Here is a 115,343-nt window from a genome sequence, read left to right as displayed (position 1 = left end):
AAAATAGCGCAACCACTTTTTAGGAGGCGGTCGCGCACATTGGTTCTTCCTATTTAGTTGTTTCATCGCATCACCTTAGTTCCGGCGATTCCAGAAATAATAACCTGCTGTTGCAAAGATCAAGGTAAAGCCAATGAACAGTAATACATTGGAATTTTTCTCACCGGTTTGAGGGAATGTTTTCACTGTAGGACTAGATTCTTGAGAGTCACTTGGTGTTTCCGGTTGTTCCGGCGTACTTGGTGTGGTTGACACTTTTTTGGGAGTTAAGGTTTGAGATTTTTCTTTTAAATCTTCATTGTGTTTCCCATTGATATTTCCATCTTTGTCATAGTTAATTTCTTTGAAGGTAAAACTTGTACCTTCTGGATACTTTCCGGTATCCACTTTTTCCGCAAGTACGGTTTTGGTAAATTCTTTATCATTCACTTCGTAATCAATCTTACCAGATTTCCAAATTTCTTTGTTCGTACCATCTGGAAGTAAGGCATACAAAATTGTTTCAAAGGTTTCTTTTGAGCCGTCCAGTACATCATGAGTAATGGACACATCATCAAACATATCCAGCACATCACCATGAGTAAAGGTCTGAGAACCGTCTTCTAAGTGGGCTTTGGTTTGGATGGAAACATGGCGTTCCACCGTACAATTGACAGTTTGGGCTTGGTTATTCAAACTAGCATCCTTCGCTACTGGATCATCGCCTTCTTCAAAGGCTTCCTTGTTTTCATACACATAGTTGAACAAGACGATGGTTTTGTCTAAAACTTGTTCTGCGGTTAATTTATGCAGAATTTCCCAAGTTCCTGTTTTCTCTTTATTCGCCAAGGTAGCCGTTGTTTCGGCAATTACCACTGGTTTGGCTTTTTCATCTTTTTCTTGAGCGGCTTTTGTGGCTTCCACATCAATGGCTTGCGCTACCACATACCAGTCTTTTTTGATTTCATGAAGATTGTAACTCAATTTATCAACTAGCTCGGTAGAATCAAGCGTGGTTAATTCCTTGTTGCCGTCTCTCCAAGTCGCAAGGGAAGTCAAGCTATCTTCTTCCTCAGATAAATCATAGAGCATCAAACGGTTTAAACTTACCGAAAATGCTTTGCTAGTCAGCTTCTCGTAAGGAACAGTCACCGTCTTAATTGGTTGTTTTTGGCCTTTTTCGGTAATGATAAATACATACTCACCCTTAGTGTAATCCTCTTTATCTTCCTTAAAAGTAGAACGAATTTCCAATGGTACAATCTTTTGAAACCCTTCTGGCGCCTCTACTTCTTCAAATAAATAATCCCCATAAGGAAGATTTTCGAACTTGCCATAACCATCAAAACCTAATTGTTCGTTATAAGCTGTGGTCGCTTCATCTTCGGCACCTGTGATCTCATTGGTTCCTTCTAAGGGCGACACTTTAAAGGTTAAGTCATTAAACCCAGTTTCAGCAGTGCCAGCAGCTGATCCGGCGAATTTGAAGAAATCAAACCCAAAGCGAATGACTTGTTCTTTTGCCATAACATCTCGGGTAATCACAGCATTTTTTTCGCTATCATCCACCTTTTTGATGGATACAGGATACCTCGTTTCATCCAAGGTATATCCTTCAGGTGCTTTGGTTTCTTGCCAGTAATACTCATTGATGGCTAAATGTTTAACCGCAACTAGGTTCTTTTCATCTAAAACCAAAGTTACGGTTTCATCAGAAGCTTTCGTTCCTTTCACTAATTCTGGTTTAAAAGCCTCACTCCATTTAATAGCTTTTCCATCCTTAGCAGTAAACAAGGTGTATTCAGCACCCTCAAAGACTGCCTTACCCTGTGTTTTATCTCCAGTATCTTTGTCTTCTTTCGTCAAAGTGGTTTCGCCAGTAATTTCTTGGTTTTGCCCTTTTACGTTACTGGTAACGAGGGCCACCGTTTGATTGGCATACTTCAATTCAACTTTTACGGGTTTGAAAGTATTCACGAAACCATTAGATGCTTTGGTTTCTGTCACGTAGTAAGTTCCTAATTCCAACGCGTTAGCAATCTCTTTTGGTGTTTCCGCATGGCCTTTTTCATCTGTGGTCATTTCTTGGACGATTTCACCAGTTGGGCTATCCTTGCGAATGGCAAACGTATTGCCAGCTAAAGCGTAATTGTCATTCCAAAGATCACTCCCTGTTTCAATCCCGGTTTTATCCAGAATGATTTGACCTTTTTCTCGCGTATTTTTTGAAGTCACAGAAATGGTTTCACCTGCTTTAATCGTGGCAGTCATGGGGGTAGTATCAATCGTATAAGGCGTCGGCACTGATTTTTCAGTAATGGTTACTTTTGTGCCGTGAGGAATCCCATCTAAGGTAGCAATTCCTTCTTTATCGGTGGTTACCTCCTTTGCGGGTAAGTTTTTCCCAAAATCTAAATGGAAAACCGTTCCTGATACAACATCACCAGATTCTTTATCGACTTTTTTAATCTTCAAAGAACCCTCTGTTGCCACATCAATTTTAATTGTGTAGATATTCGGCTTATCAATCGCCCCGGCCATCAAGGTTTGTTGTCCAACCATTTTATAAGCGACTGGTGTTCCAGTTCCAGCAGATTTCTTAAGCGTTAACACACCATTTTCTTTAGAATTGGCATTAGGTGTAATCATCAATTGATTACCATTGACGCGATAATCAATGTTTGCAGTATTTTCCACAACTTCATCGAACTCTGACAAATTCAAATTATTCGTATCCGTTATGGTTGTCGATTGTCCTAAAACTGTTTTGACTGTGGAATTATGGAAGCTTGGTTTCTTCTGATAATCAGCAATGGCTTGATTAATTTTTGACTCAATGGTTGCGATATTTACGGCACTGCCATCTGGATGCTTCATAGAGTGAAGCGTATACCCATTGACCTCCTGCCAGATCATCTTTTGAGCAACCATTTGTGTATCAATGTCTGTACCAGCTTTCTTCCATAAAACGGAAACCAGTTTCGCTTTCTCCGACATATCTGGTAATGGGTTTTTCTCATATCCAGGAGTGAACTGATTATCAATCGGTACGCCCGGTTCAATACAGAAAATATCTTGTTTCAAACCATTGTACACAGCATAATGTGGAACGGTGACTTCTGACATAGGGCGGCCATCATTAAATGTTCCTTCAACAGCATATTGATGCGCTAAATCTAATTCCACGGTTACCGTTTGTGGATGAGTAATTTTATCGGCGAAGGCAATCGTAGGACCAATCACTCCGCCAATTGTTTGACCAAATAAAGCTAACGTTGCAAATAATCGCCAATTTTTAAATCTCGGCTTTTTCATAAAATAAAATCTCCTTTCAAAATTGGATAATAAAAAAGAGACATCCATTTCTGAATGCCTCAAATGTTTAAAACTATTCTTTTCAAAAATTATCAGATACCGTATATCAAAAACTCCAAAGAGACTTTTCCAATATAGGCATACTGAATGATGCGATCCGTATTCGGGATATCTTTTCCGTCCTCGTATTTATCCATCTTACATTTATTCATAAAGCCTTCCTTTCTTTTTGAACATAAAAAAAGACCCTCAATTTTTGAAAGTCTCATCGTAAAAATTTACGCTATTCATTCACCCAAGCTTCCAATAAATCCACAGTATCACTTTGTGGACGTAAAGTTTTATCATTTATAAAATCAACGTTCACAATCATTGGTAAGGACAAAGCTGTCCCAGTGATAATACAGATACCTTGTGATAAACCTGGAAGCATTGATTGAGAAACTCTATCTAGAGTCGATAAGGAATTATCAATTATTTGAAGATCTCGCTCATTCACTAGCTTGTGTAGAAAAAAATTATGAACTTGTGAGAGAAGTGTGGGTGAAATATCCGCCGGTCTTTGACTTGATAAAGTAAGGAAAAAACCAAATTTTCGGCCTTCTTTAATAATTTCCTCAAAAGTAGAAAGTCTATAATCCTTCCATGACGTATTGTCATTTCTTGATTGATCAGACAAAATGTTATGTGCTTCATCAATAACAAGATGGAAACTAACCTTATCTTTACTCGTCTTCTGTTCATCAAAAAACATCTTTGAAGTTAACATCGCTACAATTTGTTTAGCTTCTTGATTTAAATCACGCAAAGAAATTATCTCAAGAAATTTGACGTTGTCAATCTGTTCCACTATATCAATATACTTTTGGAAATCATCAATGCGGCTATCAATTCGCTTTAGAAGCGGATCAATATGATCAGATATAACGTTTCGATATAGTAAATCCTTGACTAATTGTAATTTACATCTAAGTTCAAATTCTTTGAATATATCCAATTTACTCCCCAAAATCATAGTTTCAATTTGAACAAGATTAACCACTTGAATGTGTCTGGACTCCCAATTTCCATCAAAATAAATATTACTTACAACGAATTTTGCAGAATCCTTGCCAGTATACACCCACGCTTGTTTTATTGGATCTAAAATTCCATCAAAATCATAAAATTCATCCAAAATATTAACAAGTCTATTTTTTAAATCCTTATTGGGAAAAGTCGTAAATATTTCTCGAAGTAAAGAACTTATCCACCTTTGAAGGGTCCCTTCACCAAAACCAAACTTATTTATCCCTTTAAGAACACGTTCCAAAAAAGGTTTTTGAGTTTGTTGAGTCGCTGAAAAAAGAATAGACAAGATTTCCGAACTAAAGAAGACATCCCTTTTAATCTGCAACCTTTTATCTGAAATCGTTCTAGTAGTCAATTCATATATATTTTTTTCGCTCCTAGGTACACCAAATGAGTTATCATGCACATACTCACCGTTAAAGTCTATGACAACAAATCTACTTTTCTCTCTTAGCATTGGGAACGGTTGTTTAAATAGCTCGAAGTACAATTTGTGAAGCGTATTTGACTTGCCACTACCAGTATTTCCAAAAATACCAATATGTGACGCAAAAAAGGAACTTATTGGTAAATTAACCTCAATTTGCTCATTTAAACTTTTCCCAATTTGAATTGTTTGATCTCCATTAAAATGATCGAAGCTATTTACATAGATAATTTGTGTCTCTTCAGATGTCGGAATTGAACAAATATTTCCAATCATTGGAATATATGTTGTACCAGTAGTGAAACAGTCTTCTAAAATATATCCAATAATTTGGATATCAAGAATTCTTTTGATGGTATTCTTACTGAATCTGTTATCCAACTGATAATTTTGCTTATTATTTTGAATATCCCAAATTGATTCAGAATTAACTCGGCCTATTATTTTAATAAAGTTTTGACGAATAACTACAAAACTATTTACACTTAAGTTTTTTATCACTTCACCATTATTAATATATGTCGCTTGGTTCATATCATCGAAAGTAACTGCTTTACACCTGATTCCGTTCACCTCAACAACTAGAGCAACCTCTATATTAGAATTATTCGTCATCATCTTCTACCTCCGTATATTGACTATCAATATACTTTTCAGAAAGATTTCCTTCGATAATCCTGTTAAAAGATTCAAAATCTATAACAGCATATTTATTATCGTAAACTGATACTTCTTCAGAATAAGTAACAATAGTACCATCATTAGATCTAATCTGATTTTTTTCTAACGGTAAGGGATTCTCTTCTTCGATTTCAGTTTGTTCCATAATGAAATCTGAAGGTGTTATAAACACAATATTGGATGGGATTGCATTGGTTCCAAAGCTAAATTGATTTATTATTTCACCTTTAGTACCATCTTTATAACAGAAAATGAATACCAATAAATTTGGATTATTTAAAGATCTTTGGACAATATCTGTTATATGCTCATCTAAAAATGAAAAACCAAATGCTATTAAAACAGATTGCTCCTTCTCAAGCTCATAAGATAGGAATCTCAGCATATTGAAATATTGTTCTTCCATTAGAGTAGACTGAAATTTTCTTTTTGTAGGCAAAACAATCTGTATTTCATTAATTTTTTCACTTATACTTTGTAATTTATCATAATACTTATTACCAAAATAATTAATTAAATCAATAGATTCATCCGTAGATGTACCAAGAAATTCATCAGTAGGTCTACCTAATACGACATCCTTTAACATTTCAACACTAAAAAGTAAGGAGTAAGTTGTATCTTGAATTATATCCTCTTGAAGTTCAGACCAAATTTTTTCTGATTCTTTAGCAGTTTCAATAGTACCTAAAAGACTATTGTCAACAAGCACCCTATCTCTCCCGAGAAAGTTTTGCTCATTCAACCAATTTACAGATCCATGACATTTCACCAAATTAATAGTTGGCAATTCGTTTGAATAATTATCAAAGGCCCCAGCATACAACATTGTCTTATTAAAATTTTCGGTACTAAGATATCTTTTCATATAACCGTTGGTCCCGTCATTAAAGAAAATTTTGGGATTCGATTCTATATTTTTTTCGACAGCTATTTCAAGAAACAAATCATAGTTCGTAGTAAAGACATTAGTTCGTCTTGGTGAAACACGACTATTTCTTAATTTTAGAAACTCCACGCAATTAAAAACAAATCTTGAATATTGATTCATTACAGAAGATCCAGGACCCAAGTGGTTTTCTAATCCATCTTTTTTTATATACTTAACTAATTTAGAATTATCTTTAATGGCTATATAATAAAAGATAAACATGACTAGTCTTTTACCTTTCTCAGTTAAATCGCTGCTAGTCATGTATTCCTCAATTTTTCCTAAGTTAGAAAAAAATGGTACCGAAGCTCCTGCTCCAAATAAGAATGTCGTTCTTTTCTCTGAAAGAACAGATCTAAGAGCTTTTACTTTTGAAATTGTCATAATAGTTCCCTCCAAAATTGGAATTCACTATTATTTTACCACCAATTCATAACAAACGATGATTCTCCTCAAAATTGTATTAAGATATTTTTTTAACATCTCAAACTCAAGTAATCTATTCTTTTTAAAAACTAATTTGCACCATATATCAAAAACTCCAAGGAGAGTTTTCCTATATAGGCATACTGAATAATGCGATCCGTATTTGGGATATCTTTTCCGTTCTCGTATTTGTCCATTGACCATTTTGTAATAGGCGGTGAAAAAAACTTTCCAAAGTCTTCTCTTTCTAAACGATAATCCCTTCGAATTTTTCTGAATCTTAGTCCCATCCGGAAAGAATCCAACTTTTCAAATTGGTTAATCGTATTTCCCCTTTTCAACATTTTTCTAAAAGTCTCTCCATATAAGATATAAGGAACAGTCACTTTCCCAAGATAGGCAACATTCATTAATCTTTCGATATCAGGAATATTCGTACCCTTTTCCCATCTATTCACAACATTCTTACCTGCTGGTCGAGTAAAGTTCTTACCAAATTTTTCCAGTGTCTCACCTCGGTTTTTACGAATCTCTTGGATTCTTTTTCCCATCGCTATTTTATCGACAAAGGGTAATTTAAACGTACCATTATCTTGATTTATATCCATCAAAATCTCTTTACCATCGTTAGAGAGGAACACAGCAATTTTTTGTTGCATTTCCTTCGATGGTTTTCTCTTTCCGTTTAAAACATAACTAAGTGATACTTCACTAGTCCCTACTTTAGTAGCCAACTCTTTATTGAGTAACTTGTTCATGTCTCTGTATGCAATTAGTTGATCAATAAGAAGCCCAACTCTATCCTTCTCATCTTTTAATAGAGTTTCTACATTCAGAATTTTACTTAGTGTATCATCTACATCTTTGGGAATTTTCCTTGTTCCTTTTTCATACTTGACTAAAGCACTTTGCGAAATCCCCGCTAAGTCGGCTAGCTTCGTTTGAGACATTTTTTTCACTTTCCTTAAAGATTTAAGAAATTCTCCACTTATATTTTCAGACATGAAAAAAGCACCTCCTATGAGATGCTTTCATCATACGCTGACGGTTAAAAACCTTCAAGGAAAATATTCCATTTTTGTTAATTTTAAAACTGCCGTGACAACCGTATGACAGTTTAAACTTTTTTAAACGGGTAAATCACGAATTTCACTCCACTCAAAAAGATTGATTTAATAGGGTTTTCAGTTGATAAAAAGCTATTTCACGTTATCTTGGTCATCCATTTTCAGAACAGCCATGAAGGCTTCTTGTGGGACTTCGACGCTACCGATTTGTTTCATTCGTTTCTTTCCTTCTTTTTGTTTTTCAAGAAGTTTGCGTTTCCGTGAGACATCTCCACCATAACATTTTGCTAAGACGTTTTTACGTAATGCTTTGATATCTGAACGAGCAACGATTTTTTGTCCGATAGCTGCTTGGATCGGCACTTCAAATTGTTGACGTGGAATTAGTTTTTTCAGTTTTTCAACGATTGCTTTTCCTCGTTCATAAGCAAAATCTCGGTGAACGATGAAACTTAACGCATCGACTTTTTCTCCATTTAATAAAATATCCATTTTTACTAACTTGCTCTTTTGATAACCGGACATTTCATAATCCAAGGAAGCATAGCCTTTCGTACTGGATTTTAGTTTATCGAAAAAGTCAAAAACGATTTCAGAAAGCGGAATATTATAAACGACATTCACTCGATAATCATCTAAATAATCCATTGTGATGAATTCTCCACGTTTTCTTTGGGATAATTCCATCACTGCACCGACGAAATCATTTGGAACCATGATTTGTGCCTTCACAAAAGGTTCTTCAACATCTTGAATCGTTACTGGTTCTGGAAAATCTGCCGGGTTATCGACGACTGTCATAGAACCATCTGTTTTATTCACATGATAAATTACAGAAGGTGCCGTTGTGATCAACTCTAAGTTGAACTCACGTTCCAAACGTTCTTGGACTACATCCATGTGTAATAAACCTAAGAATCCACAACGGAAGCCAAAGCCAAGGGCTTGCGAGGTTTCAGGTTCAAACTGTAGTGCTGCGTCGTTTAGTTGTAATTTTTCAAGTGCTTCACGCAAATCATTGTAGCGGGAAGTATCAATTGGATATAATCCACAGTAAACCATTGGATTCATTTTACGGTATCCAGGTAGCGCTTCTTCTGCTGGATTATCTGCCAACGTAACTGTGTCCCCTACTCGTGTGTCTTGGACCGTTTTGATGCTTGCCGTGATATACCCTACATCACCGACCATCAAGAAATCTCTAGCAACAGCTTTTGGTGAAAAGACTCCCACTTCTGTCACATCAAATGTTTTGCCGTTACTCATCAATTTGATTTTATCGCCTGGTTTGACCATGCCGTCTGTGATTCGAACATTCAGAACGACTCCTCGATAACTATCGTACACGGAATCAAAGATCAATGCTTTCAAAGGGGCATCCAGCTCGCCAGATGGGGCTGGTACATATTCAACGATTTGTTCAAGTATTTCTTCAATCCCAATTCCTGCTTTAGCACTAGCCAGAACTGCCTCACTGGCATCGATTCCGATAACATCTTCGATTTCTTGACGTACACGTTCTGGATCAGCAGCTGGAAGATCGATTTTATTGATGACTGGCAAAATTTCCAGATCATTATCCAAAGCTAAGTAAACATTTGCTAATGTTTGAGCCTCGATTCCCTGTGCCGCATCAACTACTAATACCGCACCTTCACAGGCTGCTAAACTCCTTGATACTTCATAAGTGAAATCGACGTGCCCAGGGGTGTCGATTAGATGGAAAATATAGGTTTCGCCATTTTTGGCTGTATAATTCAATTCGACAGCATTTAATTTAATCGTGATTCCACGTTCACGCTCTAGATCCATTGAGTCTAATAGCTGATCCTGCATTTCACGAGACGTCACAGTGTTCGTCTTTTCCAGAATACGATCGGCCAGCGTTGATTTTCCATGGTCGATATGAGCAATGATCGAAAAATTTCGAATTTGCTCTTGTCGTTGTTTCATTTTTTTTATATCCATAGCGTCTCCTCTTTTCGTTTAATCAGCACCTCTCATTATATCAATGAAAAGCATGAATTTAAAGACTTTTTACCTAGTCAGCTTTAGAAGTTTTTTTTATGAAAATTTGCTATACTAATAACAAGTAAATAATTGGAGATGAAAGAATGGATGAAAAAGATTTCAGAGAAAATCTTGAATTAAAACCTGTTACTGAAAAAGATGTTGATCAATTCAATGAGTTATTGTCTTATGTCTTTCAAGTAACAGAAGCAGACATCGAAGAAAGTGGTTTTGAAAGCAAAGGGGCATTTATTCGCTCCAAGCGCCCAATTTTGGAACTATCGGAAGTATTTGGCTGGTTCCACCATAACAAATTGATTTCTCAAATTGCGATCTATCCATGTGAAGTCAACATCCACGGTAAACCATACAAAATGGGTGGCGTTACCGGTGTCGGAACGTATCCTGAATATGCAAATCATGGATTGATGCAAGATTTGATCTTGGTTGCGTTAGATAATATGCGCAAAAACAAACAATGGATCTCTTATCTTTATCCCTATAGCGTGCCTTATTATCGACGCAAGGGTTGGGAAATCATGTCTGATAAGTTGACATTTAAAATTCGTGATACCCAATTACCGAAGAATGTTCCTGTGGATGGAATGGTTGAACGATTACCAGTAGATCATCCAGATGTTTACCGAGTGTATCAGAAGTTTGCGGCTCAAAATCACGGTGCTTTGTTTCGTAGCCAATTTCATTGGGAAGAATATTGGCGATTTGAAAATAAAGAGGAACGGACAGCTGCGATCTACTATAGGAAAGAGCATGAACCAATTGGTGTTTTATTTTATTGGGTCGCTGAAGAAATTTTCCATGTTAAAGAGATGTTTTACTTGAATCAAGAAGCTCGGAATGGTTTATGGAATTTTATTTCAGCACACTTTTCAATGGTTTACTGGGTTCACGGTGATATCTACAAAAATGAACCACTGGCTTTCTTGATCGAAGATAGTCAAATAAAAGAACAGATCGAGCCTTATTACATGGCGAGAATCGTAGATGTCAAAGAGTTTCTGAAGCAATTCCCCTTCGTTTCTACTGCGAAACCTTTTCACTTTATTGTCGAGGACCCTATCGCCTCATGGAACAATGGTGTTTTTGGGTTGGTCTGGAACGAAGACGGACAATTGGATGTCGTGGACGAACCTGTCGGACAATCGGTCCAGTTGTCCATTCAAACATTAAGTTGTTTGATGATGAATTATCGTCGCCCTTCTTATCTTGCAAGGATCGAACGAATCAAAACGGATGATGAAACACTTAAAACACTTGAATTGATTCTTCCAAATATGGAAGCTTATTTCAGTGACTATTTCTAAGAAAAGGACGATGAAAATGAATATTTATTTTGCTGCACCACTTTTTGCAAAAAGTGACTTATTATATAATGCGAAACTTGTAGAAGAAATCAGGAGTCTTTCCAATGAATTAACCATTTATCTTCCGCAAGAAAACGAAGCGATCAATGATAAAACAGCCTATGCTGATAGTCAGATGATTGCTTTAGCCGATACAGAAAAGGTGTTGGAAAGTGATTTGATGATTGCACTATTAGATGGTTTGACCATTGATCCTGGTGTTGCATCCGAAATTGGTGTTGCCTATGCTAAAGGGATTCCTGTCATTGGATTGTATACAGATAGTCGGCAACAAGGCGGTACCCACCCGCAAAAAATTGCTGCTTTACAAGAAGTAGCTGAAAACCAATTCCATTATTTAAATCTTTATACAATTGGGTTAATCAAGCTAAATGGCGCTCTCGTAACTAGTGAAGAAGCGTTACTCAGTCAAGTAAAGACTTACTTAGATGGAGGTTTGAGCCATGAATAAGACAATGAAAAAAATCCAACTTGCACTTGTTGCTTTTGGTGTGTTTGTGGTTTGTTATAACCTTTATGAATTTATCACTAAAAAATATTCAACTACTCAGGGAGTTACTTTCATCATCGAATCTTTAGCTGGGATTCTATTGATTTTTCTCCCTCAGATCGTTAGAAAGATCGCAAAATTATACGTTCCAGATGCCATTGTTTTATTTTATTGGTTTTTCTTGTTTATTTCCGTGTTCTTAGGTACCGGTATGCATTTGATCAGTATCATTTCATTCTGGGATAAAATTTTACACGCCGTTAGTCCTATGGTGTTGACTGCCCTAGGTTACGGATTGATCGGCTTATTATTGAAAGATGCACCAATTGCGAAGACTAGTCCATGGTTGTTTTTACTGTTTGGTTTTGCCTTTGCTGGCCTCTGCGGCGTGTTTTGGGAATTTTGGGAATTTCTCTATGATCAATTCTTAGGAATGAATCTCCAACGGTTTGCCGCTTCAGATGGCACCTTATTTGTCGGACGAGCTGCTTTGATGGACACGATGGGTGATTTATTCACAAATACGATTGGTGCATTAGTCATGGGAATCTTTGCTTGGACCCAAGGAAGAAACAATCGTGATTATTTTGAAAATTATCGGTTGAAAATTTTGAAATAGAGCAAAAAAAATATCACATTAAAGAATTGTGACAAAAATGAGATGCTTCCTAAAAATTGTGCGTGAAAACGTCAATGGTTAGGTGGCATCTCATTTTGTCTCACCCACTTATTTCTTATCATCAACCCTTACGGTTATTTTGTTACCATTCCCAATGAAAATTGTACTTATTGATAAGGGTTAAAATGATGGGAACAAAGAAGATATTTACCTGCCCACTCCTATTTATATAGGGAATAAAAACATTACCTTATGAGTAGATGAACTTGGAAATAACGATTGAGATCAACTTATTTTATGAATGATTTTTTCAGACTTATGACTAAATTACAAAAAAACAATAAAGCTAGGTGGTTGACCTAACTTTATTGTTTTTTTTGAGCTTAGATGGTGTGTGGCTCAACTAAACATTTGATCGATTCTACTGTTTGCCAACACCCGTTTTCTTGCGAAAGCTTACCGTTTCTTTACTCTTCCGTGTCTTCAAGTTCTTCCGTTTGGAAATGAAGTTTCTCTGCTAGCAAGGTAATCGTTACTTTAGATTTTGGTAAGATGTGTCCTGCTACGATTTCTTTGGCTAATGGTGTTTCTACTTCTTTCGTAATAAAGCGTTTCAATGGTCGAGCCCCGTATGCTGGTTCGTAGGCATTTTCAGCGATCCATGTTTTGGCTTCGTCGCTGATTGTTAGATGAATTTCTTGATAATCCAATCGTTTTGCCAATTGTGCCACCATTTTATCAACGATTCCTTTCACATTTTCAAGACTTAATGGTGTGAATAAAATCGTATCATCGATTCGATTTAAGAATTCTGGTTTGAAATGACCTCGAAGGATCGTTCTTACTTGTTCTTCCACTTCTTCAGGGATAGTGCCATCTGCTGACACTCCTTCTAATAACAGTTGAGAACCAATGTTGCTGGTCATGATAAGAACGGTATTTTTGAAGTCAACCACACGTCCTTTAGAATCAGTTAAACGTCCATCATCTAATACTTGTAACAAGATATTGAAGACATCTGGATGGGCTTTTTCGATTTCATCGAGTAAAACGATCGTATAAGGATTTCTGCGAACGGCTTCCGTCAATTGTCCGCCTTCTTCATAGCCAACATAGCCTGGAGGAGCCCCAACCAAACGAGATACGGCATGTTTCTCCATATACTCACTCATATCGATCCGCACCATGTGTTCTTCAGAATCAAATAAGTTTTCTGCTAAAGCTTTCGCTAATTCTGTTTTCCCAACTCCGGTTGGTCCTAAGAATAAGAAAGAACCTAGTGGGCGGTTTGGATCTTGCAATCCTGCTCGAGAGCGAATGACCGCATCACTGACTGCATCTACTGCTTCATCTTGTCCAATCACACGTTTATGCAATGTTTCGTTGAGCTTGATTAGTTTTTCTCGTTCCCCTTCCACTAATTTTGTGACTGGGATACCAGTTAAACGTCCAACCACTTGCGCAATTTCGTTTTCAGTGACTGATTCTTGAACCATTTTGATTTCACTGTCTTTAGCTTTTGCTTCCAATTCCTTTAATTCTTTTTCTAATTGAGGAATCGTTCCATGACGTAGGACAGCTGCCCGTTCTAAATCATAGTTGTTTTCTGCGTCTTCTAATTCATGTTTGGCTTTATCGATTTCCGCACGTTTAGAAGAAACACTATTGACTTCTTGTTTTTCTGTTTCCCATTGCATTTTCATCGAGTTTGCTTCTTCACGAAGATCAGCTAACTCTTCTTGTAGATTTTTCAAACGTTTTTTACTTGCATCGTCTGATTCTTTTTTCAATGCTGCTTCTTCGATCTCTAATTGCATCAAGCGACGAGTCACTTGGTCTAGCTCAGTCGGCATAGAGTTCATTTCTACTCGGATCGTTGCACTTGCTTCATCGATCAAATCAATTGCTTTATCTGGTAAAAAGCGGTCTGTGATATAACGGTCAGATAAAGTTGCAGCAGCGACTAATGCATTATCATGAATGTTGACTCCATGATGAATCTCAAAACGTTCTTTCAATCCTCGTAAGATACTGATTGTATCTTCTACTGTCGGTTCTTTGACTAAGACTTTTTGGAAACGTCGTTCTAATGCTTTATCTTTTTCCATATATTGACGATATTCATCTAATGTAGTAGCACCGATTAAATGCAATTCACCTCGAGCAAGCATTGGTTTCAATAAATTTCCAGCATCCATGCTGCCTTCAGTTTTCCCTGCACCAACGATATTATGGATTTCATCAATAAATAAGATGATTCGTCCATCACTTTTCTTGACTTCTTTCAGCACAGCTTTTAATCGTTCCTCAAATTCACCACGGAATTTAGCACCAGCAATCAATGCCCCCATGTCTAATGAAAAGATCGTTTTATCTTTCAAGTTTTCTGGCACGTCTTTTCGTACGATACGTTGTGCTAACCCTTCTACAATTGCTGTTTTACCGACACCAGGTTCACCAATCAATACTGGATTATTCTTGGTTTTACGAGATAAGATACGGATAACATCCCGAATTTCTTCATCACGTCCAATGATTGGATCCATTTTCCCGCTTCTGACTTGTTGAACAAGATCAACGCCGTATTTTTCTAATGCTTTGTATTGTTCTTCTTGATTTTTAGATGTCACCTTTTCTCCTCCTCTCATGTCTTCGATATTTTTACGTAACTCTTTTTCTGATAAACCATTTTTGGTCAAATAAACTGTCAATGGATAATTTTTCAATTTCATCAAGGCTAAAATTACAATCTCTGTTGAAAGAAATTCATCGCCAAAACTTTCTCTTAACTGCTCTGCTTCATTTAATAAACGGAATAGATTTTGGCTTAGATTCTGACCATATTGGACGTTTCCCCCTGAAACTGTGGGATATTCATCTAATACACGATCTACTTCCTTTTCAAACGTATCAACATCCATTCCCGCATCAGTGTATAGATTGCGCCCAAAATGGTTTGGTTGTAAAAAAATCTTCCACAAATGCGCAATATCAATTTCTTGATGTTTTCTTGTGACAGCGATTTGTTGCGCTTCAGCAATCGCTTCTTGAAGCGTGGTTGTCATTTTTTCAATGTTCATTTTACTTACCTCCTGAATATAAAATTTCAATATTCAATATGATACATCTCGTTCCAATAAACATTATACCTCTTTGGTCAGTCTTGGTCAAAAGATAACCTCGCTTATTTTATCGAAAATAAGTGATCAAAAAAAACACAACAGAGGCCTCTTGGATGGACTTACTGTTGTGTTTTGGATCTAATAATATGACTCAATACAATTGCTGTAATGGTCAATTTGATTATTTTTTATTGTTTTTAACATCTTGGATCTCTTGTTTGATTACCTTTCGACGATCAGCAATCACGTAGAATAACCCATAAATAAAAGGTAAGATAAATGAGCTAAACCGATACAGTAATAAAGAAGAAAAAGCATCTACGGTTCCCACAAGTGGTCTGAATAACAACAGATAGACAAATTCAAATGAACCGATTCCAGCTGGGGTAGGGATGACACCAGATAAAACTACCGCAAAACTGATAAATGAAAAGGTCAAGAGAAAGTCGATCGTGGGATGGTTTTCAACCAAAAAGAGATAGGGCATGATATACCAAAAAATAAGTTTGACCATATTCCAAAAATAGATGCGTAATAGAGCTGTTCGATCTTTGACAATTGTCTGGACAGTTTCTCTCAACGAATAGATTTGTGTATTACATGTATCTACCCAACCTCTGATGCGTTCACTTCGAAACAGTTTGTTTGAGATACTCATAAAGAAAATTTGTAGATTCAGACTCATTGAGACCATCAATAAAAAGGCAATGATCACCCCAGTTAAAATAATGCCAGCAATAATGAACCAGATCATGTTTGGTCCTTTGGAATAAAATAGAGAGAACTGGATGATCAAACCAATGATCGCATAGGTAATCACGGCTAATTTATACATAATCATATGCAACGCAGTGACACCTGCACCTTGTGAGTATTTCATTCCTTTTTTATTATAAAAATAAATTTCTGAAATCAAAGTGCCTGTTCCAAATGAAACGATTCGATAAAATGCAATATAGCAAGATGTCCAAAAACCATCACAAGTGGAAAATGTTGGTTCGAAAGGCTGGGCAATCTCTTTGATTGAACGCCCTTCTGCCACCTGATAGATCGTTCCTAACAAGAATGCCGCTACCAGAACGATAAAGCTTGTAGACAGCAATTCAGCGAAAATATCTGCAAAAGATTGGTTGATCAAATAATAAATAATGGCAAAAATTCCAATCAATAAGAATAGATTTAACGCTATTTTCGTTTTTGCACCTTTTGTCGCCATCAATTACTCCTTAATGAAAAAAATAAATCAACAGTAAATCCACCAATACACCCAGTACAAATCCTACTGTAAATTTCTTTTTTCTCGTTTTATGATGGAATACTTTACGAGAAATTAATCCCCCAATTCCACCGCCTAATAAACTAACAAAAATCAAATTATTTTCTGGAACGCGCCAACCGCCTTTTTTTGCTTGATACTTATCGTAACCCATCAAACAAAATAAATATAAATTGACAATCACTAAATAAAACCACAAAGGATTGTGTAGTAAAGCTTCCATACGTGTTTCCCTCCACCTCTAGCACATCATTTTTGCTCTTCTTTGGGAGCAAAGACCGACAACCCTTTTTTGACTACGACTAATTCGATAGGCAGATTATCTGTCGTATCACCATCTGTACGAGTACCAACTGATTTCTCCCGTGCTTGGATATTGATTTGACTAGCAGTCAAATAATTGATACCTGGGACAGAGTAAATTTTTCCTTTGATTAAACGAGGCAAATAAAAAACAAATCGAAAAATATCTAAAGATGGGATGATTGTGACATGAAACATACCATCATCGGCTGAAGCTGAATCATCAAAATTCGTATAACCACCTACTGAGTTAGACATTGTGACTGTCAATAATTGTGTTTTTCCTCGCCAATGTTCTTTTTCTGTTTTGATATCTAAATGATACTTTCTCTTTTTTAATAATAACTTGATGAACCGTTTGATAAAAATCCAAGAACCATATTTTTGCTTTTCTTTTTGACTGATCCAAACAGCTGTATCTGCCAATATACCGATCGTTAAAGTTGAGATAATGACTTCATCATTGACTTTTCCATAATCGATTTGACGGATTTGTCCCTCTAAGATAATGTCTGCAGCTTTTTCCTTTTCTAATGGAATACCGAGAACACGGGCTAAATTATTGACTGTTCCTCCTGGTAGTAGTCCTACTTGATAATGCTCAAGTTTATCTTGAAAAGCCTGTACAATATGATGGATCGTACCATCGCCTCCGATTACGATTAAGGTATCTGCGTGCGTTTCTTCAGCTTTTTTGACTAATGTCTCATGCTTGATCGAAGGACCTGTTTCCGTTAGATTGATGATTAGTTCTGGTCGTTTCTTTAAGGCATATTCTTTAAACCAGCTTGCTAATTTTTCACCTTCATCTTGTCCTGAGCTTTGATTATAAAAAACTAGCAATTTTTCCATTTCTTTCTTCCTCCCATTTTTACACAAAAACCAAGGGGTCAGACGTTCCATTGTTGGAATACGCCCACCCCCAGCTAAAAGGATAGATCCACTTCGTTCACTTACTTGATCCATCCACGTTCCTATTTGATTTTATACGTTTGTATTCAATTCTGCAATTTTTACAATCACATCTGTTGCTTTTTCCATCACTTGAAGAGAAACAAACTCAAATCGGCCGTGCATATTTTCGCCACCTGCGAACAAATTAGGCGTTGGAATGCCTAGATAAGAAATTTTCGATCCATCTGTTCCACCTCGTACTGGTTCAATCACAGGCTCGATTTCTAAATCGATCATCGCTTGTTTTGCTAATTCAACAATGCTCATATCTTTTTCAATAATTTCTCGCATATTATAGTACTGATCATACATATCAACTTTCACACGTGTCTGATCGAAGCGACTATTTAGTTTTTCTTGGATTTCACTAATTTTCGCTTTCCGTGCTTCAAATTTTTCTCGATCGTGGTCACGGATAATATAACTCATAGTTGCTTCTTCGACATTTCCATTTAATCCCATCAAATGGAAGAACCCTTCATAACCTGTCGTTTTTTCTGGGACTTCATCTGCTGGTAGTTGATTATGGAAGTCTATGGCTAATTGTAATGCATTGATCATCGTATCTTTGGCTGTACCAGGATGGACATTTTTTCCTTGAATTGAAATATTAGCCTGAGCTGCGCTGAATGTTTCATATTGTAATTCGCCTAAAGGTCCACCATCAACGGTATAGGCAAAATCAACATCAAACTGCTGGACATCAAATTTATCTGCTCCTACCCCAATCTCTTCATCTGGTCCAAAAGCTACTTTGATCTCACCATGAGGGATAGTTGGGTTTTTCAGCAGAATTTCCATTGCGGTCATAATTTCAGCGATCCCAGCTTTATCGTCCGCACCTAACAACGTACTGCCATCAGTTGTGATCAATGTGTGTCCTTCGTAGTTTTTCAAATTAGGGAAGTCTTTGGTATTTAATGTATAATGTTCTTCACTATCTAGAACAATCGTTGATTCCCCATCGTAGTTCTCAATGATTTGTGGATTAACATTTACTGCATTGAAATCTGCGGTATCCATGTGGGCAATGAAACCGATCGAGCGAACTTTCTTTTCAATGTTACTTGGCAATGTTCCTATAACAAATCCATTTTCTTCATTGTAAAATACATTGGTTAGTCCTAAATCTTCTAATTCCTTTTTTAAGACTTGCGCAAAAGCGACTTGTGTTTGTGTCGAAGGAGTCGTTTGACTACTTTCATCAGATCTGGTTTCAGTCTTAACATAGCGTAAAAAACGTGGTAAAAGATTTTCGTACATACAACAGCTCTCCTTTAGTTAAATTGAAATGGGTTCGTATCCGTTTCTGAAACAAAGAAATCAACGGTCCAATTTTCTTCTTGTTTCCATTTCTCAAATTTTTCGACAAACTTTTCTTTACATAAAGATTCAATATAATGACCTGGATCAATCGCAATCAAGCCTGCACTTTGCATATCTTGAGCTGTGTGGTAATAGATATCTCCAGTAATATAAACATCCGCTTTTTGAGCTAATGCGTAAGGATAGAACTTTTCGCCGCTACCACCACAAATGGCGATTCTTTTAACAGTGCTATTTGTATGAGTTGGACGAACAACTCGTAGCCCTTCTAATTGGAAGACTTCTTTTACTTTAGATACAAAGGTATCTAAATCAAGCGCTTCTGGTAATTCTCCGATTCGACCGATCCCCCAGGTTTGAGTCGGTTCGTCAATTGAAAACAAATCAAATGCTACTTCTTCATAAGGATGGACACGATACATAGCTGATAACACTTTTTCCTCACGGTCTTCAGGAAAAATCACTTCCACTTTAGCTTCTTCTACCTTTTCTAGTTGACCGTTTTTACCAATTGCGGGATGTGCCTGTTCATTCGGTCGAAAACGACCTTCGCCAATACTGGTAAAACTTGTATGATCGTAATGACCTTGTTCACCCGCACCAGCCTCAGCTAAAGCCTTACGTAATTTGTCAGCGTCTTCGATCGGTACATAAACAGCTAGTTTTTTGTAATGCCTTGTATGTGTCTTTAACAAATAATTTTCGACATTGATTCCTAATGCTTCACAAAACCAATCATTCAATCCATCCTCGATAATATCCATATTGGTATGTGCTGCATAGACAGAAATATCATGTTTTAATAAATCAGCATACATTTTTTCTTGTGGATGATCCGTTGTTAATCGTTTAATTGGTCGAAATATGGGAGGATGTTTAGCAATTAACAAATCAATCTTTTTTTCGATGGCTTCTTGCACAACTTCTGGACGAACATCTAACGTCATCATTATGCGTTGAATCGGTTTATTTAATGTTCCGAGGTGTAGCCCCACAGGATCTCCTTCTTCAGCCAACCATTGAGGACAATATTCTTCAAATTTGCGAATAAATTCATTACCGTTGATCGCCATTAAGCTAAAACCTCCTCGATCATCTGGATTTCTTTTTTTATCGCTTCAACACGTTCTTCTTGGTTCTGTGCTTGTGCCAATTGTTTTAAAATCGCTTGTCTTTGTTTTAATTCTCTTTGCCATTTCTTTTGGAAGACCACTGTTTTTCCTTGCAATAAAAATGGACCAAACAGAATCTCTTCCTCATTATAGATATGTTTCGTCGGTGTTTTTTCAGCTACAATGATTTCATAGATTTTTTTGTTTTCCTCTAAAATCTCTTCTGCAATGATTTGATAGTGATTATCTTGCAACCATTTTCTCACTGCTTGCTCGCCAATATTTGGTTGGAGAATCAAACGCTCCTTCCCTGTTAAACGATGCTGTTTGGCGCCTGCTTCTAAAATATCTCGAATCAAAGCCCCACCCATACCAGCAATCGTGATCGCATTGATCTGATCTGTTGGCTCAATCGCATCTAATCCGTTAGCTAAACGAACAACGATCCGCTTTTCTAAACCATTTTTCTGTACTTGCTTTTTTGCTGACTCATAAGGGCCTTTCACCACTTCGCCAGCTACAGCAAATTCAATTTTATCCTTTAACATTAATGCAACTGGCAAGTAAGCGTGGTCAGAGCCAATATCTGCTAAAAACGCTCCTGTTGGGACATGTTCTCCCACTAATGCTAAGCGTTTCGATAAATCTAAGTGGTTCATACCTTCACTCCTTCCCCCTCATTATAACATTTTCCCTATAAATGAAGGAGATTTGAAAAAGAAAAATTTCAAATCTCCTGATGAGCTATTTGCTTTTACGAAACGTTTAACACTGACTATTCAATAACTCTTACCTCAACGATCGAATTACCAGGAATTTGCGGAGGGATTGACATTGTCATAATTGGTTTTTCTTTTAAAGTAAACTTGATCTCGTCACCTTTTTGAAAAGATTCCTTACCTCCGACTAATTGATCATTCGAAACATTTAGTGTTACACCATCATTATCAAAAGAGGTTCCAATATTCTCGGGGTCTTCGATTTCATCTACATTGACCACTTTGATTTGAATGGTATCATCGACTGAATCATCAATACTTTCAATTTCACCCTTAAAAATACTTTGTCCTTCGTTAGAAGAATCCTTCGCTTTAGTCGTTGTTTCCGCACTAATCGAATCGATCGATGCCTCATTTTTATCTCCATTACCACAACCTGTTAGCGAAAAAAGTAACCCTGTCGCCAACAAACAAGAAAAAATCACTTTCATATCTTTATCCTCCGGCTAATTATTTACATTACTTCAATTGATGATCGTTCTTTGACTTTTTATTTAGTTGACGATAATCAATACATTCTGTTTTTAGTCGTTCAATTTTGTTTTTGATACTTGTTCATCAGAAATTTATGGTTGTCTTTTTTCGTTACCATGATGACTATTGATCAGGCGTAAGCTTCTGTAATCATCACTCTATCCAGTATGACACCACTTTTGTAGCTTGTTACGATCAATAAAAGTGGCGTTAAGTATGAATTCAGATACACTTTCATCTCAAATTATGAGTTTCTTGAATAACTAAGTGAACATCGAGAGTCATTGAAAAGAGAATTATTTGCAGACTTCTCTCAATTAATTGTTTGCATTGCTTATTTTCCTACCCATCAAAGCAATAGGCAGGAAATATGGCAATAACTAATTCAGCAAAAAGCTTTCTCGATCACATCTTCTAAGCCTACTAAGGCTACAATTATGACTTCTATGCTTTCTCTTTTCGCTAGCCATTTCTCCGATTGCGTCCAGTCATTTCAATTTCTTTTGTCAAATAACGAATCCGTTCCATGATTCGTTTGGCTTTCAATGGTTCTTCATCTCCACGCTGTGTCACAGCAAGATGTTGCTCCAATTCATTCATTGTAAAATTGGAAGAGAAAAAGGTTGGCAGTTGCTCTTGCATTCGATATTGCAAAATCACACCAAAGACTTCATCTCTGATCCAACTACTCATGGCATCAGCGCCAATGTCATCCATCATTAAGATCGGTGAACGTTTGACTGCATCTAGTTTTTCTGCGACTTGATCTTTTCCAATCGCTTGTTTTATTTCAACAGCAAAAGTTGGAAAATGGACAAGTGTAGTTGTAAAGCCTTTAATGGCTAGTTCTCTGGCAGTCGCTCCTAAAAGATAGGTCTTTCCTATTCCAAAGCTGCCAACTAAATAGAGTCCTTTGTGATAGTCTTTGGGACTTGCACTATAATTTTCCACAAAGTCTAATGCTTCAAAGCTCGCATAGCTCCGTCCATCGGTACGCTCAAAATTATTGAAAGAAGCATCTTGGATATCTTTTGGCATATCGACAGCTTTGATCCGGTTCCTGATTTCTTCTTGTCTTTTCTTCGCCAATAAGGCTTCTGTTGGAACATAAGTCACATCGACATAATGAAAATTCAAGGTTAGCTTGGGCTCATAGCCAGGAGCGATCATCGTAGGGTCATTTTTTTGGTATTTTCGTTTTTCTTGGACAAATTCATATAGTTTTGCATAACTTTTTTCGATATCTGCTTGTGTTAATTCATCTTTGTGATCCGCCAAAAAGGCTTGCACATCTGGATCGTTGAGGACTTCTTCGATCATTTCAGCAAATTTTTGTTGATAATTTCGCTGGCTGATGATCCGCTTTAATTCTTTTCCTACATCTTCCATTAGCTATCTCCCTCCTTCTTGGCAAAATATTCTTTGAATCGTCGTTCGATCTCCGCTTTTTTCTCACTACTGATTTTTTTCTCTTCTTTAGGCTGGTTGACCCAATCCGGTAATTTCTCACGACGAACGTTTCGACGATTAGTTGAATAATTCTGGTTCGTATTTTTAGTATTTTGTTTGACTTTGCTATTGGTTTTCCGAATATGTTCAATGGCTTCTTCTGGGGTCATGATCTTTTTTTGTGCCCATTCGTTAGCGATCGTGTTGACAAAGCTTGCGGTTAAGCTAGGACGATCTTTGATTACTAAGACATAATTGATCAGGATATTGATCAAACTATTCGACAATCCCGATTGTGAAACTAAATCCTGTAAAAGCCAAGTTTCTTGTTTTGACACATAGCCGCCTTTTGCTTGTTTCAGTGCCTCTAAATATTTCATTGGCGGAATGCTTTTGGCTTCGTTCACTAACTGTAGTGTCGCATTTGTCAGAGCAGTTGCTTCCTTAGGTGTCTCATTCTGATTGGCAGAGGTTGCTTCTTCATTTTGATTAGCCAATGTATTTGTTCGCTTCGTCTGTTGGTTCACCAATACGATGCGTTGAAGCTCTTTGACAGATACTGTCTGCTCAGAAAAATCATACGCTTGTACGACCCATTCACCTAATGTCAACTCATCCACGCCATAAAGTAAATGATACATTGTTAACTGTTCCTTCAATGATTCATCTAGATTCATGATATGTTTTTTTGCCAACCAATCTGTCAAAAAGCGCCAATCAAGAGTGGATTGTTCCATGGACTTCCCCAGATCAGTTGATTTGGTTGTAAATGACTGTTGGTTTCCCTCGAGTTTCTCTTGATCTGCAGCATATGTTTTTTCATTAAAGCGATATACTTCTAAAAATTTCTTCGTGATCTTTTGATAATCATTCGTCGAAAAATGTTCCGGCTGAAATAGTTGGATCAACTGATCGAAACGCCGTTGACCGACTTTTTCTAATAGCAGAAAAGACAATAATGTATCTTTAAAAAATGCTAACGGTTCAATTGGCTCAAGTAACTCATAAATAAAACATCCCCCTAAGCTAGGGTCTTCTTTGAAAAAAACTTCTAAAAGTCCGATCCCTTCTAGTTTTTTTCGTGCTTCATAAAGCTGAGGAATACCACAATTCAAGCTACTTAACAGATCAGCATGTAATCCTTCCGGTCCAACGCCTTTTTGTAAAGGAATTTCTGATAGTAAGGTAAAATACAAACTCAAAGCTTCACTGCCGATTAATGGCTGGTAGAGATAAAGTAATGAGGATTTCCCTTCTTCTCTTAGCGGATAGCTTTTTCTTCCTTGGTAGATATTTTTAGGTTGAAGCTCTTTCCATGCGTTATCCAAGGAATTTGGCCTCCTTTTATGACTTGATTTTATTTCTGATTTATTCGTTGTTTTCTTTGTGATTCTCTTTATTATTTTCTTTTGCTTTATCAACGATGTCTTGTAATTCTTTTAAAAACACCGACATATCTTTAAATTGACGATAAACACTGGCAAAACGGATATAAGCAATCTCATCTAAATTGACCAGATCTTCCATCACGTATTCTCCGATCAACGTCGTCGATACTTCATTTTCACCAAGACTTCGCACCCGATTTTCAACATGGGTTACGATTTGTTCCATTTGTTCCATCGCAACTGGTCTTTTTTCTGCTGAACGGATTAATCCTCTTAAAATCTTGTCACGATTAAATTCTTCCCGTTCCCCATTTTTTTTGATCACTAATAAAGGTGCTGCTTCAATTCTTTCAAATGTTGTAAAACGAAAAGAACAGTTTTCGCACTCTCGTCTTCGACGAATTGCTCGACCATCATCCGCTTGTCGACTATCAATCACTCGGGAATTGTTATGTTGACATCTAGGACATCTCATTATTTTCACCTCTTAATATGAAATTTTTCTGATATACATTCATTTAATATATTGAATCAATTTATATAGTATTGATTCAACGAACATTCAAAGGATAAATTTTCACTCGATAATAGTTACGTAAATAATTACGTATGAAACAATATTTTTATGATTCACTCCTGCTTTTCATAAAAAAAGTTTCACACATGTAACTAGTTGTATTATAACATGAAACAATTCTTACAGGCGACTCTCCTGTATAAAAAACCTCGTTAGAAGAACCTTTTTTTCAATCGATTGATCGAAATTGTTCCAAAGCAAAACAATTAGGCTTGACTTTCGAGAAAACTGCATGTAAAACAGTGCTTCTTAAAAACTTCTTTCAGGTGCATACTTCAAAAAAAACAGAGAGTGAGACAAAACTTGTCTCACTCTCTGTTTCAACAGTCTAAGTTATACCCATTAAAGTTTTTCTTCAATCCCTGTATAATGTTTCATTCGTTGTTCATCGATTTTTTGTTGTTCAGGAATATGATCGGATTCTGGTAAAGGTGTTTTTTTGTGTGTTGGATCATCTTTTTTTCGTTCTTGTGTCAGATCTTGCTCATTGGCTTCTTTTTCTGCTTGTTGGTCTTCTAATTCATCGACTCTGGCTTTGTAGCGTTCATCATTTTCTTTTGCAGCTTCTGATTGTGCCCGTCCTTCATCTACCAGTTCATCTTTATTCAAGATCTCTCCTAGTTTTTCTTTTGCAGAACCGACTACTTTATCTTTTTGATTTTTAAAAGTCCCCATACCAATTCCCCTCTTTTCTTTATATTCAGCATAGCAAACTATCTAAATATACTCAAAGAAATCGATTGTTGAAGTCCGAGAGCCAACGTTCGATTTGACAAGTCAGTTCATCCTTACTACCGGAATTGTCAAAAACGATATCTGCTAATTTTTTCTTTTCTTCAATCGGCATCTGGCTTTGTATTCTTTTCTTTGCTTCGTCTAGTGTCAATTGATTTCTTTTCATCAAACGTTGCAATTGAATTTCTTCTGGAAGGTAAACGACTGCTACAGCATCCATTTCCTGTTCATAATGACCTTCAAATAATAAAGGGATATCAACGACAACTAAAGGATAATTTGCTTTTTGTTGCTTAATCTGTTCCGTAATCGCTTGACGGATAAAGGGGTCTAATAAGCGATCAAGTTTTTGTCTTTGTTCTGTTGAATCGAAAATAATCTTAGCTAAAGCTACTCGATCAAGCGAGCCATCTTCTTGAAGGATTTCTTCCCCAAATTCTTGAACGATTGCCGCCAATCCAGGAGTCTGAGGTTGGACGACTTCACGGGCGATGATATCTCCATCGATCATCGGGATTTGGTGACGGCTAAAAACAGCTGCTGCAGTGCTTTTCCCAGTAGCAATCCCACCAGTTAAGCCTAAGACATAGCCTACTTGCTGATTTTTAGTCTTTGGCAATTTGGACAATAGTGAGTCCCCCTTTGCGCTACTTTTGTTTTGACGATCGGTGTATGACAACGAACACATGGTTGACCAGTCTGACCATAGACATGTAAAGCTACTTGAAAGTTACCTGACTCGCCTAACGCATTGAGATAACTCCTGATCGTCGTTCCGCCAGCCTCAATTGCCCGAGACAACACGTCAATAATTGCTTTTCGTAACAACTCTGCTTCTTTGGGCTTCAATGTATCCGCTGGCTGTTCTGGATGGATCTTTGCTTCCCAAAGCGCTTCATCCACATAGATATTCCCTAAACCTGTTACTAACTTTTGATCTAATAATAATGGTTTAATCGCTTTATGAGATTTTTGTAAGCCTAAACGAAAGCCGTCTAATAAAAATGTATCTGGCAACGGTTCTGGACCTAATTTCATGATGCCTTTGTAGGCATCACTCGTTCCTTTTTCAACTAATGTCATTCGTCCAAATTTACGTACATCATGGTATCGGAGTTGGCTACCATCTTCAAAGAAAAAAATGACATGCGTGTGTTTATCGATCGGTTCATTTTTTTCAACAAATTGGTATTTTCCTTCCATACGTAAATGCGAGATCAATTCATAATGACTCAAACGAAAAATTAAAAACTTGCCTCTTCGATCAATAGACAGAATCTCTTCGCCAACTAACGAAGCTTCAAAGATTGCTGTTTCTGGTTGTTCAATTATTCTTGGCCATAAGACTTGGATTTTTTGGATTTTCTTTCCAACGACTAAACGAGACAAGCCTTTTCGTACAGTTTCTACTTCTGGTAATTCTGGCATGTTTTCACCTTCGACTTATTTGCTTTTTTATCTATTTATTGAGCAGATCGGTTCAATAGTGGCAATCAGCTATTTCGCTTCATACCACGTTTTCCCCCAACTACTATCTGTAATCAATGGTACGTGTAAGGACACGGCATGTTCCATGACTTCACTTACTAATTTGTCTAATCGTTCTAATTCTGTTTCTGGCACTTCAAAAACCAATTCATCGTGTACTTGTAACAACATGGTTGCTGATAGTTTTTCTTCTTTTAAGCGTTTATCCAACTCGATCATCGCGATTTTAAGAATATCAGCGGCACTTCCTTGGATTGGGGTATTGATTGCTGTTCTTTCAGCAAAAGAACGTATATTATAATTTCGTGAATTGATATCTGGTAAATAACGTCTGCGATGGTAAAGGGTTTCGACAAATCCTTGTTCCTTTGCTTCACGAACGATACGTTCCATATATTCTTTGACTCCAGGATATTTCTCAAAATACGTATCAATGTACTGTTGCGCTGCTTTTCTTGTAATCCCAAGATTTTGTGATAAACCATAGTCAGAAATGCCATAAACGATCCCAAAATTGACTGCTTTTGCTTGACGACGCATATTTGGTGTGACATCTTCTGCTTTTTCAATCCCAAAAACACGCATAGCAGTACTTGCATGGATGTCTTGTCCTTCAAGAAAGGCTGCTTTTAAATGTTCATCATTCGAGATATGAGCCAAGACTCGCAATTCGATTTGTGAATAGTCAGATGAATAGATCAACCAGTCTTTTTCTCTAGGCACAAACGCTTGGCGAATCTTTCGCCCTTCATCTAAGCGAATAGGAATATTCTGTAAATTAGGATCTACTGAACTTAAACGCCCTGTTTGAGTCAATGTTTGAACATATCTGGTATGGACTTTCCCATCGGATTGAATGACTTTTAACAAACCTTCTACATAAGTTGACTGGATCTTGGCGATTTGGCGATACGTCAAGATGTCATCCACGATTGGTGCTTGTTCTCTTAATTGTTCTAAAACATCGACCGCAGTGGAATAGCCCGTCTTCGTTTTCTTGATCACCGGTAACCCCATTTTTTCAAATAAAATGACCCCTAATTGTTTTGGTGAGTTTAAATTGAAGGATTCACCAGCCTCTTGATAGATTGTTTCCTCGATCTCTTTCAATCGATCGGAGAATTCGATTTTCATTTCTTGTAAACGAGAAGCATCAACTTTGATACCAGTGATTTCCATTTCAGCTAAGATGATTGAAAGGGGTAGTTCCATCTCACGGAACAAGGCCATTTGGTTTTTTTCTGTTAATTCTTGACTTAACTTAGGTGTTAAAACATTAATGGCAGATACTTTTCTGGCAAGGTGGGCAAAAAATACTTCTTCCTCTTCCGGTAATCCTTTTTTTGCCCCTTTTCCATAAATTGCTTCATCTGACTGCACTTCATGATAGCCATAATGGGCAGCGATTCCTTCAATATCCGTACTTTTCTCATTTGTATCAAGCAAGTAGGCACCAAGCAAGACATCAAAATCGATCCCTTTTGTTTTCGTAGCATAACGATTTAAAGCCACATAAGTCCGTTTAGCATCATAGACTTTTTTCAACCGTGTTGGATCAGCTAGCCAAGCACAAAAAGCTTCGTTCTCAAATAACGCTAGATCATTCGTAACATAAATTTTTTGTTTCGTCCCCCAAGCTACACCCACGATATCTTCTGTATGGTAATTGTCTCCCATCATCTCCACATATAAAGCCATGTCAGTCGTGAACATGTCCTCATGGTATTCATGGACTACTTCAAATAGGATATCTTCAAGTTCTACTTCTTCCTCAACAAGGTCCAGCTTTGCCAGGAATTGTTTAAATTCCATTTCTTTATAAAATGGCACCAATTTCTCTAAGTTTTTCCCTTCATATTTCAATGAATCAATCGAGACTTCAACTGGCGCATCTGTATTGATCGTCGCTAATTGTTTGGATAAGAAAGCTTGTTCTTTATCATTGATCAAATTTTCTTTCATTTTGCTTTGTTTCATTTCATCAATATGCTCATAGATCCCTTCAACGGATCCATATTGTTTTAACAATTTGATTGCTGTTTTTTCGCCGATTTTCGTCACACCAGGAATATTGTCTGAAGCGTCTCCTGCCAAACCTTTCATATCAATGATTTGATTTGGCGTCAACCCATCATATTTTTCAGCAACATGTTCAGGTGTGTAACTTTCGATATCACTCACACCTTTCACCGTAATGTCTACTTTGATTTCATTACTAGCTAATTGAGTCAGATCTCGATCACCAGATAAAACAACGACATCAAATTCTTCTTTATTGACTTTTTCGGCTAATGTCCCAATGATGTCATCCGCTTCATAATTAGGTAATTCATAGTATTGGACACCTAGTCCTGTGAGTAATTCACGAATGTAAGGCATCTGTTCTTTAAATTCTCCAGGAGTTTTTGAACGGCCACCTTTGTATTCTGCATACATCTCGGTTCTAAACGTCGTCTTTCCTGCATCGAATGCAACTAATACATGAGTAGGTTGCTCTTTTTGCATCACATTTTCAAACATCGTGTTAAAAGCATAGATCGCATTTGTATGCAACCCATTTCTATTTTTAAACCGTTCTAATGAATTGTGTAAAGCAAAAAATGCGCGAAAAGCAACACTATTTCCATCTACAAGTAATAATTTATTTTTTGTCATCTGCCTAACTCCTTACTGTAAAGTTCTTATTTATTCTAACAAAGAATACTGAGGAAAGCGAAAAGAAAAACGCAAATTAACCACTTTACTGAACAAAAAAGAGTGAAAAGACTCAATGCTTTTCACTCTTATAATTATTGTTCAACTGAACGATCCATTCAATCGCTTAATTGTTACGTCCGAAAATTCTTAAGAATGCTAAGAACAAGTTGATAAAATCAAGGTATAGTTGCAATGCCAAGAAAACGGCAATTCCACTGTGTGCTGTCCCATTTGATTCTATATAGATTGACCGGATCTTTTGGTTGTCATATGCGGTAATTCCTGCGAAGATCACGACTAAAAGAAGAGAAATAAACAACTCTACTGCGCTGCTTCGTAAAATAAAGACATTTAAGACCATGGCAATAATGACACCGATCAATGCGGCCATTCCGGCACGGCTGACACCTGTCAAATCTTTTTTAGTAACCAAGCCTACAACGGACATCCCTAAAAACATTCCAGTTGCTGTAATAAACGCTCTGGTAATGCTACCGATATCATACATCGCTAATGTGACAGCTAACGTCAGTCCATTCAAGAGCGAATACGCAATAAAACCACCAATAGCTAAACTTGGGTTTTTAGCTGCTTTAACGCCCAATACAACTACTAAAATCAACTCTACGATCCAGAGACCCATAAAGCCTAATGGGAAATTATTGATGAACGAGAAAACTTGTTGAGGATATACTTGTAATGCGAGATAAGAGATAATCGCACTTAATGCTAGACCTCCTCCTAGATAACCATAGACCTTAGCATAGAAGCGATTCAGTCCTGTTGAAATAGTACCTTGATTATTCATATGTTTCACCTTCACTTTCAAGAGTAATCTCTAATTCTGGTTCGACCGGTGGCTGAACCATCACTACTGCATCCAATACCCGATTTTCTTCGCTATTGTTTGCTTCGACAGAGATTGTCACGACATTTTTCATTTTGTCTACTTTGATAATATCAAACTGAAAAGTCAATGTTTGATAATGGAAAACTGGCTCAATAAAATTGACAGAAAAATTGACTACATGAGACCCAGGACCTGGCAAATGTTTTGAAATTGCACTGGTGATGATGCCCATCAACATGACAGAAGGCACAATCGGTTGTTGGTACTCCGTTTGTTTCGCAAAATCATGTTGGATGTATAGTGGATTCGCATCATTTGTTAGTCCTAAATACAATAACAGCTGATTGTCTTCAATCGATTCAGTTAAAGACAACGAGTCCCCTTCCTCCAGTTCATTGATGGTTTTTCCTAATTTACGTGGTTTACTTATGTTCAAGTTAGTAACCCTCCAGTTTATATATTGATCACTTCTTATTGTATCAAAACAGTCCAAAAAGGCAAGTTACACTGATTAAAACAAGAAAATATTAACGAAACTGAAAGAAGACAGCGATGTTGATTCCTCTTTTGAAAACCAGAAAAATCAAAAAATCTCTACCTGTTAAGTTTCATTCTTTAACAGATAGAGACTGCTTTACAATCGACTACTTAAAAAATAGATTACAATACATTCTTTGTCGTACTACTTAATAATTTTTCATACGCTTGTTCAAATTTTTGAACGTCCCCTGCACCCATAAAGATAATGACAGCATCGTGGAAATCAAGTAAAGGAGAAACATTGTCTTCTTTGATCACTTGACCACCTTTTTTGATTTTATTGCCAAGATCTTCAATTTTGACATCGCCCTGTTCTTCACGAGCAGAGCCAAATATATCACATAGGTAAACTTTATCTGCAAGATCTAGTGCTTCTGCAAACTCATCCATCAAAGCAATTGTGCGGGTAAATGTATGAGGTTGGAAAACTGCAATGATTTCTTTATCAGGGTACTTTTGTCGAGCCCCATCGATTGTTGCTTTGATTTCAGCTGGATGATGAGCATAATCATCTACAACTGTCATATCAGCTACGATTTTTTCGCTAAAGCGACGTTTTACACCTGGGAATGTTAACAATTCTTTCGCTACTTCTTCTTGGTCTAGTTTTTCAAAATAAGCAACTGCGATCACTCCTAATGCATTTAATATATTATGTTTGCCAAAAGCAGGAACAGTGAAATGTCCCACAAATTCATCTTTGTGGTACACATCGAAAGCTGACCCCGTCGTTGTGCGTTCGATATTCCGAGCTTGGATATCATCATCTTCAGAAACACCATAATAATAGATCGGAACATCTGCTTCTAATTTTCTTAAGTAAGCATCGTCTCCATAGGCAAAGATCGCTTTTTTCACTTGATTTGCCATTGATTGAAATGCGGTAAACACATCATCAATACTTGTATAATAATCTGGATGATCAAAATCAATATTTGTCATGATAACATAATCAGGCGAATATGCTAAGAAATGGCGACGATATTCACAAGCTTCAAATGCAAAAAATTCTGCTTGAGGATCGCCATGTCCTGTGCCATCACCAATTAAATAACTTGTTGGACGAATGCCAGTCAACATATGTGAAAGTAATCCTGTCGTACTCGTTTTACCATGTGAACCAGTCACTGCAATACTCGTGTAGTTTTGGATAAAGTCGCCGATAAAGTCATGATAACGAACAACTTCTAATCCCAACTCTTTCGCTCTTTGAATCTCCTCATGCGTATCTGGGAAAGCATTACCAGCAATGATCGTCATTCCAGGTTGAACATTCTCTGCATCAAAAGGCAAAATTTTGATATTTGCTTTTTCTAAATCCCTTTGTGTAAAGAAATATTTTTCGATATCTGATCCTTGTACTGGTAACCCTTGCTCGTGTAAGACAAGTGCCAATGAGCTCATTCCTGATCCTTTAATACCAACAAAATGGTATAATTTATTTTGATTTTCCATTTGAATCCTCTTCTCTTAAATATCATCCATTATTTTGTTTTCTATTACAACACGTTCCTCATTATCATATAAACCTAAAAAAATTTCAACCAAATATATTTGAAGAGGTTACTTACTTGAAAAATCGTTCAAATTTAAAAACTGGCTAACGCTCTCGTTTGGTCTACTAGGGATGATTTTCTCATGAACGCAAGAAAGTTCCTGAAACAGAAGAACGGATCCGTTGATAGGCTGACCAAACTTTTTGTGGGATGTCCACATGATTCATATAATTTTTCCCATTTGGTCCATAGCCCTGTTCATCATCCTTCAAACGAACCATTTCTCCTAAAACTAACGCATAGAAATAATCTTTCGACCATTGATCGTTCAACTCTGGCTGAGAAAAATGTAACTCTTCCGCTAGTTCAATTAATTGGGGAACAAATGGGACATAGTTACACCATTCTACTCCTGTGCCTTTCCAGACCTTCTCAAAAGTTGCTCTGGTACGTCGCTGTAATGTTGGATCATTCATAAGAAAAATCCGTTCAGGTAAAGCGCCCTTTTTTTGAAGGATCGTCAAGGCATGTTGTGCATTTTCCCCAGAGTTCGTCGAGGTTGTTTCTAAAATGAATCTTTCAGTTGGAATGTGGTATTTTTCTGTTAAGTAACGAAAACACATCTCACTTTCACTGAGTCCATCCTCAAATAAAACCCCTTGCTTTGCAAAATTTTGGCGAAGCACCTTAGTAGCATGTCCGATTCCTCCGACTAGAAAAATTTGCTGCACTTGTCCTTGCAAATACAGTTCAGCTGCCTTATCAGCAAGAATCGGTAAGCCATTACCTGCTAGAATCACTATTGGTGCCGAATCATTTGTTCTTTGATCACTTGCATCAGCCAAAAAGGATAGCAAACAATTCCAATCTTTCAATTGTTCCCCTTGATTCGTCATGAGCTTTTTTCTCCTTTTTAAGATTTTTTACTTACTGGAAAGCTGTTCATTTGGCACTTTATCCAGTGTTTCCTTCCAAATCAAATGCCCTCGACATTTCCCGCAAACATAGCGTTTGGTATCGATTTTTCGTTTGCGGTAAATATCGGTTGTACAACTAGCACACTGATACCATTCAATTTTAGTCGTTTTCTTAGCAGAAAGAGCAGGAGCGTATCTTAAACCACCCGTTTTTTTTAGTAAAACCTTAAAATCAGCATCTCGATGACGATAACCTTTATTAGCTAAATGCAAATGATAATGACATAATTCATGTTTAATGATTGCAACTTTTGTCGCTTCATCCACTTCTTGAAACATCTTCCAATTAAAATCTAAATGATGGTCGTTTAAGTGATAACGTCCCCCTGTAGATCGCAAACGAGAATTGAATTTTGCTTGATGCTTAAAGGGCAATGAAAAACTATCTAGCGAGATTTTTTCAACGAGTTGCTGCAATTCGATTTCTGTCACTTTATTTCGCCTCATAAGGGGAAAGCATCGTTAAACTGATTCTTCCTTTATTGACATCAACAGCTTCAATCCAAACTGTTACAACATCGCCTACAGAAACGACATCAGTAGGATGTTTAACAAATTTTTTACTTAATTTAGAAAGATGAACTAATCCGTCTTGCTTTACACCGATATCAACAAACGCACCAAAGTCGATTACATTCCGTACAGTCCCTTTCAACTCCATCCCTGGTTTCAAATCTTCCATACTTAAAACATCTGAACGCAAGAGTGGGGCTGGCATTTCATCCCGCATATCTCTACCAGGTCGGGTTAACCCTTCAAGAATATCAGCTAACGTTTCTTCTCCTACAGATAATGTTTTGGATAAATGAGTGGAAGAAAGTTGAGATAGGGTTTCGATTGCTTCTTTTTTACCTAATGCTTTCTCTGATAACCCGTTGCTTTTTAGAATTTCTTTTGCTATTGGATAGCTTTCTGGGTGAATGCCTGTATTATCAAGAATGTTTTTCCCACCTGGTACACGGATAAACCCGATCGCTTGCTCATAAGCCTTTGGTCCTAAGCGAGGAACTTTTTTCAATTGCGCTCGCGTCTCAAACGCACCATTTTCTTCTCGATAAGTCACAATATTTTGAGCAGTTGTTTTATTCAAACCAGAGATGTGTTGCAATAATTGAGGGCTTGCAGTATTAACATCCACACCCACTTGATTGACCACAGTTTCTACTACAAAATCTAATTGTTCCGCTAAACGTTTTTGAGAAACATCATGTTGGTATTGTCCAACTCCTACAGCTTTAGGGTCAATCTTCACTAATTCAGCTAATGGATCTTGCAAACGTCGAGCGATCGACACTGCACTTCGCTCTTCCACTTGGAGGTCAGGAAATTCTTTGCGGGCAATATCACTTGCAGAATAAACAGAAGCTCCCGCCTCATTCACGATCGCATAGTACGCTTTATGATCAGCTGATTTTAATTGTTCAGCAACAAATTGTTCTGATTCACGGCTAGCAGTACCATTCCCTATTGCGACCATATCTACTTGGTATTGGTTGATCAATTGAACAAAAGCAGGTCCTGCAGCTTCACGTTTCGCTTGAGAAGCAGGTTTATGCGGATAGATGACTTCAATTGCCAAAACTTTACCTGTCGCATCTACTACAGCTAACTTACATCCTGTACGATAGGCTGGATCGAATCCTAAAACGACTTTTCCTTTTAAAGGAGGTTGTAACAAGAGATTACGGAGGTTTTCTCCAAAGATCGCAATTGCTTGCTCATCAGCTTTTTCAGTTAATTCATTGCGCACTTCCCGCTCAATCGCAGGTTGAATAAACCGTTTGTAACTATCTTGATAAGCATTCCTAACAAACATAGTTGCGGGAGAAGCTGGGTTATTGATCAATTGCCGCTCCAAATAAGACAAAATAGGTTCCTCTTCCACTTGGAGTCCGACTTTCAAAATACCTTCTTTTTCACCACGATTCGTCGCTAAAATGCGATGAGAGACGATTTTATGAATGGGTTCGGCATAATCATAATACATTTCATATACCGCTTTTTCATCTAACTCCTTCTTTTTAACGACACTGACATAAGAACCTTTATTGTAGGTATAGGAGCGTACCCACGTTCTGTAAGTTGCATTATCACTGACTTCTTCAGCAATGATTTCGTGAACGCCTTGCAATACTTCCTCGACCGTATGAACTTCTTTTTCATCATTGAGGTATTTTTTTGCTTCTGCATAGACATCTTCATTGGGCAATTGACGAAGCCACTGGGCAAAAGGCTCTAATCCTTTTTCTTTTGCGATCGTCGCTTTCGTTCTGCGTTTTTGTTTATAAGGACGATACAAGTCTTCTACTTGTTGCATTTTAACTGCTAAAGTAATGTCTTTTTTCAATTCTGGCGTTAGCTTACCTTGTTCATCGATTAAACGAATCACTTCTTGTTTTCGTTTCTCTAAGTTTTCTAAATAAGCATAGCGCTCTTCAATTTCTCGAATTTGTACCTCATCTAAGCTACCGGTCATTTCTTTTCGGTAACGTGCAATAAATGGGACAGTATTTCCTTCGTTCAATAAATTCAATACGGTGGTAAGTTGTTTTGAATGATACATCGTTAGTTCTTTTTGAACTAACTGGACAATTGTTTGATTTAAATTCTCTGCCATCAATATACTCCCTTTTTAAGTTAAAGCCATTTTCATTATTCCCTGTTTCTAAATAAAAATGGTGGATTTTCTCACATACTTATTTATTTTATCATATTTGATAACAGTACTTATAGCAGCTCTTAGCAAAACAAATCAATCACACTAAAAATTCCCTATAATAGTTGAGGAATTTGAGTTTCCTCAATACTTTTATAAGGAATCATGTACTGTTATCCTGATCCATTAATTTCCTTGCCACGGTCCTTCAGTGTTTTGATACTCAATGTCTTGAACGATACCAGTTTCATCAAAAACCACACCATGCATCGATCCACCAAAGACTGCTCCACCGTCAATTCCGATTTTCTTATCGTGAATCCATAAATCTGTCGTTTCCATATCTCCGTGTAGCATAGGGGTAATGGTATGACCAAAAACGATTGTTTTTCCTGTATTATTTTTACCTTCATGGAAAGGTTCGCGAATCCAGATGAAATCATGAGGGTTTGTATCATGCCAATCTTTTTTAGTTAAGTCAACCCCTGCATGGACAAAGAGATAATTATGCCATTCATAATAAAGCGGCCGCTCACATAAAAAATCAATCAGTTCGCCATATCGTGAGCGAATCATCAACGCAATCTCTGTGGGCGAATACTCTTCAGTTGACCCAGGGTGTAAAAGACTGTCAAATGTTTCTTTGCCACCATTCCGTAAATAGGGCTCATACCAGTCTTCAGGACTTTGGAGGAACTGCAAAAAGTACTCTTCGTGGTTTCCTCGAAGATAAATCGCGTTATTTTCTTTGGCTAGCTGCATACCTAGTAAAAAACACTCTTTCGTATTAGGGCCTCTATCATTCAAATCCCCCATCAATACTAATTGATGATTTAATGGATCAAATTCGTTGACCAATTTTTTAAAGAGATCGTATTTTCCATGAACATCGCCAATCGCATACACCCACTTTTTCATGATGAAACTCTCCCTTTCCATTGTAGTATAACGTATCTTTCGCATAGATTAACACTTATCGAAAAGGTTTTTCCCTTTCCTATACTGATTTTCTCAATAAAAAGAAAAAAAGACAAGCCAAAAATAAAGATAGCAAAGGAATTCCCTTATTCAATCAGCGCTCAACTAGAGCTAGGTGATTGGAGAACAGCTTCTCCTGGTATGTTTATTTTTCAGCTTGTCACTAAATGCTAGTTAAAAAAAGCAGCTAATTTTTCTTCTACTTCTTTTTCAGACAGTTGATGCTCTTTGATGTAGCGGTTTTGTGGATGTTTTGCGCATTCGATCGAACAAGAACCTAAATGTTTTTCTTCATTTTCAACAGAAGTCAACATCTGACGATTGCATTCAGGATTGCCACAATTGATGTAGCGTTCGCAAGGCGTACCGTCGAACCAATCTTTGCCTACGATTCGTTTATCCACTTGATTGATATCAACTGCAATACGTTCATCAAACACATACATCTTACCATCCCACAATTCTCCTTGAACTTCAGGGTCTTTTCCATAAGTTGCGATCCCGCCGTGTAGTTGACCAACATCTTTGAAGCCTTCACGGACTAACCAACCAGAAAATTTTTCGCAACGAATCCCACCAGTACAATAAGTAACCACTCGTTTTTCCATAAATTCTTCTTTATGATCACGGATCCATTTAGGGAGTTCCCTAAAGCTTCTAATATCAGGACGAACAGCCCCACGAAAATGTCCTAGATCATACTCGTAATCATTTCTGGCATCAATGACAACAGTATCTTCATCTAAAATTGCCTCTTTGAATTCTTTTGGTGAGAGATAATCTCCTGTCAATTCGTGAGGATCGATATCGTCTTCTAATTTCAAAGAAACAAGTTCTGGTCGTGCACGAACAAACATTTTCTTAAATGCGTGGCCTTCACTTGGATCAATTTTAAAAAATGTATCAGCAAAACGCTCGTCTTGATGCATCATCGCCATATATTTTTCAGTTTCTTCGATCGTTCCAGACAATGTGCCGTTGATACCCTCTTTGGCAACTAAGATTCTTCCTTTTAAATTCAACGATTTACAAAAGGCTAAATGTTCCTTCGCAAATTGCTCTGGGTCTTCAATGGTTGTGTAGTTGTAATAAAGTAATACTTGGTAATCCATGTTTTCTTTCCTTCCTTCTCTTCTCTCCAGAATAGTATAAAAAAAGTAAGGTTCGTTTGACGATATTTATGCTTGTGTATTTATGTTCAAACTCTTCAGTTAACATAATATAATTATCGTTTTTTAATTTAGGCAAACTTTACTATATAAAAGATGGAATAAGATGACCTCAACGATGGAATGACCATTTACATAAACTAGGTTCTACCAAGTGAAAAACACCCACTCTACTAGTCGCTAAACATGACCTGTTTAACTACTAGTAGAATGAGTGTCTGAAGACTACCTTCAAATCATTTCTTTATTTCCCTGTTACTGCAAAATAATTACCATCAGGATCGGCAAAATTAAATACGTATTCTTCACCTAACTGGACTAATTCGCCTAATACCGTACCTTGTGCTTGCATTTTCTTATATAAATCAAAAATATCATCGCTATAAAACATCAAGGATGGGGAACTTCCAGCAACTTCTGGGGAATGTTGTTCAATGAATTCCCGATCGTATAAGACAAGTGAAGTAGTCGCCTTCTCTGATTGGGCGATTTCTACAACCAGTGTGCCATCCATTTCTTGACGATCTAATTCTTTGAATCCAACGGCAGTCCAAAAATCAACGTTTTTTTTCACATCATCAACATATAACATGATTTTCATTTCATTGGTAAACATGTAAATCCTCCTACATTTCTTCTTTTTAGAAGTCATAAGCTTAACTATTTTAGCATACGGAGATCGGAAAAGCTATCTTCACTCCATCTTTATACTCTTATACTTGCCCTTATTGTCATAGTTTTTGGAGTGGATGGAATCTCGTTTTCACTTTTCGGAATAAAATAGATTCTCTGTATCAATCGCTTATAAAAAAAACAGATCCCGTCTCAAAGACGAAATCTGTTTTTGGCTTATAACTAAGCATTGACATCAATGACTTTTGAATCATCTTTGATTGCTTCACGATCCAAGTCCTTAATTCTAGCACTTGTGACAATCCCGGCAACCATACTGCCACTGACGTTCGTTGCTGTTCGAGCCATATCAATCAATGGTTCTACTGAGATAACTAAGCCAACGATGGCAACTGGCAAATTCATCGCCCCTAAGACGATCAATGAAGCAAACGTTGCGCCACCACCAACACCGGCTACACCAAATGAGCTGATCGTGACGATTGCAACTAACATCAAGATAAAGCCAATACTAAAAACATCAATTCCAGCAGCTGGAGCAACGATCGTGGCTAGCATCGCTGGATACACACCTGCACAGCCGTTTTGCCCAATTGATAAACCAAAACTGGCTGAAAAATTCGCTGTTGCTTCATCCACACCTAACGCTTTGGTCTGTGTTTCGATATTCAATGGCAATGCCCCTGCACTTGAACGTGAAGTAAAAGCAAAGCTCAATACTGGAAAAGCTTTTTTAAAGTAGTCAAACGGATTGACTTTCACTGAAAGCAAGATCAATGAATGAACAATCAAGACTGCTAGTAAAGCAACATATGAAGCAAGTACGAATTTTCCTAAATTGATAATGGCAACAAAATCACTAGTAGCCATCACATTCGTCATCAACGCAAAGACGCCATATGGAGTCAAACGTAAAACTAAGGTAACGATACGCATAACGATTTTATATAAACTATCAATCAAATTGGCAAAAAATTCTGCTTCTTTCGGTGCTTTTCTTTTGACTCCTAGATAAGCAATCCCGACAAATGCAGCAAAAATCACAACACCGATCGTACTTGTTGCACGTGTACCAGCTAGATCAGCAAAGACATTTTTAGGGATGAATGATAATATTTGTTGCGGAATCGTTAATCCTTGGATACTCTCTTGGCGAGTGGCTAATTCCGAGATTCGAGCTGTTTCTGCTGCGCCCTCGGTAAACTTCGCTCCTTGAAGACCAAATAATATGGTTGTACCGATTCCAATCAATGCAGCAATTGCTGTTGTTGCAAGCAGTGAGGTTAATACTGTTGCACTGATTTTACCTAATTTTTCAGAAACTTTCATTTTTGTAAATGCGCCAACGATCGAGACGAATACTAATGGCATAATCAGCATTTGTAAGAAGCCGACATAGCCTTCACCTACGATATTGATCCATTCCATTGATTGACTGATGACTTGGTTATCTACTCCAAAAATCAATTGTAATAAGCCACCAAATACGATTCCGATAGCTAGAGCTGTATAAACCCTTGTTGAAAATTTTGCATGGCGCTTTTGCATGCGATAAAAAACATATAATAATACCGCAAAAACTAGAACCACTAAAACTGTGATGAGTGTTGTCATTTTACTCCTCCTCTAATTTTTAATGACAAGTCCATCTAAGGAAGTAAAGGTTCCCGAAAATGATTCTTCAATCATTTTCCTGAAAATATTTTTTTCAGCGACTCGTTCATTCTAGACTATTTATGTAAAAAATACATTCGTTTTGCTTACAATTAGTAATAGAAAAAAACCAGTAGTGATAGCCTTTGACTATCACTACTGGTTTTAAGCACGTTTTATGCTTCGTTTTCTTCTTTTTCAGATTGAAAATTTAGTTTCACGCCTGGTTGATCCAATGCAATCTCAGTTATTTCATAGGCCATTCGTTTGACGATGTCAAATAATGGCGCAACTAACTCATCCACTTCTTCTTGTGTGACATCATTTTGTCCTTCAATCTTTCGATTAAGGATATGGTTAATTTGACTCACGCTTCCTGATAAAACATATGTATCAAAGACTAAGCGAAATTCTAAACGTGCCCCTACGATACTGTGTTCTTTCGGATAGTTCTCAATCGTCTCTTTCAGAGGAGAAAATCCTACTTTTAAATCTGTTTCAACTTCTTGATCAGGCCTTTTAAAATCATAGTGAAATGCCTCTACTACTTCTTTTTGTCTTTTGATTTCCATTTGATCACTCCTTATTCAAATTATAACATACCTCACTTTGAAAGAGGATACTATTTTATTGCTTTCTCCTTGATATCAAGGATTTTTAAGAGATCATCTACAACATAATCGGCAGGAATATCTTGTAAAAAATGATCAATATCATACAAACAAGTCAAGACTCCTGCGTTCTTACCAGCTTCTATATCTAAACGACGATCACCAATCATGATCGTTTCCGACTTTTTCAATTGATGTCTTTGGATCAAATCATTTAATGAGTCGGGCGCTGGCTTACGAGGAAAATTCCGATCAATCCCGATGACTTCTTCAATCAAATCAGCTAGATCAAACTGCTCAAGTAATCCCCATGTTGAGGTTGAGAGTCGATGGGTCAAAATAAAATGCTTTGCACCTTGGCTTTTCAATAATCGTAACACTTCTTGGGTACCTGCAAAAGGCTTGGAAATTTTCTGACTCGCTGCTTCATAACGATGAAACAAAGGTGTAAATTGTTCTTCTGGTAATTGGTATTCTTTGATTAGTTGACGGGTGGAAAATTTCTTCATAATCGGATAAATCGTTTCTTGATCCGCTAAGATACCTAACGCAGCCATTGCTTGAAGCGCTCCATCGACCATGGCTGGATAAGTATCAAATAATGTTCCATCAAAATCCCAAACATAATTTTTTATCATCGTAACTTCTTTCCTTTAAATCTATTCATATTCCCACAAAACATGTCCCTCTTATAACAATTCTTTTCCGAGGATTTCTAACTCTTTATTTAAAGTGTATTGAATCGGTTGCGCATTCGGGATATCAATCGTATCCAACTGATTTTCTGGTACATCTTCTAAGTATTTCGTTAACGCACGTAAGCTATTCCCATGTCCAACCACTAAGACATTTTTACCACCTAATAAGTGTGGTGCAAGTTCATCTTGCCATAAAGGAACCACGCGCTCAACTGTCATCTCTAAGCTTTCACCATGGGAGAGCAAACGTGGATCTAAAGAATCATAGCGTCGATCAAAATGGTTTTCTGATACGAGTGGCGGAACTTCTCGATAGCCACGACGCCATTTTTTGACTTGTTCTTCGCCATATTCTTTTTTCATCTCCGTTTTATTTTTACCAACTAATGCCCCATAATGTCGTTCATTTAACCGCCAAGTTTTTTGGACGGGAAGATACAATTGATTCATTTCTTCTAAAGCTAACTGTGACGTTTTGATTGCTCTTTTTAGTACAGATGTATAAACGATATCAAAAACCAATCCTTGCTCATTCATTTTTCGTCCAGCTTCCGTTGCTTGTTGCATCCCCTTTTCAGTTAGCGCAACATCTAACCAGCCAGTCCAATAATTTTGAAAATTGGCTTCACTTTCACCATGTCGTAATAAGACTAACTTCATCCTCTTCACCTAGACTTTCGTTTCAAATTGGGTACCGCATTTTTGACAAGTCACTCGAATTCGTCCTTTACCTCGTGGCGCTCTTTGCTTTTGGTGACAAGTAGGACAAGAAAAAAACGTGTACTCCATCACTTTCTTTGAATTTTTTGGCTTTCTCAACTGAGAAAACCATAATTTTATTTGATTCGATTTTTCGATGAATTTCCGATTTTCATTTATTCTTACATAGATTTTCTTCGATAACAATCGAAATACGATTAGACCGAGTAATCCCCAAAATAAGAAATAACCGATTGAAAAAGGAAGTAAAAATTGAAACAGACGAAAGAATAGTGCCAGAATCAACAATACTTGGTTCAACGAATCAAATGTTGCATAACGTCCTTGCATCACTTGGTTGTATTTTCTTTTGTATTCAATCAAGCGTCTTAACCAAATTTGTGCCATCGTAACTCCTCCTGTTGCTCTTATTATGGCAAAAAAAAGCAAAAAGAAAAAGCTTTAATTCGCTTTTTCCATTGTTAATTGATGAAGTGCATTCCGATTCTTCATAAAGTCAATCACGATGACTTTCTTTTCCTGCGCTCTTTGGACGACACGAAATGTATCCGCTAACGGTAACGTGAGCTTTCTAGAAGGCACTTCCTTCAAGCGAACAAATCGGCGAATCAGCGTTAAGAATTGTGTTAATTGAATCGATGAATGAACTAAATCAGGATATTTTTTTAATAATTGAGTTGTCTTTAATAAATGGCGTTTTTTACCAATTTCACTTAAAAAACTTTTTAAGATTTTTTGTTGCCGTTGAAAAATTGAAAACGAATCTTTCTCATCAATTTTATAACGCATTTGTCTTTGAAGTTCACTGACCGTTAACTGTATCAACTGGCCGTTCTCCTTGATTATCAAGCCATTTGGAAATAGCTCTGTTACTGCCTGATCCCAACTTGTCAATGAAAGCTCAAGATAATCTTTCACAGGTAAATCAAGTTCTCTATTAAAAAAGAGCAAAAGTGCAGTTAACCCTTCTGATTGATAGATTTCTCCTAGTGTTTGACCTTCTAAATGAAACTCTGGCGAAAAATGCAACAAAGTTTTCCCCTTGTTTAACTGAACATAAAGAAAGGTCGAACGGTTGATGACTTGATCCTTTAGCACCACTAAAAAATTCATTTTTCTCCCCCTTTATCATTTTTAACATAGCATATTTTTAAAAAGTTGTCTGGTAAAAGAGGAGGGTTTCATAAAAATTTAGTAATTCATCAAATTCTCCTTAAAACAATGAAACCACCTGAGCGATTGCAGATTCACTCCTCTTTTTCCATCAATTCTTTCATCTCGATCACTTCCCGATATTGGTGGATTTTAGTGATCCCAATGACTTTATCGACATCAATACTAAAACAGATACCATTTCCTGGCACATCAATGTTGATTCCCTAACCAATCGTCTCCATGACTTGATTGGTTAAACTATCGGGTACGAGGGTTAACACAATATCTTTTTCAGGGGAGATTTCCAGACCTAAAAAATTACTAGAATCATGAATCCCTGATCCACGCCCATGGAGTATCGTACCTCCAACTGCTCCGGCGGTTTTTGAAAACTTAATCACTTCGTACCCCATTCCCCCATCAACAATCGTGACGATCATATTCAGATTCAACGCTACAGGATCTTTCATTTTTTTCCCTCCAACTGTTGTAATTTGTGTTTGGCTTGTTTATCTTTTTCATCTTTCCTTTTGTAGATATAGCCTAGAACCAATGTCGATAATATGGGCGTCAATGCAATCATAGCCACTACTCCAAATCCATCAATAATCGGATCTCTTCCTTCAATTTGCGTGGCGATTGCCACACACATCGATAAAATGAACGTGGAACACATGGGACCAGTCGCTACCCCTCCGTTATCAAATGCCATAGCAAGAAAAATTTTATCAACCTTGCGTCCTAAAATGAAAGCTAAGCCATATCCTGGAATCAAAAAATAGTAGAGAGAAAAACCAACTAATAAACGCCACATAGATAACCCAACTGCTAAGCCAATCCCAATAAAGATGACTGCTAACATGATTTTTGCTTTGATTCTTCCCTCACTCAATTCTTCCACTTGTTTAACCATGACATGGATCGCTGGTTCTGCGAAACCAACTAAAAACCCCATCAAGAACCCTAAAGGTATCAAAAGCTGATTATGTTCTAAACTAGCAAGTACACTACCTAGATGTTGTCCAACAGGAACGTAAGCCAGATCGACACCATGCAGGAATAAGATCAATCCGACAGTAGTGATCAAAAAGCCCTTGATAATAGCCCAGAAACGTTCTTTACTCATCTGAAAGCTCAGGAAGTTCATGACTAAGAATAATAGTATGATCGGCGATATGGCGATTAACACCTCATAGGAAATGATTTCTATCCCCGAGAATAATTCTTGGACTATCTTCATTGAAAAATCACCCCTAAAATCATTACTGCCAGAATTGGACCTAAAGATGCAATCCCAACCATCCCAAAGCTATCATTGGCACTCGTTTCTTGACGAATCATACTAGTCAGTCCGCCAGCTAATGCTAGAATAAAAGGAACAGTAATCGGTCCAGTCGTAACGCCTCCAGAATCAAAAGCAATCGGCATAAATTCATTACTTGTAAAAAATGAAGCGACTAATACACCAACATAACCAATCGCCATCAATTGATAATAAGATAATTTGAAGACAACCCGTAACAGAGCAAACGCTAAAAAGACACCTGTGCCAACGCTTACAATTCCAATTAACAAAACTCGGCCAATCTTTCCTTCAGAAATCTGATTGACTTGTTGTCCCAACACTTGAACGGAAGGTTCTGCGATCGTGATTACAATTCCAATCATAAATCCTAAAGCAATGAGGATTGTGAGACTTTTCTTTTTGATCATATATTTTCCCACTAATCGCCCGACTTCCATCATCGAATAATCGGCGCCAAATAAAAATAGTGTCATGCCAATCATCATAATCCCTGCCCCAAACAAAAAAGAAATCATTTCATCTGAGTCAAGCGGTGCGAAAATAAAAGTTAAAATAACAATTAAAAGCGTCATTGGTAAAATGGCGATAACAACTTCTTTTAAATTTTTTAGCATATATCCTCCTCCTTTACTCTATTTTACCTGATTCCTTCACAAGTTACGAGCAGAACAGGTAAACGCTGTTATTTTTTTCAATAAAAAAATACTCAAATATGACATTACCGTAAAAAGAAGCCAAATTGAGCGAAAATCAAACTTGGTTTCGGCTCCTTTGGCTTCTCTTTATGTTATAAGCAACAATGTCTCAAATCAAGAATGAAAAATCAGAACGAACTTTTCAAATTTTGGGGCTTGATTTTAAAAGAAAGGCATGTTGTTTAGCAAGGTGATCAAAAAGCGTCTGGAACTAAGAGTCTCTTCTTGTTTCACCTGTGGGAAATAACCACAAAACAAGTACTCAGCTCTAAGACAAGGAAGCAATCAATTGTTTTCGAAATGCTTCGTATTCGTCTGCCTGTTGATTAAACAAACATTGGTTGCTTGTGTGGCTATCTTTCATCCATTCTTTTGGTTCGCTGCTGCCTAGAAATGCATCTAACAATTGTTGTGTGACAATCGGATTCTTTTTCACTGCTTCTTTGACCAGGTAAAAATCTTCAATTCCTCTTTGCAATTGTTTGTAACGTAAAGACAACAATAACTGTCCAGAATAGCTAGGATAAATGAGACAAGTATCACCGATCGGTAACGAACTAGTATTATAGCGGATATCTTCTCGCACATTTTCTGGCCAGCAATTATATGCCCAACGCAGCATACCATCTGTTTTGAAGCAATGCGCTAAAATTCCTTGGATACGAGTCTCTAGTAATGAGCTGTGTAAAAAGGTATTCGGACGATCAGGATAATTACAAATATAATATTGTGTCTTTCCTGGATGGCTTTGTGTTAACTGCTGATAATGGTTGCACGTACAATAAAAAGAAGTGACCGGAAAATCGACATCTGGCAGCAATTGTTCCAAGACGTTTTCTTTATCAAAAGCGACTTTTATCTGAACACTAGTATCCACTGACTTTAATTCTGCTAATGAAGCTTTAAAGGTGTCTATTTCGTGAATCTTCGGCTCATCAGAGATAATCCTGACTTTGTCCCATACCCCAATCTCTTTGAAATGCTCAAATAATTGGTTGAAATAGGACTTCAATTCATTTTTGTTTTCGATGAATCCGATCTTTTGCAAGACTTCATCAAAATAGCGAACCACAATTTTTTCAGGGTAATCTAACTGTTGGATCAATGGGAAGAATGGTACTTGCCACACACCTAACAAACCAAAGACGTTGATTTCTTGATCGATACCTGCTTCTGCCATCGTTTGAAGATAGCGATCTAAAATGGTGAAATCACACGTCAATTCTCCTTTGAGATCCTTCTTGACTTTGATCATTGAATACTCATAGAGATTCGCTGGATAGTCTTTGACGATATAATTGAACCAACCTTTCCAAGGGATCTCGCCTGCGATAACCGTTACCGATTTTTGCCCAATAGCTGCTAAACTGGCAGCCATTTCGCGAATCAATCGGAAATGAGTCTCACTCCAAAGTGGGACTTGAAAACTTCTCGCTAAATTAGACGGTTGTTGCCAGATGTCCAAATTAAATTTCTGAGTCACGTTATCTGGAAAACAATAATCTGAAACGTCAATCATTAATTTTTTCGTCACTACTTCTTCGTCACCGGCTGTCAAATATGAACGGTAAACTGTTATTTCTAGTGAATAGCTGCCAGACTTGATTTCAGTATCCAAAGGAAATTCCAGATAAATTGGCGCATAACGATCGCCTGAATAAGTTTTCACTGTTTGTTCTAACAACTTATCAGCATACAATATATCTTCGTTGCCTAAATAATAGTCAATAAATTGAGCTTTTACTGGTAACGAGGATTCGATAGCGATACGATAAATCGGTATCTCAATAGCATCTGGTATCGAAAATTCATTCGATAGTACGAAATGGTTTTTTCGCCCGTCATGAAGTAGTAACTGACAAGCATTTTTACTGTTCTTATAAAAAGTTAACTCCGTAAGTTCCTGAGGCTGTTCAGCCGTCAGACGATTGGTCGCTTTATAACTTTCATGGACAAGGTAAGCTTGCATTCAATGCTCCTCCTTTGGTCGATTCAATCCATCGATCAATTGTTCAAATCGTTCATTCGTCATTTGATCTGGAATCATTCGCCGCAATTGCTTTAAATTAAGTCTTTTTACTAATTTGAAACGACTAGGATCTTGCCAGCCAGGGAAAAATCGTTGGAGAACTTGCTGATTTTCTGACTCTTTTACGAGTTGAAAAATCGGTATGTCGATGATCTCTCTGGTCGATAATTCGTTGCCTTTTTCTTGTTCTTCCCACTGTGATTCCATCCATTCCATCGCAAATGGAAACCAGCGAGCAAAACGTTCGTCTGTCACTTCATCAGATGTGCGGTACCACTTAGTTGCCAAAGAAAGTCCATGAGGTCCTTTTTGAAAAATATGTGATTCAAAAGGAACATCATTTTCTTCTAACGCACGTAAATATAGTAAGGAATTTTCGATAGGAACGATCGAATCTTCAAATGTGGAGAATAAAAACGTCGGCGGCGTATCACTCGTCACGCATTCTTCAAAAGAAGGAGCCGAAATACCCATGACCTCTGAAAAAGAAGCGAGGATAGCTGGATAACCTAATAAACATAGAGCGGGTTTAGTCGCTAACATTGTCGACATGGCTGCTGCTAAATGCCCACCTGCCGAAAAGCCAATGACCGCAATCTTATGACGATCAATCTGCCATTCTTCCGCACATTCTTGAAGTAATTCCATTGCTTTTTGTCCATCAGACAATGCTTTTTGAAAATGACGATGTTCTCCTACATGATAATGTAAAACACCTGCATGATAGCCCTTTGACAGAAAGCTTAATGCGATCGGTTCCCCTTCTCTTTCACTACAAAAAGAATACCCACCCCCAGGAATTACTAAAATAAACGGACGTTGTTCGATTGGCTGCGATTCAAACAATTCTTCTTGTAAGTAAAGCTTGAGACCGGTATTTGCCTTGCGATCAAAAATAATTTCTTTTGTTCTCATTGCTTCATTCTCCTAAGCCATTTTCCTCAATCACTTGTTGATACCAATAAAAGCTATCCTTTTTATACCGTGCTAAATCGAGTAACTCTTCATCGGTCCGATTGACATAGATAAATCCGTACCTTTTATTGATTCCTTCATGGGTACTGATCAAATCAATCGCACTCCATGGGCAATAACCGATCACCTCAACGCCATCTTCAATCGCTAAAGCCATTTGCTGGATGTGTTGATGTAAATAATCAATTCGATAATCATCATGGATTTTCCCGTCAATGAGTTGTTCTGATGCACCGATCCCATTTTCTGTCACCAAGAGTGGTAAGCGATAGCGAGAATAAATTTCATTTAAAGTAAAACGAAACCCTTCTGGATCAATAGGCCAGCCAAATTCCGTCATTGGTAAATGTGGATTTTCGACTGTTTGAAAGAATCCTGGAATCCCAAAACCGGATTGCTGATCTATTTTTTGTTCTTTAGCAAAATAACTGGAGACGGTCATTGTATTATAGTAGTTAAAAGCAATGTAGTCTCCTGTTCCTTCTGCTAAAATCGTTTGATCTTCTGCAGTAATCACTGGTGCCGCACCAATCTTCTCTAATAAATGCCAAGCATTATGATTGTACTTCCCAAAAACAGCAACATCTAAAAAGAGCCAATTTCTAAGCGCACTCATATATAAAGCGGCCATCTGATCCTCTGGTTTATCTGAAGCAGGATACACACTGGCGATGTTAGGTGCTGGTCCAATTTTGCCGTTATAATTCCCTTTGTGGTAATTACTGGTCACGAGGGCTTGTGCGACTAACATATGATGGTTTTCTTGGAATTTTTCTTTCATACTTTTATTACTTGTCCCAATTACAGAACCAGCCAATGCCATGACATTTTGTTCATTGATTGTTTGCCAAAGTGAAACATCTTGCCCAAAATGGTCAAATAATACCTGACAATAATCCGCAAAAGCTTGAATCGTTTCTCTATTTTCCCAACCACCTTTTTCGGCAATGGACGCAGGCAAATCAAAATGGAAAACAGTTACGATTGGTTGGATATCATTTTCTTTCAATAACTCAATCAAACGTTTGTAAAAAGCAATACCAGCTGGATTCACTTTTCCATTAGGCATTACACGACTCCATGAAATCGAAAAACGATAAGCTTTTAGTCCTAACTCTTTAAATAAACGGACATCTTCTTCCAATCGATGGTAGTGGTCAGAGGCAACTTTAAAATCAGTCGTTCCTTCTGGGATAGACTTGATATCCTGAACAGATGGTTCTTTCCCCTCTTCATTCCAAGCGCCTTCTACTTGATAAGCACTGGTAGAAGCTCCCCATAAAAAATCTGTTGGAAATTTATTTTTCATCTTCATTCTCCTTTATGGCCGCACCAATTAAATTGGCGTCTGCTTGAAATTTTGCTGCTTCAATCGTCATTGGTTGTAATGTTTTTTTGATGATTGGCGCTACTGTAAACAGCTCTCGATAAGCTTGTTGAATCGTCTGGACCAAATATTCTTGTTGACTGATTCCTCCACCAATGACGATCTCTTCAACATCTAGCAGCGTTTGAACATTGAAACAAAGAAAAGCAACCTGTTTACAATAATCATGAAATAAAGCTTTGGCTGACTCATTCTCACTGTCTTTTAAGGCAGCAAAGACCTGTTCGCCCTCGTCGTCTACTTTTAATAATTCAGCTAATTGTTTGATCAACCAAACAGCCGACAGTCCCATACCTACAAACGAGTCTTGACCAGTAATCTGACGATCACGGATCATAAAGCTAATTTCACCGGCTTGCATGTGCGTTCCTTTATAAAGCTGTCCATTGATACAAATGCCCATGCCAACTCCAGTTCCCAAAATAATTGCTGCGGCTTGTTGGATCCCTTTTAAATTGCCATATTTCATTTCACAGGAAGTAGCAGCTTTGGCATCATTTTCAACGAACACTTCGAAATTCTCCAACTCTAAAAACGATTGCAATTGGAGTTGATCCAGATAAGGAACAGCACCGCCGAAGCGAACTGTCCCAGACTGATCAACCGATCCAGGTACTGAAAAAGCAATTTTATGGAATGATTGGATCTCTTGATAGTCACGAATCATTTGTGATAATAATCGTTGAAATTGCTCTTTGTCTGAAGGTGTTGGAAAACGCTTTTTAAAAGAAACTTCATTCTGAGAAATCAGAGCGGTCTTGATCATCGTCCCTCCAATATCAATCCCTAAAACGATCATTTGCTCTCCTCCATTATGCTTGAACTTCTTCTGCAATCACACCAGCCATCTTTTCTTTTGCTTCCTTAGCTTCGGCTTCTGCTTTTAATTCTAATTCATACTCTTTTTTGTCAGCAATCTTGATAAATGGATACCACATCAAGATCCCGATACCCATGCAAATAACCATCAAGATTGTATAATTTATTCCACCAGAAAGTGGCATCTTAACAAAAGTTGGTGTCGTCCAAGGCAATAAACTTATCATTGGGTTCAATGAAATCGGTAAAATGGTTGTGGTTAATCCCCACGTCACAAAGCCTGCGATCAACTGTGTAAAGACTTGTGGAATGAAAAACAATGGGTTTAAAATAATCGGCATACCAAACATCAAGGGTTCCGTAATGTTGAAAATGGCAGGAATCACGGATAATTTCCCAAGTTGTTTCATTTTGGCAGATTTACTACGAATCATAAAGAACGTCACAAATCCCATGAAGCCTGCAGCGTACATTCCCATGTAGATCACAGAAGGAATCAAGTAAGGCAAAGCTTCATTTTTTTGGAAAGCTGCGATATTTGAGACAACCATCGTCATACTGATTGCTCCTAATGGTCCTTGTAAAACTGCGTTGTGAATTCCAAAGAACCAAAGGACAGCTAATACTTCCATGATAATAATAATTGATAATGGACTAGCAACCAACGCGTTAAGCGGTGCATTGATCACATCGATAAAGAATTGGAAAATCGAGCCAGATTTTGTCAAACCAAATAAGATACGCAGAATAAATACAAAGACAAAGATGATTGTTACAACAAAGACCGGTGCCAATGATTGCGTAACCATCGGAGGTACGCTATCTGGTAATTTAAGCACAATATTTTTTTTCGATAGATAAGCATAAAGTTGAGTAACCACTAACGCAACGATCATTCCAATAAACAAGCCTTGTCCGCCTAAGAAATCTAAGCGTAATGCTGCAATCGTAGAGTCTACAGCCTCTCCATTTTGCATAGCCATTGTTGCGACAGTTTGAGGCATCAACATCACAAAACTAGCTAAAGAAATAATGGCTGCGTTTCGCTCATTCGTCCCCAGTTGTTTTGCATAAGAAAAAGCCAGACTATAAACGACATACAATGAAAATACCCCAGTTGCACCATTTGTAATAGCTTCTACATGTGGGTAAATACCTAATGAAGTCAAATAATCGATCCAACCAGGAATTGGGAAGTTCCCTACGATCGTAATCAGCGCAATCCCCAAAGTGATTGGACTCGTACGAATAAACCCTTCCATCAAAGCAGCTAACACTTTATTTTGTTGTAATTTTTGCGATAATGGTAATAACTTACTTCCTAAAAACGCTTCTAATTTTTCCATCGTAATCCCCCTATTGTTTATATTCCCATGTGGTAACACTTTCTAACCCGTCGACATTTAAATAAAAATGGTAGACACCTTCTTCTATCCAACTATTTCCATTATTATCAAAGATAGCTAAGTCAGAAATTGGAATATTGATTCTTGCTTGCTTTTCTTGATTTGCTTCTAAATAGATTCGCTGACTGCTGACCAATCGTTTTTCCGGTTGGACAATCGAAGCATATTCTTGATGAAGATAAAGATGTGTCACAGTTTCTGCTGAAACATCCGATCGATTTTTCACTAAATAATTGATCTCAATAAATTGGTCTTTTTGCTCACTTCTCAGTAATTGACTTTCGAATGAGGCGTAACTCATTCCCGCTCCAAATTTGAATAGCGGATCATTGGATTCATCGATATATTTTGAGACAAAACGCTCAGAATGATTGCTTGTTGATATTGGTCTGCCTGTGGAGGTCTGAGCATAATAAATCGGTAGTTGTCCTTCACTTCTAGGAAACGTCATCGATAGACGAGCAGAAGGACTGACTTTACCAGCAAGTAAATTAGCGATTCCGATCCCACCCATCGTTCCAGGAAACCAGACAAGTAATAAACTATCGAAATATTTTTCTATATCCGTTATGACTAGCGGTCGACCGGTATATAGTACGCCTATAATTGGTTTATTTAATTCATGTAATTTTTTGATCAAACGTTGTTGTTTTTTTGAAATCTGTAAGTGAGCTTTAGAAGCTCCTTCACCACTTTCGAGAAATTGTTCGCCAAATGTTAATACAATCACATCAGCCTTTTGAGAAATCTGGTAAGCTTCTTCCATTAATGATTCCTCTTCTGCAATTGGCCCATTCAATAATTCCATTCCTTTTTTCAGAGGTCCAAACCCATCATAAGAATCGAATAAATTGTATCCTTTAGCAAACATTAAGTGATCTGTCGCAAAATGGCGACTCAATCCTTCCTTCAAAGTAACCGTATCTTGTGGCTTTCCGCTGACTGAAGCCCAAAAACCTAAAGTGAGAGGACTTTCGCCGTATGGACCGATCACAGCAATTTTTTGATTTGGTACTAATGGAAGTGTGTCATTATTTTTTAAAAGAACACAACTTTTTTCAACCAACTCGACTGCTGCTTCTTTAGCTTTTTCGGTTAAGATTTCTCCAGTATTCACTTCTTCCAAGCCACGATAAGGATTTTCAAATAAGCCCAATTTATTTTTTAACATTAAAATACGCCACACCGCTTCATCGAGAAGTTGCATAAATCGTGGCTCTTGTACTAATTCAGACAGGTGATTGGCATAAATCGAAGTCATCATGTCTAAATCAACACCTGCAATGAGTGCCTTTTTGGCTGCATCTATTTCGTCTTTGGCATACCCGTGAGGAATCAGTTCTTTGATTGCTGCATAGTCTGAAACTAATACGCCATCAAAACCAAAGCGAGAACGTAAAATCTCTCGATTCAACCATTCATTTCCAGTTGCAGGAACTCCATTCAACAAATTAAAAGCAGTCATTACTAATTCACATTTTGCTTCAATTGCTGCTTGATAAGGCTGTAGATATTCATTGAAAAGCCGTTGATGGGACATATCTACAGCTTGATATTCCCGTCCTGCTTCCGGTGCTCCATAAGCTGCAAAGTGCTTCAGACATGCGGCTACATGTTTTTCTGGAATTTTTGTCTCACTATCTCCCTGATAACCATTGACGATACTTTTTGCAAACTCTTTCGCCGTATAAACATCTTCGCCTGGAGATTCCATAACCCTCCCCCAACGTGGATCACGCGCTAAATCTAACATTGGTGAAAACAAGACATGTAAGCCATTTAAATAACTTTCTTCTGCTGTTAACTTAGCTGCTTGTTGAATTAGCTCAAAATCGTAAGAACCAGCTTGAGCTAGAGGTATGGGGAAAATTGTCCGAAACCCATAGATGACATCTGACATAAACAACATGGGTATCTTGTGTTTACTTTTTGCTAAAACTTTTGTTTGTAGTTCTTTTAATTTTTGATGATCGTTGATATTATAAATAGAGCCAATCTCAAATACATCTAACTCTTGAGGTAATCCTAATTCTTCCATTGGCCCAGTATTCATCACATCATTTTCTGATAGAATACTTCCATTCAGTTGGATCATTTGTGCGATTTTTTCCTGAACAGATAATCGATCAAACAAAGCTTGTAACTGATCTGCTTCCATCGGCGCCTCATTTGTAACCGCTTTATAGAACAGATTATAAAGAATAAAAAACGATTTTTATATAAAAATATTAGCATTTATACCAAAATATTCGCGCTATACAAAATTTATTCGTGTAAAATAAAAAGAAAGAATTCGTCACAAGGAGTATTTACATTATGACTACCGATACGATTAAAATAACTATGGATTTATTGTACCGAAAATATTTGATTCCGATGCTATTATTTGATGAAAACGGATATCTCATCCATCCAAAAAATTTAGAAGACTTACCAATCACGATCAGTACCTATTTTCCATTTAGAAAAACAGAGCAGATCCAGCTTTACCATACAACATCCTATTTATACGGCTATTTTTGTTTTAAATCTGATCAAAAGGAATATCAGATGATCATTGGCCCTTGCGGTATTATCGGTTCAAAAGAAACCTCTTGTTTTTTTATGGGACATGAGTACCATTATAATATTCATTATTCCAAAGAAGACAAGTATTCATTTGAAGAATATATCCAACTATTACACACGATTCTGACTCAGCGGCCAACCAAAAAGGAAGAATTTATTTGGTACTTTCAACAAGATAAAAATAAAAAAAATCTATCCACTGATTACAGCCTGGAAAATAATCTTTATGATCGACGGATCCACAAAGAAACCTTCGATTCGTATCATTTTGAATTACGGTATCTAGATTACATCAAACGAAACGAACCTGAAAAAGTCATTTGGGTCTTCAATAAAATGAAAGAAACCTATAAAGTCTCTTTATCCCCCTTTGAATTGGAAGGGTTGAAACTTAAATTTGCCTCATTCGTAGCCATCGTCACCAGAATGAGTATTGAAGAAGGCGTACCGATCAATCAAGCCTTTGGTCTGTCCGACTCTTTGATTCAGGGACTGATTTATATCCACTCAGTCAAAGAATGTCTGCAATATATGAAAGAAGCAACCTTCCGTTTTATGGAACTGCTTCATAATTTTCCTTTAGCTCAAAAATCCATGTTAGTAAAAACGATTGTCAACCACATTAATAATCATTTATACGAACGCATCACCGTCGACGAGTTAGCTGCCATCACTGAAAAACATAAAGCACATATTTGCAGCCACTTCAAAAAAGAAATGGGGATTACCATTCACGGATACATTCAAGAAAAAAAGATAACCGAAGCAAAACATTTGTTATTGTTTACAGATCATTCTTACGATGAAATCAGTCACTTGCTTGCTTATTCTAGTCAAAGTCATTTTATTCAAGTGTTCAAAAAGGTCGCCGGCTGTACCCCAAAAGAATACAAAAGTATCCACTATGCCCATTCATTAGTCTGAAAATGCCTTAACTACTAAGTCGTTCTCCATTTATCTTGATCGAGATCAGATAGGTTCAATACTTTCATGTATGTATTTGTAACTGCTTGTGGTTTGAGTAAATGTAGTAAAAACAAGCCGAAGAACACTAAAATCAAGGAAATGATTTTAGATTCTTCGGCTTATTTCATCAACCTAATTATGCGTGGCGCTACTCTCTCGATCGTGTCAAACTTCGTCCCATTCCTCAGAAAGATCAATCATTTTTTCTTAATGTCTTTGACTTCCAAAAAGATAATTTAGAAAATTAGTGACATATGTTTGATACGCTACGGGATCAACTGATTGGGCTTCCCCATGTCCAGCTCCTGCTACAATCAACTTGACTTTATAGCCCCCGGAAAGATCATAGAGTTCATCCGCATTTTCATGAGGAACTACTTGATCAGCATCTCCGTGAATGATCAATTTGGGGATCGTTGTGGCCATACCAATTTCAGGTAGATTTTCATTCACATTCATTTTTAATTCTTGGTCAAAGTAATACTCTTTCAACAATCCCATATATAGATCTTCATGTTCTTCGTCTGCTACAATGTCAAATTCTTCCCCAAATATTGAACCTAATAAAGGCGCTACGGTATTTTTGTAGGTGTATCTAAGTTGTTCATCAATTGATTTAAATCCGCAATTCTCGATGATTCCTTTTACGTTTGCTGGGATATCCTTAGCTAATGTTGACATCATAGCTGCAGCCTCCATTGAGCCACCATAAAGTAAAATCTTTTGAGTCGGCTTAGTTCCTACTTCTCGATTGATCCAATAGAGCACATCATCTGACTCATATTGTCCATAAGTGACATAATCGCCCCCACTGTTTCCAGTGGCACGAGGGTCTACAAATAATAAATTATAGCCCGCATTGTAAAAGATATTATACTCATCCGTTACTGTCCCTAAATTCCAATTTCCTCGAAAACCACCATGAATCATCACCGTTACATCTGATTTTTGATCCACATAATAAGATTTCAACGTCATTAATTTTCCATCTTGCTTATTTACGGTCGTTCCTTCTAATTGAGTGGTATTAGGATAAAAACCTGTAGGCTCAGCAGGTGCCGTTCCATCATTCGCTGCACCAAGCAAGCTCATAAAACAACTGTCTTTTGCAAAAGCAATGTCATACATCGCACTGATTGTAATCAAACGTTTGATTACTCCTGGACTAACATCAAAGCGTTCTTTTACATTCACTTCTGAAATTTGGTCTGATATCAACGAAGAGAATTCACTTAGAAGTTTAAAAATATCTCCATTATACTCTTTGAAAACTTCAGTTATTTTATCTCGGATATAATTTAAATAAAGTTTTCCCTTGAAATTCTTGCCTTTACCGATTGCTTGAATGATCGCTTGCTCATCGTCAGATAGTCCAAGTGTTGTTGTTTTTACTTGCCCCTCGTTTCCTTTGTTGAGGGATTGAGAAACAGATGCAAGGCTTGTTCTTGCCAATAGTCCCTCTTGTTCCTTTCCGTAAACGATACTTGGTGTAGCACATCCTAACAATAAAATAGAAGCCAAAGTAATCATGCAACATTTATTTTTCATTCTACTCACTCCTTTATTTGATATTTCTATTCTAATGAAAGCGTAACCATTTTTATATCAAAAAAGAAGTATTTGTTATATAAAAGAAGCTCTTTTAAAAAATTCTTGAGTAAATCTTAGGATCATTCAAGTCATTTATACTAGCATAGCCATTTAGCTAATATTTTATACTGGTCTTATTTGTATTACATCACTAAAACCAAACGCTTGTGATAAAACAAAAGAAGATACTGAGACAACTTTTTTGTCCCAGTATCTTCTAGTATATCTAAAAATGAATAAACGGAGTTTAAAGAGCTCTTGTTCACGACGATATAAAAGCAGCATTTTCGAAAGATAAGCCGAAATTAATCAAGAATTTGAGAAGCACCAAGTAGATAACAATCGACAGAAAAAACTAGCGTTTGTGTTTCTTGGCAAGTTCCGGAATTTTTTTGGTGCTTGATAATTAACACTTTCGTCTCAACCTCTAAGGTGCTAAGTTTTTTGCTAAAGACGATCAATTCGATAATTTTGACTTCTCATCATATGCTATTTAAACAAAACATAATATTGGGACATATAATGTTCTGTATCTTTTGGAGATAGAGATTGTATGGCTGTCCATAATTGTTTTTTAGCCATTGATCTTTCCCACGCCATCGGTTTAATACCCTCAGCTTTTACTAATGAATTCCCTAATTTTTTAATTTTTTTCATAAGATCTTTTTCTGGATTATTGTTTAATCCAAGGTGTTTTAACCCATGTTCCGTAACTAGCCAGTGGTTAGTATTTTGTCCACGATCAATAAGATTTTCTGGACCTTTCAAACGATTTCTTGCTTCTGCATGGTAGATTTCTATGCTATCTCCTATCTCAAGCAACAAATGGTCATCGGTGAATCGTTCAGGTATGTCTCCATTAATCGATTTTTCATACCTAATTTTGCCATCCTGAGATTTGATGGTCACTTTTACATAGAGTTCATCTTTAAATAAATAATGAGGTTTTGGTATATTTAAGGTAAGTGTTGCTTCTCTTGAATTCAAATTCGTTCTTAATGAGCCTGACCATTGATCACTAAAACCATAAAAGATAAGATCTTCATCGGCTAACTTACTGATATCAGCTTTGATTAATGAAAGAGAAGCATGGTTTTGGGTTTCCTTTACATAAACATAATTTTCGCTTGGTAAATAATACTTCATTTGTTCACCAGAAAATTCTAAATGATAGACCCCGTTAGGAATATTTTTGAATGTCATTTTTTGTTGTACTGGTTGACTCGCTATAATAGTTGCTCCATCTTTTAATTCAACTGTGAGCCCTTCAAAGTTACTCAAATCGCTAGGAAGAATTTCAATGGTCAAATCACCAACCAACCCTAGAGAGGCGATTTCTTCGTTAGTAACCAATTCAAAATTAGAATTGATCAAATAGTTTGGGTCAATCAATTGACGTGCACGCACCAACTCATTTTCAGAGACAATATCTGCCAATGAAGCCACAGCTGGATAACCTGCCACACGATTTTTTTCTGCTTGAAATTCATCAAGATACAACCCACGTTTTTTTAAGGCAGCAGAAAAATCCTGCTTACTATTTTCACTGTAGATACGATTCATTAAATTAGGTAATGTATATTCCCAATCTTTGAAATCACTTTGATTAGCCATTTTACGATATTCCTGATATATCTTAGTGAAGGAGTCATTTCCAGCTTTTTGTTTGAACATCGTTAATAAAATCAGTTGTTCACGCACATCGACATCATGGTAAGTGTCTCCGTCACGGATCAACTTATCATATAGCTTGTTTTCGACTTCTTCTTTTTTACCTAAATTAAACAACCAACCGATGTCATCTGCTTTTTTTCCATATTTTTCATACTGATATTGGACCCCAAATAAATTATTTGACACTTCGCCAGTATACATATCTTGCCCATCAAAACCAGCTTGATAACCGTGAGCAATTTCATGTAATGTTGCCCAACTTAGTTCTTTCAACCACATATCTGTCGTAGGTTCACTATTAGCTGTCCAATCACCCCCATAATAAGCAGCACCTGCGCCAGAATCATCTGCCTTTAAAAAGTAACGATTCGCGCCGTTCTGATTTTCTGGTGCGGAACCATCAAAACCAGCGATACCGTTAAATAAAGCAAAAATACCGTGATGATACCCAATCAACGCATCAATTGATGGAAAATCTTTTAAGTTTCTCACTAGTTCTTTGTCCAATTTGGGCATGAGTAACTGGAAATCTACTCCTTGAATTAACGCATACTCTGCATCCTCCGTATCCCACATTGAAAAAAACATGGTCTCATTCCCATGATATTTATAAACAGGTAACGCTTTCATTTCTTTGGAAGTCACCACTTCGTATTCGATCTGTGCTGATCCTTCTCCGTACGGTGTATCAATAAATGGAACCAAGGGCTCATCTGCACGGATACTTACCCAATTAGATCCAACTTCGATACTTTTTTCATTCTTTTTATCGTTTCCTAGTAGTCGCAATTTTAACTTATTCTTGAAATGAGCATTTGTCTGTCTCATTCTCAATTCGGTATTTTCGCTTAAGATAAAACCTAGATCCTGACGATCATGGTTTTTCCCTTTACTCATCCCTGAGTTGAAGATCCACGTCGGCTCCGGAATACTAAAAATCTCTTTTGACGTGACTTCTTGCGCCCCAACATTGGCTGAAAGTACACAGATACCAAACACAAACAACAACAGACTAACCGCATATTTTTTCATTTACCTCACTCCTTAAAATTATTTTATGAAAAAAATAATGATTCATTCATTAAGAAAATGTTATCTTTTGTACAATTTAATTATAAATAACAACTAAATAAATAGCAAAAATATAATATTTATAAATTTTTATCCTTACAACCTATAATAATTACAGTTATTTAAATAATTAACCATAAATATATTTTTAATATAAAATGTTATTTAAAAAGAAAAAAGCTCTCCCTTAGTGGGACAGCTTTTCCTATACATTTAAAGTTTATACCAAACTAATTTTATCATCGAATCGCGTTTACTTGACAGAACCGATCATTCCTTGAACAAATTGTTTTTGTAAAACAAAGAACACGATAGCTGTTGGCAATGTTGCAATCACAAGCCCGGCCATAATCATTCCGTAATCTGGTGTATAAGAGGCTCCCATGGCAGATAAAACTAATGGGACCGTACGCTTATCTGGTGATTGCAATGCAACTAAAGGCCAAAGATAGTTATTCCAACTACTCATAAAAGTAATGATTGCAGCAGCTGCATACGTATTTTTAGCAGTGGGTAGGTAGACACGGAAAAATATACTTAATTCTTTTAATCCATCTAAACGTGCAGCTTCTACTAAATCTTTAGGAAACGCTTTAACGTTTTGTCGAAAGAAGAAGATCAAAAAAGCTGTACTTACTGAAGGCAAAATGACGACTAAGAAGCTATTAATCCCTAAGATCGTTCCGTTTAAGTTAGAAAACATGCGGTATAAAGGAATCATCAATGCAGCAAAAGGAACCATCATCGATAAAAGCAAAATCGTAAATAATCGTTCTTTTTTTCGACTTTTATAGATCTCAAACCCATAACCAGCCATAGATGAAATCAACAAAGCTAAGACCGTTGTTACAATAGCGATCAAAGCTGAATTCCACAATGAGCGTGCAAAGTTTAAGTCATTTGAAAAAAGATTCTGGAAGTTGACAACTAAATGGCTACCGATCTTTAATTTTCCGGCAGTAATATCGATAGGTGTATTCGTCATTCCTAAAATCATCCAAACAAAAGGAAAAATCGAAATAAATGAAATCACGCTCAAAGAGGCATATTTAAAAACAGCTAACCAATCGAATGTTTTAGTCGCTTTTTTTTCATTCTCTTTAAGAAGTACTTTGTTTTCTGCTTGATCTATCACGCTTTTTCACCTCCGACTTTCGTTTGAATGATTGATAACAGTACAATAAAGACTACGATCACAAATGAAACCGCCGCAGCATAACCAAAATTCGGTGTAAATTTATAACTTAAATTGTAAATATACTGAGATAGCGTAGTTGTTGCATTTGCTGGTCCACCACCCGTAATATTTTGTACTTCATCAAAGAGTTGCAACGTACCGATCGTTGATGTGATTGACGTAAACAAAATAATTGGTTTTAAGTTAGGAATCGTGACTTTGATCAATTGTTGCCACTTAGATGCGCCATCGATTTCTGCTGCTTCATAAATTGCCGGATCAATATTTTGCATTCCTGATAAAAAGAAAATCATGTTATAACCTGTCCAACGCCATGTAATCGAAATGATGATTAATACTTTCGCCCAAACTGGATGAGTCAGCCAGCCAATTGGCATATCGATCAAGCCGATCGTCATCAAAAAATTATTCACTAATCCCGATTGAGAAAACAAGCTTTTCATAATAAGCGAATAGCTAACCATGGATGTGATACAAGGTAAAAAAATCGCTGTCCGGAAGAATCCTTTCATTTTAAGCTTTTTATCATTTAATAAATTAGAGACAAATAAAGCTAAAAACAACATAATCGGTACTTGTACCAATAAATATAAAAAGGTGTTAAAAAAAGCCTTTTTGAAGGTCGCATCATTCAACATACGTTGATAATTCCCCAAACCATTAAAACTCATATTAACTGGGGGACCACTTTGAAATGAAGTGATCAGCGCTAAAATCATTGGGATAAATACCATGATCGAGATCATCAGAACTGGTAAAACAAGAAACGCATTTCCGTTCTTGAAAAAATCTTTTTGTTTCATCTGCTTTGCTCACTTTCGTTACGTTCATCTTCGTTTTATCTGTCATTTAAGGATCGTCTCACAAGTCCTCCCTCTTAACTAATTGTCTGAGTAAATGACAGCGTCCTCACGAAAATTCTACGGTATTGATTGAAACTATTTTTAATAGATAGCAAATTTGTGTGACTGATGACCGTTCAAAAATCACCAGCCAACACAAATTTGATCCTCTAAATCAATTCATTTCACTCTGCTTAATTGGCTAACTGTGCTTCTACTTGTTTTTGCGTATCTGCCAAGACTTTATCAGTATCTTCTCCATTGATGATTCGGTGTAATGACTCTGCTACAACTGCTTCGATTGCATAGGTTTCTTGTCCATAATTAACTTGTGGAATTTCCGCTGTCCATTTAGAAAAGTCTTCAAACACCTTTTGACCACTATAGAATTCAGAAGACTCTTGATAAGCTGGTTGATCTTTTGCACTTAACATGGTAGAAACTAACCCGATTTCTTTCGCTAAGGTTCCCATCAAGTCTTCGTTAGTCGCAAAGGTCTTCTTCAAGAAGTCTTTCGCATTTTCTTCGCCTGAAACACCTTTGATCACATACCACCCAGCTCCGCCTAAATTAGAAGCTTGTGCTTTTTGCATATTGGCAGGTAATGAAGGTGTCGGTGCAATTGCCCATTTCCCTGATTGATCTTCAGCACCTTGGATCGTTGAGGAATACCAAGCACCAATTGGACTGGATGCAACAGCCCCTGATTGAATGGCCGTGACACCTGCATTCCAATCTGAAGTTTGTTCCACTAGATCTTCTTTAAGTAGTGTAGCAAATAGATTTAATCCATATTTCAATGATTGGTTATCTTTGATCGTAACCGTCTTTCCATCTTCTGAAGTGTACCATTCACCAGCTTCTTGCATAATCATACGGACACGTCCAAGATCTGAGGGATTCACTTCAGTAATTTTTTTACCCGTTTTTGCTTTAACATCTCGAGCAACTTGTAAATAGTCATCCCAACTTAAATTCTGCATATCTGCTTGACTGTAACCGGCTTCTTCTAACAAATCTGTTCGATAAAAATTAGCCGTAACACCTGAATCAAATGGAACGCCATAAATTTGATCATCGATCTTATTAACCGCAAATTTATACGAAGCAAAATTGGATTCATCTACGATATCGGTTAACTCAGAAAATGCGTCCGGATAAGAATTCAAATAACCTTGAATACGATAATCCTCAATCAACACGATATTCGGTAATCCATCCGTATTTCCACTGGCTAATGCTGTGTTTAACTTTTGTACGATATCATCTTGTGACATCGTAACGACATCCACTTCGACATCTTTATTGTCATAGACTTTTTTTGCTTCATTGACTGCTTTGATATTAAACGTTTCATCCCATGCCCAAACACTGATTTTATTTTCATCTTTCGTTGCTGAATTTGAGGAACTCCCACATCCCGCAAACAAAACTGCTGCTGAAGCTAAAAGCGTCGCACTTGCTACTAATTTTTTGAATTTCATATCCAACCCGCCTTTTTCATTTTTATTCTTTACATGTGAATCATACCAAAAAATGTAATCGTTTTCTTAATTTCTAAAAGAGTTCCAAAAAATATCTCAAAATAAGAAAAAATCACAAATTTAGATTTCAATTTTTTTTATTTTGAGTAATTCATCTTGCTTTTCTGCCAATTAAACCGTATTTTAAAAAGAGAAACTGTTTAAAAGGGGGAACAAGCTTGATTAATTTATTATTGATCGACGATGAAAAAACAATCTTACATGGCATAGCCAATTTGGTTGATTGGTCAAACCACGGATTCCAAATTAAAGGCGCTTTTTCAAACTCATTGGAAGCGCTTGATTTTTTCTCTATTCATTCTAATGATATTGATATTGTCATTACTGATCTTATCATGCCTGAACTGGATGGGATTGAACTTGCTCGCCTCTTAAAAAAAAGCAAGCCTGATATTCAAATATTAGTGTTATCAAGCCATGATGAGTTTCAACTAGTGAAAGACTCTTTTAAAGAAGGCGTATCCGATTATTTACTTAAACCAAAATTGAATCCAGAAAACCTGCTTTCTGCTTTGAACCATTTGGTTAAAAAAGGCCCAAAAAATCTAGACTCTAAATTCTCTCTAGATAGTGCTTTAACTCAATATTTCTCTGGACAAAAAACAACGATATCTAACGATCCTTTTCGTTTCCCGTTATTTTACATCGTCTATAGTGAAATGGATGATTTAGCTCCACTAGCTTCTCTAAAAAGTAACGAAGAACGAGCTGAACCCTGGATTGATTGTCAGCCTTTTACCACTCTCGACTATGAATATGGTTGCTTACTAAATGTTTCTTCCATGGATTGTTTCGAACAAATTCAGACTTCTTTGCGTGAATATGCGCAAAAATCTGATGCATTATTGATTATTTCCCCTTGTTTAGAGCTAAGTGAGCTGTTCGATTGTTTTCAAAGATTAAAAAAATTAGGCAAAGGACAACGTTTTTATCAGAAAAGTGCTGGTGTTGTATCGGAAGAACAATTAGTCCCTTTGATTCCACACTTTGATCAGAGCACGAAAAGCTACTTAACAAAGATTGTCAACAAAGATTATGTATCCGCTATCAGAGAAATGAAATCAGCGATTGAGACTCTGATCGCTTTAAAAATTGACCCTTTATTTTTAAAACACGAAACAATCAATCGTCTCTACGCACTCATCAATGCTTTAGAAGATGGTCAAGGGACGAAAGAATTGACGATATTAAAAATTACGTTACCAACACTTATAACGAACGTCGCCACCATCGAAGATTTTTCCATTACGTTTACTAAAATCATCACTCAATTGATGCGTTGGAGCACGCCGGAAAAGAATGAAAACTCAGAAATTCTGACAGCGATCTATGATTATGTTCAAGAAAATTATCATCAAGATATTTCCTTGCAAATCATCTCCGAAAAATTTCATTTTTCCTATAGTTATTTATCTACCATGTTTACCGAGAAATATGGGATTAGCTTCACTAAATATCTAAAAAAAGTCGGGATACAACATGCGAAACGGCTTTTGCTTGAGACAACCGAGCCACTTTCACAAATCTCTTACCAAGTAGGATTTGCTGAACTTGGTTACTTCTCAAGAGTATTCAAGGAAGAAACTGGGCTAAATCCTTCTCAATATCGAAAAGGAAGTTTGAAACATGAAGAAAAAATTCAAAGAGTATGAACTAGTTACAAAACTACTGGTTGTCCTAGTCATTGCGCTTCTTACTCAAGCGATTATTCTGTCCTTCTTCATTTATGATCGATCCAAAAACGCTTATATCCATCTATTTGATAAATCGAATGAACTAACGCTTGGCAAAATACAACGTGATTTTGAACGATTGAATGATAATATCGAAAATACCTTAACGATGGTCGCTAACAACCCTGCAGTCGAAAATTATTTCTCTAACGATCCGCACTCTTCGTTAGATAACTACGCAAATGTAAAAACAATCCAACAAATGAACCGAAGCTTTACTTCGATCTCTCCTTCCATCAATTACGATCTGATGATCTATGGTGAAAGTGGACATACCTTCGTTGGAAACGAGATGCTTGCCAGTATGGATGCTGCGGCATTCATGAGATCTGATGTCGTACAAAAAGCAAAGGCACATAAAGCATCGACCCAAATGTTCTTTGTCGACTTTGGTTTGACTACTCGTGACCAAACAAAAAGCAGCATCCTATTCATTAAGAAATTGACTTCCTCGTTGAATCATATTTATGGGTATGCTGTCATTGCGATAACTGCAGATGAGCTAGCGAATTTATTCAATGAAACGATCCATTCGGAGGTCTCCAAAATCTATCTCATCAATGAAGCAAATCAAATCATTACCTCCAATGAAACTGGCATGATTGGTGCCAAAACCAACTTGTTAAATGATTTAAATACCAATGAAACAAAAACAGTTGATTATAATCGTTTAACACGTGTTCCATTATATCGACAAAACTTAGCTTTGATTAGTAAAGTAAATATTCGTTCACTAGTCAATCAAATGGGACTGATTGTTCCGATCGTCCTTTTTAATTTGATGACTTTAATGGTAGTTGGTGCTATTGTCTTTCGCTATATGAACCGTCAGACGAAGTCGATTTATGCCTTGATTCAGTCCTTAAAACATATCAAAAAAATTCCTAATAATACCCAAGTAGACGTTCAAGGGACCTACGAAACAAAGACTTTAGGCACTACAATCAATCAACTGTTAACAACGATCGATGAGAACTATTTTACTTCAATTGAAAACGAAAAGAAAAAACGCCAATTAGAGATTCAAACGATGCAAGCCCAAATCCAGCCTCACTTTATCTACAATACGTTAACTAGTCTAAAATTTTTGATCTGGCAAAAAGAAAATCAAAAAGCAATTCATGGAATCGATCATTTTATTGATTTGTTGAGAAGTACCATTGGGAAAAAAGCAGAAACAATCACTGTCGAAGAAGAATTAAAAAGTGTACAAAGCTATATCCATATTCTTTCATTGAGATATGGTGATGATATCGCCACTCGGATCATGGTCCCCGATGAACTATACCCTTTTAAAGTGCCCAATATGATGATCCAGCCAATTATTGAAAATGCTTTTTTACATGCTTTTCAAACAAAAAAAGTGGGTTTATTACTTTATTCGGAAAAATTCATGAAACACAATTGATCTTTGAAATCGTAGATAACGGTGATGGATTTGATACAAATCAAAAGAAAAAAAACAAGGACTATTTTTCTGGAATCGGAGTCAAGAATGTGAACGAACGAATCAAATTGCTTTACGGCAAAGAGTATGGATTGCAGATCCAATCGATTATGGGTGTTGGTACAACGGTAAAAATCACATTGCCATTAATCAGTTAATTCAAAAATAAACAATTCAGTTAGTTGATACTTATAAGCAATAGACGTTGCCCTTCTAAGATAGATGATTTTAGAAAAGCAACGTCTATTTGTCTATGGTTTTATATTTTTCGTGTCTGCTAATAATATGAAAAGCTATTGTTCTTTACCGATACTTAGCTATCAATCCTTCCTTTCTCTAGATAGACAGCATTCAAGCATCAGCTCCTTGAAATAAGCCTAAATTTTTTTTAACATGAAAAGGTGTTTTAAAAAATTGCCTCTTATTTGCTCGGAGCTGACCGCTTCTTTCACGACCTTTACTTCACGATAAAACTAAATTCATGGTCTTCTTCCGCTGAAATATGATACGCTTCTTCAACATCTGCTCCCCAGCTGTTGATTCCTCCTACACCACGTACCTTCCCTTGAATCACTAAGACGGTTCTTCTAGCTGGTGGTAACTCTTCAAGATGTGTGGCATTTTCTAATTCTTCGGCTTTATAGGGGAGAGCTGAAAATGCAAAATCGCCGTTCACTTGTTCAAAGCGTAATGAAAATTCCTCCTTTCCTTGATCCGCATTATTCATCGTAGAATCTCTAGTGATTTCTAGCCATTTCGTCTTCATATGGACACCACAATCTTGTGGCACGAGATAGGGAGTCACTGGTAAACCAGTTACTTTATAAGTACCCTCGATTCCTCCTGCCATTCGATCTGGATACGTTTCTCCTGATAGTCCTTCATATTCAAAATATTTCGCTTTGGTTGGCATAATAAAGCGAAAACCTAATAAAGGTAATTCAGGCAGTCCTTGCTGTCCATGATAAAAGACAGAAATTTTCATTTCCCCATCAGATTGTACTTCATAGTTGACTATGACTTCTGTTTTGGGCACCGTATTGATTTCTAACGTGAATTTGATCGCTGCTGATTGCGCATATTCATGATTGGAATAGCGATTATTGATCGGAGCAATTGGCTGTTCGATTGGTTTTTGATCAATGGAAACTTGAACATTTTTTACTTTCGGGTACATCCCAGCCCCTAGCCACATGGACGAACGATAGCCAAACCCATTCCCTCGATCATTATCCGTCAAAGCCCGCCAAAACGTCGGCAGCGTTTCTCGATACAACCATTCTTTCCCATTTTTATTTAAGGATTCCAACCCACCTCTTGTATAGGAAAAGATATAATGAAATCCTTCACCTTTTAAAGCAAATGTACAATCTCCATAAATAATCTTCATTTTAATCGCTGTATTTTCCATAATAATACCTTACCTCCTGTAATGCCGGTTTTTCTTGACCATCAGAAAAGACGATCCCGTTACCTGAAAATTCATAATCACTTGGACGATCATCAAAGTCCCCACCGTATCTCATTACTTTTTGTTTCGTCAATGGATCGATCACTTGAATCGCTTGATCTTTAAAGTCCCAAATATAGCCACCTTGATACATTGGGTATCGATCTAATAATTCCATGTAAGAATTCAATCCTCCCAAAGAATTCCCCATGTCATGCATGTATTCACATAAAATGAAAGGCTTTTTCCCATCATTTTCAAGGTAATCACAGATATCTGTTGGCGTAGCATACATGCAACTCTTGACATCAGAAATCGAATCTTCGAATGCAGGATTAGGGAAATTCCCTTCATAGTGAACAAGGCGATCGGGATCTTTTTCTTTAAAGTAATCATTCATCAAACGAATATTCTCTTCTGCGTAAGATTCATTTCCTAAAGACCAGAATAAAATACTCGTATGGTTCTTGAATGTCTCAAAATTTGTCTGTGCTCTGTCAAGAACGATCTCCCGCCATTGAGGAACGTTCCCCGGTACATTGTAAGACGGCTCAAACGCCCCCATCTTTTGCCAAGAACCATGAGATTCCAGATTGGTCTCTGCCATCAAGTGAATACCCGCCTGATCACAAAGATAATACCAAGGGATTTGATTTGGATAATGTGAGGTTCTAACCCCATTGATATTCGCATGTTTAATGATTTCTAGATCTTTCTTCATATCCATCAAATCGATAGCTCTTCCTTTTTCAGGATGCCATTCATGTCGATTGACACCGTTGATGATCAAACGTCGGTCATTCAAATAAATGATCCGCTCTTTGATCTCGATCTTTCTAAAACCAAATGGATAGTAACTATACTCCGTCACCCCAGTATCATCAAACGTTTCAAATTCGACGATGTATAAATTGGGTTGAAAATGATCCCATAAAGTAATTTTATCTACTGGAATATGCAACGAGATTTGTTCTTCGATTCCCACTTCTTCTTGATGGATCTCTTCTCCTTTGCAATTGAGGAGTCGGACACGTAGCTTTCCGTTTGAAGTAAGATTTTCAATAGTCAAGTCGATATCTACCCAACCGCTTTGAAAAGAGGGATCAACTTGAGGTTTGATCCACATATCCTCTATATGATTTTTCCCTCTGGCGATCAATGAAACATCTCTAAAAATCCCAAAGAAACGGAAAAAATCTTGGTCTTCTAGAAAAGCGGCACTACTTCTTTTATGGACTTCTACCGCTAAACGATTCTCTTCTTCCAGATAAGGAGTTAAATCAAATTCAGAAGGCGTGAAAGAATCTTCTGCATAGCCGACAAAGTGCCCATTTAACCAGACATACATTGCCTGTTCGACACCTTCAAATCGAATGGTGATCGCCTTTTCTTTCATTTCTTCATTTAAAGTAAAGTTCGTCACATATGAGCCAACTGGGTTATAATCGGCTTGAGAAAACATCCCCTCGGCTTCTTCCTTACTAGCGGTTGTATAAGCCGGACGTCTAAACTCATGCCCTTCCCATGGATACATCGTATTGATGTAGTGGATCTTGTCGTATCCTGCTAGTTCGATATGCCCAGGAACATCAATCTGATCGAAGCTGCTGTTATCAAATTCCTTTTCAAAAAAATTCACTGGACGTTCTAAAGCATTACGGGAATAGCAAAATTGCCACTTCCCATTCAGCGATTGGATTCTGGTGTTTCCTGTTTCCACTTCTTCTTTAGCACCATAAATAACATGATCACTATGGGCTTTCCTTTGATTTACTCGATACACTTGCGGATCATCTAACCATTCAATCAATGCGTTCATTTTTCTATTCTCCTTCGTCTATACTCATAAAATGAATCAATTCTGTTTGAAAATCGCCATAAAAATCTGGGAAATAAAGACCTATTGTCATTAATTCCGATCCTGAATATACTTTGCCATCTATCTGGTTCTGGTATAGTTTTTCTTCGCTTAGTCCAACAAGGCGTACCTCATGAAATTCGGGCTGTGCATTTGCTAACCGACGATTTATAAATAAGAGGACTTCCTGTTGGTTTTTTGAAACAAATTCCCAGGAAGCAATATTTTGCTCAAAGGGATTTTGTAAACGATAGAAATCACCATATTGGACTGTCTGTCTGATTTTTTTATAAAATTCTGCCTGTGCGGCTACTTCCTGCTTTTCCTCACTAGATAATTTTGTTAGATCGAGTTCATATCCAAACACCCCGCCCATGGCCACATCTCCACGTGTTTTTAAACTGGTGACTCGACCCGTTTGATGATTAGGAACAGCTGATACATGGGCAGTCATAGCTGAAATAGGATAAGCTAAGCTCGTCCCATATTGGATATTGATGCGTTCAACCGCATCTGTATTGTCACTAGTCCAAGACTGTGGCATATAATAAAGCAGCCCTGCATCGAACCGTCCACCACCACCAGAACATCCTTCCCAAAGGATATGAGGATAGTCGTTTGTTAAGTTTTCCATCATCTCATATAATCCTAATAGATAACGATGCAAAACTTCCCCTTGGTTTTGTTTGCCCAATGACACCGAATAGACATCAGATAGCGATCGATTCATATCCCATTTGATATAGTCGATCTCCACACTGTCTAACAAATGCCGTAACTGTGTTTCAATCGTCTGCCGGACTTCTTTTCGGGTAAAATCAAGGACGTGTTGAGATCTAGAAGCTGATGGTTGACGACCTGGTTCTTTCATCATAAATTCGGGATGATTCCGATTTAATTGAGAGTCGCTGGAAACCATTTCAGGCTCAACCCACAAGCCAAACTTTAGTCCTTTTTGGTGAACATAGTCAGCGATCCCTTTTAAGCCATTTTTCAATTTCCCTTGATATTCAAACCAGTCTCCTAGAGAAGATTGGTCCGAATCTCTTTTCCCAAACCAGCCATCATCTAAAACAAACATCTCTATCGCTAATTCGTTTGCTTCATCAACGATCGCTTCGATCTTTTTGCTCGTAAAGTCAAAATAAGTCGCTTCCCAATTGTTGACTAGGATCGGACGTTCTTGGTATTGGAATCGCCCTCTTGCTACTCGTTCCCGTAATAAATGATGGGTCACTTGACTCATCCCATTCAACCCTTGATCAGAATAAGTTAAGAGTATTTCCGGTGTTTGGAAGCTTTCATATGGTTGTAACTCCCAAGAAAAATTATAGGGATTGATTCCACCGATCACTCTAAATTGTTGAATGGTATCTTTTTCAATCTCAAAGGAATGATTTCCTGAATAAACAAGATGGATCCCAATCGCTTCCCCTGTGAATTCAGTTGTTGCATGATTTGTCAAGGCGATGAATGAATTCATCTGATGACTGCTTGAACCACGACGGCTTTCAAATGATTTGATGCCATCTGTTATGCTTTGTCTAGACATCTGCCGTTCTTTGACATGCGCTCCTGGTAAGGCAATCACTTCATCAAACCGGCCTGAATTCGTAAAATCAAGTTGAAAAGAGGCTACTTTTTCAATCATCACTGGATCATTGGTTTCATTTCTTACCTTCAGCGAACGTGTAATCACTGCTCTTTCTCGATAAATCGTATAGGAAAGATCCACGTAAATCTTTTCTTCACGATCTTTCAACGTCACGATCAATGTTTCTGCCTCTGTATCATTCTTGATATACGCTTGCGGTAATCCAGATAAATTTGGCTTTCCTTCTTGGATCTGAAAACTTTCATAACGTAGATCAAGCAGATTTGATCCATTTTCTCGACGAATCATCAAGGCAGGTAATCGATAATCCATCCCTCCGTGCCCTGAATACTCTTGTGGTAATGTATCTTTTGAATACGTTCGATCTTCATTTAAGGGGACGTTCCCAGAAAAGCCACGATCTCTGCGAGGATATTTTTTATGATTATGATAATGGGTCGTTCTTTTACCAAAATAAACATGAGCCAGAACTTCACTTTCTTCAATTTGAAGAATATAGGAAATTTCTGAATTGGATAGATGAAATACTTTTTCCTGTTCGTCAAATGTGATTAAAGCTACTCTTTGATTCTTCATCACTTGTTCCATTGTTTCACCTCTCAAATAAATAGTAACCGTTTACTTTTGTTACATTTCCTGTATACTGTTTACTAAACAAATATGTCAATAAAAATTTTTATTTTTTTGTAAGGGGTGCCATTTTATGGTTGGAATTAGAGATGTCGCAAGAAAAGCCAATGTTTCACCTGCTACGGTCTCAAGAGTTTTGAATGAAGACAAAACGATCAGTGTCTCTGCTGCTACTCGTCAACGGATTTTCACTGCAGCTGCCACATTAAATTATGATATCAACAAGCGAAAATATATTAAAAAACGCCGTCCTTCCATCGGTGTCATTTCAGCAATCAGTAAAGCCAGCGAAGAAAAAGATATTTATTATCGAGAATTACGAGCAGGTCTAGAAGAAGAAGCCAGCCGACTCCATATCGGCATGAATCGAATTTATAATATGTCGGATAACCCGACCGAGTGGAAAGATTTGGATCAATTAGGTGCTATAATCGTAGTCGGTACGATCGATAAAGGTGCAATCGCCGATTTATTGAAACAGAACCGACAATTAGTTGTAGTAGATAATCCAGATATCCAACAAGAAGTGGATATGGTCTATGGGGATCTCGAACGAATGACTAAATCTGTTTTAGAACTTTTTTTAGACAATGGGCACACCAACATCGCTTATATTGGTGGTTATCAAATCGATATTAACGAAGCTGGTCGGAAATCAACAACTGAGAATGAAAAAAGGCTCAGAGCCTACCGCCATTTCATGCAAGACCATCATTTGACCAAACAGATCAATTATTATTTAGGAGAATGGACAGAGGAATCCGGAGAGCAGTTAGCGACCAAACTTCTCGAAAAACAAAAACATGATTTACCGACGGCCATTTTGATCGGCAGCGATCCTTTAGCATTAGGTGTTTATCGAGCATTACAAAAAGACAATCGAAAAATTGGAGAAGAGATCGTTCTAGTTAGCTTCGATAACATCGAGGCGATTGCTGATTTATCTCCTAGTTTAACAAGTGTAGCGATCAATGCAAAAGCCATTGGTCAGTCTGCTGTTCGATTAGCGGTGGAGCGAATCGATGGTTTGAGAGAGGAACCGATCATTGTCACTTATCCTACACGACTAATCATTAGAGAAAGTTTTAACCCTGATAAATCCTAACCAAATAGACGAAGAAGAGCGAGATAACTATCCTTTCCCGCTCCTTCTTCGTCTACTTTCGCTTATCCTCATTTGTTAAATCAGCTTCTACTTTTTGGCTTTCGATCCATCCTAAATAATATTCATGATAGACTCCTTCTTCCGTTTGCTTCGTTAGCAGATACTGTCCAATCACATTTCCTGTTTGATACCCTCGTTGAGCTAATGTTAATCTTACTTCTTCGATATTGTTCTTTTCGGTATGATTGACTTCCACTTGTAATAAAAATCGATGATAAGTTTTACCAGGCTGATTGTACCAAACAATTTTAGACAGTGGAATTGTGGCTGATGTTTGGTCTGTACAGAAGCCATAAATCATTTCATCGCTCAGCGAAAAATCAAAATACCCACCGAAGCTGGCATAGTTTTCAAGATAGGCTTTCGAATCTAAAATGTCGTCGGAATCCACTATGACGATTGCCGCAAAAGGAATTGTTTCTTTGGTAATGCCTCGATTGTCAATCATAAGTTTTAATTGTTCTTTTCGAGCCAAGATTTCTTCATGTTTTTTTTGCAGACTTATTTTTTCTTGCTTAATCCGCTGCTCTGTTTCTGCAATCGTTGCATAATGTTCTTCGATCGTTTTTCCATATAAATTTTTCATCTGTTTGATTGGAACATCTAATTTTCGATAGAAATTGATGTCATAGATCTGAAAAATATCATCAATATTAAACATCCGATACCCGTTTTCTTCATGGCGTAGAGAATGGATTAACCCTTGCTCATCCCAAAAACGAATCGTTGACTTTGGTACATTTAGTAGTTCCGAGACTTCTCCGATTGTGTAAAGTTTTGGCATTTCCGCTCACCTCTTGTTAATTTTACCGCTTCTTCTATTGACCTTCAAGTAACTTTAAGGTGTAAAATTCATTATTGTCTAGTAAAAGGAGGAAACAAAATGACATTACTTAAACAATTCCTATGGAAGAATAAAAAAATCGTAGGCATGACTTTTTTATTCGTCTGTTTACAAATCATGGGTACACTTGGTGTCCCTAAATTAGTGGCAACATTAATTGATGAAGGGATAGTTACTGGTCAAAACAGTAAAATTTATACCATTGGTCTACAAATGGTATTCGTAGCCTTGCTAGGTACTTTTTCAGCGATTGCTTCTAGCTATTTTTCTGCACTAGTGTCTGCAAAATTTGGCTACCAAACAAGGGAAACCTATTTTGATAAGTTCCAACAATTATCGATGAAAGATGCAGATGAATTTGGAAGTGCCTCACTCCTGACTCGAATGACTAATGATGTAGATAATATCCAACAAATGATTGTACTCTTTTGTCAAATGATCTTACCTGCACCAATCATTGCGGTGTTTACAATTGTCATGATGCTTCAATATTCCATGACATTGACGTTGATTACATTGATTTCTGTGTTTATTTATGCTGTCGTTATTTACATTTTAATGAAAAAAGGAACCCCTCTATCTCTCAGTATTCAACCAAAAATGGATCGTATCACAGTGACTTTAAGGGAATTTTTTACAGGTGTGAATATGATTCGAGCCTTCAACAATCAAGACTATGAGGAGAAGCGCACCAATCAAACATTTGAGAAGTATGCCACACAGATGATCCGAGTCAATCGCGTATTTGCTTGGGTCACTCCGATTGCATTTTTATTAATGGGGATCGTATACAGCGCCATTCTTTGGTTTGGTGGTTCGTTGGTCAGTGAAGGTACACTACAGATCGGGACTGTTACTGCCATCGTCGAATATTCGATGCTCACGTTGGCTTATCTAATGACTGCAGCTATGGTGTTAGTCGTCGTTCCAAAATCGATGTCCTCTCTTCGGCGGATCGAAGAAGTGTTGAATCAAACTATTGAGATCATTGATCCGGAAAATCCATCAACAGCTTCGCTGAATATGGATGATGAGCATGTGTTATCTTTTGAACACGTTTCTTTCAGTTATACCAAAGATTCGGAACCTGTATTGGAAAATATCCATTTTAAGGTACCTAAAGGCAAAACAACTGCCATCGTTGGCGGAACTGGTTCTGGTAAAAGTACAATTGCCAAATTGCTTCTTCGTTTGAATGATGTGACCAGTGGACAGATTACATTAGGGGGGAAACCACTTCAACAATTAACACAAGAAATGATTCGCTCAAAAATCAGCTATGTTCCGCAAAAAGCGTTTCTGTTTAGTGGAACAATTTTATCAAACCTGCAAATGGGTAATGAGCATGCAACAGAAGAAGAATTGACCTCAGCTATACGTATTTCACAATTAGAGGAAGTTTTGGATAAATTGCCCAAAAAATTAGCTAGTTTTGTTGCACAAGGCGGAGATAATTATTCTGGCGGACAAAAACAACGGATGTGTATTGCACGAGCGCTCATCAAACCAGCAGATATCTATGTTTTCGACGATAGCTTTTCTGCTTTGGACTACAAGACGGATGCAAAACTAAGAACAGCCCTCCATGAAGAAATGGCTGATAAGACATTGATCATTGTGGCTCAAAGATTGAGTACAATCATGAACGCTGATCACATCATCGTTTTAGACAATGGCCGAATCGTGGGACAAGGAACTCACGAAACACTCCTTGCTACTTGTCTTTCTTATCAGGAATTTGCTAAATCACAAGGGATTTTGAAAGAAGGGAATATATGAAAACAACTGATGTAAAAATGAATAAACATAGTTTGATCCGCTTTTGGAAAATGATCCAATCTGATCACAAAACATTTTATGGCTTACTATTATGTAGTTTAATCGGTAACCTGATGGTCGTTGCAATGCCGATGATCATGGGCGTTGGTATCGATCAGCTTTTAAGTCGAATCCGTACGATCGGGATTGCTGAAATGACATTTCATGATGTCAAGGATGCCCTTTTGTTCCCTGTTGTTTTATTACTCGTTTTTTCTTTTTTAAGTAGTATTACTTCTTTCATTCAAGAATACGCAATGGCTTCATTGAGTGAAAAAATCACACTTAATGTTAGAAAAGAAATGACCAAGAAATTCAAAACATTACCAATGGCCTTCTTTGATCAGCATCAGGTAGGAGATATCATCAGCCGAACAACGACTGGTTTGAATCAACTAGCACAAGTCTTGCTAACAGGGATCAATCAATTTTTCACTTCCATCGTAACGATTTTATTTTCAATTTTGATGCTGTTTTATATTGACAGCAAATTGACGTTACTGATTCTTTTATTGATCGTTGGTAGTTCATGGGTCACTCAACTCTTTGCGAATAAAAACAAAAAGATTTCTGATGACAATCAAACAGAACTAGGTTCATTAAATAATAAAGTGGAAGAATATCTTGCAGGTAACTTGGTCATCAAAACATTCAATCAACAAGATCAAGCGATCGAGTCGATCCGTCAAGTAAATCATTCACAGTACCAAGCATTTAAAAAAGCGCAATTCATGAACTTTGCCATCTATCCAGCGATTCGCTTGATCAATCAATCAGCGTTCATTTTAAGTGCTGTCTTAGGTGGGATCTTAGTAATATCTGGTGGACTCACACTAGGATTGTTACAAGCTTATCTGCAGTACATCAATCAAATCTCTGAGCCGATCTCGACCGCTTCTTATGTCATCAATTCGTTACAATCTGCTATGGCGGCGATTGATCGTATTTTTGAGATTATGGATGAACAAAATGAGCGTTCTGATCACGAAAATACAACATCACTTGACCAGCCTGCTGGTTCAATCAGGTTCAAAGATGTTCGATTTGGTTATAGTCCAGATAAGATCTTGATGGAAAATGTCAACTTTTCGGCTAAACCAAAACAAACAATTGCAATCGTGGGACCAACTGGGGCAGGAAAAACGACATTAGTCAATTTACTCATGCGATTTTACGAGCTAAACCATGGAAGAATCGAATTCGACGGAATCGATATCACGAAATTCTCTCGTAGTGAGTTACGTAAACACTTTGGGATGGTTTTGCAAAATACGTGGCTCTTTGAAGGCACAGTGGCAGATAATATTGCTTATGGGAAACAGCAAGCTTCCAGAGACGAAATCATTGCGGCTGCCAAAATTGCCCAATGTGATCATTTCATCCGTACGTTACCTGAAGGATATGATACGATTATTTCAAGTGAAAATGGTTCGTTGTCACAAGGACAACAACAGCTACTGACCATTGCTCGGGTATTGCTGGCGAATCCTTCCGTAGTTATTTTAGATGAAGCAACCTCCAGCGTGGATACCCGCACCGAAGCAATGATCCAAAAAGCAATGAATGCTGTCACAGAAAACCGAACCAGCTTTATTATCGCCCATCGGTTATCTACGATTGAAAATGCCGACTTGATTTTAGTGATGGAAAATGGAAATATTATTGAACAAGGAACTCATCAGTCACTATTAAGCAAACCAACACTTTATGCTAGTTTATATAATAGCCAATTTCAAATCACATAAAAGAGGTTGTGAAAAGTGCGCCTTGACCTGAGTAATAAGGAAGAAAATCTCGAAACAGCTCCTCATGTTTTGAGATTTTTAGACTTATTACCGAGGGTCAGCACTTTGAACACCGTTTATATCAAGAGGTTGTGAAAAGTACGCTTTGACCTAAGTAATTTTGAACACTTTTTACCTATTTTAAACCCCATAAAAAAGAGCCTGGACTTTTTTCCAAGGCTCTTTTTTATGGGTCTATTCTTTCAATCTCTCTTATTCACAAATTCAATCGTTACATAGAGAACTTTCACTTACATAAATTGTCAATGTCTCTCCTTACGCCATTTTCTTTTTGGTGTTGAAATTCATCTAAACTTTTTTAGCGATTCTCTACTTGCGATAATTGTTGTTCGAATTGCCATGTTTCTCCACCATCAGTCGAATAAAAAAGACAAGCAAACATTTTCCCTGCATCGATCGATCCATTTTTTAGGAGGTAAAACTTGGTTTCCAATTTATTGGCACTTACTTGTACCACTTCATTTGGTGACTGGAACAAATCGATCCCTCCCAATTGATACTCACCCGGGATAGCTACCAAGGATTCTTTGAATGTTAGTCCCCCATCATTCGTATAATAGATGTTTTCTCTTGTAGAAAGGAAACCCAATGTCTTCGTCACAAAACTAACATTTTGAATCGGTTGATTTACGATGGTACTGCCGCTTTTTTGCCAGCTTTGCCCTTTATCGTTGGTCGTATAAATTTTTAGACTTTCCGCAGACATTCCTGTAGAGGATGAAAATACCATGACGCCTTGATCGTTTGTGAAAAAGTTTGCTTTACGATAACGAACCTGTCCGCCTTGATCTGTAATCTGACTTTTTTGCCACGTCTTCCCATTATCAGCTGATGATAATAGGTAAACGTTTTTTTGATCAGGTGAATAGATAAACCAAGAAAAAGTAGGAGAAACATCAAATGTTTTGTCCATCCATTCCCCTTTTGCAACAATACCCGAAGTCAAAGTATAGTCACCAAAACGCAACCAGTCCACAGCAATTGGAACGAAATGCCAGTCTTTTCCTTGATTCGTCGTCAAATACAAGGCTTGTGTTTCTGGGTCTATTTTTACGTCATTCGTTTGCTCAGTGGTCAAATTGACGGATGTTTGAACAGGTTTCAATAAACCGTCCTGATTAGTCGAAGTTGGCATTTTTCTTACTTTTTCTTCGCTTTGCATCATAGAGTGTACATTCGTTGCTACTGGTCCTGCATTAATGAATTGATAAACACCCCCGCCAATCAACAAGAGTGTTCCAACTCCAATTGCTAAATGAGAGTAAAAAGGCTCAATTCTTTTTTTGTTTTTTCGGTCTATCGGTTCATTTACTTGCATAAAAACATAGTATCGATTACTGCCATACCAAGTAAGTTGTTCTCCTAGAAAAAGTGAGACACCCTCCATCGTTTGCAGCAGAAAATAACGCCTCTTTTTCGCAAGTGTAAACTCCTTTTTGTTATGATCACTCAAGTAGAGATAATTTTCGTCCTGAGAGCCAACTGAAATATGTAACATATTCGCCACTTGTTTTTCCAGCCATTGATCATAATGCCGAGAGATGTTCCTCTTTTTGAACCATAGCACAGCAACGAGTAAAAACAAGAATAGTCCTATCGCAAAGTCAACATAACTTGAAAAATGGTACAAACTAGTGATTCGCTCCATTTTAAATGAATGTGGATGATTCTGCTTTAAATGATGGTAGATGTTTCCCCATCCGCTAAAGAACAACAGGTTAGCGATTAAATACATCCCAATTTTCCATGTCATTTTTTTCGTTCGTTGATTGATGATAGACAACATCTTTGCTTTTGCTGACATCAATTCAATAATCAATAATTCTTTATCCATCTTGCCAATCTCCTTTTTTTACATTATGACGTAAAACGAGGAGATTGACTAGTTGATTTACGCTTTATTTAACGTTTATCTTTTTTTTGTAAACAAAGTATAATCCAAGTAAGAAGCAAGCCATGCCAATCATAGAAAGACTTGATTTTTGATAACCTGTAGTAGGTAGTTTTTTGTCTTCTTGTTCTTCTTGTTCGTCTTTTTCATCTTTTTTATTTTTTTCATTTTTTTCATTTTTTTCATTTTTTTCATTTTTTTCGTCTTTTTTATCTCTCTGATCGTTGTTATTCGTTGTCTCATTTGGCGTTGCTGGTACTGGCTTTTTATCCCCCGATTGGTTCGTATCCACATCTGGTTTTTCTTTAGTTGGTTCAGCTAGCACATGGATTTCAACAGTTTTCTTTTGATGACCGTTTTGATAGGTCACTGGATAAACGCCAACTTTTGTCGTATCCACCTTACCAGAAACCATTTTCTGGTCAAATGTTAGGGGATTTCCTTCTTTATCATTGGCTGAAATAAAATTGTCTTGTGGATTCCAATTGTCTCCTACATAGAGTGTGGAACCTTTAACTACGAGTGTTTCTTTGTTCTCTTTGACCGTTACTTTGATCGTCTTACTTGCTATTCCGTTGGTATACGTCACAAAATAATCGCCCGTTTTTTGGCTATCCACCGAACCTTCCACCATTTTTGGAGTGAACGCTAGAGGCATCCCATCTTCATCAGTAGCTGAAACAAAATTAGCTTGTGGATCCCATTGATCACCCACATAAATAACTGAGTCTTTGGCCTGAATGCTCTCCTGGTTTTCTTTTACTGTTACATGAATGACTTGAGCAGCGCTACCATTAGTATAAGTAATCGGTGTCACTCCTACTACTGAGGTATCCACTGTTCCACTGACCATACTCATATCAAATGGAATGGGATTTCCTTCCTTATCTGTTGCTGAAATAAAATTATCCTGTGGATCCCAGGTTTCACCAAGGTAAAGCGTCGAATCTTTGGCTAAAATTGATTCATAGTTTGGCTCTTTCTGCCAAACATACGTATCTGCCATCGCTCCTGTATAGTTCGTCATCAATTCTTCTGAAGTTAGCACGTATTCCCCAGCAGGGTTCGTAACCGTTCCAGAACCAACGTTTTGCCAATAACCAGTGTTTCCATCTTCTACTGGAATAGCAGGAAGATTGGCTGAATCTACAAAACGATAGCCTTTACCAAGAGTCAATTCATTGAGGCTCGTTGTTCCAGCCAGCATTTCTGCCATTTCTACGGGATCCTCAAACTGAAAATAAGAAAGATCTAATTTTTTTACTTTCGAACAATTTAAGAACATATATGTCAGATAATTCACAGACTCTGTATTGAAATTAGACACATCGATCGTCTCTAGTAACTCACAATTAGCAAACATGTATCTCATTGCTTGGACTAGACTGGTGTCAAAATTAGAAACGTCCAAAGAGGTTAAACTATTACAGCCATTGAACATATAATTCATGGATGTTACTTGACTTGTATCAAAACCTTCCACTGCGATCGTTTTCAATTTGCGACATTGATCAAACATGTAATGCAAATGAACAACCTTTGATGTATCAAAATTAGAAACGTCCACACTCTCTAATTCATAATTCAAACGAAACATCACTGAAAGATCAATCGCACTTGATGTATCGAAATTTGAGACATCCACATAGCGCAACTTCTTACATTCAGCGAATAAACGTGACATATAAACCACATTTGATGTATCAAAGTGAGCGATATCTAAGGTAATTAATTCATTACAAGCAAAAAACATTCTGTTCATGTTGACAACATTACTCGTATCAAAACTAGAAAGATCGATTGATTGTACTTTGGTACATCGACTGAACATGCCACTCATATCAACTACATTACTTGTATCGAAACTTGAAAGATCAAGATGAATGAGATTCTCTGTTTGGTCAAATGCTTCAAAAAACATATTAGACATATTCGTGACATTTGACGTATCCCATCCTGACAAATCAACGCCATTTAGTACACGACAGTCAGAAAAAAAGGAAGTCATATCCGTTACTTGACTTACGTCTAAATAAGCTAAATTCTCAATAGACAAAAGATTACTATATCCATAAAATAAGCGATGAGTTTCTTTAGGAGCAATCGTTGGTCCAGTGAATACCATTTTTTTTATTTTAAATCGATAGCTGTTGAACCAAGGAGGAAAAAACGTAACCGGTGTTTCTCCCAATGTGCCTTCTCCAATATATAATGTACCTTCTGCATCGATTCGCCAAGAACAAGTTCCGAAAACACCACTGGCAATATCGGTGGATTCTTCTGTAGGTGTGGCAGTGTTGAGAAGCGTCTCCTCTTGTTCTGTGTTTTCCGTCAATTGATCCTGATCTAAGTCAACAGCTGATTGACTTTCAGTTGGTTGATCAAGGCTCTCTGATTCCTCTACCAGTTCTTCTTGCGGAACTTCTGTCATTGACTCTTCTAACTCTGGCTGATTTTTATCAGGTTCCTGGATCATTGTTTCTAATGGATTTTCGACCAGATCGTTTTTACCTCCTGGTTCGTTTAAACTAGTTGCTGTTTGTACTTGCTCTTCGTCTGATTTACTCCATTCTTCGGCATAAGAATAAGAAAACGGATGAAGCAGAGATTGTGTCGCCAACCAAATCGCTAACGAACATTTGACTAACTTTTTCTTGTTCATTGATTTTCCCCCTAAATTCACCATGTTTTTAAAATAAAAGCTATTTATATAATCAACGATTACTTGAAGGAAAAGTTTTCTATTTTTTTCTTTCAAAAAAAATATTAGTAAAAAAATTGAGCTCATCGTTTATTCAAGTTAAAATAAAAAAGATTTCACTAAATAAATTACGCGGCTTTTAATTAAAGTCGGGAAGGAATAAGAATGAATAACCTATTTTTCAGATTATTAAATAACAAGCAATTACAGCGGCAGATAAGAATTCTTTACTATTTACATAAATGTGATTCGATTTCTTCAACTGAAAAACTAGTGAAAGAACTTGAAACAACAGCACCGACACTTCGCGCGGATATTGATTCTTTACAACAATTACTTCCCAAGGGAATGACCATCAAATATTATAAAAAGATCGGTTACCGATTGATGGTGTCTACATTCAAAACGATTGATTCCATTGTCATGGAGATTGCTAAAGATACAATTGTTTATAAATTGATTGACGAAATCTACCGAGGTCGTATTCATTCATTCCAAACTGCCACCGAACAGTTTCATCTCTCGCATTCAGTTTTGAGAAAGACCATTCGCCATATTAACAAAGAATTAAAATTTTATCGCCTTACTTTATCGACTAAACAATTAGATTTATTAGGAAATGAAGCAGATATCCGTTACTTTTTATTTGAGTTTTACCATGGTTTTAGACAAACATTTACGACCAATCATTCTTATCAAACAATCAACAATACATACGAAGAACTCCAAGAAGCGACAACGCAAATCGCAACAAATTATTTTCGCATCAACTTATGGATGAATATTTTAAAACAGCGCTTATTAAATAAACAAATGATTCATCTCGAACCGTCCTTATGTAAAGAAATTAAGGCAAGAACAAGTTTCATTCAGTTTAAATCGGTTTTTAAAAAGTATTTTAAAAGTAGATTTGGTATTACCCAAGTAGCCGAGGAGGAAATTGTTTGGTCTTACCTCATACGCTTACATTGTGTTTCTTACTACCCAGCTAACAAAACTTTGAATCTGTGCTATCCAGAAGATATTCCAACCTTAGAACAGTATGAACCATTTTTACGACCATTACAGAATTCTACAACTATCACAAATGTCGACCTGCTAAAGTTAAAAGGATATCTCAGCAACCTGCGTCTGCTGACAAAAATCTCTTCTCATTTTGAGCGAATCACTTTAGAACTTCATACCAGCGTACCTATGAAAGTCAAAAAACTTTTTAAAGAATGGCAGAACTATTTAAAAAAGTATACACATGTATTACCTTTTTCTGTTACCCACTATCAAGATATCGCCTTAACGTTAAGTATTATTCATTATGCCAATTTAACCTCTTCCTCTACCCAAAAAAAACAGACGATTTTATTTTCATTCCAAGGAGAACCCGGATTAGAAGACTATTTGACTCGATTCGTATGCCAATTGCTTCCACAAAATGTGGTTCCTCTTTTTGTCTCTAATAAATTTATTTCACATAAGATGGTTTTAGAAACTGAGGTTGCATTGGTTGTTTGCAATTATGATTTTCTAGATACAACCTGCCCTTGCCCAGTACTCTTACTTTCTTATTTTCCTACAAAAAAGGAATGGCTCGATCTACAACAATACATTTTTAAATTAGCTTATCCAATCAATGATTGATCATTAGCTGAACAAGTAATAAAAAAAAGAATCAACACGATTTTTAGTTTCGTGTTGATTCTTTTTAATTATTTATTATAAATTTTTGGTCCTTTTCGCATATTCCGTCGATCATTTTTAGGCTCGGCCATTTTTTTTGAACGTCCGCCACCTTGTTTCTTTTTGATCAATTCAAGCATTTTTTCCTTTGTATCCATCTTGCACCCCTTTCTTCATGATTGTCAGCTACGTTATCATTTTCTAGTTTTCTGATTCTTTTACATGATTCACTAAGTTTGAATTATCCCTTAGGTGCTAATAGCGCCACTAATTCCACATGATGTGTTTGTGGGAATAAATCGACTGGTTGTACTTTTTTCACTTCGTAGCCTGACTCAGCAAATAACTTTGCATCTCTGGCAAAAGTTGCTGGATTGCAAGATATATATACTAATTTCGCAGGTGCCATGTCAATGGCTGACGCAATAAAACGTGCATCTAATCCTTTTCTTGGCGGGTCGACAACGATCACAGATGGTTTGACCCCTTTGTCTTGCCATTTCTTCATGACTGTTTCTGCCTTACCTACTTCGTAATGAGCATTTTCAATTTTGTTTGTTAATGCATTGAATTGTGCATCTTCAATCGCTTCCGGAACAAGTTCCATGCCATAGACCTCTTTAACTTTATCAGCTAGAGATAAACCGATCGTTCCAATACCAGAGTAAGCATCAATGACGGTATCTTCTTTTTGTAACGCTGCAAATTCAATGGCTGTTTGATACAATTTTTCCGTTTGTTCAGTATTCACTTGATAGAATGATTTTGAGGAAATACGGTAAGTTTTGCCCAATAGTTGATCCTCAATATAACTTCTACCATAAAGAACCTTCTCTTTATCGCCTAATATCACGTTTGTTTTCTCTTCGTTGATATTTTGAATGACTGAAACGACTTCTGGCAATTCTTCATGAATAATAGACGCAATTTCCTTACCTTTAAAGAATTTTTCTTTTCGTGTAACTAAAACGACCATCATTTCATGAGAGTAATGACCTCTTCTGATGATAATATGACGGATCTGTCCTTCATTTTTCGCCTCGTTATAACCACGTACTTGGAAACGTTGCAAAATATCTCTCACACGTTTGATAGCTTCATCGATTGCTGGATCTTGAATATAATAATCCTCGATTTCAACTAGTTCATGACTATTCTTTTTATAAAAACCAGTTGCTAGACGACCATCCATTCTTCTCACTGGAATCTGCGCTTTGTTACGATAGCCAACAGGATTCTCCATTGGGATGGTAGGTAAAATGTCAACCTCTGGCATCTTTGCGATCTTGCTCATGACATTTTCCACTTGCTTTTGTTTAAAAAGTAATTGTTGCTCATAGTTCAAATGTGCTAAAGGAGCAATTCCTGTCCGTAGAAGGCGATTATCCTTTAATGGTTGACGGTCTGGTGATTCAGTTAGCCATTTTTCTACTTTTCCATAACCAAATTTATTTCCAACTTTCACTACCAGCACTTCCACTCGTTCGCCTGGCAATGCATTTTCAATAAACAAAGGATAGCCATCGATTTTAGCTACGCCCATACCTTCATAACTTAAATCGATAATATCTAATGTGTAACGTTCATTTTTTTTAACTGATAGTTTCTCTTTCATAATAACTCCTCATTTAGGTTTGTAACTGAAGCAGTTTTGCTTTTAGTACTACGGTCATATCCAAAAAACGATCATTTGTGTTTTATTGGATAGGGACTTGGTACCGGGTTGCTTCAGGACATTTTTTTAGGCATATAGAGCCTTTTTTTGGCAAGTCCATTTATTCACTTGATGCCTTCACTTCATTTACGATCCAATTGTCAATCTTTCGTCCGTCTGCTTTAGATTCAACAAAGAAAAATAACATACTGTTACATAATGATCTTCAATAAATAAGAATTAATTTTTATCATACGAAAGGGTGGAACGATCATTTGTCCCACCCTTTACGTCATTTTTCTTTATCTGCAATCTTGCCGTCACCGTCTATGTCTTCATCAGTCAAACGCTCAACTTCTTTGACAAATTCTTTGCTGACCTCTTCTAACTCCTCTTCGGAACCAGTAATTGCTTCATCTGGAATTTGGTCGATGTTTGCATAAAATTCAATATGTTGATGAAGGTTTTGGAAGTGCATAGGTGCATTTCCACCATATTCGCCGTCTAAGTTGATCATGACTGGTCGGTTGATATCGTCTTCTGTTTCGACATACAAACTGCTGGTTTTCGTATAAATCACTCGAGAATCATCTACATGGCGCCCACCATTCAACATCAAGGCTGCGATATGCAAAATTTCAAAAATATTCGCTGTTTTGACAATAATTAATGAAAATTTACCATCGTCTAGCTTGGCATCAGGAGCAATCTTTTCGAACCCGCCGACTGAATTAGTGAGTCCTAAAAAGAACATAGAGGCATTCCCGATGTATTCTCCTTCATCATATTTCAAGCGCATTTTGATTGGTTTCACTCGAGGCAGCATCTCTGCTCCTTTAGCTAAATATGCCAAATAGCCGAAAATACTCTTTAGTTCTGAAGGAACTTCATAAGTTAACTCCGTTAAATAACCACCCGCAGCGATGTTGATAAAGTAGCTATCTTCCGTTTGACCGATATCCATCTTAACCGTCTGATTCTTCTTGATAACTTCAGCTGCGGCTTTGATATCATCCCGTGGAATCTTTAACGCACGTGCGTAATCGTTAGTAGTACCTGCTGGGATAATCGCCATTTTAGGACGATGCTCAAGCGGTGCAATACCGTTAACAACCTCATTGATTGTCCCATCGCCTCCCGCAGCTACCACCAGATCAAATCCATTTTCTGCTGCTCTTCTTGCTTCATTTTTGGCAGAATTTTTTTCTGGTGTTGTCGCATACGCACTTGCTTCATAGCCAGAATCCTCCAAGGCTTGGAGGATATCCGCTAGATTTTTTTTCAACAATTCTTTGCCAGAAGTTGGATTATAAATAACACGAGCTTTTTTCATGATCTACTCCTAGCGTTTTGCTAATTCTTCTTGCAACAGTTTATTAACGACACCTGGATTGGCTTGACCTTTAGTTGCTTTCATGATTTGTCCTACTAAGAAACCAACCGCACGATCTTTTCCGTTTTTGAAGTCATCTACTGATTGTTGGTTATTATCTAAGATTTCGTTGATAATTGGTAATAGTTTGCTTGGATCAGACAACTGAACCCAACCATTTTTTTCAACGACATCTTGTGCGTCGCCACCATTTGTGATCAATTCTCGGAATACTTTTTTCGCAATCTTAGAACTAATCGTACCATCTGCAATCAGACGAATCATGCCTGCTAGATTTTCAGGAGTCAAGTTCGTTTGAGCTAATTCTAGTTTCTCACTGTTCAAGTAAGCAGATACTTCACCCATTAACCAGTTAGATGCCTGTTTTGCATCCGCACCATTCTCTAAAGTCGCTTCAAAGAAGTCAGACATTTCTTTTGATAGAGTTAGAACCATTGCATCATACTCTGGTAACCCTAATTCTTGGATATAACGTTGACGACGAGAAGCAGGCATTTCCGGCAAGCTTGCTTTCACTTTTTGGATCCATTCATCGTCAATCATAAATTTAGGAATATCAGGTTCAGGGAAATAACGATAATCGCTAGAACCTTCTTTGACACGCATCAAAATTGTTTTATTAGTTGTTTCGTCAAAACGTCGTGTCTCTTGTTGGATTTCTCCACCAGAAAGTAAGACTTTTGCTTGACGTTTTTCTTCGAAGGCTAGACCTTTTTTAACAAATGAAAGGGAGTTTAAGTTTTTCAACTCTGCTTTTGTTCCAAATTCTTCCTGTCCATAAGGTCGTAAAGAAATATTGGCATCACAGCGCATAGAACCTTCTTCCATTTTCACATCACTAACTTCAGTAAATTGGATGATTGAACGCAATGCTTCTAGATAAGCATAGGCTTCTTCTGGTGAACGCATATCAGCTTCAGAAACGATCTCGATCAATGGTGTCCCTTGACGGTTTAAGTCAACGTAAGAATAGCCACCAATACCATGCATGTTCTTACCAGCATCTTCTTCTAAGTGAACACGTTCGATCCGTATTTTCTTTTTCTTACCTTCAACTTCGATCTCGATCCAACCGTCATGCCCAATGGGTTGATCAAATTGTGAGATTTGGTAAGCTTTTGGATTATCTGGGTAAAAATAATTTTTACGATCAAAATGTGTGTCTTTAGAAATTTCACAGTTCAAAGCGAGTGCTGCTCGCATACCAAATTCTAATGCTGCTTTATTCATTACTGGTAAAACACCAGGATATCCCCAGTCGATCACATTTGTATTGCTGTTTGGTTCAGCTCCAAAATGTGCAGGAGCTGGAGAGAAAATTTTTGAGTTGGTCTTTAACTCAACGTGGACTTCAAGCCCAATGATTGTTTCAAAGTTCATTCGCCTTTCCCTCCTAAAATTGCTGGTTTTTGATTATGGAATTGTGTTGCTTGTTCAAAAGCATAGGCTGCTTGGTACATTGTTTTTTCATCAAAATAATTACCAATGATTTGTAAACCAACCGGCATATCCTCAGATAATCCCGCAGGAACTGACATTCCTGGTAAACCAGCTAAGTTAACAGGAATTGTTAAGATGTCACTCATGTACATCGTGATTGGATCATTGATGTTTTCACCGATACCAAATGCCACTGTTGGAGAAGATGGGCCGATGATCAGATCGTAGTCTGCAAAGACTTTTTCAAAATCACGTTTGATCAATGTTCGAACTTGACCCGCTTTTTTAAAGTAAGCATCATAATATCCAGCACTTAATGAGAATGTTCCCAACATGATCCGACGTTTGACTTCTTCACCAAAACCTTCAGTACGTGAATTCACATATACATCTTCTAAGTTCTTCACATTTTCTGAACGGTAACCGAAACGGATACCATCAAAACGTTGTAAGTTGGAACTTGCTTCTGATGAGGCAATGATATAGTAGACTGCTACCCCATATTTTGAATGTGGCAAACTTACTTCTTCTACAGTTGCGCCTAATGAACGGAAAGTTTCTGCCGCTTTCAAAATGTTTTCTTTTACGCCAGGAGCGACTCCTTCGCCAAGATATTCTTTTGGTAAAGCAATCTTCATCCCCTTGATGTCGCCAGTTAATCCTTCGGCAAAATTAGGAACAGAAACACCAGAAGATGTGCCATCTTTTTCATCATAGCCACTGATTGCTGTTAAAGCTAATGCATTATCTTTCACGTTGCGAGTCATTGGCCCGATTTGATCTAGTGATGAGGCAAAGGCGATCAAACCAAAACGTGACACACGTCCGTAGGTAGGTTTCATTCCCACGATTCCATTAAATGAAGCTGGTTGGCGAATACTTCCGCCTGTATCACTACCTAAGGAAACTGGGATTTGTCCAGCAGCGACTGCAGCAGCCGAACCACCAGAAGAACCACCAGGAACTTTCGAATGGTCCCAAGCATTTTTTGTTTTCTTAAAGTAAGAAGTTTCTGTACTTCCTCCCATCGCAAACTCATCCATGTTCAATTTACCAACTGGAATCATATCTGCTTGATACACTTTGTCCATGACAGTAGCATCATAGATAGGATCAAAATTATAAAGAATTTTGGAAGCGGCAGTCGTCAACAGATCTTTGGTAACGATATTGTCTTTGATCCCAATTGGAATCCCAGCTAAGACATTATTTTCGTCAATTCCTTTTTCATCTAACGCTTTGGCTTGTGCCAGAGCTTTTTCTTCATTCAATGTAATAAAAGCTTCAATCTCTGGCTCAGTTTCTTTGATTCGCTCAAAGGTTGCTCTTGTTAAATCTTGTGCAGTGATTTCTTTAGAAACCAGTAATGCGTGCAATTCTTCTAAAGAAAGATCATATAGTTTTGTCATTATGCGCCAGCCTCCCCATTGTCAATAATTGCTGGCACTTTGATAAAGCCATCTTCTTTTTCTGGTACATTTCTCAACAATTCATCGCGATCCCAACCAGCACTTGCTCGGTCTTGTCGCATAACGTTCACTGTTTCAACCACATTTGATGTAAATGGAACACCTTCTGTATCAACTTCCTCAAGCATTTCCACCATATCAATGATTTTCCCTAATTGATCAGTAAAACTTGCAAGTTCTTCATCTGCGAACGCAAGTTTTGCTAATTTGGCAACGTGTTTTACTTGTTCTTCACTGATCGCCATACTACCCCTTCTTTCTAAACGAGTTAAAAACTTTGCTCTCTATTTTAACATAAGTGATTCCCATCTGAAATTGTTTCTTGAAATTTGTCTGAAAAAAATCAGATTTTCTTAATTAAAATGACTGTCAGCTAATGCTTCTGCCATTTTTTCTTCTGACCATACGTCGATTCCTAGTTCTTGTGCTTTGGTCAGCTTACTACCAGCGTCTTCACCTGCAACCACGATATCGGTTTTCTTAGACACACTGCCAGTAACCTTACCTCCAAGATTTTCAATGGTTTCTTTTGCTTCTTCACGCGTAAAACGAGTCAATTTCCCTGTTAAAACCACTGTTTTTTCTTTAAAAGGCGAGTCGATCGTTTCGATCTGTGAAGAGCGAATCCCTTTATACTCAAAGTTGACACCTGCTTGTTTTAGTTCGGACATCAAGTCATGGACCTCTTCATTACTGAAATAAGTCACTACGCTATCAGCAATCGTATCGCCGATCGTGTCTAAAACAATGATCGATTCAAAGTCACTTTTACTTAATGTTTCCAGATCGCCAAAATGCTCTGCTAATATCTTCGCTGCCTTGGAGCCGACGTGGCGAATCCCTAAGCCAAATATCAATCTTTCGACCGAATTATCCTTACTATCGTGGATCGCTGTCAATATATTATTGGCTGATTTTTCTTTGATTTTATCTAACGTCAGCAATTCCTCTTCCGTTAGCTTGTAAAGATCAGCCACATCTGTAACTAGTTGTTTATCATACATCTGTGCCAATACTCTTGGTCCTAGGCCATCGATATTCATGGCGTTACGTGAAACAAAATGATTCAATCCTTCTTTGATTTGGGCTGGACACTTCGGATTGATACAACGAAGAGCAACCTCTTCATCAAGATGAACTAATTCACTATGACAGATCGGACAATGTGTTGGTAAAACATAAGGTTCGCTATCAGCAGGTCGTTGATCCAACACGACTTGTGCTACTTCAGGGATAATATCTCCTGCTTTATAGATACGAACAATATCGTTTAACCTTATATCTTTTAACTTGATGTAATCACCGTTATGCAGACTTGCTCGACTAACTGTCGTGCCAGCCACTCGTACCGGAGTCATAATCGCTGTAGGTGTCACAACACCAGTCCGCCCAACCGTCCATTCGATTTCTTCGATCTTCGTTTCTACTTCTTCCGGTGGGAATTTATATGCTGTTGCCCAACGAGGTGCTTTGACAGTAAAACCTAATTGGTCCTGTAAAGAAAAATCATTCACTTTGATGACGATTCCATCAATTTCATAGGTTAAGTCCATTCGTTTTTCATGGTATTCTTCAATAAATGACCAAACTTCATCAATCGAATGACATAAACGCTTTTCGTGATTCGTATGGAAACCGATCTGTTCTAATTCTTCTAAAGCATCATATTGGGTTGTTGCTTTCATCGGTCCAAAATCCGCTACCGTATATAAAAAAGTATCCAAATTACGTTTTGCAGTAATTTTAGAGTCCAGTTGTCTCAGTGATCCTGCAGCTGCATTTCGAGGATTTGCAAAAATATCTTTTCCTTCTGCTTCTCTTGCTTGATTTAATTGCACAAATGATTTTTTGGGCATAAAACATTCGCCGCGGACTTCGATACTGATAGCATCTTTCAACTTCAATGGGACAGAACGAACTGTTTTTAGATTTTCTGTGATATTTTCGCCAACCGTCCCATCTCCTCTTGTTGCACCACGAACAAATTCGCCATTTTCATAGCGCAAGGAAACCGATAAACCATCAATTTTTAACTCACAGCAGTAATCAACAGGGCGACCAATTGCTTTTTGGACACGTTGATCAAAGGCAAAGAGTTCGTCTTTGCTAAATACGTCATTCAAACTATAAAGCGGAATATCATGAGTCACTTTTTCAAAGCCACTGAGAACTTTCCCCCCTACTCGCTGAGTTGGTGAATCCGAAGTGATTAAATCAGGATATTGCTCTTCAATTGCTACTAATTCAGCATATTCTTGATCATAAACATAATCTTCGACAGTTGGTTTATCTTCAACATAATATTCTCTGGACCAACGATTTAACCGAGATCGTAGTTCTTCTGCTCGTTTTGCAGCTTCATCAATTGTCATTTCATGTTCCATCGTTTATCCCCCCTGTTTAAACTTTTTCAATTGGCGCAAATGCTGCTAACAACCGTTTCACACCTTGACTAGGAAATGCCACGTCCAATTCTAAATCTTTGGCAGTACCATTTACCCTTACCACTGTTCCGATCCCCCATTTTTTATGGTTGACTTTATCACCTGCTTTCCAGCTATTGCTTTCTCCACCAGTTGCTGTTTTTGAAGAAACAACAGTTGTTACTGGTTGTTTGTAGGCTGGTTTAGCTGTTCTGCTCGTAAAAGGACTCGTTTGTTTTGGCGTTGGCCGCATGCCTTGGACTTCTAATAATTCTTGATCGATTTCTTCTACAAAGCGAGAAGGTCGATTATATTGCGTCCTGCCATATAAGGTACGGGAAAAAGCATTGGTCAGGTAGAGTGCTTCTTCTGCTCTCGTGATCCCGACATAAGCAAGTCTTCGTTCTTCTTCCAATTCGCTTTCTTCCATCAAGGCTCGTGACAATGGGAAAACCCCTTCTTCCAACCCAATCAGAAAGACGACTGGAAATTCAAGACCTTTTGCGGCATGCAAAGTCATCAATGTCACTTGGGTAGTTTCTTCTTCTAAATTATCGATGTCAGAAACTAAGGCCAAGTCATTTAAAAATACAGTTAATTTTTCTTCTGGTGCATCCGCATTTTCTTCATTTTGTTTTTCAAATTGTTTATCAAATTCTTGAGTAACGGTTAAAAATTCTTCCAAGTTTTCGATTCTTGCTTGTGATTCTAAAGTATTTTGAATTTTTAAGTCTTCTAGATACCCACTACGTTCTAAGATTTCTTTTGTCAGTTCGGTCACTGTTAGATAGGGAACCATTTGTGTGACGTCATTGATCATATCGCCAAAAACTGCTAATTGTTGACCGGCTTTTCCACCAATGTTAGTTAAATCAACATTTTGCGCCGCTTCAAGGAGTGGCCATTGGTGGATCGTCGCAAAACTTCTTAATTTCTCGATTGAGCCAGGTCCGATCCCGCGTTTAGGCGAATTAACGATCCGTTCAAAACTGATTGAGTCTTGAGGATTCGCAATCACATTCAAATACGCTAAAATATCCTTAATTTCTTTACGGTCGTAGAACTTATGTCCGCCCACCATTTTATAAGGAATATTCGCTTTTAGTAAGGTTTCTTCCATCACACGAGACTGAGCATTGGTTCGGTACAAAATCGCAAAGTCGCCATAATTTCGTTGATTTTCACGAATTTGCTCTTGCATACGATCCACGATGAAACGTGTTTCATCTCGCTCGTTATCTGCACGGTAGTAAGTGATTTTATTTCCTTCCCGGTTTTCTGTCCAAAGATTTTTCGGCTTTCGATTGCTATTATTTTCGATCACTTGGTTGGCAGCACTTAAAATTGTTTTAGTCGAACGGTAGTTTTGCTCTAATAAAATGACTGTGGCATCCGGATAATCTTTTTCAAAATCCAAAATATTTTGCATATCAGCGCCACGCCAACCGTAAATACTTTGATCAGCATCCCCCACAACACATAAATTTTGGAATCTTTGGGCGAGTAGATTAACTAAAGTATATTGTGCATGGTTCGTGTCTTGGTATTCATCCACATGGATGTAATGGAATTTATTTTGATAATAAGTCAAAGAATCTGGATGCTCTTCAAATAACCGAATGGTATTCATAATCAAGTCATCAAAATCCATACATTGGTTATATTGTAATTCTTTTTGATAAGCTACATAACACTTAGCTGCAATTTCTTCATAGTAGCTTCCTTGCAACTTGGCAAACTCCTGAGGGTTTTGCAAGTTGTTTTTTGCTTGCGAAATCGTTCCAAGTATACTTCTTGGATCGTATTTTTTCGGATCAATATTCAATTCTTTTAAGATACGTTTCATTAAAGACAACTGTTCAGAAGAATCGATAATAGTAAAATTTCGGTTGTAACCGATAAAATCGACATCTCTTCTTAAGATACGCACACACATGGAATGGAAAGTCGATACCCAAACATCTTCGCCACCATATTCTAAAATGGCATTTACCCGCTCCTTCATCTCTTTAGCGGCTTTATTGGTAAAAGTAATCGCTAGGATGTTCCACGGATTTACTTCCTTTTCTTCAATCAAATAAGCAATTCGGTGGGTCAATACCCTCGTTTTCCCACTACCTGCACCGGCCATCAATAATAGTGGTCCCTCGGTATGAAGAACCGCTTCTTTTTGTCGAGGATTCATCCCATTCAATAATTCACTTTTGGATGACATTTACAACATCCTTTCTTTTATCAATCCGTTTAATTATAGCATTTCCCCAGCTTTCATTAAAGCATATATTATCTATGAATAGGGTAGTAATAACCGCAATCTGATCACTGCAAGCGAAATGAAAATTTGTTTGCAAAGCGATGAATTTGCAATGAAAAAAAATTTCTTTTCTTTTCCTCTTGTAAAAAAGAAAAAATCACGCTAAATTAAATTGAAACGAGGGATTAGCAATGAAAACAAAAACATTATTTAAACATGTCGACAAAACACAACTATATTATATTTTAAAAGGGGTCTTAGTTGGGTTGCTCACTGGCGGTATCGTTAGCATTTTTCGCTTGGCGATTGAGAAATTTGGTGAATTGACCGAACAAGTTTACCTTCATAGTCAACAAGAACCTTTATATTTAGCATTTATCTTAGCAGCTTCAATTATTATTGCTATTTTTGTGGGATTTCTTATCAAAAGCGATCCCGATATTAAAGGAAGCGGCATTCCCCAAGTTGAAGGACAATTACAAGGAGAATTAACAGTCTCATGGTTTTCTGTTCTATGGAAAAAATTTATTGGAGGCGTGTTATCTGTTGGTTCCGGTTTATTCTTAGGTCGAGAAGGTCCATCAATCCAGTTAGGCGCAGTGGTGGGTGAAGGAACAAGCCAATTATTAAACAGCTCTTCGGCTGAAAAGAAAATTCTTATCTCTAGCGGAGCGAGTGCGGGATTAGCAGCAGCATTTAATGCACCGATTGCTGGGTTATTATTTGTTTTAGAAGAAATCCATCATTCTTTCTCTCCATTAGTTTGGCTGACATCCTTTACATCAGCGATCACTGCTAATTTTGTGTCACTTTATTTTTTCGGTTTGAAACCTGTATTGTCTCTAGGAAAAATTCCGTCTTTACCGTTAAAATATTATGGTTTTTTAATTATTCTAGGTATTATTCTCGGTGTGCTAGGGTATATTTATCAGATCGTTTTGCTTAGCTTACCAAAATTTTATCGAAAGCTGCCGATTCCTGCACACTTTCACGGAATCGTTCCTTTTCTTTTAGTTTTGCCGATTGGCTATTTTTGGCCAACAATCCTAGGGGGCGGAAACCAGATCATCATCACTTCAGGACATGCCTTTTACCCATTAACATTGATTGCAGGTCTGTTTATCTTACGGTTTTTCTTTTCTATGGTTTCATATGGCGCCAGTTTACCGGGCGGGATTTTTTTACCAATCCTAACTTTAGGTGCGCTGATTGGAGCATTTTATGGAGGGGCTTTAGTGAACTTAGTTGGTATGAATCCGATTTATGTCAAAGACTTTCTCGTGATTGCGATGGCAGGTTACTTTACAGCAATCGGAAAAGCCCCGTTGACTGCAATTATCTTAGTAACGGAGATGGTCGGTTCTTTGAATCATTTGATGCCTTTAGGTGTCGTTTCACTCTTCGCTTACGTTAGCAATGATTTATTAGGAGGCAATCCGATTTACGAATCTTTACTCGAGCGATTGATTCAACAAGAAAAACAACCAATATTAGTCGGCAAAACAACCTTTGATTTTCCAATCACTGCGGAAAGTACATTGGATGGACGAATGGTCAGAGATTTCAATTGGCCAAAACATATGTTACTCGTTTCCATTATTAGAGGAAATAAAGAGATTTTAACTCATGGGGATACAATCATGAATGTTGGCGACATTTTAGTCATCTTAACCGATGAACGTCATCTTTCAAGCGTACGGAAAACGATTGTTGCTCGCTCTTCGATTTTAACGACGAAACAAGCCTTTTAGGCAATAAAAATTTGCTCTTACGATTAGCCAGTATGCTAGTAGTAAGAGCAAATTTTTATTTTATAGGGAAATACAACCAGTATCTTTATCTTTAAAAAAACTTTTCATCTTATTCTCTTTCTTTATTTCCCCAAAAATACTTCACTGTAATTGTTACTCCTACAAGGAATATTCCTAAGAAACTAATCATTAAACTGTCTGTGTCCGTTGTTTTGGGGAAGGTACTCATCGTTTTTACTTCTGTTTTAATCACATAACCTGGTTTTTGAGCCCCTGCACTTTCTTGCTGGTCATTTGGCAGTTCGGCATCAATTCCAAGTGATCCTTTTACGTCAAGTGTTGCCTTCATATTATCCCTTCTAACTTTTTTAATCAGTTTAAGGCGCTGCTGTCCAAGATACAGCATCTAATTGCAACGTCAAATTGAACGTTGGTGTACTCTTGGTTGCTGTGGTAGAAGATACTGTTCCAGCATAGTTGAAGGTGGTCGAAAAAGCATTATTTGCGGTACCATTTGCAGTTAGTTTTCCTTCATTGTTTGCTAATGTAAAGAGTTTGACTGGTGTCGTCGCAAAATCTGTGAGTGTTCCTGCGGCGATCAAGGAAGTGTTCGTTGCTGCTGGAGAAACAAGATTTAGACTAGAAATTTCTGTAATACTTTCGGCATTTGTTTGCGCGAAATCTGCAATGGATACATCAACTGGACGTCCCGATTTATTTTCAATAGTATAGGTTGGAGATTCAATATCATTTCGCCCGCTTACGTTATAGAATATGGTCGCTGTATCTAATGTCACATTGATCCAATTGTCATGACTTTCCTCAATCGCTTCTTCTGGATCTGTGTTATCTAATCCAATCGTACCATTGATTTGAATATCGGCTTGGTCAACACCAATCACGTCTTCCGCTTGAACCATTGCGGGCGCAACAAATCCAACAAAACTCCCACTAAACAACATACTTACAAGTACTTTTTTCATCATATCAATAAACCCCTTTTATTTTTTATTCAACTGTTAATGTAACTCCTGCAGCCACTTGACCTTTTTTTCGTTGGTGTCTGGGTCATACAAACTAAATAAAGCAACTGATGGATACTCCCCCTTTTCTAATGCCTGTTCCAACGTGACATTTTTTATTTCATACCCGGGCTGAATCGCACCGGAAGTATAAACAAGTTGATTGTTCTTTTTTTCTCTAATTTCTACATTGATCGGATAGCCATTTTCACTGGGATTTTTTATCATCAATTCGCCGCTCCCTGTTTGTCGATCGATTTTCGCTTCAGGTGAGATAACTAAATTGAATTTGCTTTTATCTACTGCAACCTGTGCCATTTTTTTCTTTTCAGAGTCAGAGATTTTTTGGGCATCTTTCCCAGCGGGTAAAAATTCGCCACTAACAATAGTAACGGGCTCTGGTTTTGCTTGAAGATAATAGCGGTACACTAGCCAGCCACTTAGCAACAACAATAATCCTAGTAGAATGAGTAGTACCTGTTTTTGTTTTTTCCGTTTTGTTTCTTCCATTGCTTTTCTCCTTTATTCTTTAGCTGATAGTTGATAAGTAAAGGCATAACTAGGATAATATTTTTGTAAAATGTTTCCTGAAAATTCTCCAGCTAAATAAAGTTCAATTGGTTCTGTTAAAAAAGGGGCAATTTCCAATCTGTCCACATTATTTTGCCCGACAACCAACGGTCCCATCGTTGTCCCATCAGTGGCAACAAGATTAAGAATCAACTCGTTATGATTTCCGCCAGAAAATTGATTGACTAGCACAACTGATGAATCAGCTGTAAGATCTTGAACCGTGCCAATCGTAAAATCAATGGGATAGTTACTCGAACTAATGATTGGTTTGGTCGAAGATGCCGTGTCGAATGCACCTTCTGTTTTCGATTCAAATATCATTTCTAAAGGTACTTCCACACTTAATGGACTTTTGACTACTTCCACCTGTTGTTCTACCCAAAGGCTTTCAGTTAAATAGGCTTGAAGTTCGGGATCATCGTTGACGGCACCAGCTATTTTTGTATAGACAAAATAAGTTCCAGCTGGTAGTTTTTCTTTTGTCCATGTCATTCCCGCGGTTTCTTCGACTGCGATCATCCCATCTGTATTTTCATCAGCAAGCTCAACTTGTTGTTGTGCTTCCTCAGTCGTTAAATCGGTTTCACTCCAAAGTTGTTTCGTACTTAATTTAAACGTCGTTGCCTTTCCTATCCGACTGGCTGGCTCATAAGCATTGATCGTAGTGTCTAATTGACTTTGTCCGACCGCTACACTCGGCTGTGCTTTCCAATCGGTAATATTGATTTTTTTTTGATAGATTGCTTGTTTTAGAGCTGTATTTGTAAAGTAACTGTCATTTAATGTAGCTGTACCAGCTCCTACTACTTCCTTTTTTTGTAAACTTTGATCAGTTGCTAAATAGCTAAATTGATAGCCTCCTATTTCTCCTGCTACTCCATCGATCCGGTTAAATGTCATATTTCTAGCAAACAAGCCGTTGGTATTAGAAGTATTTTGAAAACGAACAAAATCGGGCTCATCCGCATTCATTACAACATTTCCATTTGAATTGAATCTGCCTTGGCTGATCATTGAAGTTTGTGAATTAGCGCCAAAATTGATTTCTGCTGCTTGACCATTCGTAAAATTCATTGGCTTGTTACCTGTTTGTTCATACAAAAATTTAGCATTTTGACCAATCGTAAAAATTAATCCTGTCCCATCATAAGAAAAATAATCTTTGCTTGATGTCAATTGCACATTCGCATTTTCTTCAAGAGTGACTCGTATTTTCCGATCACCCGATCCGCCAGAAGCTGAACCATAAAACAAAGCGAGATTCGTACTCGTTTGGTGGTTGATAATCGTCGTCGAATCTTTCGCAAATGTAATGTTGTTTCCTTCCATGAACTCTTCGCTGTTTGCTCCTGCTTCACTGACAAATTCATTTTTCCCCTCAAAGGTGAAGGTGGATTCTGTATGCCAAGCTAGAAGTGGTTGCGCCCCGGTCTTGCCATAATAATTGACGTTTTCAAAAACCGCGTCAAATGAGAGGACAGATAAACTTCCAGCCCCTAAGATCCCGTAGTAAGATTGGTTGCCATAGATAACGCCATTTTCATCAGTTAGTGTCGCGCTTCCAAAATTCATGTTTTTCATTTTGATTCTTAATCCACTAATCTTCACTCGATAGCCAGTATTCGAAGCGGTTGAGTTGGAAGCGTTGGTATATAGCATATGATGATTTTGACCATCGATCTCGACATTTTTATAAAACTCAAAAACATCCGCATCTGTATACACGATGTCTGCTGTCAAAGCAACATAATAGGTTCCCGAACCTGAATCATTATTGATCTCACTCATTACCCTAATTAATTCATCTGCTGTTGCTGCAGTATAAGGACTTTCTAATGTTCCTTCTCCAACCAAAGGACTAATTGCACCAATTTCGTCGGACAGTTCAGCGTTTTCTGCTAACACTTATTTTGTTTCTTCGCTGCTTGTTGATGCTTCGGTGATTTCATTATTGACATCTTCATGGGATTCTTCCGTAGTTGTCTCAAAGGAAACGGAGTACTCATCACTTGTGCTCGTTTGCACATTGTCATGGAGATTTACACTATTCTCAGCATTTTCTTGTGCATCAAAGTCATTGACTGGGACAATACTAGCACAAAGAATAAAGAGCGATAAAACAACCCATTTTGTACTTTTTTTCATATTCCCCTCCTCTATAACCATTCTTTTTTTATATAAAAGCGCTTTTGATTAACGTTAGATTACAAAAAAATGATACTATACACATTTATATCCGTCAATAAATAACTAATTTCTAATCACAAATCCTATATTTATGCATCTATTGATCAATTTCGCTTTCCATTTTTTAATTTTCAAAAAATTTGCATTTAATCTCACAAAAAAACCTTCTTACGAAAATTATTGTTAAATTCCGTAAGAAGGTCTCATATTTATAAATTGAAAATTATGCTGTTGTTACTGTTGGTGATTTTCTTAGTAAACCATAAATCACACCAGAAACGATTGCACCAATAGCGATGAATGCTAAGTACAAGACTGGATGACTTAACAAGAATACAACGAAAATCCCACCATGAGGAGCAAGTAATTTGATACCGAAAGCACCAACTAAACCACCTGTTAAAGCAGAGCCAATAATGAAACTTGGAATGGCGCGGATCGGATCAGCTGCTGCAAACGGGATCGATCCTTCTGTTACAAAGGACAAGCCCATCACAATATTCGTTAGACCAGCATCTTGATCTGTTTTACTAAATTTATTTTTAAATAAACGAGTAGCAACAAAAATTGCTAATGGTGGAACCATCCCACCAGCCATAACAGAAGCCATCACGACACTACCGCCAGTCGCAACAGTTGTTGCTAGCGTAGCTGTACCGAAAACATAAGCCGCTTTATTAATTGGTCCACCTAAGTCAGCAGCCATCATTCCTGCAAGTAAAGCTCCAAGTAACGCAGCGTTTGAACCGCTCATGCTTGTTAAAAATCCGTTCAATGCATCATTGATTGCTTTCATCGGTACATTAACCAACAACATCAAGAAACCGGTAATCAACAACCCAAACACGGGATAAAAGAGAATCGTTTTGATTCCGTCTAATGATTTAGGTAATTTCTTGAATAGTTTGCGCAAGAACACAATGACATATCCAGCTAAGAAACCGCCGATCAAAGCTCCTAAGAAGCCTGCACCGCCAGTATTAGCTAATGCACCAGCAGCAAAACCAACAATCAAACCAGGGCGATCCCCGATACTTGAAGCAATAAATCCAGCAAGAACTGGTAACATGAAACCAAAAGCAGCTTGACCGATTTGGTTGAACCAGCTGGCAATTTGATTATAATTCCCAAGGTTTGCAAGCTGATCTTGTGGTACACCCATAAATTGGTCTACCATGAAAGAAAGAGCAATTGCAATCCCACCGCCAATAACAAACGGTAGCATATGAGAAACACCATTCATCAAATCTTTATAGATTCGTTGACCGACGGTTCCTTCTGCATTTCCTTCATCAGAACCAGTATCTTTCCCTTGTCCATGATAAACTGGTGCAGTACCGCTTAAAGCAAGATTGATCAGTTCTTCTGGCTTACGAATCCCGTCGCTAACCGGACGATTGACAAGTTCTTTCCCGTCAAAACGATCCATGGCAACTTTTTTATCTGCAGCTACGATTACACCATCCGCACGAGCGATGTCTTCAGCTGTCAATAAGTTTTTAACGCCTTCTGATCCGTTTGTTTCAACTTTGATCTCTACGCCCATTTCTTTCGCTTTTTTCTTCAAAGCATCTTCCGCCATATAAGTGTGGGCGATTCCTGTTGGACAAGCAGTTACTGCAATAACAAACTTGCTCTTAGGATCAACGGTTGCAGCTTCAGCTTGTTTTGCCTGTTCTGCTTTTTCTTCCGCAGCTTTTTGATCTTCCGCTGTTTGGAATAATTCTTGTACAGCTTCTGGTGAATCTGCTTCTTTTAATTTTGCAACAAAATCTGGATCCACTAAAAGGCGGGATAAAGCAGCTAACGCTTGTAAGTGTGTATCATTTGCGCCTTCTGGAGCTGCGATCATAAAGAATAGGTAAGTCGGCTGACCATCTAATGCCTCATAATCGACCCCTTTGTTACTTTTAGCAAATAGTACGGTTGCTTCTTTTACTGCTGCATTTTTTGCATGAGGCATCGCAATGCCGTCACCTAGTCCGGTAGAAGTTTGCGCTTCTCGTGCTAAAATCCCCTCTTTATAGGTTTCAATATCTGAGATTCTTCCGGCAGCAAACATTTTTTGGACCATTTCATCAATTGCGCCTTTTTTATCAGTTGCTTGTAGGTCCATGATCATTGCATCTTTGATCATTAAATCTTTGATATTCATGATAATCCTCCTGAAAACGAATCTATTTTTGTTATCTCAACTTCTGGTAACAGTTCATCAATCAATGCTCTAGAAGCTAAATCATCAGAAAATGCTGTCGCACTTCCACAAGCGACTCCCCATTTAAATGCTTCCACTGGATCTTGATTTTTGCTATAAGCACCAATAAATCCAGCAATCATTGAATCTCCTGCACCAACCGAGTTTTTTAACGGGCGAACTAATACGTTTGATCGGTAAGCACCTTCATTAGTAAATAACAAGGCACCATCTCCCGCCATTGATATCAAGACATTTTGTGCCCCTTCAGCTAATAGTTTCTTACCATATGGCAAAATCTCTTCCACACGATCAAAGTGTGTCTGATATAATTCGGCTAATTCATGGTTATTAGGTTTGATCAACAATGGTCTTTTAGCAAGAGAATTTTTTAGATCATCCCCAGTTGTATCAATCACAAAGTCTGCTTCTTTTTCACGAATGATCTCAATCAATTCTTGATAGAACCCTTTTCTTAAGCTGGCAGGAGTACTACCAGATAAGACAACGATGTCCCCTTTGTTTACAACACTTAGCGCTTGCTTGAATGATTGGATTTCTTCATCTGAGATCGTTGGGCCTAAACCATTGATCTCCGTTTCAGAATCAGATTTTAATTTGATATTGATCCGAGTATCTGATTGAACTGTTGTAAAAGAAGTTTGGATTGTTTCTTTTTCCAACCACTCTGCGATAAAGTTTCCTGTAAAGCCTCCTAAAAAGCCAAGGGCTGTCGAATCAGAGTCAATTCTTTTCAAAATTCGAGAAACATTGATCCCTTTTCCGCCAGGAACTTTAAAGTCTTCTTTCATTCGATTCAATTCCCCGATTTTTAACCCATCGACACGTACGATAAAGTCAATCGACGGATTTAATGTTACTGTATAAATCATTGTATAGCTGCCTCCTTGATAGTTGTCCGTTCCCGATAATCGGCAACAAATTCCAATGGACAACGTTCGGTTACGATCGTAGCTGCTTCTAAAGGTGCCACAGAAGTGAAACTAAGCTTGTTGAACTTAGAATGGTCAATCAGGACGAAACTTTCTTCCGCATTTGCCATTGCTAGACGTTTCACGGCTGCTTCTTCCGGATCTGGCGTTGTAAATCCACGGTTCAAGTCAACACCGTTCATTCCCATAAACACTTTATTAAAATAGAAATTTTTTAACTGGCTGATTGTACTATTTCCTAGTACAGCATTTGTTGATAATTTAACTTGTCCACCTAATATGATGGTGGGAAGTTGCAAATCAACCAAACTAGCTGCATGTTTCACTGAATTAGTTACTACCGTTACCTTTTTCTCTTGCAAATATGGGATCATTTCTAACGTCGTGGACCCAGCATCTAAATAAATAACGTCATCGTCATTGATTAATTGAGCTGCTAATCGAGCGATTGTTTGTTTTTCTTGAACGTTTTTGAGCGTTTTTTCACTCATATTCTGTTCAAACCCTAAAAGTTGCCCTTTTTTCGCGCCACCATGGATTCTTTCTAACAGACCATCATTCTCCAACTCTTGCAAATCACGTCTAATCGTTGATTCAGAAGCGTTTAGAAGTGTTACTAAATCTTGAGATTTCACTATTTTATTTTGTTCTAACAAGTGTAGTATTTTTTGTCTGCGCTCTTCTGTAAGCATTTCCACGATCACCTCACGACATATAGTAGCATAATTCTTTTTATTAATCAATAAAAATCATCCAAAAACATTCATAGACAATCTAAAACATTCAAAAAAGAGTCTGAACTTTCAACTGGTCCAGACTCTTGATTGGTTGTAAAGAAGTACGAACGGTATTCGCTGTACGATTCTTCCACAACCTTTTATATGCTTTATTTTCTATGCACTAAATAATAGTACCTTCCTAATCCAATGAACATAATGATAAAGCCCAAAATTGATCGTACAGGGATGTTTGGAAGAAAGAACATCAAAAAAGCTACAAATGCTGTAGGTAACATGACCCGATAATATAAGTGTTTATCCATGTGATCACCTCAAATTTTTTGTAATTTCGCAAATTTGTTTAACTTTGGATAATCATAGATTTCTACTCTAAGATGATTTACACCTTTTTTCACGTCAAAGCTTAAACGTCCTCGTCTTTTTCTTATTCGCTTAAACTGAATATCTGATAGTTTTTCGCGAATTTCATTCAATGGGAGCTGTGTCAAATTTTCAGTAGGTACGTATAATCGTAAAGTAACTAAATATTCTTGATATTTTTCATCGTCAACTGCGATCTCTAAATATTCTTTTATATAGTAGCAATAAGCTTCGATCCCATCATCTAAAGAAATACGGGGATCAATCACTTTGTAAAACATCATCTGCGCCCGCTGCTCATCTACCCAAGGAAAATAAGCTTGTGTATTCAACCGCCCTCTTACTCGCTTTTCGTGGTATTCATCGTTGACAAAATTATAACTTCGAGTAACGAAGAACGTCGCATCCTTTTTCTGAGTCGGTTGCATTCTTTCATTTTGGTATTGAACAGATTGAATACTTTGATCGGTATAAGCATACTCAATGTACGGGGCTTTCAAAAGCCCAACACCATTGTCCCAAGAAAGATGATCAAATCCCAATTGGTCGCGATAATAGGTCTGAAAATGTCGATTCGTTTCCTCAGCCCATTTGAAAGGGTCACGATATAATTGAATACAGATCACACCATTTTGTTTCTCTTTTACAAATTCCACTTGTTGGACATCTAAAAATACTTGTTTCGGAATGATGCGATAGTAGTAAGAGCTGTAATACATTTCCCAACAAGAAGTAAAGCATAATCCCTCGTGAGATAGATCGTAACCAGGCAATTGATTACAATCAATCACAACCGCTCCCGATCGTTCTCTCATCTTTGGCAACTTATCAATAGCTTCTTGTGTTTCAAACTTCAACCGTTCTTCAATTTCTTTAATATTATGATACTTAAATTCATTGTATGAACGTAAGTAAGCAAATACGCCATTTTTATCCATTTTAAGCTGGATATAATCTCTGATCACCGATTCATGTTGTAAGAAAATATTCTTCTCCAAAATATTCTTAATGATCAATTGTTGACCATCAAAATGAAAACGACACTCATTCCTTTCATTTTTTACAGTCAGCCAACCAAATGCGAACTGAGATTCCTGCATTGCTTCCTTTTTAAAGGTTGTCCATTCAAATATTCGTGCTGTCTGACGAGAAGTCTGAAAAAACGAGGGACTAAACATCATCCGAATAAAAAAGAACCAATCTTCCAATTCATTTTCTCTTTGACTTTGATTCAAATCGGTTAATTGAATCGTCATTAATAATTGTTGTTCTTCCACTATACTCTCACTCCTTTCAAAGTATTTTATAATTAAATTATAACCAAGCATAAGAAAAAACTAAAATTTAACGACTTCCAATTATTTTAGTAACTATCCATGGTAGAATAGAAACAAATAATCAAAGAGGTGAATAATTTGGGGCTTAAATTTGAACGTACAGATAATCTTGATAAATTATTTGAATCCTTTGCTGTTGATCCAGAAAAAACAGTTACTTCAAAAGAAGAAATCGATCGCTTTTTGAAACCAAAAAATGACGAAAAAAAAGAACAGACAAAAAAATAGAAAAAAACTAGTAGCAAGCGAATGTTCTCCTCTTTGAGTCCTTCGTCTGCTACTAGTTTTTTATTCTGAAATTGCTTCTTCAATTGCCTGCCAAGCTTCTTCTTTTCCTTGCTTTGTGACAGAAGAAAATAAAATAAACTGATCATTATTATCAAAATCCAACGCTTTTTTGATTTCACTTTCATGCTTGTTCCATTTTCCTCGTGGTATCTTATCCGCTTTAGTCGCTACGACAATCACTGGAATATCGTAATATTTCAAAAATTCATACATCTGGATATCCTCTTGGGAAGGTTTGTGACGTAAATCGACTAAAGAAACGACTGCTCGCAACTGCTCTCTGGTCGTAATATATGTTTCGATCATTTTACCCCATTTTGCACGTTCAGTCTTTGATACTTTGGCATAACCATAACCAGGGACATCGACAAAGTGTAACGCATTTTCAATCAAATAAAAATTCAATGTTTGGGTCTTACCTGGTTTTCCCGAAGTGCGAGCTAAATTCTTTCGGTCAATCAACGTATTGATAAAAGAAGACTTTCCGACATTTGAACGCCCTGCTAAAGCAATTTCTGGTAAATCAGATTCTGGGTATTGTTTTGGTGCAACTGCACTAATCACTATTTCTGCTTGATGTACTTTCATAAAATCTCTCCTAAAAAAGGTCGTTGAAGAAGAAAGGAACTCTATCGAGATGAGAGAAGACTGTTTAATATCACTTTATTAAACAATCTCTGATATACGAAGAGTCGCTTCTTAAACGCCGTGTAACAGGTTGCGATAAGCATGAATTGATTCGTTCCTTAAAGAAAAAAATCTCGAAACAGCTTCTCATGTTTTGAGGTTTTTTGATTTCATTCTAAGATTCAACGATCGAAAAACTGCAGTTGATTGCGGAAAGTACGTTTTTACATAAACGAAAGTCAGCTTCCCTATTTGTCGATTTTGAGTAATCACAACGTTGAATCGCCTGCTGTCAATAGAATGCCTTAATCATTAATCAATAGTTCGATAAAAAGACAAAGCTGCCGCAAAAGCAATAACTAACTTTCACGACAGCACTCCAGCTTCTATCTGCTTTTATCCCGCTTTTTTCTCAGAATCTTTATAAACGACAGTCGGTTCTCCTGTTAATTCAGCAGCTTCTTTCGTAATGATCACTTTTTCGATATTCTCATTAGATGGGATGTCAAACATAATATCCATCATGATTTCTTCGATGATCGAACGTAGTCCACGTGCCCCAGTATTTCGGGCAATTGCTTTTTCAGCGATTGCTGTTAATGCCTCTGGTTCAAATTCTAATTCCGTATTATCCAAAGCAAGTAATTTTTGGTATTGTTTGACCAAAGCATTCTTTGGCTCTGTCAAAATACGCACAAGATCTTCTGTCGTTAATTTTTCAAGTGCTGCCATTACTGGTAATCGACCAATAAATTCAGGAATCAAACCAAATTTCAATAGATCTTCTGGAATGATTTCTTGCATGACACTTTCGCCATCTGCTAATTTTTGATTTTTAGTCCCGAAACCGATTGTCTTTTCTCCTAGACGATTTTTAACAATTGTTTCAATCCCATCAAACGCACCACCTACGATAAACAAAACATTTGTCGTATCGATTTGGATAAATTCTTGATGAGGATGCTTCCGACCGCCTTGAGGAGGAACGCTGGCAACTGTTCCTTCTAAAATCTTCAATAAGGCTTGTTGGACACCTTCACCTGAAACATCTCGAGTAATTGAAACATTTTCGCTTTTACGAGCAATTTTATCGATTTCGTCAATGTAGATGATCCCTTTTTCAGCTCGTTCCACATTGTAATCAGCTGATTGCAATAATTTCAATAGGATGTTTTCGACGTCTTCCCCAACATAACCAGCTTCAGTTAAACTGGTTGCATCAGCGATCGCAAAAGGTACATTTAACGTTTTAGCTAATGTTTGTGCCAAGAAAGTTTTCCCTGACCCAGTAGGACCGATCAAGCAGATATTACTTTTTTGCAGTTCAACATCATCTGCATCTTCTTGGGATTGTTGATTAACACGCTTATAGTGATTGTATACTGCTACAGCTAATGAACGTTTCGCACGATCTTGACCAATCACATAATTATTTAAGACTTCCAAAATTTCTAATGGTTTTGGTACTTCTGTGAATTCACGTACCGCTTCTTCATAAAATTCTTCATCAATGATTTCTTTGCATAGGTCAATACATTCATTACAGATGTAGACCCCTGGACCAGCCACGATTTTTTTTACTTCTTCTTGTGTTTTCCCGCAAAAAGAACAACGTACGGTCTCATTGCCACTTGGATTATCATACATGGTCTTCACCCCTTAACTTGCATCATAAATGCAAGAAACTATCACAGACTTTACAGTCTTTTACTATCATACCATAATTCAAAAAAAAGCAAAAGCACTAAACAAAAACCAAAAATCGAAAATATGCAAAAAGAGGAAACCTCTCAGTTTCCTCTTTGATAAAATGCAATAAAAGATGATTATTTTGCTTCAGTAGCAGTTCCAGTAATCAAATCAATTGCTTTTTTCATTGTCACATCATGTTCCAACATATCTTCTGTTAACACTCGTTTGATTTGTTCGATTGGCATGTTGTATGTCTCAGATAATTCTTGGATTTCAGCGTTGATTTCTTCTTCTGTTGCTGCTAGTCCTTCTGCTTTAGCGATAGCTTCGATTACAAGATTTGTTTTTGTGCGTACTTCTGCTTCGCCTTCAAATTGTTTGTGCAAGTCTTCTTCTGTAGAACCAGTTAATTGGTAGTACATGTCAGGAGAGATTCCTTGACGTTGCATGTTGTTCAAAAATTCATCCATTGAACGGTGTACTTCATCGTGAACCATCACGTGTGGCAGATCAACGATTTCTGCATTTTCAACAGCTAAGCGGATTGCAGCTTCATCTTTTGCGTCTTCTGCTTCTTTTTCTTTTGCTTCTGTCAATTCTTTTAGATATTTTTCTTTCAATTCAGCTAATGTAGAAACTTCATCATCTACATCTTTTGCAAATTCGTCATCTAATTCAGGTACTTCTTTAGCTTTTACTTCATGAACCGTTACTTTGAACACTGCTTCTTTACCAGCAAGGTCTTCTGCTTGATAGTCTTCTGGGAAAGTAACTGTTACATCTAAGCTTTCACCTGATTTTTTACCGATCAATTGATCTTCAAAGCCAGGAATGAATGAACCAGAGCCTAGTTCTAGTGAATAGTTTTCACCTTTTCCGCCATCGAATGCTTCGCCATCAACAAAGCCTTCAAAGTCAATCACTACAGTATCGCCATTTTCTGCTGGAGCATCTTCTTTGATTACTAATTCTGCTTGAGCTTCTTGTTCACGTTTGATACGTTCTTCCACATCCGCTTCAGTAACTTCACGATCTTGTTTTTCAACAACTAAATCTTTATATTGACCTAATTTCACTTCAGGTTTAACTGTTACTTCAGCAGTGATCACCCAATCTTGCCCTTTTTCCATGCTTTCAACATCGATTTGAGGTTGTGATACAGGTTCGATACCTGCTTCTTTAACTGCTGCTTCATAGCTTTCAGGTAAGACAGCATTCAATGCGTCTTCATAAAGAGCTTCTTCTCCGTACATACGGTTGAATACTTGGCGTGAAACTTTCCCTTTACGGAACCCTGGTACGTTCAAGTTTCCTTTAACTTTATTAAACGCAGCTGTCAATCCTTTTTGAATTTCATCTTGCGCAATCGTAAATTTTAAAACACCATCGTTTGTGCCTTTTTTTTCAAATGTTGCAGTCATTTAGTTCCCTCCGAGTTTAGAAAATTCATTTTATACATCAAAAACGTTTCATGCATACCCTTAAATAGTACACTAACCCTTTCAAATTGTAAACATATTGAATGGTTAGAATCCACGTTTTTCATGACTTTTTTATCTGATAAGTGTCAACGGTCACTTTGAAAGAGTAGCATTTCCCTTAAAATATTTCCCCTTTTTTCTAGGAAATCTGCTTCCTCTGCTTCTGTTTGTCTATTATTATAGTTTGGATCATACATGCTAAGTGTATCAGCAAACCATTTTTGGGGATCACCGACATATGTATCATAAACAGGATAAAGAAGAGCGGATTGCATCATAAATTCTTCTTTTAGCACTGTACTAAGATAGGCATCTTGATCTTCATAAGCTTCTGCTAATCGCATTAATTGTTCATAAGCCTTCTGCTTTTCTGGTTTTGGTAATGTTGCAGGTATGACTTCTATAAACGTCTGATCCATCGTTAAATAAACAACTGGCTGGTGTTTCTTCACTTGCACGAGTGACTCTAACATTTTTGCTCGCACTAATAAGTGGATCTCTGGTAAGATAATCATTTTTTTGATTGTTTGTACCAATTCATGATAAGGCAACTCTTCAATCTCAGAAACAACCAAAAGTTGTTCTGCAGGTGGCATTGTCGGCATTTTTTCAACACTAAGATGAATCTTACGTATTTTTTGACGGTCATTTTGACTCGTGAAATTTTCTGCTTGTTGGATCTTCTCTACCATGAGTTGCTCAAATAAATCAGAAAAATCATAGCTGGCAATTAACTTGCGAGCATAAAGATAATCTTTTGTTTGGATCAGCAGATCAAAATAAAAAGCTGCCACTTTTTCATCTGTCAGGTAGTCATTTTCATAAGGAAACGCCTGATTCAGCGCTTCTTTTTTTTCATCTAGCTCAACTAAGCAAAGGACAAGTAGACGATTCGCCTCAAATGTTCCTTTAAGCTCCAATGCTCGTTGTAAAAATGTCTTTGCTTGTAAATATTGATGATCAGCTAATGCTTGTTGCGCTAGACGCATAAGATTTTCGTATTTATCAGGAAAATCAATCGGCTCCAATGTTCGTTCTCCCTTCGACTCTTTGCCAGTAAAATCATGAATAAAACTATAGTATCAAACATAAAAAAACATGACAATCTTTTTTAGATTGCCATGTTGAAAAAATAAAATGAATCAAGCATTAATTTCTTGATTAAAGGCTTTGACTAGATTTAGCGTGACTACACTCGTATTTGAAAAATAATCACCAATATGCTGTTTTCTTTGATTAAAGATTGTCGGTAAATAGCCAACAAAAAGTAATGGGAATTTCAAAATGAACCGACAAGCGCCTTCTCTCACCAGCACTGTTGTCCAACTCAAATCTGATTCATTAAAGCAAATCACACGAATCCCAAAAATCATTTTTCCAATCGTTTGACCATGATTTAATTTCGTGAATAAAATAAAATAACCAAGGTAAATCAGCAAAGCAGCAAAACCATAAATACTTAAATAAGAATCGGATACTTTTAACCAGTCTAAATTAGCCGCTGATCCAATGGTCAACCGTGTGATTGAGCCAATACAAATCAGATCCACAATAAAAGCGAAAAATCTTATCCAAAATCCTGCATAAAAATATTTAGGAAAGTCATTTACATTGATTTTTTCCTCTTTATCTTCGGTATACTGTTGCCATTGTTGTTGCTTTACTTTGATTTCACTTTCAGATAGTGGTTTTTCTTTAAAAGATTGAAGTACTTTTTGAGAAAAGCCTGGATCTGGACCCACAGCAGGACGATCTGCCTTGTTATGTGAAGTTAAATCTTCTGGTTGCTTCGTCATGCTTACTCACCTCCGTAATAATACATTGCCTTTGGTGATTGAACAGTTCCTTGATTTTCTAAGAAAGACAAGATTTGACTTGTTTCAGAAGCTTTTAAGCCTTGAAGCTGAGCAAGTTTCGAACCGAACCATGTGTTTGCAAAACCAGTAGTATTCGTTTCATATTCTACTAACTGAGCGTTTTCTAAATGTTGCTCACTTCTCATCGCTTTTAACGCGTCTTGTGGATACCCAATTTCATCCACTAATCCGACTGCTTTCGCCTGTTCTCCATCATAAATACGACCATCCGCAATTTTTCGGACTTCTTCTTCTGATTGATTTCGTCCAGTACTGACTACTTTGACAAATCGATTGTAGGCATTATCGATATAAGTTTGTAAGACTTTTTGATCTTCTGGCGTTTGTGGTCTAGTACTTGAACCCATATCTTTCAATGCACCACTTTTTACCGTCGTATCCTCGATTCCTAATTTTTCTAAAAGTCCAGAATAATTAAGACCTGACATGATGACACCAATGGACCCAGTGACTGTTTCCTCTGTTGCATAGATTTTATCTGCTTGGGCTGAGATATAATATCCGCCACTAGCAGCTGTATTTTTCATACTGACATACATTGGAATATTTCGTTCATTTCGGATATCACTGATTGTCTTAGCTATTTCTGCACTTTCATAAACACCACCACCAGGAGAATTGACTTCTAACATCATCCCTTTGATCGTTTTATCTTCTTTTATAGCATTTAATTGCTCCATAAACTTAGCGTGATTGTATCCTTCTGTTGCAAACAAACCTGATGTTCCATCACTAGTGATCGTCCCATCAACAGTCAATTTTACGATTTTTTCTGAACTATCTCCTTCTTCCAGAACCGTGGGCGATAATTCATTAGTGCCATATAATAAGCTATTCAAACCACTCATTTGCTTTTCTTCTTTTGAATTTGACGTCAGGCTAGATGATACCAACGAAACAACCAATAAGCCTGCCGCAATCAACACTGCTATCCAACGCTTTTTATTCATACTCTCCATCGCTTAATATAAATTTTTGATAACGATCACTGTTTCTTTTTCTCCAGTTGCATTCATTTTTTCTGCTTTTTCGACTAATGTAAATCCATTGAACTTCTCTTTTGTCCACTCATCTTCTACTACGAATTGTTGCGCTTCTCCAATAGTCAACGCATCAGGCGCAATTTCTTGGATACTATCCCAACCAGTATCTAAAAAGATTTTGGTTTCATCATCCACTGTATTTACTTTTTCAAGTTCGGCCAACTGTTTTTTTAGCATGCCTAATGTCAAGACCGCGATATTTGATGCCATTTTTCATCCTCCTTCTTTTACTTACTCTCATATTGTACCGAAGTCTGCAAAAAGATGATAGTTAAAACTTCATTTCGATCCTCCCGCCACAACCATATAGACCAATTTTATTTTTTCTCTTTTTTATTGACAAACATCACACAACAACGTTATCATTTAAGAAGTTTCCAGAAAAATACTAAAAAGGAGTTTAGATATACCATTCTCATTTTAAGGAATAGCGCCTGGTCTGTAGTTACAGATGACGAGGAAAGGGTTTATCGAAATATTCGGCGGATGACCCTAGGGACTGCACTCTATAGGATCGATCAAAACCTATCTGTGAAGATAGAACAAAAATCGATTCCAGCAGCTGGAAACTTTCATAATGATTATATTATAGAAAGTAGGATGTTTTTTATGTGTGGAATTGTCGGAATGATTGGATTTGAAAACGTAACACCAGGATTGATCAATGGTTTAGAAAAATTAGAATATCGGGGATACGATTCGGCTGGAATCTTTGTTGCGAATGACGAAAATGATTTTTTGGTCAAAGCACAAGGTAGAATTCAGAACCTAAAGGATAAGCTAACAAACGAAACAGCAGGAACAATCGGAATCGGTCACACTCGTTGGGCAACTCATGGCGAACCTTCTCAAAAAAATGCGCACCCTCACACTTCTCAAAGCGGACGTTTTGTTCTTGTCCATAACGGTGTAATTGAAAACTTTGCTGAATTAAAAAATGATTATTTAGAAACGGATCAATTTTCAGGGGAAACGGATACTGAGATCATTGCTCATCTTATTGAATTTTTTGCAAATGAAGGACTGGATACAAAATCTGCCTTTGTCAAAACACTTCAATTAATCAAAGGTTCTTATGCTTTCGCATTAATTGATCGTACTCTGCCAGATCAAATTTTTGTTGCTAAAAACAAAAGCCCTCTCTTGATTGGTCTGGGAGACGGATTCAATGTTATCGCCAGCGATGCAATGGCTATGCTGGCTTATACGAAAGAATTTGTTGAAATTGAAGATGGCGAATTAGTGATCGTCACTAAAAATGAGATTTCAATCGAAACGATCTCAGGTCAACCAGTTGAACGAACTTCTTTTGAAGCACAAATTGATGCAGCTGATATTGAAAAGGGCACTTATCCTTACTACATGTTGAAAGAAATCGATGAACAACCGATCGTTATGCGAAAGATTGCCCAAACTTACGTGAACCATGAGAATGAAGTACTGATGGACAAACAACTTTTAGAAACAGCTAAAAACAGTGACCGTATCTACATTGTTGCTTGTGGAACGAGTTACCATGCTGGCTTAGTTGGAAAACCTATTTTAGAACAATTAACCCGTATTCCTGTGGAAGTCCACCTTGCAAGTGAATTTGGTTATAATTTGCCTTTACTTTCAGAGAAACCATTTTTTATTTTCTTAAGCCAAAGTGGAGAAACAGCAGACAG

Annotated in this window: 89 protein-coding genes and 4 pseudogenes (1 of these 93 running past the window's edge); 13 read left to right on the top strand and 80 right to left on the bottom strand. The window is 37.2% G+C overall.

The window, feature by feature from the left end:
• Window positions 1–75: 75 nt before the first annotated feature.
• The 6 genes and pseudogenes from fss3 to lepA form a co-directional block, all read right to left on the bottom strand.
• On the bottom strand, window positions 76–3,294 hold the full coding sequence (gene fss3 / locus AB3I42_RS04435; RefSeq protein WP_368022315.1) for a fibrinogen-binding MSCRAMM adhesin Fss3: 3,219 nt from the start codon (window positions 3,292–3,294) through the stop codon (window positions 76–78).
• Between the two features lie 92 nt (window positions 3,295–3,386).
• A pseudogene (locus AB3I42_RS04430) lies at window positions 3,387–3,491 on the bottom strand (transcriptional regulator); the annotation flags it as partial.
• Window positions 3,492–3,577: 86 nt separating this feature from the next.
• The gene (locus AB3I42_RS04425; protein WP_368022314.1) at window positions 3,578–5,410 is read right to left on the bottom strand and encodes an ATP-binding protein; all 1,833 of its coding nucleotides are present in this window, start codon (window positions 5,408–5,410) and stop codon (window positions 3,578–3,580) included.
• A complete protein-coding gene (locus AB3I42_RS04420) occupies window positions 5,397–6,788 on the bottom strand; it encodes a hypothetical protein (protein ID WP_368022313.1) in 1,392 nt (463 codons plus the stop codon). The genes AB3I42_RS04425 and AB3I42_RS04420 overlap by 14 nt, the downstream gene beginning before the upstream one ends.
• 131 nt (window positions 6,789–6,919) lie before the next feature.
• Window positions 6,920–7,834 (bottom strand): helix-turn-helix domain-containing protein, encoded by a 915-nt coding sequence (locus AB3I42_RS04415; RefSeq protein ID WP_368022312.1) that lies wholly within the window; start codon window positions 7,832–7,834, stop codon window positions 6,920–6,922.
• A gap of 195 nt (window positions 7,835–8,029) precedes the next feature.
• Window positions 8,030–9,865 (bottom strand): translation elongation factor 4, encoded by a 1,836-nt coding sequence (gene lepA / locus AB3I42_RS04410; protein WP_368022311.1) that lies wholly within the window; start codon window positions 9,863–9,865, stop codon window positions 8,030–8,032.
• Between the two features lie 146 nt (window positions 9,866–10,011).
• Here lepA and AB3I42_RS04405 point away from each other — a divergent pair, with 146 nt between their 5' ends.
• Genes AB3I42_RS04405 through AB3I42_RS04395 form a run of 3 tightly spaced genes read left to right on the top strand, consistent with a single transcriptional unit; the run spans window position 10,012 to window position 12,401 of the window.
• Complete coding sequence (locus tag AB3I42_RS04405) at window positions 10,012–11,232, top strand: enhanced intracellular survival protein Eis (protein ID WP_081123278.1); 1,221 nt, start codon at window positions 10,012–10,014, stop codon at window positions 11,230–11,232.
• Between the two features lie 16 nt (window positions 11,233–11,248).
• Window positions 11,249–11,743, top strand: a complete 495-nt coding sequence (locus AB3I42_RS04400; protein WP_010719051.1) for a nucleoside 2-deoxyribosyltransferase — start codon at window positions 11,249–11,251, stop codon at window positions 11,741–11,743.
• Window positions 11,736–12,401 carry a hypothetical protein gene (locus AB3I42_RS04395; RefSeq protein WP_368022309.1) on the top strand — a complete coding sequence of 222 codons (666 nt, stop codon included), beginning with the start codon at window positions 11,736–11,738 and terminating at the stop codon, window positions 12,399–12,401. Before AB3I42_RS04400 ends, AB3I42_RS04395 begins: the two co-directional genes overlap by 8 nt.
• 467 nt (window positions 12,402–12,868) lie before the next feature.
• On the opposite strand, the gene clpB is transcribed toward AB3I42_RS04395, so the two are convergent.
• From clpB to AB3I42_RS04200, 39 genes and pseudogenes are all read right to left on the bottom strand, one after another.
• A complete protein-coding gene (clpB, locus tag AB3I42_RS04390) occupies window positions 12,869–15,481 on the bottom strand; it encodes an ATP-dependent chaperone ClpB (RefSeq protein WP_368022308.1) in 2,613 nt (870 codons plus the stop codon).
• Between the two features lie 223 nt (window positions 15,482–15,704).
• Window positions 15,705–16,739, bottom strand: coding sequence for a lysylphosphatidylglycerol synthase domain-containing protein (locus tag AB3I42_RS04385; RefSeq protein ID WP_010737670.1), 1,035 nt, complete (start codon window positions 16,737–16,739; stop codon window positions 15,705–15,707).
• Between the two features lie 10 nt (window positions 16,740–16,749).
• Window positions 16,750–17,022: a DUF1294 domain-containing protein gene (locus AB3I42_RS04380; RefSeq protein ID WP_010719047.1), complete on the bottom strand. Its 273-nt coding sequence runs from the start codon at window positions 17,020–17,022 to the stop codon at window positions 16,750–16,752.
• A gap of 26 nt (window positions 17,023–17,048) precedes the next feature.
• On the bottom strand, window positions 17,049–17,954 hold the full coding sequence (locus AB3I42_RS04375) for a diacylglycerol kinase family protein (protein ID WP_181933827.1): 906 nt from the start codon (window positions 17,952–17,954) through the stop codon (window positions 17,049–17,051).
• Window positions 17,955–18,086: 132 nt separating this feature from the next.
• Window positions 18,087–19,319, bottom strand: coding sequence for a peptidase T (gene pepT / locus AB3I42_RS04370; RefSeq protein WP_010737672.1), 1,233 nt, complete (start codon window positions 19,317–19,319; stop codon window positions 18,087–18,089).
• 14 nt (window positions 19,320–19,333) lie between these two features.
• A complete protein-coding gene (locus tag AB3I42_RS04365; RefSeq protein ID WP_010737673.1) occupies window positions 19,334–20,455 on the bottom strand; it encodes a Nif3-like dinuclear metal center hexameric protein in 1,122 nt (373 codons plus the stop codon).
• Window positions 20,455–21,153, bottom strand: a complete 699-nt coding sequence (locus tag AB3I42_RS04360) for a tRNA (adenine(22)-N(1))-methyltransferase TrmK (RefSeq protein ID WP_010719043.1) — start codon at window positions 21,151–21,153, stop codon at window positions 20,455–20,457. The genes AB3I42_RS04365 and AB3I42_RS04360 overlap by 1 nt, the downstream gene beginning before the upstream one ends.
• A gap of 116 nt (window positions 21,154–21,269) precedes the next feature.
• Window positions 21,270–21,704: a lipoprotein gene (locus AB3I42_RS04355; RefSeq protein WP_010737674.1), complete on the bottom strand. Its 435-nt coding sequence runs from the start codon at window positions 21,702–21,704 to the stop codon at window positions 21,270–21,272.
• 505 nt (window positions 21,705–22,209) lie between these two features.
• On the bottom strand, window positions 22,210–23,136 hold the full coding sequence (dnaI, locus tag AB3I42_RS04350) for a primosomal protein DnaI (protein ID WP_368022305.1): 927 nt from the start codon (window positions 23,134–23,136) through the stop codon (window positions 22,210–22,212).
• Window positions 23,136–24,524 (bottom strand): replication initiation and membrane attachment family protein, encoded by a 1,389-nt coding sequence (locus AB3I42_RS04345; protein WP_010737676.1) that lies wholly within the window; start codon window positions 24,522–24,524, stop codon window positions 23,136–23,138. Before AB3I42_RS04345 ends, dnaI begins: the two co-directional genes overlap by 1 nt.
• A gap of 40 nt (window positions 24,525–24,564) precedes the next feature.
• Window positions 24,565–25,059: a transcriptional regulator NrdR gene (gene nrdR, locus AB3I42_RS04340; RefSeq protein ID WP_081123280.1), complete on the bottom strand. Its 495-nt coding sequence runs from the start codon at window positions 25,057–25,059 to the stop codon at window positions 24,565–24,567.
• Between the two features lie 444 nt (window positions 25,060–25,503).
• A complete protein-coding gene (locus AB3I42_RS04335) occupies window positions 25,504–25,836 on the bottom strand; it encodes a CsbD family protein (RefSeq protein WP_181914479.1) in 333 nt (110 codons plus the stop codon).
• Window positions 25,837–25,888: 52 nt separating this feature from the next.
• Complete coding sequence (coaE, locus tag AB3I42_RS04330; RefSeq protein ID WP_010719037.1) at window positions 25,889–26,524, bottom strand: dephospho-CoA kinase; 636 nt, start codon at window positions 26,522–26,524, stop codon at window positions 25,889–25,891.
• The gene (gene mutM, locus AB3I42_RS04325; protein WP_010737678.1) at window positions 26,488–27,324 is read right to left on the bottom strand and encodes a DNA-formamidopyrimidine glycosylase; all 837 of its coding nucleotides are present in this window, start codon (window positions 27,322–27,324) and stop codon (window positions 26,488–26,490) included. Before mutM ends, coaE begins: the two co-directional genes overlap by 37 nt.
• 69 nt (window positions 27,325–27,393) lie before the next feature.
• Complete coding sequence (gene polA / locus AB3I42_RS04320; RefSeq protein ID WP_010737679.1) at window positions 27,394–30,039, bottom strand: DNA polymerase I; 2,646 nt, start codon at window positions 30,037–30,039, stop codon at window positions 27,394–27,396.
• Between the two features lie 166 nt (window positions 30,040–30,205).
• The gene (locus AB3I42_RS04315; RefSeq protein ID WP_081123282.1) at window positions 30,206–30,889 is read right to left on the bottom strand and encodes a Bax inhibitor-1/YccA family protein; all 684 of its coding nucleotides are present in this window, start codon (window positions 30,887–30,889) and stop codon (window positions 30,206–30,208) included.
• Entirely contained in the window at window positions 30,882–31,367 is a 486-nt protein-coding gene (locus AB3I42_RS04310; RefSeq protein WP_010737681.1) for a MaoC/PaaZ C-terminal domain-containing protein, read from the bottom strand. Before AB3I42_RS04310 ends, AB3I42_RS04315 begins: the two co-directional genes overlap by 8 nt.
• A 224-nt stretch (window positions 31,368–31,591) precedes the next feature.
• On the bottom strand, window positions 31,592–32,926 hold the full coding sequence (murC, locus tag AB3I42_RS04305) for a UDP-N-acetylmuramate--L-alanine ligase (protein ID WP_010737682.1): 1,335 nt from the start codon (window positions 32,924–32,926) through the stop codon (window positions 31,592–31,594).
• A gap of 181 nt (window positions 32,927–33,107) precedes the next feature.
• Entirely contained in the window at window positions 33,108–33,863 is a 756-nt protein-coding gene (locus tag AB3I42_RS04300; RefSeq protein ID WP_010737683.1) for a YdcF family protein, read from the bottom strand.
• Between the two features lie 27 nt (window positions 33,864–33,890).
• Window positions 33,891–34,376, bottom strand: coding sequence for a SprT family protein (locus AB3I42_RS04295; protein WP_010737684.1), 486 nt, complete (start codon window positions 34,374–34,376; stop codon window positions 33,891–33,893).
• A gap of 1 nt (window position 34,377) precedes the next feature.
• On the bottom strand, window positions 34,378–36,561 hold the full coding sequence (locus AB3I42_RS04290; protein ID WP_181914478.1) for a Tex family protein: 2,184 nt from the start codon (window positions 36,559–36,561) through the stop codon (window positions 34,378–34,380).
• A 225-nt stretch (window positions 36,562–36,786) separates the two neighbouring features.
• A complete protein-coding gene (locus AB3I42_RS04285; RefSeq protein WP_181914477.1) occupies window positions 36,787–37,518 on the bottom strand; it encodes a metallophosphoesterase family protein in 732 nt (243 codons plus the stop codon).
• A gap of 230 nt (window positions 37,519–37,748) precedes the next feature.
• Window positions 37,749–38,690, bottom strand: coding sequence for a rhodanese-related sulfurtransferase (locus AB3I42_RS04280; protein ID WP_010719027.1), 942 nt, complete (start codon window positions 38,688–38,690; stop codon window positions 37,749–37,751).
• Between the two features lie 301 nt (window positions 38,691–38,991).
• Entirely contained in the window at window positions 38,992–39,363 is a 372-nt protein-coding gene (locus tag AB3I42_RS04275) for a VOC family protein (RefSeq protein ID WP_010719026.1), read from the bottom strand.
• 239 nt (window positions 39,364–39,602) lie between these two features.
• Window positions 39,603–40,994, bottom strand: coding sequence for an L-cystine transporter (locus AB3I42_RS04270; RefSeq protein ID WP_010719025.1), 1,392 nt, complete (start codon window positions 40,992–40,994; stop codon window positions 39,603–39,605).
• A gap of 215 nt (window positions 40,995–41,209) precedes the next feature.
• Window positions 41,210–41,605: a DUF1149 family protein gene (locus AB3I42_RS04265; protein WP_010719024.1), complete on the bottom strand. Its 396-nt coding sequence runs from the start codon at window positions 41,603–41,605 to the stop codon at window positions 41,210–41,212.
• Between the two features lie 50 nt (window positions 41,606–41,655).
• Window positions 41,656–42,279, bottom strand: coding sequence for an HAD-IA family hydrolase (locus tag AB3I42_RS04260; protein ID WP_025480503.1), 624 nt, complete (start codon window positions 42,277–42,279; stop codon window positions 41,656–41,658).
• Between the two features lie 54 nt (window positions 42,280–42,333).
• Window positions 42,334–43,002 (bottom strand): 2,3-diphosphoglycerate-dependent phosphoglycerate mutase, encoded by a 669-nt coding sequence (locus tag AB3I42_RS04255; RefSeq protein WP_010737689.1) that lies wholly within the window; start codon window positions 43,000–43,002, stop codon window positions 42,334–42,336.
• Window positions 43,003–43,011: 9 nt separating this feature from the next.
• A complete protein-coding gene (locus tag AB3I42_RS04250; RefSeq protein WP_081123285.1) occupies window positions 43,012–43,449 on the bottom strand; it encodes a hypothetical protein in 438 nt (145 codons plus the stop codon).
• Between the two features lie 54 nt (window positions 43,450–43,503).
• Entirely contained in the window at window positions 43,504–44,175 is a 672-nt protein-coding gene (locus tag AB3I42_RS04245) for a hypothetical protein (protein WP_368022302.1), read from the bottom strand.
• Window positions 44,176–44,309: 134 nt separating this feature from the next.
• Window positions 44,310–44,687: pseudogene (locus AB3I42_RS04240) on the bottom strand (P-II family nitrogen regulator).
• A complete protein-coding gene (locus AB3I42_RS04235; RefSeq protein WP_368022301.1) occupies window positions 44,684–45,457 on the bottom strand; it encodes a DUF1538 domain-containing protein in 774 nt (257 codons plus the stop codon). The pseudogene AB3I42_RS04240 and the gene AB3I42_RS04235 overlap by 4 nt, the downstream one beginning before the upstream one ends.
• Window positions 45,454–46,137 carry a DUF1538 domain-containing protein gene (locus AB3I42_RS04230; RefSeq protein WP_010737694.1) on the bottom strand — a complete coding sequence of 228 codons (684 nt, stop codon included), beginning with the start codon at window positions 46,135–46,137 and terminating at the stop codon, window positions 45,454–45,456. The genes AB3I42_RS04235 and AB3I42_RS04230 overlap by 4 nt, the downstream gene beginning before the upstream one ends.
• A gap of 349 nt (window positions 46,138–46,486) precedes the next feature.
• On the bottom strand, window positions 46,487–48,187 hold the full coding sequence (locus AB3I42_RS04225) for a DUF4091 domain-containing protein (protein ID WP_181914474.1): 1,701 nt from the start codon (window positions 48,185–48,187) through the stop codon (window positions 46,487–46,489).
• The gene (locus AB3I42_RS04220; RefSeq protein WP_081123287.1) at window positions 48,188–49,162 is read right to left on the bottom strand and encodes an alpha/beta hydrolase; all 975 of its coding nucleotides are present in this window, start codon (window positions 49,160–49,162) and stop codon (window positions 48,188–48,190) included.
• A 4-nt stretch (window positions 49,163–49,166) separates the two neighbouring features.
• The gene (locus AB3I42_RS04215; protein WP_368022299.1) at window positions 49,167–50,531 is read right to left on the bottom strand and encodes a glycoside hydrolase family 1 protein; all 1,365 of its coding nucleotides are present in this window, start codon (window positions 50,529–50,531) and stop codon (window positions 49,167–49,169) included.
• Window positions 50,521–51,408, bottom strand: coding sequence for an ROK family protein (locus AB3I42_RS04210; protein WP_181914473.1), 888 nt, complete (start codon window positions 51,406–51,408; stop codon window positions 50,521–50,523). The genes AB3I42_RS04215 and AB3I42_RS04210 overlap by 11 nt, the downstream gene beginning before the upstream one ends.
• 13 nt (window positions 51,409–51,421) lie before the next feature.
• Entirely contained in the window at window positions 51,422–52,774 is a 1,353-nt protein-coding gene (locus AB3I42_RS04205; protein WP_010737699.1) for a PTS sugar transporter subunit IIC, read from the bottom strand.
• A 10-nt stretch (window positions 52,775–52,784) separates the two neighbouring features.
• Window positions 52,785–54,992 (bottom strand): glycoside hydrolase family 3 N-terminal domain-containing protein, encoded by a 2,208-nt coding sequence (locus AB3I42_RS04200; protein WP_010737700.1) that lies wholly within the window; start codon window positions 54,990–54,992, stop codon window positions 52,785–52,787.
• Window positions 54,993–55,150: 158 nt separating this feature from the next.
• Between AB3I42_RS04200 and AB3I42_RS04195 the strand changes: the two genes are divergently transcribed.
• Entirely contained in the window at window positions 55,151–56,326 is a 1,176-nt protein-coding gene (locus tag AB3I42_RS04195; protein WP_081125178.1) for an AraC family transcriptional regulator, read from the top strand.
• A gap of 267 nt (window positions 56,327–56,593) precedes the next feature.
• Here the strand turns inward: AB3I42_RS04195 and AB3I42_RS04190 are convergent.
• The 5 genes and pseudogenes from AB3I42_RS04190 to AB3I42_RS04170 all read right to left on the bottom strand — a co-directional run.
• Window positions 56,594–57,706: pseudogene (locus AB3I42_RS04190) on the bottom strand (alpha/beta hydrolase); the annotation flags it as partial.
• A 741-nt stretch (window positions 57,707–58,447) separates the two neighbouring features.
• A complete protein-coding gene (locus AB3I42_RS04185) occupies window positions 58,448–60,664 on the bottom strand; it encodes a putative mucin/carbohydrate-binding domain-containing protein (RefSeq protein ID WP_368022297.1) in 2,217 nt (738 codons plus the stop codon).
• A 292-nt stretch (window positions 60,665–60,956) separates the two neighbouring features.
• Window positions 60,957–61,838: a carbohydrate ABC transporter permease gene (locus tag AB3I42_RS04180; RefSeq protein ID WP_010719006.1), complete on the bottom strand. Its 882-nt coding sequence runs from the start codon at window positions 61,836–61,838 to the stop codon at window positions 60,957–60,959.
• A complete protein-coding gene (locus AB3I42_RS04175) occupies window positions 61,835–62,704 on the bottom strand; it encodes a carbohydrate ABC transporter permease (protein WP_010719005.1) in 870 nt (289 codons plus the stop codon). Before AB3I42_RS04175 ends, AB3I42_RS04180 begins: the two co-directional genes overlap by 4 nt.
• A 233-nt stretch (window positions 62,705–62,937) precedes the next feature.
• Window positions 62,938–64,227, bottom strand: coding sequence for an ABC transporter substrate-binding protein (locus tag AB3I42_RS04170; protein ID WP_010737704.1), 1,290 nt, complete (start codon window positions 64,225–64,227; stop codon window positions 62,938–62,940).
• 218 nt (window positions 64,228–64,445) lie between these two features.
• On the opposite strand from AB3I42_RS04170, the gene AB3I42_RS04165 reads away from it, so the two are divergent.
• Both AB3I42_RS04165 and AB3I42_RS04160 read left to right on the top strand, forming a co-directional pair.
• Window positions 64,446–65,939 (top strand): helix-turn-helix domain-containing protein, encoded by a 1,494-nt coding sequence (locus AB3I42_RS04165; protein ID WP_368022295.1) that lies wholly within the window; start codon window positions 64,446–64,448, stop codon window positions 65,937–65,939.
• Window positions 65,914–67,625: pseudogene (locus AB3I42_RS04160) on the top strand (sensor histidine kinase). Before AB3I42_RS04165 ends, AB3I42_RS04160 begins: the two are co-directional and overlap by 26 nt.
• A 299-nt stretch (window positions 67,626–67,924) precedes the next feature.
• Here the strand turns inward: AB3I42_RS04160 and AB3I42_RS04155 are convergent.
• The 3 genes from AB3I42_RS04155 to AB3I42_RS04145 are packed head-to-tail and all read right to left on the bottom strand — an operon-like array spanning window position 67,925 to window position 72,978.
• Window positions 67,925–68,878, bottom strand: coding sequence for a beta-galactosidase small subunit (locus tag AB3I42_RS04155; RefSeq protein WP_010719000.1), 954 nt, complete (start codon window positions 68,876–68,878; stop codon window positions 67,925–67,927).
• On the bottom strand, window positions 68,859–70,736 hold the full coding sequence (locus tag AB3I42_RS04150) for a glycoside hydrolase family 2 (RefSeq protein WP_010737707.1): 1,878 nt from the start codon (window positions 70,734–70,736) through the stop codon (window positions 68,859–68,861). Before AB3I42_RS04150 ends, AB3I42_RS04155 begins: the two co-directional genes overlap by 20 nt.
• A 4-nt stretch (window positions 70,737–70,740) precedes the next feature.
• A complete protein-coding gene (locus AB3I42_RS04145) occupies window positions 70,741–72,978 on the bottom strand; it encodes an alpha-galactosidase (RefSeq protein ID WP_368022293.1) in 2,238 nt (745 codons plus the stop codon).
• Between the two features lie 115 nt (window positions 72,979–73,093).
• Here AB3I42_RS04145 and AB3I42_RS04140 point away from each other — a divergent pair, with 115 nt between their 5' ends.
• Complete coding sequence (locus tag AB3I42_RS04140; protein WP_010718997.1) at window positions 73,094–74,125, top strand: LacI family DNA-binding transcriptional regulator; 1,032 nt, start codon at window positions 73,094–73,096, stop codon at window positions 74,123–74,125.
• A gap of 52 nt (window positions 74,126–74,177) precedes the next feature.
• On the opposite strand, the gene AB3I42_RS04135 is transcribed toward AB3I42_RS04140, so the two are convergent.
• Entirely contained in the window at window positions 74,178–74,969 is a 792-nt protein-coding gene (locus AB3I42_RS04135) for a MerR family transcriptional regulator (RefSeq protein WP_181914468.1), read from the bottom strand.
• Between the two features lie 99 nt (window positions 74,970–75,068).
• Here AB3I42_RS04135 and AB3I42_RS04130 point away from each other — a divergent pair, with 99 nt between their 5' ends.
• On the top strand, window positions 75,069–76,808 hold the full coding sequence (locus AB3I42_RS04130) for an ABC transporter ATP-binding protein (protein ID WP_368022292.1): 1,740 nt from the start codon (window positions 75,069–75,071) through the stop codon (window positions 76,806–76,808).
• Window positions 76,805–78,592 (top strand): ABC transporter ATP-binding protein, encoded by a 1,788-nt coding sequence (locus AB3I42_RS04125; protein ID WP_010737711.1) that lies wholly within the window; start codon window positions 76,805–76,807, stop codon window positions 78,590–78,592. The genes AB3I42_RS04130 and AB3I42_RS04125 overlap by 4 nt, the downstream gene beginning before the upstream one ends.
• 358 nt (window positions 78,593–78,950) lie before the next feature.
• Here the strand turns inward: AB3I42_RS04125 and AB3I42_RS04120 are convergent, their stop codons facing one another.
• Complete coding sequence (locus AB3I42_RS04120; RefSeq protein WP_181914466.1) at window positions 78,951–80,486, bottom strand: oxidoreductase; 1,536 nt, start codon at window positions 80,484–80,486, stop codon at window positions 78,951–78,953.
• A gap of 64 nt (window positions 80,487–80,550) precedes the next feature.
• On the bottom strand, window positions 80,551–83,205 hold the full coding sequence (locus tag AB3I42_RS04115) for a BspA family leucine-rich repeat surface protein (protein WP_368022291.1): 2,655 nt from the start codon (window positions 83,203–83,205) through the stop codon (window positions 80,551–80,553).
• A 204-nt stretch (window positions 83,206–83,409) separates the two neighbouring features.
• On the opposite strand from AB3I42_RS04115, the gene AB3I42_RS04110 reads away from it, so the two are divergent.
• Window positions 83,410–84,879 carry a helix-turn-helix domain-containing protein gene (locus tag AB3I42_RS04110; RefSeq protein ID WP_063627210.1) on the top strand — a complete coding sequence of 490 codons (1,470 nt, stop codon included), beginning with the start codon at window positions 83,410–83,412 and terminating at the stop codon, window positions 84,877–84,879.
• A 68-nt stretch (window positions 84,880–84,947) separates the two neighbouring features.
• On the opposite strand, the gene AB3I42_RS04105 is transcribed toward AB3I42_RS04110, so the two are convergent.
• The 8 genes from AB3I42_RS04105 to pcrA form a co-directional block, all read right to left on the bottom strand.
• On the bottom strand, window positions 84,948–85,076 hold the full coding sequence (locus AB3I42_RS04105) for a hypothetical protein (protein ID WP_010718988.1): 129 nt from the start codon (window positions 85,074–85,076) through the stop codon (window positions 84,948–84,950).
• An 83-nt stretch (window positions 85,077–85,159) separates the two neighbouring features.
• On the bottom strand, window positions 85,160–86,533 hold the full coding sequence (rlmD, locus tag AB3I42_RS04100) for a 23S rRNA (uracil(1939)-C(5))-methyltransferase RlmD (protein WP_010737715.1): 1,374 nt from the start codon (window positions 86,531–86,533) through the stop codon (window positions 85,160–85,162).
• A gap of 331 nt (window positions 86,534–86,864) precedes the next feature.
• Window positions 86,865–87,905 carry a diacylglycerol kinase gene (locus tag AB3I42_RS04095; protein WP_010718986.1) on the bottom strand — a complete coding sequence of 347 codons (1,041 nt, stop codon included), beginning with the start codon at window positions 87,903–87,905 and terminating at the stop codon, window positions 86,865–86,867.
• Between the two features lie 9 nt (window positions 87,906–87,914).
• Window positions 87,915–89,345 carry an Asp-tRNA(Asn)/Glu-tRNA(Gln) amidotransferase subunit GatB gene (gene gatB / locus AB3I42_RS04090; RefSeq protein ID WP_010737716.1) on the bottom strand — a complete coding sequence of 477 codons (1,431 nt, stop codon included), beginning with the start codon at window positions 89,343–89,345 and terminating at the stop codon, window positions 87,915–87,917.
• Window positions 89,342–90,814 (bottom strand): Asp-tRNA(Asn)/Glu-tRNA(Gln) amidotransferase subunit GatA, encoded by a 1,473-nt coding sequence (gene gatA, locus AB3I42_RS04085; RefSeq protein WP_034867021.1) that lies wholly within the window; start codon window positions 90,812–90,814, stop codon window positions 89,342–89,344. Before gatA ends, gatB begins: the two co-directional genes overlap by 4 nt.
• Complete coding sequence (gene gatC, locus AB3I42_RS04080) at window positions 90,814–91,119, bottom strand: Asp-tRNA(Asn)/Glu-tRNA(Gln) amidotransferase subunit GatC (protein WP_010718983.1); 306 nt, start codon at window positions 91,117–91,119, stop codon at window positions 90,814–90,816. The genes gatA and gatC overlap by 1 nt, the downstream gene beginning before the upstream one ends.
• A gap of 108 nt (window positions 91,120–91,227) precedes the next feature.
• Window positions 91,228–93,258 (bottom strand): NAD-dependent DNA ligase LigA, encoded by a 2,031-nt coding sequence (ligA, locus tag AB3I42_RS04075; protein ID WP_010737718.1) that lies wholly within the window; start codon window positions 93,256–93,258, stop codon window positions 91,228–91,230.
• 16 nt (window positions 93,259–93,274) lie between these two features.
• Window positions 93,275–95,512: a DNA helicase PcrA gene (gene pcrA / locus AB3I42_RS04070; protein ID WP_010737719.1), complete on the bottom strand. Its 2,238-nt coding sequence runs from the start codon at window positions 95,510–95,512 to the stop codon at window positions 93,275–93,277.
• Window positions 95,513–95,742: 230 nt separating this feature from the next.
• Between pcrA and AB3I42_RS04065 the strand changes: the two genes are divergently transcribed.
• Window positions 95,743–97,302, top strand: coding sequence for a ClC family H(+)/Cl(-) exchange transporter (locus AB3I42_RS04065; RefSeq protein WP_081129521.1), 1,560 nt, complete (start codon window positions 95,743–95,745; stop codon window positions 97,300–97,302).
• Window positions 97,303–97,411: 109 nt separating this feature from the next.
• Here AB3I42_RS04065 and AB3I42_RS04060 read toward each other — a convergent pair whose 3' ends face one another.
• From AB3I42_RS04060 to AB3I42_RS04020, 9 genes are all read right to left on the bottom strand, one after another.
• Window positions 97,412–97,651 carry a hypothetical protein gene (locus AB3I42_RS04060; protein WP_010718979.1) on the bottom strand — a complete coding sequence of 80 codons (240 nt, stop codon included), beginning with the start codon at window positions 97,649–97,651 and terminating at the stop codon, window positions 97,412–97,414.
• 28 nt (window positions 97,652–97,679) lie between these two features.
• On the bottom strand, window positions 97,680–98,288 hold the full coding sequence (locus AB3I42_RS04055; RefSeq protein ID WP_010737721.1) for a hypothetical protein: 609 nt from the start codon (window positions 98,286–98,288) through the stop codon (window positions 97,680–97,682).
• A 33-nt stretch (window positions 98,289–98,321) separates the two neighbouring features.
• On the bottom strand, window positions 98,322–98,834 hold the full coding sequence (locus AB3I42_RS04050; protein ID WP_014834611.1) for a hypothetical protein: 513 nt from the start codon (window positions 98,832–98,834) through the stop codon (window positions 98,322–98,324).
• 12 nt (window positions 98,835–98,846) lie between these two features.
• Entirely contained in the window at window positions 98,847–100,802 is a 1,956-nt protein-coding gene (locus AB3I42_RS04045; RefSeq protein WP_181933735.1) for a hypothetical protein, read from the bottom strand.
• Window positions 100,803–101,042 (bottom strand): hypothetical protein, encoded by a 240-nt coding sequence (locus tag AB3I42_RS04040; protein ID WP_181914445.1) that lies wholly within the window; start codon window positions 101,040–101,042, stop codon window positions 100,803–100,805.
• Between the two features lie 265 nt (window positions 101,043–101,307).
• Window positions 101,308–103,239 carry a fructose-specific PTS transporter subunit EIIC gene (locus AB3I42_RS04035; protein WP_010737724.1) on the bottom strand — a complete coding sequence of 644 codons (1,932 nt, stop codon included), beginning with the start codon at window positions 103,237–103,239 and terminating at the stop codon, window positions 101,308–101,310.
• The gene (gene pfkB, locus AB3I42_RS04030; protein ID WP_010718974.1) at window positions 103,236–104,171 is read right to left on the bottom strand and encodes a 1-phosphofructokinase; all 936 of its coding nucleotides are present in this window, start codon (window positions 104,169–104,171) and stop codon (window positions 103,236–103,238) included. Before pfkB ends, AB3I42_RS04035 begins: the two co-directional genes overlap by 4 nt.
• Window positions 104,168–104,923 (bottom strand): DeoR/GlpR family DNA-binding transcription regulator, encoded by a 756-nt coding sequence (locus tag AB3I42_RS04025; protein ID WP_010737725.1) that lies wholly within the window; start codon window positions 104,921–104,923, stop codon window positions 104,168–104,170. The genes pfkB and AB3I42_RS04025 overlap by 4 nt, the downstream gene beginning before the upstream one ends.
• 359 nt (window positions 104,924–105,282) lie before the next feature.
• On the bottom strand, window positions 105,283–106,611 hold the full coding sequence (locus tag AB3I42_RS04020; RefSeq protein WP_181914682.1) for a hypothetical protein: 1,329 nt from the start codon (window positions 106,609–106,611) through the stop codon (window positions 105,283–105,285).
• A gap of 135 nt (window positions 106,612–106,746) precedes the next feature.
• Here AB3I42_RS04020 and AB3I42_RS04015 point away from each other — a divergent pair, with 135 nt between their 5' ends.
• Complete coding sequence (locus AB3I42_RS04015) at window positions 106,747–106,896, top strand: SPJ_0845 family protein (protein WP_181914443.1); 150 nt, start codon at window positions 106,747–106,749, stop codon at window positions 106,894–106,896.
• 60 nt (window positions 106,897–106,956) lie between these two features.
• Here AB3I42_RS04015 and yihA read toward each other — a convergent pair whose 3' ends face one another.
• The 7 genes from yihA to AB3I42_RS03980 all read right to left on the bottom strand — a co-directional run bounded on the left by yihA (window position 106,957) and on the right by AB3I42_RS03980 (window position 113,886).
• Entirely contained in the window at window positions 106,957–107,544 is a 588-nt protein-coding gene (gene yihA, locus AB3I42_RS04010; RefSeq protein WP_010718969.1) for a ribosome biogenesis GTP-binding protein YihA/YsxC, read from the bottom strand.
• A gap of 435 nt (window positions 107,545–107,979) precedes the next feature.
• The gene (clpX, locus tag AB3I42_RS04005) at window positions 107,980–109,230 is read right to left on the bottom strand and encodes an ATP-dependent Clp protease ATP-binding subunit ClpX (RefSeq protein WP_010718968.1); all 1,251 of its coding nucleotides are present in this window, start codon (window positions 109,228–109,230) and stop codon (window positions 107,980–107,982) included.
• A gap of 179 nt (window positions 109,231–109,409) precedes the next feature.
• Window positions 109,410–110,696, bottom strand: a complete 1,287-nt coding sequence (gene tig / locus AB3I42_RS04000) for a trigger factor (protein ID WP_010718967.1) — start codon at window positions 110,694–110,696, stop codon at window positions 109,410–109,412.
• Window positions 110,697–110,842: 146 nt separating this feature from the next.
• A complete protein-coding gene (locus AB3I42_RS03995) occupies window positions 110,843–111,784 on the bottom strand; it encodes a hypothetical protein (RefSeq protein ID WP_010737728.1) in 942 nt (313 codons plus the stop codon).
• 114 nt (window positions 111,785–111,898) lie between these two features.
• Window positions 111,899–112,552, bottom strand: a complete 654-nt coding sequence (locus AB3I42_RS03990) for an RDD family protein (protein WP_010737729.1) — start codon at window positions 112,550–112,552, stop codon at window positions 111,899–111,901.
• A 2-nt stretch (window positions 112,553–112,554) separates the two neighbouring features.
• Window positions 112,555–113,583: a signal peptide peptidase SppA gene (sppA, locus tag AB3I42_RS03985; protein ID WP_010718964.1), complete on the bottom strand. Its 1,029-nt coding sequence runs from the start codon at window positions 113,581–113,583 to the stop codon at window positions 112,555–112,557.
• A gap of 12 nt (window positions 113,584–113,595) precedes the next feature.
• Window positions 113,596–113,886, bottom strand: a complete 291-nt coding sequence (locus AB3I42_RS03980) for a hypothetical protein (RefSeq protein ID WP_010737730.1) — start codon at window positions 113,884–113,886, stop codon at window positions 113,596–113,598.
• Between the two features lie 399 nt (window positions 113,887–114,285).
• Here AB3I42_RS03980 and glmS point away from each other — a divergent pair, with 399 nt between their 5' ends.
• A protein-coding gene (gene glmS / locus AB3I42_RS03975; protein ID WP_081123306.1) for a glutamine--fructose-6-phosphate transaminase (isomerizing) crosses the window boundary here: on the top strand, window positions 114,286–115,343 show its 5' portion. 751 nt of this gene lie beyond the right edge of the window; the window shows 1,058 of its 1,809 coding nt (coding positions 1–1,058); its start codon is at window positions 114,286–114,288; its stop codon lies beyond the right edge, outside the window.

The sequence above is a fragment of the Enterococcus sp. C53 genome (assembly GCF_040887425.1).
Taxonomy (GTDB): Bacteria; Bacillota; Bacilli; order Lactobacillales; family Enterococcaceae; genus Enterococcus_B; species Enterococcus_B hirae.
Note: the sequence above shows the minus strand (reverse complement) of the source record. Positions and strands in the feature narration are given on the sequence as shown.

Coding starts and splice junctions, on each gene's coding strand:
- ligA (WP_010737718.1), bottom strand. CDS start 93,258: ATGGAACATGAAATGACAATTGATGAAGCTGCAAAACGAGCAGAAGAA.
- AB3I42_RS04210 (WP_181914473.1), bottom strand. CDS start 51,408: ATGATCGTTTTAGGGATTGATATTGGAGGGACGATGATCAAGACCGCT.
- AB3I42_RS04365 (WP_010737673.1), bottom strand. CDS start 20,455: ATGGCGATCAACGGTAATGAATTTATTCGCAAATTTGAAGAATATTGT.
- clpB (WP_368022308.1), bottom strand. CDS start 15,481: ATGAACATTGAAAAAATGACAACCACGCTTCAAGAAGCGATTGCTGAA.
- murC (WP_010737682.1), bottom strand. CDS start 32,926: ATGGAAAATCAAAATAAATTATACCATTTTGTTGGTATTAAAGGATCA.
- AB3I42_RS04405 (WP_081123278.1), top strand. CDS start 10,012: ATGGATGAAAAAGATTTCAGAGAAAATCTTGAATTAAAACCTGTTACT.
- gatA (WP_034867021.1), bottom strand. CDS start 90,814: ATGACAAAACTATATGATCTTTCTTTAGAAGAATTGCACGCATTACTG.
- tig (WP_010718967.1), bottom strand. CDS start 110,696: ATGACTGCAACATTTGAAAAAAAAGGCACAAACGATGGTGTTTTAAAA.
- AB3I42_RS04205 (WP_010737699.1), bottom strand. CDS start 52,774: ATGGAAAAATTAGAAGCGTTTTTAGGAAGTAAGTTATTACCATTATCG.
- AB3I42_RS04195 (WP_081125178.1), top strand. CDS start 55,151: ATGACTACCGATACGATTAAAATAACTATGGATTTATTGTACCGAAAA.
- AB3I42_RS04265 (WP_010719024.1), bottom strand. CDS start 41,605: ATGGAAATCAAAAGACAAAAAGAAGTAGTAGAGGCATTTCACTATGAT.
- yihA (WP_010718969.1), bottom strand. CDS start 107,544: ATGAAAGTACATCAAGCAGAAATAGTGATTAGTGCAGTTGCACCAAAA.
- polA (WP_010737679.1), bottom strand. CDS start 30,039: ATGACAAAAAATAAATTATTACTTGTAGATGGAAATAGTGTTGCTTTT.
- AB3I42_RS04150 (WP_010737707.1), bottom strand. CDS start 70,736: ATGAACGCATTGATTGAATGGTTAGATGATCCGCAAGTGTATCGAGTA.
- AB3I42_RS04120 (WP_181914466.1), bottom strand. CDS start 80,486: ATGGATAAAGAATTATTGATTATTGAATTGATGTCAGCAAAAGCAAAG.
- nrdR (WP_081123280.1), bottom strand. CDS start 25,059: ATGAGATGTCCTAGATGTCAACATAACAATTCCCGAGTGATTGATAGT.
- AB3I42_RS04055 (WP_010737721.1), bottom strand. CDS start 98,288: ATGATGAAAAAAGTACTTGTAAGTATGTTGTTTAGTGGGAGTTTTGTT.
- AB3I42_RS04200 (WP_010737700.1), bottom strand. CDS start 54,992: ATGGAAGCAGATCAGTTACAAGCTTTGTTTGATCGATTATCTGTTCAG.
- pfkB (WP_010718974.1), bottom strand. CDS start 104,171: ATGATTTATACAGTAACATTAAATCCGTCGATTGACTTTATCGTACGT.
- AB3I42_RS04420 (WP_368022313.1), bottom strand. CDS start 6,788: ATGACAATTTCAAAAGTAAAAGCTCTTAGATCTGTTCTTTCAGAGAAA.
- AB3I42_RS04355 (WP_010737674.1), bottom strand. CDS start 21,704: ATGAAAGTGATTTTTTCTTGTTTGTTGGCGACAGGGTTACTTTTTTCG.
- pcrA (WP_010737719.1), bottom strand. CDS start 95,512: ATGTCATCCAAAAGTGAATTATTGAATGGGATGAATCCTCGACAAAAA.
- AB3I42_RS04400 (WP_010719051.1), top strand. CDS start 11,249: ATGAATATTTATTTTGCTGCACCACTTTTTGCAAAAAGTGACTTATTA.
- dnaI (WP_368022305.1), bottom strand. CDS start 23,136: ATGGAAGATGTAGGAAAAGAATTAAAGCGGATCATCAGCCAGCGAAAT.
- pepT (WP_010737672.1), bottom strand. CDS start 19,319: ATGTACGAAAATCTTTTACCACGTTTTTTACGCTATGTTAAGACTGAA.
- AB3I42_RS04140 (WP_010718997.1), top strand. CDS start 73,094: ATGGTTGGAATTAGAGATGTCGCAAGAAAAGCCAATGTTTCACCTGCT.
- AB3I42_RS04170 (WP_010737704.1), bottom strand. CDS start 64,227: ATGAAATTCAAAAAATTAGTAGCAAGTGCGACGCTTTTAGCTTCAGCA.
- AB3I42_RS04215 (WP_368022299.1), bottom strand. CDS start 50,531: ATGAAAAATAAATTTCCAACAGATTTTTTATGGGGAGCTTCTACCAGT.
- AB3I42_RS04230 (WP_010737694.1), bottom strand. CDS start 46,137: ATGCTAAAAAATTTAAAAGAAGTTGTTATCGCCATTTTACCAATGACG.
- AB3I42_RS04110 (WP_063627210.1), top strand. CDS start 83,410: ATGAATAACCTATTTTTCAGATTATTAAATAACAAGCAATTACAGCGG.
- AB3I42_RS04285 (WP_181914477.1), bottom strand. CDS start 37,518: ATGAAAAAGTGGGTGTATGCGATTGGCGATGTTCATGGAAAATACGAT.
- AB3I42_RS04220 (WP_081123287.1), bottom strand. CDS start 49,162: ATGAGAACAAAAGAAATTATTTTTGATCGCAAGGCAAATACCGGTCTC.
- AB3I42_RS04270 (WP_010719025.1), bottom strand. CDS start 40,994: ATGACAACACTCATCACAGTTTTAGTGGTTCTAGTTTTTGCGGTATTA.
- AB3I42_RS04225 (WP_181914474.1), bottom strand. CDS start 48,187: ATGCAAGCTTACCTTGTCCATGAAAGTTATAAAGCGACCAATCGTCTG.
- AB3I42_RS04035 (WP_010737724.1), bottom strand. CDS start 103,239: ATGAATATCAAAGATTTAATGATCAAAGATGCAATGATCATGGACCTA.
- AB3I42_RS04385 (WP_010737670.1), bottom strand. CDS start 16,739: ATGGCGACAAAAGGTGCAAAAACGAAAATAGCGTTAAATCTATTCTTA.
- rlmD (WP_010737715.1), bottom strand. CDS start 86,533: ATGAAAGAGAAACTATCAGTTAAAAAAAATGAACGTTACACATTAGAT.
- AB3I42_RS04185 (WP_368022297.1), bottom strand. CDS start 60,664: ATGAAAAAATATGCGGTTAGTCTGTTGTTGTTTGTGTTTGGTATCTGT.
- AB3I42_RS04095 (WP_010718986.1), bottom strand. CDS start 87,905: ATGAAAAAAGCTCGTGTTATTTATAATCCAACTTCTGGCAAAGAATTG.
- gatC (WP_010718983.1), bottom strand. CDS start 91,119: ATGGCGATCAGTGAAGAACAAGTAAAACACGTTGCCAAATTAGCAAAA.
- AB3I42_RS04250 (WP_081123285.1), bottom strand. CDS start 43,449: ATGGCACAAATTTGGTTAAGACGCTTGATTGAATACAAAAGAAAATAC.
- AB3I42_RS04245 (WP_368022302.1), bottom strand. CDS start 44,175: ATGAATTTTTTAGTGGTGCTAAAGGATCAAGTCATCAACCGTTCGACC.
- AB3I42_RS04375 (WP_181933827.1), bottom strand. CDS start 17,954: ATGGAAAAATTGCTAGTTTTTTATAATCAAAGCTCAGGACAAGATGAA.
- AB3I42_RS04425 (WP_368022314.1), bottom strand. CDS start 5,410: ATGATGACGAATAATTCTAATATAGAGGTTGCTCTAGTTGTTGAGGTG.
- lepA (WP_368022311.1), bottom strand. CDS start 9,865: ATGGATATAAAAAAAATGAAACAACGACAAGAGCAAATTCGAAATTTT.
- AB3I42_RS04360 (WP_010719043.1), bottom strand. CDS start 21,153: ATGAACCACTTAGATTTATCGAAACGCTTAGCATTAGTGGGAGAACAT.
- sppA (WP_010718964.1), bottom strand. CDS start 113,583: ATGAATAAAAAGCGTTGGATAGCAGTGTTGATTGCGGCAGGCTTATTG.
- AB3I42_RS03990 (WP_010737729.1), bottom strand. CDS start 112,552: ATGACGAAGCAACCAGAAGATTTAACTTCACATAACAAGGCAGATCGT.
- AB3I42_RS04115 (WP_368022291.1), bottom strand. CDS start 83,205: ATGAACAAGAAAAAGTTAGTCAAATGTTCGTTAGCGATTTGGTTGGCG.
- AB3I42_RS04335 (WP_181914479.1), bottom strand. CDS start 25,836: ATGGGGACTTTTAAAAATCAAAAAGATAAAGTAGTCGGTTCTGCAAAA.
- AB3I42_RS04155 (WP_010719000.1), bottom strand. CDS start 68,878: ATGGAAAATACAGCGATTAAAATGAAGATTATTTATGGAGATTGTACA.
- AB3I42_RS04125 (WP_010737711.1), top strand. CDS start 76,805: ATGAAAACAACTGATGTAAAAATGAATAAACATAGTTTGATCCGCTTT.
- AB3I42_RS04290 (WP_181914478.1), bottom strand. CDS start 36,561: ATGGCAGAGAATTTAAATCAAACAATTGTCCAGTTAGTTCAAAAAGAA.
- AB3I42_RS03980 (WP_010737730.1), bottom strand. CDS start 113,886: ATGGCATCAAATATCGCGGTCTTGACATTAGGCATGCTAAAAAAACAG.
- AB3I42_RS04130 (WP_368022292.1), top strand. CDS start 75,069: ATGACATTACTTAAACAATTCCTATGGAAGAATAAAAAAATCGTAGGC.
- AB3I42_RS04300 (WP_010737683.1), bottom strand. CDS start 33,863: ATGACGAATCAAGGGGAACAATTGAAAGATTGGAATTGTTTGCTATCC.
- AB3I42_RS04255 (WP_010737689.1), bottom strand. CDS start 43,002: ATGAAGTTAGTCTTATTACGACATGGTGAAAGTGAAGCCAATTTTCAA.
- AB3I42_RS04105 (WP_010718988.1), bottom strand. CDS start 85,076: ATGGATACAAAGGAAAAAATGCTTGAATTGATCAAAAAGAAACAAGGT.
- AB3I42_RS04060 (WP_010718979.1), bottom strand. CDS start 97,651: ATGAAGGCAACACTTGACGTAAAAGGATCACTTGGAATTGATGCCGAA.
- AB3I42_RS04395 (WP_368022309.1), top strand. CDS start 11,736: ATGAATAAGACAATGAAAAAAATCCAACTTGCACTTGTTGCTTTTGGT.
- AB3I42_RS04175 (WP_010719005.1), bottom strand. CDS start 62,704: ATGAAACAAAAAGATTTTTTCAAGAACGGAAATGCGTTTCTTGTTTTA.
- AB3I42_RS04025 (WP_010737725.1), bottom strand. CDS start 104,923: ATGCTTACAGAAGAGCGCAGACAAAAAATACTACACTTGTTAGAACAA.
- AB3I42_RS04040 (WP_181914445.1), bottom strand. CDS start 101,042: ATGAAAAAAAGTACAAAATGGGTTGTTTTATCGCTCTTTATTCTTTGT.
- AB3I42_RS04380 (WP_010719047.1), bottom strand. CDS start 17,022: ATGGAAGCTTTACTACACAATCCTTTGTGGTTTTATTTAGTGATTGTC.
- AB3I42_RS04235 (WP_368022301.1), bottom strand. CDS start 45,457: ATGAAGATAGTCCAAGAATTATTCTCGGGGATAGAAATCATTTCCTAT.
- AB3I42_RS04415 (WP_368022312.1), bottom strand. CDS start 7,834: ATGTCTGAAAATATAAGTGGAGAATTTCTTAAATCTTTAAGGAAAGTG.
- AB3I42_RS04275 (WP_010719026.1), bottom strand. CDS start 39,363: ATGTTTACCAATGAAATGAAAATCATGTTATATGTTGATGATGTGAAA.
- gatB (WP_010737716.1), bottom strand. CDS start 89,345: ATGAACTTTGAAACAATCATTGGGCTTGAAGTCCACGTTGAGTTAAAG.
- mutM (WP_010737678.1), bottom strand. CDS start 27,324: ATGCCAGAATTACCAGAAGTAGAAACTGTACGAAAAGGCTTGTCTCGT.
- AB3I42_RS04050 (WP_014834611.1), bottom strand. CDS start 98,834: ATGGAAGAAACAAAACGGAAAAAACAAAAACAGGTACTACTCATTCTA.
- AB3I42_RS04315 (WP_081123282.1), bottom strand. CDS start 30,889: ATGAATAATCAAGGTACTATTTCAACAGGACTGAATCGCTTCTATGCT.
- fss3 (WP_368022315.1), bottom strand. CDS start 3,294: ATGAAAAAGCCGAGATTTAAAAATTGGCGATTATTTGCAACGTTAGCT.
- AB3I42_RS04135 (WP_181914468.1), bottom strand. CDS start 74,969: ATGCCAAAACTTTACACAATCGGAGAAGTCTCGGAACTACTAAATGTA.
- AB3I42_RS04065 (WP_081129521.1), top strand. CDS start 95,743: ATGAAAACAAAAACATTATTTAAACATGTCGACAAAACACAACTATAT.
- AB3I42_RS04145 (WP_368022293.1), bottom strand. CDS start 72,978: ATGGAACAAGTGATGAAGAATCAAAGAGTAGCTTTAATCACATTTGAC.
- AB3I42_RS04280 (WP_010719027.1), bottom strand. CDS start 38,690: ATGGATTACCAAGTATTACTTTATTACAACTACACAACCATTGAAGAC.
- clpX (WP_010718968.1), bottom strand. CDS start 109,230: ATGTATGATAATCCAAGTGGCAATGAGACCGTACGTTGTTCTTTTTGC.